The organism is Staphylococcus lloydii, assembly GCF_015775975.1.
In the GTDB taxonomy this organism is placed as follows: domain Bacteria; phylum Bacillota; class Bacilli; order Staphylococcales; family Staphylococcaceae; genus Staphylococcus; species Staphylococcus lloydii.
The window spans coordinates 1,787,814-1,903,156 of the sequence record NZ_CP064056.1 but is presented as its reverse complement, the minus strand read 5'-3'; the positions used below and the strand labels follow the sequence as shown (position 1 = coordinate 1,903,156).

Here is a 115,343-nt window from a genome sequence, read left to right as displayed (position 1 = left end):
TTGTTCAGTGGTTAAGAACTTTATAATACAAAATAATAAGTTGAACGATATCTAACTTATACACGTATAGATAATAAAAGTTAAATTAATCAATGATTATGATTAACGTGTTAAGTCGTAAAGATATGAGTTCAACTTTTTTTATAACTATAATTTGTTTTAATTTTGTTGACAAAGGTAATACAGATTGATAGTATAAATTTCATGATACTTTAGTTCGATAATGTGGTAAAGGGGTTTTGAATTGTGTTTAATGCAGTCGTAATAGCTGTCGTAGTAATGATTATTCTATGCCTGTGTAGATTAAATGTAGTTATTAGTTTATTCATTAGTGCGCTAGTAGGTGGCTTAATAGCCGGAATGAGTGTCACAGACATTGTGATGGTATTCGGTAAAAATATAGTAGATGGTGCAGAAGTTGCACTGAGTTATGCTTTATTAGGAGGTTTTGCCGCTTTAATATCTTATAGTGGTATCACGGATTACCTCGTATTAAAGATTATTAAAGCAATACGTGCCGAAAATTCAAAAATGTCACGTGTTAAAGTTAAAGTAATTATTATGATTGCATTATTAGTGTTAAGTATTATGAGTCAAAACGTAATACCAGTACACATTGCATTTATTCCAATCGTTATACCACCATTAATTAGTTTATTTAATGAATTAAATATAGATAGACGTCAAATTGGTTTGATAATAGGATTTGGGCTATGTTTCCCATACGTGTTACTTCCATTTGGATTTGGTCAAATTTTCCACCAAATTATTTTAAAAGGGTTTACGAAAGCACATCATCCGATAGAAATGAGTATGATTTGGAAAGCTATGATTATACCTTCAATGGGATATATTGTAGGTTTAATTGCTGGTCTAATTTATTATCGTAAGCCAAGAAAATATATCGATCATAAAGATGAAAGTGAAATGGCAGAAGTAACTTTAAAACCTTATGTGATCGTTATTACAATCATTGCTATTTTAGCGACATTTACAGTTCAAACGCTAACAGATTCCATGATATTCGGTGCCTTAGCAGGTGTCTTAATATTCTTTATTTCAGGAGTTTATAACTGGAAAGATTTAGATCAAAAATTTGTCGACGGTATTCAAATTATGGCCTACATAGGTGTCGTTATTTTAACAGCTAATGGTTTTGCCGGAGTTATGAATAAGACAGGTGATATTAGCCAATTAGTACAGAGTTTAAGTGATATTACTAGCGGTAACAAACTATTTAGCATTATTTTAATGTATATTATTGGTTTAATCGTAACGTTAGGTATTGGTTCTTCATTTGCAACTATACCAATTATCGCAACTTTATTTATTCCTTTAGGAGAATCTTTAGGTTTAAGTACAATGGCACTCATTGCATTAATTGGTACAGCGAGTGCACTTGGTGATTCAGGTTCGCCTGCAAGTGACTCTACTTTAGGACCAACAGCCGGTTTAAATGTCGATGGCCAACATGATCATGTACGTGATACTTGTGTGCCTAACTTTATATTCTATAACGTACCTTTAATCATTTTCGGTACAATAGCGGCTATGATATTATAATTAATAAGTTGATAGAAGGGGTGTTGCGTTATGAGTACGATGTTAGATGCTTTAGAGATGAAGATTGAAAAGCAAGAACATGGATTAATGGTCATTTCTATGCCAGTAACCGATAAAGTGAAACAACCATTTGGTTATTTACATGGAGGTGCAAGCCTTGCTTTAGGAGAAACTGCATGTTCAATGGGAGCGGCTTATATTATAGACACTGATCATTATATACCTTTAGGTTTAGAAATGAATGCCAATCACATCGGTTCTACAGTAGAAGGTACAATCTATGCTACCGCAACAATTATTCATGAAGGTAAAACGACGCAAGTTTGGAATATCGAAATTAAAGACGATACGGACAGATTAATTTGTATCATGAGAGGTACAATGGCAATCAAAGAACGTAAAAACTAATAAAATTAATATAGTAAGTATGTATAACTTGTATTATAAAAAGGCTGAACAATTGAATCATAATTGTTCAGCTTTTTTAATATTAATATGTTTAACTAGCATAGGATTTAGCATTAAATGCGTTCGCTATGCGTTTAGCTGCTTCTCTACCGCCGGCAATATTACGCGCAAAAGGCCCTAATTTTAAATCAGCTAATGCACCACTAACATACAAATTGGGTAACCAAGCTAATTCGTCTGTTAATTGTGGTAACCCACATTTAGCCATTGGAGCATGATAATTTAAAATTAATTTTTTTATAAGGGGCAGTTGATATATGCTATTACTAAATCCTGTGGCTAATATGATACGATCATAATATATTTTTTTAGCATCTGTAATAATGTGATGGTGTCTTACATCTCTGATTTTATCATGATGCATAATCAATCGTCCTTGTTCTTGATAATGTTTTAATTTTAAATATAATTCTCTTGGCATAGAGCCTTTATGACGTTCTTTATTAAGAAGTGATAAGCGTTTATGAGAATCAGTAATAGATTCAAAGTAAGTCATATTTTTAGGTCCTAACCAGCCTGGATCTGCATCAAAATCATGAATTGTGAGATTTTTATTTAGCCATAAGTGGACGGTACGTTCATCTTGATTGAGTAGTTTATTAACGAGATGAGCGGCTGAAATACCACTACCGACAACATGAGAACTACCTTTGAAATTGATAGTATTGTCATGAAATATATGTTGTACGTCAGGTTGTTGTTGAAACAGTGGAGGTATATTTTTATCGTGATAACTACCAAATGCAATCACAACATGGTCGGTTTTTATACTATTATCATTACTTAATAATATTGACCAATGGTTACCAATACGTGAAATATCGATTGCAGAAGCTGATATATGACAGAGATTTAAATTAAATTGGTGTATGAGCATATGTATATGATCCATAAACATATTTGTTTGAGGTCGTTGATATTTTCCTAAAGTACAATTGGTGTAGTGGTTTATTTTGGCAAATTGCTTTAAATGAAAAGGATCTGGATGTACATGATGTACACAGGGTGAACGTAAGAAAGGCATGCTAATTTTACTAGTACGTTCGGCAAATTGTTCACATAAATTATCATGTGGGTCAATTATCGTTAGTTGACTTTGTTCTAGACCCATTGATCTTAATTTGAGGGCGATAGTAACTGCATGAATGCCGCCTCCAATAATAGTCCATTGCTTCATAAATACGCTCCTTACTTAAATAGGAATTATTACGATTTATATTAACGAATAATATCAAAAAAAGCAATAAAAAAACGTCCAAAATGACTTAGTTAAGTTACCAAGTATTTTGGACGTTTATATATTTATATTTTCTTATCTTTTAAAGTTTCTGATATGTCATCTTGTTTGAGTCGTTTAGAAGATGGTGTTTCTAAATTATATGCTGCTTTAATAATTAAATGACTGGATAAAGGACCAGTAATTAATATGAATAGGATACCTATAATTAACTGCATATTTGCAAAGCCTTCTTTACCGATAAAGAATAAAAACACACCAGCTAATAGTAAAATGGACCCTAACGTTGCTGCCTTGCCGGCTGCATGAGCTCTTGAGTATACATCTTCTAAGCGTAATATACCAATGGCTGCTAGGGCACTGATTAATGCGCCTAAGATTACGAGAATAAGGGAAATACTAATGATTATCGTCGTTGTCATTTTCAATCACCTTTCCTTTATCCATATATTTGGCGAATACTGCCGTCCCTAAAAAGGCAATAATACCTATTAATAAAATAGCTACTATCATATAAGTTGTACCTAGAAAAATACTGAATAATGCGATGATAGCCATTAATTGAATACCCATAGCATCTAATGCGACGACTCTATCAGCGAGAGAAGGACCTTTAATTACACGAATAAGCATTGCTAACATTGATAACGACACAATAACAAGCGCGATAATTATAATGATTGAATAATTCATGTCGTTTCGCCTACCTCTCTTACCACTTTTTCAAGTGATGATTTTATGCCTTCGGTTTCTTCTTCTGTAGTACTGAAATCAATACTGTGGACGAAAATCTTTGTGCGATCATCACTTATGCCTAAGACAATAGTCCCCGGAGTTAAAGTGATTAGTGTTGATAAGAGTACGATTTGCCAATCTGTTTTTAAATCAGTGTTATAAGTGAAAAATGCGGGTTCATTCGTAATCTTTCGCTTTGTTACAATTTTGATAACATCAAGATTGGCTTTGATAAGTTCTATAAAGAACACGATTAACAATTTAACGATTTTATATAGCGTTACGATGTACAGCCTGCCAGGGAAAATACTACGTACCAGTATTACGAGAATAAGCCCAAATATATAACCTAAAATAAAATTATTAAAGGTATAACTACCTGTTAAGAAGAACCATAGAATGGCTAATATTAAGTTTACTAATATTTGAATGGCCATATTATTTACCTCCTAACACGTTAGATACATATTCGCTTGGGTCATAAAAAGTTAATGCTGCATCTTTAATCATTGGTTGTAAAACGTCTGCTGATAAACCAAAAATGATTGTTAGCACAATGGTTACAACGGAAATCGTTAATGCACTGCGATATTGTAATTTTGGATTATACTCATACCCAGAAGATGTGCCGAAAAATCCTTTTAAGAAAATACGCACGACTGAATATAATACGACTAAACTTGAAAGTAAGACGACAATACCACTTAAATAAAAACCTTTTTGGAAAGTTGCTTCCACAATATAATATTTACCATAGAAACCACTAAATGGGGGTATGCCAGCCAAACTTAATGCCGCTATAAAGAATGTCCAACCTAAAACGGGATAATGTTTAATAAGCCCGCTAAAGTGTTTCAAATCATAAGAACCAGTAATTTTATATATGACACCAATGAGGAAAAACAGGCCTGCTTTTATTAACATATCGTGAAGTGTATAGTAAATCGCACCCATCATACCTGTTTGGTTCATCATCGCAACACCGACTAAGATAACGCCAATAGCAATCATAATATTATAAAGGATGATTTTCTTCATATCACTGTAACTAATGGCACCTAAACAACCGAATATTATCGTTAAAATAGCTAAGAATAATAATAGGTAGTAGGGTAGTGAAGACGTGTCACGGAAAAATAAACTGATTGTTCTAGCGATTGCGTAAACGCCAACTTTTGTTAGCAACGCACCAAAGAAAGCGATAATCGCAGTTGGTGGCGCATAATAAGCACCTGGTAACCAAATGTACATTGGGAATACGCCAGCTTTAGTAGCGAAAACAAAGATAAATACAACGAATATAATAGTTACTACGTTACTATCTTGTGGTGATAATTGGCTAAGTTTATCGCTTATATCTGCTAAGTTTAATGTACCAACAACTGAGTAAAGCATACCGACAGCAATAACGAAAAAGGCTGAAGAAGTTACATTGATGAGTACATATTTAATCGTTTCACTTAATTGTATTTGTGTGCCACCAATCACTAATAAGATGTATGAAGATATTAAAAAGACTTCAAAGAATACGAATAAGTTAAAAATATCTCCAGTCATAAACGCGCCATTTACACCTGTAATCATAAACATGATTGCAAAGTAATAATAAAATCTTTCGCGTTCAATACCTACTGTTTTATATGAATATAAGATGATTAAAGCTGTAATAATTAAGCTTGTAACAATAAGTAAACCACTGAATAAATCTAAAACAAAGACTATACTATATGGTGCTTTCCAAGAACCAAGTTCAAGTTTAATTGGACCATCTTTATAGACGTGATACAAATTAATTAAACTAAAGCACAAGGTAATCAACGTGCCTCCTAGGGCAATGTAACGTTTGATAATAGGGCGTTTACCAAGAAAAACTAACAATATACTTGTTAATAATGGGATTACCAGTGCTGACATAAGTAAGTTACTCGCTATCACTTTCAAGCACTCCTCTCATCTGTTCGACGTTATCTGTGCCCAGTTCTTTATAACTTCTAAATGCAAGAACTAAGAAGAATGCTGTAACAGAAAATGAAATTACTATTGCTGTTAAGATGAGGGCTTGTGGGATAGGATCAACATATTGAGAGATGCCCTTTTCATAGATGGGAACGTCACCTTGTTTTAAGCCACCCATAGTTATTAAAAATAAATTTGCTGTATGTGTTTGTAGCGTTGTCCCTAAAATGATACGGATTAAACTTTTAGAGAGAATGAGATAGACACTCATTGCAGTGAGAAAGCCACAAACAAATATCATCAAGATTTCCATTATTCATTCTCCCCAATCGATAATATAATAGTCATAACTGTACCAATTACTGCAAACATAACACCTAGATCAAAAAACGTAGCCGTGTGTAAATGCATTGGCTTTAAAACGATAAGTGGTATTTCAAATGGTTTATGAGTAAAGAAGTTTTTGTCATAAAACCAACTAGCCATAGGTGTAGCTACACAAAATAATAGGCCAATGCCAATTAAAATCTTAAAATCCCAAGGGAAGATTTTACGCATTGTTTTAATGTCAAATGCGACTGCAATAATCACAAGTGCACTTGAAAGAAGTAAGCCACCTACGAAGCCACCTCCGGGTGTGTAATGTCCTGCTAGAAACAGTGAAAGGCCGAACATGACGATTAAAAAGAAGATAACAATAGCAGAATATTGAAAAATTAAATTATTTTTCTGTCTGTTCATTATTATTACCTCCTTTAATACTCGTATTTTTCTTAGAACGTAATTTAATCATTGTATAGACACCTAAACCTGCTATACCCAATACGGAAGATTCGAATAAAGTATCGGTACCACGGAAGTCAACAAGTATGACGTTTACCATGTTTTTTCCGTGTGCTAGGTCATGCACGTGTGCTTTATAATAATTAGCAATAGATGCGAAATGTCTATTACCATAAGCAATTAAACCAATAATAGTTACTACTAAACCTGCACCAATGGATATTAAAACATTGACTGTTTTAAAGCTTTTAGATTCGTTATAACGATTTAAATTTGGTAAATGATAGAAACATAATAAGAACAATGCTGTCGAAATTGTTTCTACTACGAATTGAGTTAACGCTAAGTCTGGCGCACCAAAATAAATAAAGAATACTGCCACAGCGTATCCAATAGCACTAGCCATTAAAATACTGAATAATCTAGAATGCGCTAAGACCATCATTGTTGCAGCTACACAAATTAATACCACGATAACGACTTCAAACACTCTAATATTACTTACATCTTTAAAATTAACTGAAACAGGTGAAACAAGTAATACAATAGCTGACATAACAATTAAAGTTAGGAAAATAATAACTAAGTTATTACGTGTGAATCCTGTAACATAAGTATCTGTCAATTTACTAGAGTATAATTGAACCGATTTACCACTATTGTTATACCAGTAGTTGATTGTTAATTTATTAGGTTGTAATTGTAGTAAACGTACCCAATAGCTAAACGTGAAAATAAGTAAAATACCCAACACATATATTAAGAGTGTAGAGAAAAATGCTGGTGTGAATCCATGGAAGAAGTGAAATTCTGCTGGTTTACTTACAGTTTTACTTATTGAATTTACTGCTGGATCTATAATTGAACCAGTAATTAAATTAGGGAAAAAGCCAAATACTATAACTAATAAAGCCAAGATAATAGGAGATATTAGCATTAATAGTGATGATTCATGTGCCTTTTTCGGTAATTTGTCTTCATTATAACTGCCTAAGAAAATTTGGCCGATAAATCTTACAGCATATACAAATGTGAAAATGCTACCGATAATAGCGATTATTGGCAATAATATACCTATAGAATTTAAGTTGTATAAATTAACGTGTGTAATTTCAATAACACTTTCTAAAAATGATTCTTTAGATAAGAAGCCATTGAAAGGTGGAATACCTGCCATGCTTAAAGCTGTAATTAAAGTAATAGTGAATGAAATTGGCATAATAGTCACTAGGCCACCAAGCTTTTTAACGTCTCGTGTTCCAGTACTATGGTCTACAGCACCAGTAATCATAAAGAGTGCACCTTTAAAGGTAGCATGATTGATTAAATGGAATATAGCTGCAGTAAATGCCGCGCTATAAATTTGACTATCAGAACCTTCGAAATGATAACTAACAGCGCCTATACCTAACATCGACATTATCATGCCTAGTTGTGACACTGTAGAAAAGGCGAGAATACCTTTTAAATCTTGTTGTTTAGTGGCATTTAATGAAGCCCAGAAAAGTGTGACAAGTCCTATAATCGTCACTGCCCAAACCCAACCTTGAGAAACTGCGAAAATAGGAGTCATGCGTGCGACTAAGTATAAACCTGCCTTAACCATAGTTGCCGAATGTAGATAGGCACTTACAGGTGTTGGTGCTTCCATTGCATCAGGTAACCATATGTAGAATGGGAATTGAGCAGATTTTGTCATAGCACCAATTAAAACTAGCACCATTGACAAAATAAAATATGGACTAGTCTGAATATTGTCTGCATTTGCTATCATTTCGTGAATGCTTGTCGTGTTTGTGGCTGTTGATAATAAAATCAAACCACCTAACAAACATAGCCCGCCTAAAACCGTAACGAGCATAGACTTTTGTGCCCCATATATAGACGCTGAATTATCACGCCAAAACGAGATAAGTAAAAAGCTAGAGAATGACGTTAATTCCCAAAATAAATATAGAACGATGATATTGTCTGATAAGACAACGCCTAGCATTGCGCCCATAAATAATAATAGATAACAGTAAAAATTTCCCAATTGTTCTTTTCGACTTAAATAACTGATTGAATAAAGTACGACTAAGGTACCTATACCAGTAATAAGCAAACTAAATAATAAACTTAGACCATCTATATAAAGATCATAATTCATACCAAACTTTGGCATCCAGCTTGCTTTTAGTAAAACGGCATCACCTGACATTGTTGTTTTTATGTATGAGATGAAATAAATAAATAAGACTAATGGTATTGGTAATACGAACCAGCCTAAATGAATCCGCTTATGAAGTCGATACACAAAAGGAATAATGAGGGCAAATATTAACGGTAACAAAACCGCTATATGCAACAAGCTCATTAAATATTCCTCCTTTAAAAAAGTATATAACAACATTATACATGATTAATACTGTTCTGAAAAACGTCAATCGCTTATATATAAAGGATTTCAGTGTTCTATTAAATAAGAAGAAAGAGAGTATTTTTAGTTAAATTTTTCTTTATATTGAATGGCATAATCCTCTTTTAAATTTTGTAAATTTTCTAGTGAACGACGTGCATGTTCATCTTGTTTTTCTTGCAAACGTTCCTCTAATTTAGTAATTGCAAGTTGTAATGATTCGACGTAAGGAAGAGGGTCTTCATTAAATGCTTTCAATTGTGATTGAGAAGTATAGCGTTTTTCAAATTGGCTTAATGCTTTACGTTCATGGAAAAAGACATTTTCTGTAGCTTTAGGATTATGTAAATCACCTTGTTTAGGGTGTTTAATCACTTGTTCGATTTGTACTAAAATTTGATTATTTTGTTCTTCTACGATACTAACGCCGTATACGCCAGTTTTATGTGCAAAACGGTATAACATATTCAATACTTCCTTTCATTTATGTTAGAATACTATTATCATATTAACATGAAATGGAGAATTAAAATGACAAACTACCCTCAGTTAGATAATGAAGTAAAAGACAATGAAATTAAATTAGTGATGCATACAAATAAAGGTGATATGACATTCAAATTATTACCTGATGTAGCACCTAAAACGGTAGAAAATTTTGTTACTCACGCTAAAAATGGTTACTACGATGGCATTACATTCCACCGTGTAATTAATGACTTTATGGTACAAGGTGGAGACCCTACAGCTACAGGCATGGGTGGCGAAAGTATTTATGGTAAACCATTTGAAGATGAATTTTCTTTAGAAGCTTTCAATATTTACGGCGCATTATCTATGGCGAACTCAGGACCTAACACAAATGGTTCACAATTTTTCATAGTACAAATGAATGAAGTACCTGAATCAATGTTAAGTCAATTAGCAGATGGTGGTTGGCCACAACCTATCGTGGATAGATATGCTGAAAAAGGTGGCACACCTTGGTTAGATCAAAAACACACAGTATTTGGCCAATTAATTGAAGGTGAAACTACTTTAGAAGATATCGCGAGTACTAAAGTAGGACCTCAAGACAAACCGTTACACGATATTACTATCGATTCAATTGAGGTTGAAGATAAATAAAATAAAGTTCAAGCATCTTTAAAAATATAAATATAATATGTTTCATCACATCATTAGCCGAAAACAATTCGTTTTTGGCTTTTTTTATTTCAAATTATTTATAAGTCATACTATTTTTTACCAATTGAAGTGGTTTTTTTCACTTAACATTAGTCCCTTATTATTATTTATGCTATTATTAGATTGTTAATTATAACGATATAAGGGGTTATCAAGTTGAATCATCATTATAAAATTGGTCAACACATTAAAGTACGTGTGACTGGTATTCAACCGTATGGCGCATTTGTTGAAACCCCTGATAATACTGAAGGCTTGATCCATATATCAGAAATCATGGATGATTATGTGCATAATTTAAAGAAATTTTTATCAGAAGGGCAAGTTGTTAGAGCTAAAGTTATTTCTATAGATAATGAAGGCAAATTGAATTTGTCGTTAAAAGATAATGATTATTTCAAAAATTATGAGCGTAAAAAGGAAAAGCAATCAGTGTTGGATGAAATCAAAGAAACTGAGAAATATGGGTTTCAAACAATTAAAGAACGCTTACCGGTTTGGATAAAACAGTCAAAAGACGAGATGAAACAAGATTAAGAGTCTTGGGAGAACTAACACTTTATTTAAGAGTGTTAGTTTTTTTAAATTTCAATATGCATGCGCAAGCATATAATTTAACCTCGATGTATTTATAGGTTATTATGAATAAGCAGTTAAGTAGTAACGTTATTTTTAGCGTGCTATAGTAATGGAATCATTAAGGAGGAATAGTAATATGAATGAAAGATTTACCCCTTTATTTGAAAGTGTAACTTTGCCTAATAACACAGTTTTAAAAAATAAATTTGTCTTAGCACCGTTGACACACGTATCATCAAATGATGACGGTACGGCATCAGAAGACGAAATTAATTACATGGAACAACGTTCGCAAGATGTTGGTTTAGCTATTTCAGCAGCAAGTAATGTGACTGATTTAGGTAAAGCATTCCCAGGTCAACCTTCAGTTGCACACGATACGGATTTAGAAGGTTTGAAAAAGTTAGCACATGTAATGAAGAAAAACGGTGCTAAAGCAGTCGTTCAAATTCATCACGGTGGAGCGCAAGCATTACCAAACTTAACACCTGGTGGAGACGTAGCCGCACCAACACCTATTTCACTTAAAAGTTTTGGACAACAAGAAGAGCATGATGCACGCGAAATAACGGAAGATGAAATTCAGGAAACAATCAAAGCATTTGGCGAAGCAACAAGAAGAGTAGCCGAAGCCGGTTTTGATGGTGTAGAAATACATGGCGCAAACCATTACCTTATTCATCAATTCGTATCACCTTATTACAATAGAAGAACGGATGAATGGGGAACTGATAAATTAAAATTCCCAACTGCAGTTGTTGAGGAAGTGTTAAAAGCAAAAGAACAATATGCAGATGATTCATTTATCGTTGGATATAGATTTTCACCTGAAGAAGCAGAATCACCTGGAATCAGTATGGAAATTACTGAATCATTAGTTAAAACACTTATAGAAAAACCGCTAGATTATTTACATGTTTCATTAATGGATGTTCATTCTGAGACACGTGAGGGTAAATATGCAGGTGAGGAAAGAATTAAATTATTACATCAATGGATAGATGGACGTATGCCATTAATAGGTATCGGTTCTATTTTCACGGCAGAACAAGCATTAGAAGCTATTCAATCAGGTAATATTGAGTTAATTGCTTTAGGTAGAGAGATTTTATTAGACTATCAATTTATTAGTAAAATTGAAAACGGCAAAGAGAATGAAATTGTGTCATACTTTGATCCGGAAAGAACTGATAAGCATGAACTACCACCAAAACTATGGGAGCAATTTAATATCGGATTTTATCCTTTACCAAGAAAAGACGAACAATAAATATCGAATATGATATAAAGCAGTAACCTTAAAAGTAAAACAACTTATTTCACTGAATTATTCAGCTTGAAATAAGTTGTTTTTTTATTTAAGTAAACTTTTTAATAATATGATACGAGTTATTAGTCTCTCATGCATAATAATCTATCCTTACCCATGTCACGTTATTAATTATAATAATGGTTTTAATTTTCTAGTGCCATTTTCTATTGTAGCTCAATCATTCATTGATAGAACAACTTGGTTGAAGTTCCAAAATATAGCTTGTGTTATATATAACAAACTGAAATGAAATTCACTGAGTAATAAAAATTTTATTAACTTCACTTTTGAATAAAAATAAGGTTTGACTGTGTCAAAATAAATTCCTTATAGATAAATATACAAATTATTATGTCGTTTATTCAAAGTAAGAATTATTACATAGACGCACTATTATCAAAGCATAAGATTTACTTAGAAAAATAGTTTCAGTTATCTGTTAAATACGTTATGCTATGGATATGATTGATTGTGGCTTTATAGCACATAATAAATTTAAAGGGGAGATATCATGACAAGATCAGAAGAAATCATCGAGGTTACAAATCACTATGGAGCGCATAACTATGTTCCATTACCAATTGTTATCTCGGAAGCTGAAGGGGTATGGGTAAAAGATCCTGAAGGAAACAAATATATGGATATGCTAGCTGCATATTCAGCTGTTAACCAAGGGCATCGACACCCTAAAGTAGTTCAAGCGTTGAAAGATCAAGCTGATAAAGTAACGCTTGTATCTAGAGCTTTCCATAGCGACAACTTAGGTGCATGGTATGAAAAAATATGTAAACTTGCTGGAAAAGAAAAAGCACTACCAATGAACACGGGTGCTGAAGCGGTTGAAACAGCACTTAAAGCTGCAAGACGTTGGGCTTATGAAGTGAAAAATATTGAACCAGATAAAGCAGAAATTGTGGCGTTTAATGGCAACTTCCACGGACGTACAATGGCGCCAGTTTCATTATCATCTGAAGCAGAATATCAACGTGGCTACGGTCCATTATTAGAAGGTTTCCGTAAAGTTGATTTTGGTGATATTGAAGCATTAAAATCTGCTATTAATGAAAATACAGCTGCTGTCCTTATTGAACCAATTCAAGGTGAAGCAGGCATAAATGTACCTCCAGAAGGTTATTTAAAAGAGATTAGAGAATTATGTGACAAACATAATATTTTATTTATTGCCGATGAAATTCAGGCAGGTTTAGGTCGTTCAGGTAAATTATTTGCGACAGACTGGGATAACGTTAAAGCTGATGTCTATATTTTAGGTAAAGCATTGGGCGGTGGCGTATTACCAATTTCAGTTGTATTAGCAGACGAAGAAGTTTTAGGCGTGTTTACACCGGGTTCTCACGGTTCTACATTCGGTGGTAATCCACTAGCTTGTGCTGCTTCTATTGCTGCATTAGATGTTATTATCGATGAAGATTTACCAGGTCGTTCATTAGAACTAGGTAACTATTTCAAAGAAGAGTTACAAAAGATTGACCACCCTGCTATTAAAGAAGTAAGAGGTCGTGGTTTATTCATAGGAATTGAATTGAACGAAAACGCTAGACCTTATTGTGAAGCTTTAAAAGAGCAAGGCATTCTATGTAAAGAAACGCACGATACGGTTATTCGCTTTGCACCTCCTTTAGTTATTACTAAAGAAGAAATTGACTACGCATTAGACAAAGTAAAAGCAGTTTTTAAATAGCATAGAAGTTCATCAATCTAGTATAGTAATTACACTTTAAAAAGCTAAAAGTTATGTTACAATTACTATGAAAGCGAAATCATTAGTTACGAAAAAGAGGCGAAATGAATCATGACTGAGAATAATAATTTGGTTACTTCTACACAAGATATTATTAAGGAAGCTTTACACAAATTGGGTTTTGATGATGGAATGTACGACTTAATCAAAGAACCATTAAGATTTTTACAAGTAAGAATACCAGTAAGAATGGATGATGGGACTGTTAAAACTTTTACTGGTTATCGTGCACAGCATAACGATGCTGTCGGACCAACTAAAGGTGGGGTTAGATTCCACCCAGATGTTGACGAAGAAGAAGTAAAAGCATTATCAATGTGGATGTCATTAAAATGTGGAATTGTTAACTTACCTTATGGTGGCGGTAAAGGTGGAATCGTCTGTGACCCACGTCAAATGAGTATTCATGAGGTTGAACGTTTATCTCGTGGATATGTTAGAGCAATCTCTCAATTTGTTGGGCCTACTAAAGATATTCCGGCACCGGATGTTTTTACCAATTCTCAAATTATGGCATGGATGATGGATGAATATAGTTCTCTAGATAAATTTAACTCACCAGGTTTTATCACAGGTAAACCAATTGTATTAGGTGGTTCACAAGGGCGTGACCGTTCTACTGCATTAGGTGTTGTTATTGCTATTGAACAAGCGGCAAAAAGAAGAAATAAACAAATCGAAGGCTCTCGTGTAGTTATTCAAGGTTTTGGTAACGCAGGTAGCTTCTTAGCTAAATTCTTATATGACATGGGTGCTAAAATTGTAGGTATTTCAGATGCTTATGGTGCATTACATGATCCTGAAGGTTTAGATATTGATTATTTATTAGACCGCAGAGACAGTTTCGGTACTGTTACTAATCTATTTGAAGAAACTATTTCAAACAAAGAATTATTTGAAATTGATTGTGATGTTTTAGTTCCTGCAGCGATTGCAAACCAAATTACTGCTGATAATGCACATGACATTAAAGCAGACGTAGTAGTAGAAGCTGCGAACGGTCCAACAACGCCAGAAGGTACTAGAATATTAACTGAACGTGGCATATTACTCGTGCCAGACGTATTAGCAAGTGCTGGTGGCGTTACAGTTTCTTACTTCGAATGGGTTCAAAATAACCAAGGTTACTACTGGACGGAAGAAGAAGTTAACGAAAAATTACGTGAAAAATTAATCACAGCATTTGATACAATTTATGAATTAGCTCAAAATCGTAAAATTGATATGCGTTTAGCTGCATACATCGTAGGTATTAAACGTACTGCGGAAGCAGCGCGTTACCGTGGTTGGGCATAAAATTTAAACAAAATGCAAGTATTGAGAACAATTCAATACTTGCATTTTTTGTATAGCAAACATGAAAATAGTCATAGAAGTAACACTTCTATGACTATTTTTTAATGTAATTGGGTTTTGATAATTTCTAATTGTTGTTTTACGGCATTTTGACCAGTAGAACCATGACTGATTCTGCGGCTAACGCAGTTTTCAGGTTTTAAAAATGAATATATATCGTCTTCGATTGAAGGGTGTGCTTCTTGATATTGAGTAAGCGGTACATCTAATAAATATTTATTGTTTTGTATACACCATAATACGATTTTGCCTACTATTTCATGTGCCGTTCTAAAAGGAACGTCTTTAGTAACTAAGTAATCTGCAAGTTCTGTGGCGTTTGAAAAGTCATTGTTTACAGTCTCTTTTAAATGGTCAACGTTAATTGTCATTGAATCAACCATACCTTCAAAGATTCTTAAAGAGCCTTTAATAGTATGAATAGCATCAAACAAGCCTTCTTTATCTTCTTGCATGTCTTTGTTGTAAGCAAGTGGTAATCCTTTTAAAGTCATTAACATACTCGTTAAATGACCTGCAGTACGACCAACTTTACCTCTAATTAACTCGGCCATATCAGGATTTTTCTTTTGAGGCATAATCGAAGAACCAGTTGAAAATGCATCAGATAAAGTAATGAAATTAGCTTCTGCAGAAGACCAAAAAATAATTTCTTCTGCAAAACGAGATAGATGGACCATTGTTAAAGAAATATTGTGTAACGTTTCAACTATATAATCGCGGTCACTTACTGCATCCATACTATTTTCGTATAAAGAACTAAATCCTAATAACTCCTGAGTCATTTGGCGGTCAATAGGGTAAGTAGTTCCACTTAAAGCCGCTGCGCCAAGTGGTGAAATATCAATTCTTTTTAAACTATCATGAAATCTCCCTTTATCTCTTTCCAACATCCAGTAATAAGTTAAAAGGTGATGGGCGAATGAAATGGGTTGGGCTCTTTGCAAATGCGTATACCCAGGCATAATAGTATCAACATGCTGTTCTGCCACATTTACGATAGTTGTTTGGAATGATGTGATTAATTCGATAATCATTGAAACTTGTTCTTTTGTATATAAGTGCATGTCCGTTGCAACTTGATCATTCCTACTACGACCTGTGTGCAATTTACCACCAGTATCACCGATACGTTTAATTAATTCATGTTCTATATTTAAGTGAATATCTTCTAGCGAAACATCAAATTCAACTTTTCCGTCTTCGAAATCAGTTAGTATGCGTTCCAAACCTGCAATAATATCATCGCTCTCTTTAGGAGCAATGATATTTTGCTGAGCTAACATCTTAGCATGTGCAATACTACCTTCAATATCTTGTTTAATTAAAGTTTTATCAAAGTGAATAGATGCGTTAAATTCATCAACCCAGTCTTCAGGCTTTTCTTTAAATCTGCCACCCCAAGCTTTCTCACTCATTGTGATAACCTCCATGAAGCATAGCATTTACTTGTGTCGGTAAACCGTAAATTTCTATGAAACCTACAGCAGATTCTTGATTAAATGCATCTTCTTTTGTATAAGTAGCTAATTTTTCATTGTATAAAGTAAATGGAGATTTTCTACCATTAACGACAGCATTACCTTTATAAAGTTTGATTCTTACTTCACCAGTAACATGGTCTTGTGTACTATCAACGAATGTTTTTAAGCTATCTGTTAATGGCGAGAACCATAAAGCATTATAAACTTGCTCTGATAGTTGTTTTTCGATAACTGGTTTAAAGTGAGCAACATCTTTAGTTAATGTAATAGTTTCAAGTGCTTTATGTGCTTTAACGATTACTTCTGCCGCTGGTGTTTCATAAACTTCTCTTGATTTAATACCTACAAGTCTATTCTCTACATGGTCAATTCTGCCGATGCCATGTTTACCTGCAATTTTATTTAATTTTAAAATTAATTTAGTTAAAGACAGTGATTCGTCGTTTAAAGCAGTAGGTAAACCTTTTTCGAAAGATAAAACTAATTCTTCAGCTTGATCTGGCGTGTCTTCTAATGCATGCGTTAAATCATATGCATCTTCTGGTGGTGTAGCATAAGGATCTTCTAAAATGCCACACTCATTACTTCTACCCCATAAGTTTTGGTCGATAGAATATGGTGAGTCATGTTGTATAGGTACAGGGATGTTATGTTTGATTGCATAATCAATTTCTTCCTCACGGCTCCATGCCCATTCTCTCACTGGTGCAAATACTTTTAATTCTGGGTTAAGTGCTTTTATTGAAACTTCAAAACGTACTTGGTCATTGCCTTTACCAGTACACCCATGAGCAATACCAACTGCATCAGTTTTGTCGGCAATTTCTACTAATTTTTTTGAAATTAACGGTCTTGAAAGTGCAGATACTAATGGATATGCACCTTCATACATTAAATTACCTTTGATTGCATAGGCAACATAATCTTGACTAAATTCTTCCGTAGCATCGATAATGTGGCATTCGACAGCCCCCATATCTAATGCTTTTTGGTATACAACATCTAAATCTTTGCCTTCACCAACATCTAAACAACAAGCTACCACGTCATAGCCTTTTTCAATTAACCAATGTACTGCAACACTTGTATCTAAACCACCTGAATATGCTAAAACTATTTTTTGTTTCATATAGGACACCTCATTCATAATTTTTAATTTGTAAGTTAATAGAACTAGAATAACAAAAAGTGAATGAAAATAAAACCATTATTTTACATAAATATACAAAAACTTTATTTTTCCTTATGTTTTTGATTTGCCATTTAAATAATACATTTTTAAATCAATACTTTAATATAAAGGGGGAGGAAATGTATATTTTTATGCATATGATATGAAAATATGATATAAATTTAACTAACTAGTTTTGCTGTCATATAAGTGAGGGATAGGCTAGTTGTTTGAATACTAATTTCAAAGTTAGTAAAATAATACATGAACCCAATATACAGGAGGCAATTAACATGACTCATATACAGTTAGATTATGGTAAAACGTTAGAATTTTTTAACGAACATGAATTAGAACAACAAAAAGATATCGTTAAATCAATACATCATACTATTCACGAAGGCACAGGCGCTGGCAATGATTTCTTAGGATGGATAGATCTTCCTGTTGATTATGATAAAGAAGAATTTTCACGTATTTTAGAGGCGTCAAAACGCGTTAAAGAACATTCAGATGTTTTCGTAGTAATTGGTATCGGTGGTTCTTATTTAGGTGCACGTGCAGCAATTGAAATGTTAACTTCATCATTTAGAAATAGTGATGAATATCCTGAAATCGTATTTGTTGGTAATCATTTATCTTCTTCTTATACACAAGAATTAATTGATTATTTAGATGGTAAAGATTTCTCAGTAAATGTTATTTCAAAATCTGGTACAACGACTGAACCTGCTGTAGCGTTTAGATTATTTAAACAATTAGTAGAAGACAAATATGGTAAAGAAGAAGCGAAAAAACGTATCTTTGCTACAACTGATAAAGAAAAAGGTGCTTTAAAACAATTAGCTACTAATGAAGGCTATGAAACTTTCGTCGTTCCTGATGATGTTGGTGGCCGTTACTCAGTATTGACTGCAGTAGGCTTATTACCAATCGCAGTCGCAGGTATCGATATTGAAGCAATGATGCAAGGTGCTGCTAAAGCAAGAGAAGAACTTTCTTCTGAAAACTTAGAAGATAATATTGCATATCAATATGCGACAATCCGTAATATTTTATATGCAAAAGGTTATACAACCGAAATGCTAATTAACTATGAACCTTCTATGCAATACTTTAATGAATGGTGGAAACAATTATTTGGTGAATCTGAAGGTAAAGATTATAAAGGTGTATATCCTTCAAGCGCCAACTACACTACTGACTTACACTCATTAGGTCAATATGTACAAGAAGGTAGACGTTTCCTATTTGAAACAGTAGTTAAAGTTAATAATCCAAAACATAATATTACTATTGAAGAAGACAAAGAAGACTTAGACGGTTTAAACTATTTAGCTGGCAAAACAATCGATGAAGTTAATACTAAAGCCTTCGAAGGTACTTTATTAGCGCATACTGATGGTGGCGTTCCTAATTTAGTAGTTAATATTCCTAAATTAGATGAAGAAACATTTGGTTATGTTGTTTACTTCTTCGAGCTTGCATGTGCGATGAGTGGTTACCAATTAGGCGTTAATCCATTCAACCAACCTGGTGTTGAAGCATATAAACAAAATATGTTTGCATTGTTAGGTAAACCAGGCTTTGAAGATAAAAAACAAGAATTAGAACAACGTTTATAATTCAACAATTATATGAAGCACAAGATATACAAATAAAATAATAGCGATGATAGAATCTACACAGTCTAGATGATGTCATCGCTTTTTTATATCATTTACCAACATTAATCAGACTTACATATGACAAGACACTACTACCTCAGCATGAATTATTGATGCATGAAGCATTTGGTATTTAAAAACCTCACGAAAAAACATATAATGTATATCAATAGTAGGGATGAGGATTGATTAAATGTCGACTGAACAAGTTAATCATTGGTTTGATGTATTTGGAAACATGGGGTATCTTGTGGGATTTTTCTTACCATTTATTGAAGCGTTTATACCCATTTTACCGTTAATCGTATTTGTTATAGTAAATGTAAATGCCTATGGTTTTGTAATAGGAATGACACTCGCATGGTTAGGAACAGTGCTTGGTAGTTTTATCATGTTTCTAATCTTTAGACGGTTGGCGCATTCTAAATATATGAAACGACTAAAAAAACGTAAGTCTGCAAATAGGTTGATTAAGTATATTGATAAACATGGCGTTATACCTATATTTATTTTATTTTGTTTTCCTTTTACACCGAGTGCTTTGGTGAATTTAATCGCTAGTGTTACCAACATTAAATCTGTACATTATTTTTGGGTGTTAGCTTTATCAAAATTAGTTATGATTAGTCTTGTAGGTTGGTTAGGAAAAGATATTTCTACTTTATTTTCTAATCCTATACGTATAACGATTGTCGTGATTGTTGTAATCATTGTTTGGTTTATAGGAAGACAGGTAGAAAAACACTTTATGCATTCTTCAGAGGAGTGACGCCATGAAAAAAATAATAAAACATTTGATTTCTATTATTTTTGCGATTATTATAGTTTTATTGCTACAAGCATTTGTAATTACTGGAACAGTTATGCACAATAGTAATATGACTCCTATATTGAAAAGTGGAGATCGTTTAATCGTTAATAAAATAACTACGACTTTTAACCTATTGAAAAACAACGACATAATTATGTATCATCATAATGGACGTACTTATGTTGCACGAATTATTGGGGAACCCGGTCAATCTATCGTCTTTAAAAATGGGAAATTACTCCGTGATGATAGACAAGTAAATGAACCTTATGTTAAAAACAATAGCATTGATAATTTGGCATTACGTCAAATCAAAGGTTCTGAAAGTGATATCGTACCTACTAATAAGTATTTTGTGTTGAACGATCAACGACAAAATAAACAAGATTCAAGAAATTTTGGTTATATTAGTAAAAAGGATATAATTGGTGAGGTATCTTTACGATATTACCCATTTAAGGCATTCACTGTAGATTTTAAATAAATAGATGAGGTGTGAAACGTGAAAAAAGAAATAACTGAATGGATTATATCAATCGTCGTGGCAGTGGCTTTAGTATTATTCATTATCAATTTTGTCGCAAAGTCATATACTGTAAAAGGTGACTCGATGGATCCAACATTAAAAGATGGTCAACATGTTATTGTTAACTTATTTGACTATAGATTTAATGATATTAAAAAAGGTAATGTTATCGTATTCCATGCTAATAAAACTGATGACTATGTTAAACGTGTAATTGGAACACCAGGAGACAATATCGAATATAAAAAAGACAAACTATATGTTAATGGTCACCGAGTAAAAGAACCATACCTAGATTACAATGAAAAGCATAAACAATATGAATACATTACAGGTAGTTTGAAAACTAAAGATTTACCAAATGCTCAAGGTAATAAAATACCTAAAGGTAAATTATTAGTACTAGGTGATAACCGTGAAGTAAGTAAAGATAGTCGTTCATTCGGTTTAATTGATAAAGATACAGTAGTAGGTAAAGTATCATTTAGATTCTGGCCGTTTAGTGATTTTAAATTTGGCTTCGATCCAGATACGAATTACAACAAATAATTAATAATGAAGAATTAGTTGACGCGAACAAGTTTAAAGTTAACTAATTCTTCTTTTTTATATTTATAGAGTACAATTAATTTTTAGCCTTATGTGTTAAAATATGACTCAAAGGAGTGGAGCTAGTTCATGGAATTAAATGCATATATAGGAAGAGCAGGAACAGGTAAATCTCATAAAATGATAGAAACTATTAAAGCAGATATGAAACAAGATCCACTAGGCGATCCTATTGTTTTAATTGCACCGACACAAAATACGTTCCAACTAGAACAAGCATTTGTTAATGACTCAGAATTAAATGGTAGTTTAAGAACTGAAGTTTTACACTTTGAGCGTTTAAGTTATCGTGTCTTTCAAGAAGTTGGGGGCTTAATGGAAGAACAATTATCAAAAGCTGCTACACAAATGATGATTTATGATATTATTCAACAACATAAAAATGAGCTGAAATTATATCAGTCACAAGTAAAATATTATGGATTTAGTGAAAAGTTATATGAACAAATTCAAGATTTTAAAAAATATGCAGTTTCTCCACAACAACTAGAAGATTATATTGCTGAAAACAACTTACAAACAAGAACGCAACATAAATTACAAGATATCGCTTTGGTATATAAACAATTAGAACAACGTATCAATGGTCAATACGTTTCTACCGAAGATACGTTGCAACGTTTTATCACTATGATGAATCAATCCGAATGGCTTAGCCGCGCACAAATATACATAGATGGATTCCACAATTTTTCTACATTAGAATATGAAATTATTAAAGGATTAGTTAAACAATGTAGACAAGTTACAATTCTTTTGACAACTGATGGTGATAAAGATCCATTTAGTTTATATAGAAAGCCATCAGAATCTCTAACTCATATCGAAGAAATCGCTCAAGAACTTAATATTTCATTAAATGTCGAGACATTTTCACATCAACAGCGATTTGAGAATAAAGATTTACAACATTTAGAACAAAATTTTAATGCGCTACAATTTGAACCACAACAATTACAACAACACCTTAAAATTTATGAGTCATCTAATATGCGTGAAGAAGTAAATGAAATAGCGCGTCAAATTTTACGTGACAATAGGGAAGCAGGCAGAAGGTTCCAAGATATCGCGATTTTGTATAGAGACGAAACTTACGCGTATTTAATAGAGTCCATATTTCCACAATATGATATTCCTTATCATATTGATTTGAAAAAGCCTATGACCCATCATCCGGTTATGGAAATGTTCCGTTCGCTTATCGAAGTGTTGCAAACGAATTGGCGTTTTGAACCGTTGATGCGTCTATTTAAGACGGATGTATTAACTCAAACAATAGAAAATAGTGGTTATCTAATCAGTATCTTAGAAAATTTCGTGTTAGAACGTGGTATATATGGTAAGCGTTGGTTAGATGACAAGTATTTTGAGATTGAACGTTTTAATAAAATGGGCATTAAACGTCAACCGTTGACTGATGAAGAACGCGAAACATTCCAACGTGTCGTTAAATTAAAAGAGAACGTTGTAAATAAAATCATGGCGTTTGAAGAACGTTTGAGTGATACGCAAACCGCGGTTGATTTCGCACGTGCATTTTATGAAGCAATCGAAGTACTTGAATTGCCGAGTCAACTTATGGCAGAAAGAGATAGATTAGATGCTACCGAAGCACACACTGAAGCGGAAGAATTAGACCAAGTTTGGAATGGTTTTATTCAAACATTAGATGATTTAGTTTCTGTTTTCAAAGAACAACAGATGTCGAAAACAAGATTTTTAGAATTGCTAGACATCGGTTTAGAGCAGTTAGAGTTTAGAATGATTCCGCAAATGATAGATCAAGTAAGTGTAGGGACAATGGATTTAGCTAAAGTTGATAATAAGGCTAAAGTATATCTTGTCGGCGTTAACGACGGTGTCATACCTCAATCGGTTCAAGCATCTGGATTAATGACTGATGATGAAAAGAAATATTTCCAAACACAATCTCAACTTGAACTCAGTCCTACAGCAGATATCTTACAAATGGATGAGGCTTTCGTGTGTTATATTGCGATGACGAGGGCACAATCAGATGTCACATTTTCTTATAGCTTGATGGGCGCAAGTGGAGATGAAAAAGAACTTAGTCCTTTTATTACCCAAATTCAAGCACTATATACTAATTTAGAAATCCAAAATATACATCATCTACATCAAATGAATCCTTTAACGTTAATGGAACATCCACATCAAACAAAAATCGCATTGTTTGAATCTTTAAAAGCATGGTTAGATGATGAAATCGTTGCCGAAACTTGGTTAGATACATACCAAGTCATGCAAAATGATGAACGTTTAAATCAGGGGTTAGATTATCTATTAACGGCATTAACTTATGATAATGAAACGGTGCAGTTAAGTGAATCTTTATCTAAATCTTTATATGGAGACAAAATTAATGCGAGTGTTTCGCGTTTCGAAGGTTATTTGGCTTGTCCATTTAAACATTTTGCTTCACACGGTTTACGTTTAAATGAACGAACTAAATATAAATTAGAGAATTTTGATTTAGGAGACATATTCCACCAAGTATTAAAGTACATCTCAGAGCAAGTGAATGGCCAATTTAACAAATTAACACATAAGGCAATTCATGAATTAACGACAAAGGCATTAGAAGAAATATTACCAGAAGTTCAATTTAACGTACTTAACTCAACAGCATATTATCGTTATTTATCTCAACGTATTGGTGCAATAGTAGAAACGACATTAACAGCACTGCAATATCAAGGCAGTCATTCTAAATTTGTTCCGACAAAATTTGAAGCTAGCTTTAGAAAAAATCCTAAAAATAACGAAGAATTATATGCCCAACCACTTGTGACACGTCAAGGTGTGCCAATCAATATTAGAGGTCAGATTGACCGTATTGATACTTACACAAAAAATGATGAGAGCTTTGTTAATATTATTGATTATAAATCATCAAAATATAGTGGCACATTAGATTTAACGAAAGTATATTATGGCATGCAAATGCAAATGATGACTTATATGGATATTGTGTTACAAAATAAATCACGTTTAGGGTTGAATAAAGTTACGAAACCGGGTGGCTTATTATACTTTCATGTACATGAACCACGAATTAAACTAGCTTGGAAAGAGTTGCAAGAAGAAAAACGTACGTCAGAATTTTTAACTGCTTTTAAATTAAATGGTTTATTAAATAGTGATACAAATGTATTAGATGCCTTAGATGATAGAATCGAGCCAAGTTTTACTTCCGATATTGTACCGGTAGGCTTGAAAAAAGATGGTACGGTTAAAAGTAGTAGTAAAGTGGCAGATGAATCAACAATCTATAAATTTATTGCACATAATAAACAAAACTTTATAGAAACAGCATCGAATATTATGGACGGACATACTGAAGTTGCGCCACTGAAATATAATCAAACATTACCATGTCAATATTGTAACTATAAATCTGTCTGTCACGTTGATGGCATGATTGATCAAAAACGTTATCGTCAAGTAGATGAGACCATCAATCCTCTAGAAGCAATTCAGCAAGTTGAGATAGAAAGTGAGGAAGACGTGCAAAATGACTAATATACCAACAAAGCCAAGTAATGCACAATGGACTGATAATCAATGGAAAAGTATATATGCTAAAGATCAAGATATTTTAGTGGCTGCAGCTGCGGGTTCAGGTAAAACTGCGGTATTAGTTGAAAGAATCATTCAACGTATCTTACATGATGAATTAGATGTCGATCGTCTGCTCGTCGTTACCTTTACTAATGCTAGTGCACGAGAAATGAAACATCGAGTTGAAAATAGAATTAAAGAGGCTTCATTAGAAGATCCTTCGAATGAACATTTAAAAAGCCAACGTGTTAAAATTCATCAAGCACAAATTTCAACATTGCACAGTTTTTGTTTAAAGTTAATTCAACAGCATTATGATGTTTTAGATGTGGATCCAAATTTTAGAACGAGTAGTGAAGCGGAAAATATATTATTATTAGAACAAACAATTGATGAAGTGTTAGAACAACATTACGACAAATTAGATGCTAACTTTGTGGATTTAACAGAGCAATTATCATCCGATAGAAACGATGAACAGCTGAGAGAAATTATTAAACAGTTATATCAATTTAGTGTAGCCAATCCATATCCATTTGAGTGGCTAAATTCACTTGCCGAACCATATGACAATGAAACACAACAAGACAACTTGTTACAATTACTCAATGACTTGGCTAAAATATTTTTAACATCGGCAGAAGAATCATTAAATAAAAGTTATGATTTATTTATGATGTTAGAAGAAGTAGATAAGCAAGTTGACGTTGTCCAAAGAGAACGTCAATTTTTAACGCAAGCTATGGAAGACGGTATGTTAAACACAGAGTTAATTGCGAACCATCAATTTGAACCGCGTTTTCCTGCTAAAAATAAAAAAATAAAAGAAGCTAATGAATTAAATATAGAAGCATATGATAGTGCTAAAAGTCATTATGACAATTACAAATCTTTAGTGACAAAAGTACAAGATGATTATTTCTCAAGAGATGTGGATAGTCTGAAAAGTGATATGCAACAATTAAAACCACGTGTAAGTTATTTGGCTCAAATTACAGCCGATGTGATTGAACAATTTAATGGTAAGAAAAGAAGTAGCAATCTTATTGATTTTGCAGATTATGAGCATTTTGCATTACAAATATTAACCAATGAAGATGGTACGCCATCTGAAATAGCGCAACATTTGTCCACACAAATTGATGAAATACTCGTAGATGAATATCAAGATACGAATAGAGTACAAGAACAAATCCTATCGTGTATCAAAAAAGGAAATGACCATGATGGTAATTTATTTATGGTGGGTGACGTTAAACAATCAATTTATAAATTTAGGCAGGCAGACCCTAGTTTATTTATAGAAAAGTATAACCGTTTTAACGTAAAAGGTGACAATAGTGGCTTACGCATCGATTTGTCTCAAAATTTCAGGTCACGTAAAGAAGTATTAAGCACGACTAACTATTTATTTAAGCATATGATGGATAGTCAAGTTGGTGAAATTGAGTACGATGAAGCGGCACAATTATATTATGGTGCTAACTTTGATGATGCTAATGTACCATTGCATCTTGATATGTTAATAGAAGATGGTGAATCTGATTTAACAGGTGCAGAACAAGAAGCTGAATATATCGTACAACACGTGCAACAAATTATGAACGAACGTGAAGTTTATGATGTGAAGTTAGGTAAATATCGACAACCTACATACAAAGATATTGTTATCTTGGAAAGGTCATATGGTCAGGCTAGACGCATCCAACAAGCATTTAAAGACCATGATATTCCCTTCCATGTGAACAGTAAAGAAGGCTATTTCGAACAAACTGAAGTGCGATTGATATTGTCATTTTTAAGAACTGTCGACAATCCGTTGCAAGATATATATTTAGTTGGTTTAATGCGTTCTGTAATTTACCAGTTTACCGAAGATGAATTGTCTAATATTAGAGTGTTTAGTCCGAACGATGATTATTTTTATCAATCGATAAACAATTATATGAGCAATGAAGTTGCTAATAAAAAGCTTGTACAAAAATTACAATACTTTATGGATGACTTAGCTATGTATCAAACATATAGTCAAAGTCACCCCGTTTATCAATTGATTGATAAGTTTTATAATGACCATTTTGTTATTCAATATTTTAGTGGGTTAATTGGCGGTAAAGGTAGAAGAGCAAATTTGTATGGCTTATTTAACAAAGCGATTGAATTTGAAAATTCTAGTTTCCGAGGACTATATCAATTTATTCGTTTTATTGATGAATTAATAGAGCGTGGCAAAGATTTTGGTGAGGAAAATGTAATTGGACCGAATGATGATGTTGTTCGCATGATGACGGTGCATAGTAGTAAAGGGCTAGAGTTTCCATTTGTAATATATTCAGGACTCTCAAGAAGATTCCGAAGAGACGCGTTAAATAAACCTGTGATTTTAAATCAACAATATGGTTTAGGAATGAATTATTTTGATGTGCAAAATAATGTAAGTTATCCATCTTTAGCATCTGTTACCTTAAAAGCAATTGCGGAAAAAGAATTAATTTCAGAAGAAATGAGGCTTATCTATGTTGCTTTAACGAGAGCTAAAGAGCAATTGTATTTGATTGGTAGAGTTAAAGACAGTAAAGAATTAGAACAATGGGAGCAAGTGGCAGTATCCAATGATTACTTGCCTGTCAGTTATAGATTGACGGCACAGCGTCCTATCGACCTTATCTATACGATTTTGGCAAAACATCAATCAACTGCTATTCCATCAGATCTTCAGTTTGAAACAGATATCGATGCATTGGACGCAAGTGTTAGACCAAGCGTGAATATTAATATTCATAATTATGAAGACATCGCAAGCGAATATGTCGCTGATACAACAACACAACGTTCTGTTCATGATATACCGCAAGCAGCAACGAATGATAAAACGTTGCAAGCGCAAATTCATGAACAATTAAGTTATGAATATCCTTATCAAAAAGATATGCATAAAGCGTCTAAACAATCTGTTTCAGAATTAAAGCGACAACTTGAAACTGAAGAAGCAGGTACCGATTATAACCGTGTGAGACAATATCGTGTGGGTTCAACTACTTATGAACGACCAAACTTTTTAAATCAATATACAAAACGTAAGGCAAATGAAATAGGAACATTGATGCATACAGTAATGCAACATTTACCATTCAAAGTAGAGCGGTTAAGTACGGAGGAAGTTAACGAATATATCGACGACTTAATCCGTAAAAATATAATAGCTGAAGATGCTAAGCAAGACATCAATATTCCAGAAATAGAACAATTTATTAACAGTGATTTATATTTAGCAATCGCTAAAAGTGATGGAATATATAGAGAATTACCGTTCATTGTAAATCAAGGAAAAGTAGATCATGTACCAGAGAGTGAAGAAGATAGTTCTATCATTCAAGGTATGATAGATTTAATTTTCGTAAAAGATGGTTTGTATTATTTTGTAGATTATAAAACAGACGCTTTTAATAGACGTAGAGGGATGACCGATGAAGAAATAGGTAAGCAACTTAGAGATCGCTATAAAATTCAAATGACTTATTATAAAAACACTTTAGAAACAATCTTAAATACTGAAGTAAAAGGCTATTTATATTTCTTTAAATATGGTCAATTATCAGTAGAAGAATAGACGTTAATTTAATTTATATGTGAATGCTTATGAACTATTTAAAGCGAACCTATGCAAAATTTATGCATAAAAAATTAAACATAGGGAAAGATGAATAATAATAGAATACGGTTGTATAGCTCATTAGTTTCATTGTTCAATTTTAATAATTTCAACCTATTCATTTATTTGTTATTTATTGAGAATTATAGTTATAATATAAAGTAAGTTAAAAGTTGAGGAGCTGATAGTGAATGAAATTTTTATCATTCCGACATGAAGGACAAACATCCTATGGTGTTAAAGTTAAACGTGAAGAAGCTGCATGGGATTTAAAACGTGTATTTGCAGACTTTGCTGAAGGTGAATTTCACCCTAAGACGTTGTTAAACGGATTGCAACAAAATCAATTAGTTGATTTCCAAGAACAAGTTAGAAAAGCAGTTGTAGCTGCTGAAGATAGCGGTAATGGTGATAATTATAAAGTACCATTTTCAGATATAGAATTTTTACCACCGGTAACACCAACTAATAATGTAATTGCTTTTGGACGTAATTATCAAGATCATGCTAATGAGTTAAATAATGAAGTTCAACGTTTATACGTCTTTACTAAAGCGGCATCTTCATTAACTGGTGATAACAGCACAATACCAAATCATAAAGATATTACTGACCAATTAGATTATGAAGGTGAGTTAGGTATTGTTATTGGTAAAGACGGTGAAAAAATTCCTAAAGGTTTAGCTTTAGACTATGTTTATGGTTACACTATCATCAATGATGTGACTGACCGTAATGCCCAAAATACGCATGCTCAAGCTTTCTTATCTAAAAGTTTAACAGGTGGTTGCCCAATTGGACCGTATATTGTAACGAAGGATGAATTGCCAACACCTGAAGACGTTAATATCGTTACTAAAGTGAATAACGAAATACGTCAAGATGGCAACACAAGCCAAATGATTTTAAAAATAGATGAGTTAATAGAAGAAATTTCTAAATATGTAGCATTACATCCAGGAGATATTATTGCTACAGGTACTCCAGCTGGTGTAGGTGCAGGTATGAATCCACCTCAGTTTTTACAACCAGGTGACGAAGTTAAAGTAACAATTGATAATATTGGTACATTAACAAATTTTATTGCTCAAGATGAATAATTGATAAATGACGAGGTAACTTTTAAATTTAAAGTTACCTCGTTTTGTTGGTTTAAGGCTAAGTAAAAAAGACTGATTGAGTAATAGGGCATATATGATAAAATAGTTGTAGAAATATAAAGTTGTGTGGAGGGATATAGCATGATACACATGCACATACTAAGTTGGGTATTAGCGATTATTTTATTTTTCGCTGCTTACTTTAACTTATCGCAGTCACAAGGGCCAACACCTTTCTATAAACCAGTTCATATGTTATTAAGACTATTTATGGTTTTGGTGTTGTTCTCAGGTTTATGGTTACTTATTCAAGAGTTTTCAGCAGGTAACAATGGTGGGGGCCACATGTTACTAACATTTAAAATGGTAGGCGGTTTTGCAGCAATTGCTTTAATGGAAGTTACATTAATCAAAAGAAAAAAAGAGCAACCAACTACGAGTTTGTTATGGTGGACAATAATTGTTATCGTTATCACTATGGTATTAGGCGTTATTTTACCATGGGGACCAATAACTAAACTTTTCGGGCTATAATTAATAGCAATGTGGAGATAAGTTCCACTCAAAAAACCAATTAATGTATTCGATTTGAGAATACATTAATTGGTTTTATTTTTGAACGGCTTTATAGTAAAGTTTTTGAGCATATGTAACGATAGAAGGTAAAAAAAGTCAGTTTCTACTATGAATAGAAACTGACTTTTTACTGTTATTTATTACGCGCTGAGTAACCAATGATATTAATTAAATCTTTAGGATGACTATAAGGTGGAGCATAAGCTGTTTCTACCTCTGTTAGTTCATCCACAGTTAATCCGTTCATCATTGCCATTGTAAGAATGTCTATTCGTTTATCTACATCTGCTACACCTGTTGCTGCTGCACGAATAATTTTTCTAGTACGTTTATCAAAATAAACACGTAAGTGTATTTTACTATTTCCTGGGTAATAATTCGCATGTTTACCAGCATTGATTTCAAGCATCTCATAATCAAAGTTGGATAATTCTTGCGGATTTATCCCTGAACTCGCTAACGTATAATCAAAAAATTTAACGATATTGGCTCCAAGGTATCCCTTGAAGCGAATCGTATTATCACCAGCAATTTGTTCGGCAATAATACTTGCACCACGATGTGCGCCCCAAGCAAGTGGTATATGCGCAGGTAAATCGACGTGTCTATAATGCGACGTAATGATATCGCCTAATGCGTATATGTTATCTACATTAGTTTCGAATTTATCATTTACAGGGATATAACCCTTATCATCAAGTTGAACACTTGAGGATTTAACAAAATCAGAATTTGGTTTAATGCCTACGCCAGTAATAATGATGTCATATGATGCTGCGTTACCAGATTTAAAGGTAACTTTGTTACCCTCAACCTTACTTATCTCTTCATTTAAATGATAAGTGATGTTTCTACTGTTTAATTCATCAAAAATAGGTTGGTTCATATCTTGATCCATTAATTTATTAATTTGAGATGATCGATGAATGAGAGTTGTGTCAATTCCGCGATAATGTAAATTATCTAAAACTTCTAAACTGATATAGCCAGCCCCAACGACTAATGCACTTTGGACATTATTCGTCGTTATAAAATTGTCGATAGCATCAGTATCTTCCATATTACGTAAAGTAAATACAATATCACTATTTAAAGGTAGTGTATTAGCACTACAGCCCGGACTTAAAATTAATTTGTCGTAAGGGACTGATGTGCTTTCTGAAGTTAAGTGATTATATACTGATATTGTTTGATTTACATCATCAATGGCTGTAACTTCATGATGCGTTTTAACAGTAATATTTTTCTTTTCCGAGAAAGCTTCAGGTGTTGTAGCTAGTAGTTTATCTCTTGAATCGACTACGTTGCCCAGATAGTATGGCAAACCACAATTGGCAAAACTCATATCTCTATCTTTTTCAAAAACAGTAATGTTGCTTTGGTTGTCTAATCTGCGTATTTGACTGGCGACAGTTGCACCGCCCGCTACAGCGCCTACGACGACTATTTCGGTCATATAATAACCTCCTACAAAGGGTAAGAATAAAATTTGGCGATAGTAAATATTAATGTTCTAAACTTACATATTAGTATTAATATATTGTTCTTGTTTAATGTTTAACTTAAAGAAGTCGTTTAGATAATGAGCTACGCCATCCTCATTATTAGTATATGTAGTAGCATTGGCTATGTTTTTCAAATCTGTTAGACCATTACCCATAGCAATACCATGCTCTGCATATTTGATCATTTCCAAGTCATTGTCTTCATCACCAAAAGCGATAATATTTTGTTGCTCAATATTGAGGTATGATTTTGATGTTTCAATGCCACGTGCTTTGTTGATGTTTTTACCGACTATCTCTATAACTGGAAAAGGTGATCCCCAACGACGATGTTCTATACTTTCTGTATAAAAACTAGACAGCATTTGTTTAATTCTAGGAATCATTACTTCTTCAGCTTCAACTAAAATAGAAGTAGGGGAAGTATTTAAATTTTGTAATAGATTTCCAGTTTCTATTTTAGGGTTGCCCATTGAAAAACCATCGAATAATTTTTGATCAAAATTATCAATAAATACATGGTCTTTAATTTCGGCTATCATATTATTAACGCCATAATCTTTTAAAGATTGAATGATACTTGTTGCTAAGTTTAAGTCAAGCACTTCATGCTTTTCTTCAAAAGTATTGTTTTTTGGATGGTGAACATACGCACCGTTAAAATTGACGATAGGTGTATCCATATTTAATTCATGGTAATATATTTGACTCGCTCGGTACGGACGTCCCGTAGCAATCATTAATTTGTGACCTTGTTGTTGTAAGACTTTTAGTACTTTTTTTGTGTAAGGTGTAATAACCTTTTCATCATTTAATAACGTGCCGTCTAAATCTAGACAAATTAAATAAGGTTGCATAACTTTCTCCTTGGAATAAGTATATTAGAATACAATAACATCATAGCATTTTATTGGCGTTTTGTAAGATATTTGATATATTGTTAAGTAAGATTAAATACAAAGAGGTGAGACAAATGGATGAAGGTTTAAAAGATAATATTTTAAATGCCTTAGAAATGGTAATTGACCCTGAGTTAGGTATCGATATCGTTAACTTAGGTTTAGTATATAAAGTAGACGTAGACGATGAAGGCTTATGTACGGTAGAAATGACATTGACTTCAATGGGCTGTCCTCTTGGACCGCAAATTATTAATCAAATTAAAATGGTATTAGCTGAATTACCTGAAATTCAAGACACAGAAGTAAATATCGTGTGGAATCCACCATGGGATAAAGAAATGATGTCTCGCTATGCAAAAATAGCATTAGGTATTGGATAATTATTTAATTGATACATGATAAAGCTTAGATGATAGTTGCAGAAATTTGTAATTGTTATCTAAGCTTTTTGTGTTTGAAATTATAAAGTTCACAATTTGGTTGTACAAATCATTAAAATAATTGCAATTTCATTACAAAAACATTACACTTTATAGATGCCTGACATTCAATTAATTGTAAGGAAAGATGTTTATTAATGAAAACAAACAATACTACTAAAAATCGTAACCGTTATCCTAAACGCTATATGCCTGGTTTAGACGGCTTAAGGGCGATTGCTGTCATTGGTATTATAATTTATCACTTAAATAAGCAATGGCTTAGTGGCGGCTTTTTAGGTGTTGATACCTTTTTCGTGATTTCCGGCTATTTAATTACTAGCTTATTGCTTAGCGAATACGAAGAAACAGGAACGATTAAAATAAAGCAATTTTGGCTCAGACGTATAAAACGACTATTACCAGCAGTGTTAATATTAATTTTTACAGTGACTATAGCTACACTTATTTTAAAACCATCTCACATCGTTCAGATTAAACACGACGCATTTGCAGCCATTTTCTATATGTCAAATTGGTGGTACATAATAACAGATGTAAATTATTTTGAACAATTTGCATTTATGCCATTGAAACATTTATGGTCATTAGCGATTGAGGAACAGTTTTACTTGTTTTTCCCGTTCATTTTAGTTTTGTTATTATTTAAATTTAAAAGTTATAAAAATGTAACACTTATATTTTGGATTGTGTCGTTGGTATCACTCATTTTGATGATAACAATTTCACTTATGACCGCAGAAAATTCACGTGTGTATTTCGGTACAGACACACGTTTACAAACATTATTATTAGGGGTGATTTTAGCTTTTGCTTGGCCACCTTTTAAATTGAATGCTAAACCACCTAAAGTATTAAAAATAATAATTAGTACTGTTGGAACAATCGGATTACTTATTTTAATAACATTATTCTTCACTGTGGAAGATGATAGTGCATGGATTTATCATGGTGGTTTCTATTTGATTTCAGCACTCACGTTATTAATTATTGCGAGTGCAGTACATCCTTCCAATATCTTTGCGCAAGCATTGGGGAATAGAGTATTTGTATACATAGGACAAAGATCATATAGTTTATATCTTTGGCATTTTCCTATAATAAGCTTTATTCATTCATATTACGTAGCGGGACAATACCCACTTTACGTATTTGTTTTGGATCTAATTTTAACTTTTGTTTTTGCAGAACTATCATATAGGTATATAGAAGTACCTTTTAGAAAGCATGGGTTCCGAATCTTTAGTTTTAATAGCTTATTTAAGACATCTTTAATTAGAACGATTGTTGCTTTATGTGTTTGTGTGCCTACAATATTAGTATTTTTAGGCGCCTTCGACAAATTAGGTAAGGATGATATAACGCATAAAAAAACAACATTTCATTCAACTAATCAAGATAAAAAAATTGTTAAACCAAAACCCATAGATAACAATAAAGATACAGATAAGCAATCGAAATCTAATAAAGATGTAAAAAACCTATCTCCATTATTACTAGGTGATTCTGTAATGGTAGATATTGGTGATACTTTCAAAGAAAAAGTACCAAATGCTGATATAGATGGTAAGGTAGGAAGAAATCTATATGAAGCGTTGCCGTTAGTTAATAGTCAGTACAAAGATAAAACTCAAAAAGGCGACCAAGTTGTACTCGAATTGGGTACTAATGGAGATTTTAGTAAGAGTCAATTAGATGAATTAATTAATAGATTAGGAAAGGCAGACATCTATTTAATTAATGTTAGAGTGCCAAGACCATATGAACAACATGTGAATGATATGTTAGCTCAAGCTGCTAAAGAACATTCAAATGTTAAATTAATAAATTGGTATAAAACTTCAGAAGGTCATACTGAATACTTTGCACCAGACGGTATTCATCTGGAGCCAAAAGGGGTAGATGCGTTAACAGATCAAATCGTTAATGCACTGAAAAAATAGCAATAAACCGGTCATCGTTCAACTTGGACGGTACCGGTTTTTTATACTGTTATGAGAAAATTAATTTAATAAAAATGATGTATTTTTTAATGCTTTCGAGTTGATTCTTCATATAAAAGGGTCTATAATAAAGTTAAGGTCAAAGAAAGTCAAAGTCAAAAAGGTTTGACCTAACGCTAATTGTATAGGGGTGAAAATATTGGATATAAATCAAATGACCTACAAAGTGCAAAGCGTATTACAAAATGCGGTTGAGCAAGCTCAAACATATGAATTACAAAATATTGAAATTGAAGCAATACTAATATCAGCAATGGCTGAAACAGATAGTTTATATCACAATGTTTTAGAAAGAGCAAATATTGATACAGAACAATTAACAACACAATATGAAAATAAATTAAAAAAATATCCAACTGTGCAAGGAGATAATATTCAATACGGACAATATATTAGTCCAAAGGCAAATGAACTTTTGACTAAAGCTGAATTATATATGAAAGAATATGATGATGAATATATATCTATGGAGCATCTACTGTTAGCTGCAATAGCTATAGATGAAACAACAAAACAAGCAGTAGGCAATAAAGCAGAAGTAGTAACGGAAATTATAAAAAAAATTAGAGGAGGGAATCACGTGACATCACAAAATCCAGAAGTAAATTATGAAGCTTTAGAGAAATATGGACGTGATTTAGTAGAAGAGGTCCGACAAGGTAATATGGACCCAGTTATCGGTAGAGATGAAGAAATTCGAAACTCTATAAGAATTTTAAGCAGAAAAACTAAAAATAATCCAGTACTTATCGGTGAACCTGGTGTAGGTAAAACAGCGATAGTAGAAGGATTAGCGCAAAGAATCGTACGCAAAGACGTACCTGAATCATTACTAGATAAAACGATCTTCGAATTAGATTTAAGTGCGCTTGTAGCCGGTGCTAAATATCGTGGTGAATTTGAAGAACGTCTAAAAGCAGTACTTAAAGAAGTTAAAGATTCAGATGGTAGAATAATTTTATTTATCGATGAAATTCACATGCTAGTTGGTGCAGGTAAAACTGAAGGCGCAATGGATGCTGGAAACATGTTAAAACCGATGCTTGCTAGAGGGGAACTACACTGTATCGGTGCTACGACTTTAAATGAATATCGTGAATATATCGAAAAAGATTCTGCATTAGAGCGTCGTTTCCAAAAAGTAAATGTTTCAGAGCCTGATGTTGAAGATACAATTTCCATTTTAAGAGGTCTCAAAGAACGTTATGAAGTATATCATGGTGTTAGAATCCAAGACCGTGCTTTAGTTGCTGCGGCTGAGTTATCAGACCGTTATATCACAGATCGTTTCTTACCAGATAAAGCGATCGACTTAGTGGACCAAGCTTGTGCAACGATTCGTACTGAAATGGGTTCAAATCCAACAGAATTAGACCAAGTTAATCGACGCGTAATGCAATTAGAAATCGAAGAAAGTGCATTGAAAAATGAATCTGATAATGCGAGTAAACAACGATTACAAGAATTACAAGAAGAATTAGCTAACGAAAAAGAAAAACAATCCGAAATTTCATCTCGTGTAGAACAAGAAAAAGAAAAAATTGCGAAACTTCAAGAAAAACGTACAGAACTTGATGAAAGTAGAAAAGCACTGGAAGATGCTGAAAATAACTATAATTTGGAACGTGCAGCAGAATTACAACATGGTAAAATACCTGAGTTAGAAAAAGAATTAAGAGATTTAGAAGCAGCATTCCAAGATGAACAAAATGAAGACAATGATCGTATTATTAGAGAAATTGTTTCAGATGAAGAAATCGGCGATATTGTAAGTGCTTGGACGGGTATTCCAGTTTCAAAATTAGTCGAAACAGAACGTGAAAAACTTTTAAACTTAGCTGATATTTTACACGAACGTGTTGTGGGTCAAGATAAAGCAGTAGATTTAGTATCTGACGCAGTAGTAAGAGCGCGCGCAGGTATTAAAGATCCCCAAAGACCTATAGGTAGTTTCTTATTCTTAGGACCAACGGGTGTAGGTAAAACTGAGTTAGCTAAGTCATTAGCTTCAACGTTATTTGATTCAGAAAAACATATGATTCGTATTGATATGAGTGAATATATGGAAAAACATTCTGTGTCACGATTAATTGGAGCTCCTCCTGGTTATGTTGGTCATGATGAAGGGGGTCAATTAACTGAATCCGTTCGTCGTAATCCATATTCAGTTATTCTATTAGATGAAATAGAAAAAGCGCACAGCGACGTTTTCAACGTATTACTTCAAATTTTAGATGAGGGTCGTCTAACTGATTCAAAAGGTAGAAATGTTGATTTCAAAAACACTATAATTATTATGACTAGTAACATTGGTTCACAAGTCTTACTTGAAAATGTGAAAGATACTGGCGTTATTACAGAAACAACTGAAAAAGCTGTAATGGAAAGTTTAAATCAATACTTCAAACCAGAAATATTAAACCGTATGGACGATATCGTATTATTTAAACCATTATCAGTCGATGATATGGGTATGATTGTAGATAAACTATTAACACAATTAAACATTAGATTATTAGACCAACGAATTTCTATTAATGTATCTGATAATGCTAAAGAATGGTTAGGTAAAGAAGCATACGAACCACAATTTGGTGCAAGACCATTAAAACGTTTCATTCAATCACAAATTGAAACACCTTTAGCTAGAAAAATGATAAGAGAGAACTTACCTGAAGGAACAGTTGTAAATGTTGATTTAACTGAAGATGGTTTGACTTTCAATTTAGAAAACAACGAAACAACTAATGTTTAATTACAAAAAAGACACCAACATGTTAAACATGTTGGTGTTTTTTAATGTTCATTTTTAGTTTGGTTGTTCTTAGGTTTGATTACTAAATCAAATAATATTATAAGAATGGTGAAAATAACAGCGATAATAATAGGTGTAACAAAGTTCAACGCTCCGCCACCTTCTAAACTATTTAAGACAAAATTAACCATTTCTAATAAGACGATTGCCCAAACTAATACAGCGAGGTATTTCATTAGTAATGCCTCCAATAACTTATATATAATTACATTATAATTAAAAGAGTGATATTTGTATAGCATAAATCGCTTACATTTTTACTTTTGCTTTGAGATAATATGGTGTGTAATTTATAATGTATAAAGCACAATTACTTTTGCAGCAAGATAAGTTCTTGTATTTAGAATAAAAGTTATGTTAAATTAATACCTGGTATTAAAATCGAAAATAAGAAGGTGTACGACCATGAATGTGGGTATTAAAGGTTTTGGGGCATACGCACCTGAAAATGTTGTAGACAATGCCTATTTTGAATCATTTTTAGAAACTTCAGATGAATGGATTTCAAAAATGACAGGTATAAAAGAAAGAAGATGGGCGAATGAGGATGAAGATACATCTGATTTGGCTTACAAAGCGAGTTTAAAAGCAATTGAAGACGCTGGAATTGAAGCGACAGATATAGATATGATTATGGTTGCTACTTCAACGGGAGACTATCCTTTTCCAACTGTAGCAAATATGTTGCAAACTAAATTAGGCATAGGTAAAGTTGCTTCTATGGATCAATTAGCTGCTTGTAGTGGTTTTATGTACGCTATAATCAATGCGCAACAATTTATCAAATCAGGCGATTATAAAAATATTTTAGTTGTAGGTGCCGATAAATTATCTAAAATAACAGATATGACAGACCGTTCAACAGCGATTCTTTTCGGCGATGGTGCTGGCGCTGCTATAATAGGTGAAGTATCTGAAGGTAGAGGCATATTAAGTTATGAGCTTGGTTCAGATGGTTCAGGCGGAGAATATTTATATTTAAATCCTGAAAATGGTAAAATTTTCATGAACGGTCGTGAAGTATTTAAGTTCGCAGTGAGAATAATGGGCGAGGCTTCAAATAAAGCTGTTGCTAAAGCAGGTTTACAACCAGAAGATGTTGATATGTTTGTGCCGCATCAAGCTAATATACGTATAATGGAGTCTGCACGCGAACGTTTAGGACTAGATAAATCTAAAATGAGTGTTTCTGTAAATAAATATGGAAATACGTCTGCTGCATCTATACCATTAAGTGTGGCTCAAGAATTAGAAAATAATAAAATAAAAGATGATGATGTCCTTGTTTTTGTAGGATTTGGCGGTGGCCTTACTTGGGGTGCCATTACATTAAGATGGGGTAAATAGGAGGTAAATTTATGAGTAAAGCACAACGTGTCGTTATTACTGGTGTGGGCGTATTATCACCAATCGGTAATGATGCCAAAACTTCTTGGGAAAATGCTTTGAATGGCGTTAACGGAATAGATAAAATAACTCGAATTGATACAGATCCTTATAATGTACATTTAGCAGGTGAATTAAAGGATTTCAATATTGAAAACTTCATTGAGAAAAAAGAAGCGAGACGTATGGACCGTTTCACTCAATATGCATTAGTTGCGGCTAGAGAAGCGGTACAAGATGCTAAGTTAGAAATTAATGAAGATAATGCTAACAATATCGGTGTTTGGATTGGTGCTGGTATTGGCGGCATGGAAACGTTCGAAAATGCACATAATACATTATTAAATAAAGGACCTAGACGTGTAAGTCCTTTCTTCGTTCCAATGTTAATTCCAGATATGGCGACAGGACAAGTGTCTATAGATTTAGGCGCTAAAGGACCTAACGGTTCAACTGTTACAGCTTGTGCAACTGGGACTAACTCAATTGGTGAAGCATTCAAAATTATACAACGTGGCGACGCTGATGCAATGATTACAGGTGGTACTGAAGCGCCTATTACTGATATGGCAATAGCTGGCTTTAGTGCTAGTCGTGCATTATCAACAAACGATGATCCTGAAACTGCTTGTAGACCATTCCAAATTGGTCGTGATGGCTTCGTTATGGGCGAAGGCGCTGGAATAGTCGTACTTGAATCATTAGAATCTGCTAAAGCAAGAGGTGCAGAAATCTATGCAGAAGTCGTAGGTTATGGTACTACAGGAGATGCTTATCATATTACTGCACCTGCACCAGAAGGTGAAGGCGGTTCACGTGCTATGCAAGCAGCAATTGACGATGCTGGTATCGAAGCGAAAGATATTCAATATTTAAATGCACACGGAACGAGTACACCAGTAGGTGACTTAACAGAAGTACAAGCAATTAAAAATACATTCGGTGAGGCATCTAAATCACTGAAAGTTAGTTCAACAAAATCAATGACTGGTCACTTATTAGGTGCAACAGGTGGCATTGAAGCAATTTTCTCAGCATTATCTATTAGAGATAGTCGTATTGCGCCAACGATTCATGTTGAATCACCTGACCCAGAATGTGATTTAGACTTTGTGCCTAACACAGCACAAGACCTAGATATTACTTATGCTATGAGTAACAGTCTTGGCTTTGGTGGACATAATGCTGTATTAGTATTTAAAAAGTTTGGCGAATAAAGTTATATTATTTAAGCTTTCCATTTTTAGTGGAAAGCTTTTTTATTTTGTAGAAATAAAGAGACAAGTAAGAAATTAACATTAGATCGCACAATATAAAGCATGTTTTCATTACTAATAATTAATGATAAGATAGGCTAACTACTAAAGGGCAGTATAGGGGTGAATGTAGCATGGGGAGATTTTTTAAATTATCTACAACTTTAAAAACGAGATTGCTTGCCGATTTTGTTCTTATCATTGCGAGCCAAGCTATTATGCCATTTATTGCACTTTATTTAACGAGTAAAGTTAATGCTGTTTTTGCTGGGACATTTTTAATTATTAATATTATCGCTGGCTTTTTGGTCACTTTTATTGGTGGTTATATAGGAGATAATTTATCACGTAAAAAGATATTAAATTGGGCACATATTTTGTATGCAGTAAGTTTAATTATTCTAAGTATAACTGTGACGATGGACGGATTTGGGTTGGTCATATTTTGTATTACGATTTTTCTTTTCGAATTATTATTTGCGGCTAGTGAACCTATTTTTGAAGCGGCCGTTATGGATGCAATTTATGAAGATGTAAGAGAATATGTGTATCAATTAATGTATTGGATGTTTAATATCGGCACGGCTATCGGTATGATGTTAGGTGCGTTGTTGTATTTAAGCCATAAACGTCTGTTATTTATATTATTTTTAGTAGCAATGCTCATAAGTTGGTACTTATTTGCTAAATTTTATCAAGTAGGGCAAGTATTCAAACAAAAAGATGATTTAACCTCAAAATTTAAACACTTTTTACAAAGCTATCATGTAGTGATTAAAGATAAGTATTATATGATATTAACATTAGGTTATTTAATGGTTATGATGGCGGAATTAAGCTTAAATTCTTATGTTGTCGTGAGGTTAAAAAATCAATTCGAGCCATTTCATGTATTTGGATTTACAATTGATGGCGTAAGAATGTTTACATTAATTATGATTATAAATACTGTTGTGGTAGCAACTTTAACTTTTACGGTTAATAAAATGATAGCAACGACTTCTAAAAAAGACGTTTTTAAAATTGGTATCGTCTTGTATACGCTTGGTTATGCTATTATGACATTTTCAAATAATGTGTGGGTACTCTGTTTATTTGCAGTGATAGCAACGTTGGGTGAATTAATTTATTCTCCTATTCAAAATGCGCGTCGTTTTTTAATGATTCCACATGATCAAAGAAGTACATACGCAACGTTTAATATGGTTTCTAACAATGGTGCACAAATATTAGCTAGATTTGGTTTAATACTCGGTGCATTTTTAGCGCCTTGGATGATGTCCATTTATGTTGCAGTGGTAGTATTAATTGGTTTTATTTTGCTATACTATGCCCTGTTTATGAACCCTAATATTGATGATTCGAACTAATAATTATAAAAATTTAAGATATAACTAAAAATGGAGTGACGATATCAATACGATGTCGTTACTCCATTTTTTTATAATGAGAAACTAATAACAATAGTAATAACAAAATAAATTAAATTGATAAAGAATGCATATTTGACCCATGATGCAACGACATAAGTGTCTTTTTTTACTTGTTGGGGGTTGAAAAAGTCATCGTCTGACATGGATGTACGCTGCTTTTTTGTGGAAAATTGATACTTCAATTTTCGGAAACCATAACTTGTCACATCAAACACACCATCTTGCACAATTATGAGAACGAAAGTAATGATACTTAAGATGGCAGATGTATAAAATAATATATTTAAAAAATTTATAAAAGATTTGTCGTTAAAAATCCATATTAAGAAAGAGCATAAGGGTGCGAATAAAACCCAAATTATTATTTTACGAATTAACTGCATAAAAAATCCTCCCAAGCCTTAGTATATTAATTGTAACTGAATCCAAATTAAAACTGAATAGCCTTTTTATATGAAGAATTAAAAAGCTATTAACTCAAAAATATTTCATTGATATAAGTTAGTTACTTTAATAATGTGAAGCAAAACTATATTGATTAATACGTAAAAGAAATATATAATAATATTAATATTTCTGAAAATTATGAAAGGAATGTTAATTTTGAAAATTTAAGGGGGATGGATTTATGCTTAAATATGTTTTGAAGCGTTTAGGTTACATGGTGTTGTCATTGTTTATTATCATATCAATCACTTTTTTCCTAATGAAGCTTATGCCTGGTTCACCATTTAATGATGAAAAATTAAATGATGAACAAAAACAAATACTGAATGAAAAGTATGGGTTGAATGAACCAGTCGCAGTACAATATGGTCATTATTTAAAAAATGTTGTTACTGGTGATTTTGGTAATTCCTTCCAATACGATAATCAACCAGTATGGGATTTGATTAAACCTAGATTAGTACCATCAATGGAAATGGGACTTTCAGCAATGGTTATTGGTATTGTATTAGGTCTGTTTTTAGGAGTAGTTGCTGCTGTAAGACAAAATACATGGGTAGATTATACAGCCACCGTAATATCAGTTATCGCTGTGTCAGTACCATCATTCGTATTAGCTGTATTATTACAATACGCATTCTCAGTAAGATTGAATTGGTTCCCAGTTGCAGGTTGGGAAGGTTTTTCAACTGCTGTGTTACCATCGTTAGCACTTTCAGCTACTGTTTTGGCTACTGTTGCGAGATACATAAGAGCAGAGATGATAGAGGTATTAAGTTCTGATTATATTTTAATGGCTAGAGCTAAAGGGAACTCTACAATGAGAGTATTATTCGGACATGCGTTAAGAAATGCATTAATACCAGTTATCACAATAATCGTACCTATGTTAGCAGGAATTTTAACAGGGACATTAACAATTGAAAATATATTTGGTGTGCCTGGTTTAGGGGATCAGTTCGTACGCTCAATTACAACAAACGACTTTTCTGTAATAATGGCTACTACAATATTATTTAGTACATTATTCATCGTTTCTATCTTCATTGTAGACATTTTATATGGCGTGATTGATCCACGTATTCGTGTACAAGGAGGTAAGAAATAATGGCAGAAAATAAAAATAGTTTCGAAAATAATGAACCTTCAAACGCTGTAATGGCAAATGCTTCAAATGCAATTATGGCTGAGGACTTTGTACGTAGCAATGCAGACATAGAAAAAGAACCTGAAATTCAAAGAGAGAGTAAAAACTTTTGGCAAGACGCTTGGAGTCAATTAAAAAGAAATAAACTAGCAGTGGTAGGAATGATAGGGCTTATCGTTATTATTATTTTAGCACTAGTAGGACCTATGATTAGCTCACATAGTTATTCCGATCAAAATGTTCAAAGTAGAAATTTACCGCCTAAAGTTCCTGTGTTAGATAAAGTGTCTTTTTTACCATTCGATGGTGAAGGTGCTCAAGGTGTAAATGCTTATAAAGAAGCCGGAGCTAAAGAAAATTATTGGTTTGGGACAGACCAATTAGGTAGAGATTTATGGACGAGAACTTGGCAAGGAACACAAGTTTCATTATTTATCGGTGTCGTAGCCGCCTTATTAGATATTTTTATTGGGGTTGTCTATGGTGCGATATCTGGGTTCTTTGGAGGTAGGTTGGATAATATTATGCAACGTATCATCGAAATCATTGCATCAATACCTAACTTAATCGTCGTGATTTTATTCGTATTGATATTTGAACCTTCAATATGGACTATTATTTTAGCGATGGCTATTACCGGTTGGATAGGAATGAGCCGTGTCGTACGTGGCGAATTTTTAAAATTAAAAACACAAGAATTTGTATTAGCATCTAAAACATTAGGTAGTTCAAAGACTAAATTGATATTCAAACATATTTTACCTAATACTTTAGGTGCAATAGTTGTAACTTCTATGTTTACAGTGCCAAGTGCGATTTTCTTCGAGGCATTTTTAAGTTTTATCGGTATTGGGGTGCCGGCTCCTAGAACTTCACTAGGGTCGCTCGTAAATGATGGACGTGCAATGTTACTTATTCATCCGCATGAATTATTTATTCCTGCCATTATTTTAAGTTTATTAATATTATTCTTCTATCTATTTAGTGACGGCTTACGCGATGCGTTTGACCCTAAAATGCGTAAATAACAAAGGAGGCATATATCATGTCAGAAAGAATATTAGAAGTGAGCGACTTGCATGTTTCCTTTGACATAGACGCAGGGGAAGTGCAAGCAGTAAGAGGTGTAGATTTTTATTTAGACAAAGGGGAGACTTTAGCTATCGTAGGTGAATCTGGTTCTGGGAAATCAGTAACAACAAAGGCGATAACTAAATTATTCCAAGGAGATACAGGAAGAATTAAAAAAGGTAAGATAGATTTTCTTGGCGAAGACTTAGCTAAAAAGAGTGAGCAAGAGCTTATCAAACTTCGTGGTAAAGATATTTCGATGATTTTCCAAGATCCTATGACTTCATTAAATCCAACGATGAAGATAGGTAAACAAGTAATGGAACCGCTCATTAAACATAAAAATTATACGAAATCAAACGCTAAGAAAAGAGCACTTGAAATTTTAAATTTAGTTGGTTTGCCTAATGCAGAACAACGATTTGGCGCTTATCCGCACCAATTCTCAGGTGGACAAAGACAAAGAATTGTTATTGCAACAGCATTAGCATGTGAACCTAAAGTCCTTATTGCAGACGAACCGACAACCGCATTAGACGTAACGATGCAAGCGCAAATATTAGATTTGATGAAAGAATTACAAGATAAAATTGATACTTCCATCATCTTTATTACACATGATTTAGGTGTAGTAGCGAATATCGCTGACAGAGTAGCAGTTATGTATGGTGGACAAATGGTCGAAACAGGCAATGCGAGCGAGATATTCTATGATCCTAAGCATCCATATACGTGGGGACTGTTATCATCAATGCCAGACTTAACAACTGGTTCTGACACAGAGTTATTAGCTATACCTGGAACGCCACCGGATTTATTACATCCACCTAAAGGGGATGCTTTTGCACGACGAAGTAAATTTGCTTTAGATGTTGATTTTAAAGAAACGCCACCATGGTTTAAAGTGTCACCGACACACTTTGTGAAATCTTGGCTTCTAGATGAACGTGCACCACATGTTGATCCACCATTAATGGTTCAAAAACGTTTGCGTAGCATGCCTAATAATTACGATAAGCCGCAACAGGTAGAAAGGGTGTCGTTTGATGGTCAATAATAAAGAAACTTTACTAGAAGTGAAAAATCTAAAACAATATTTTAATGAAGGAAAGAAAAACGAAGTTCGAGCTATTGAAAATATTTCATTTGATATTTATAAAGGAGAAACATTTGGATTAGTTGGCGAATCGGGTTGCGGGAAGTCAACTACTGGTAAGGCAATCATAAAGCTAGATGATATTTCTGGTGGCGAAATCCTTTACGAAGGCGTCGACATTCAAAAGATTAAAAATAGAAAAGACTTATTAAAATTCAATAAAAAAATTCAAATGATTTTCCAAGATCCATATGCATCGCTAAATCCAAGATTAAAAGTTATGGATATTGTTGGGGAAGGCATCGATATTCATAAATTAGCTTCATCTACTAGAGAACGCAAGAAACGTGTTTATGACATGTTGGAAACAGTTGGTTTAAGTAAAGAACATGCCAATAGATATCCACACGAATTCTCAGGTGGGCAAAGACAAAGAATTGGTATTGCACGTGCATTGGCAGTAGAACCAGAATTTATTATTGCAGATGAACCTATTTCAGCTTTGGACGTTTCTATTCAAGCTCAAGTTGTCAATCTGTTATTAAAATTACAACGAGAACATGGGATTACTTTCTTATTCATTGCGCATGATTTATCAATGGTGAAATATATTTCGGATAGAATTGCGGTAATGCACTTTGGGAAAATAGTTGAATTAGGACCTTCTGACGAGATATATCATAATCCATTGCATCCTTATACTAAATCTTTATTATCAGCGATTCCGCAACCGGATCCAGATTCAGAAAAAGAACGTAAAAGAATCGTATATAAAGAAGATGCATCAAAAAATAATGAACGTTCATTGCAAGAAATAACACCAAATCATTATGTGTTTGTTACTAACGACGAAGCCCAAAATTTAACAGCAAAATATACACAAACTCAACAATAAAGGGGAAGGGGGAGTTCGATGAAAAAATTCAAATTACCAATAATAATAATTGCTTTTATTACTTTCCTAGCGGGTTGTAGTAATGGAGACGGCATTTATTCAGACAAAGGACAAGTTTTTAGAAAAGTACTGCCTCAAGATATGGCTTCATTAGACACTGCTTTGGTTACAGATACAGTTTCATTTGATATTTTTAACCAAGTATATGAAGGTTTATATACATTAGATAAAAATGATAAAGCTATTCCAGGTGTTGCTAAAGAAATGCCAGAAAAAACTAATGGCGGTAAAACTCTTACGATTAAATTGCGAAAAAATGCAAAATGGTCTAATGGTGAACCTGTAACGGCACATGACTTTGTATATTCTTGGAGACGTGCTATTAATCCTGATACAGCTTCAGAATATGCATACATAATGTACGATATTAAAAATGCTGAAGAAATAAATTTAGGGAAAAAGAAAGTAAAAGATTTAGGGGTTAAAGCAGTTGATGATCACACACTAAAAGTGGAATTAACTAAACCTATTCCATATATAGATGAATTATTTGCATTTGGCGTGTTTATGCCTGTTAATAAACATGCTGTAGAGAAATACGGTGAACAATATGGGACTAAAGCGAGTAAAGCAGTTTATAATGGACCATTCAAGGTAAAAGATTGGAAAGTTGAAGATAAAATTCAACTTGTAAAAAATAATGATTATTGGGATAAAAAACATGTAAGCTTAGACCGAGTAAACTACAAAATTCTTAAAGACCAACAAGCTGGTGCTTCTTTATATGATACAGGTTCAACTGATGATACGACTATAACAGCCGACCAAGTAGATAAATATAAAGATAATCCTGCACTTAAGAAACGTTTATTAGCAAGTACATTCTTTATAAAATTAAATCAAAAGGATGTGCCTGCATTTAAAAATAAAAAAATGCGTTTAGCAATTTCTCAAGCTATTGATAAACAAGGCTATGTTGATAGTGTTAAGAATAATGGTTCTACAGCATTTGATGGTTTCACTTCTAAATTAACAGCTAAAACTACAGATGGGAAAGATTTCGCTGATACAATTAAGTCACCATTAACTTATAATCCTAAAGCTGCGAAAGAAAACCTTGAAAAAGCTAAAAAAGAATTGGGTGTGAAAGAAATCACCTTTAAAATGAATACTGAAGATACACCAGATGCCAAGATTTCTGCTGAGTATATCAAATCTCAAGTCGAAAAGAACTTACCTGGTGTAACTATGAAAATTCAGCAATTACCGTTTAAACAAAGAGTTAATAGAGAACTTTCACAAAATTATGAAGCATCATTATCTGGTTGGGGCCCTGACTATCCAGATCCACTTACATTCTTAAACACGATGACAACTGGAAATTCACAAAATAGAACTGGTTGGAGTAATAAAGAATTTGATAAATTAACTAAAGAAGCGAATGGCCCATTATTGAAAAAACCAAAAGAGCGTGAAGCAGCAATGAAAAAAGCAGAAGAATTACTGTTACATGACGCACCAGTCGCACCTATCTATCAAAAAGGTGAAGCGCATCTAACAAATCCACAGGTTAAAGGGTTGTTCTATCATCAAATAGGTGGAGATACTTCTTTAAAATACGTCAAAATTGATAAAAGCATCAATAGAAAAACAGGTAAAAAGAAAAAAGATAACTAATTAAAAAGACCCTTCGAGCATTTTCTCGAAGGGTTTTTTTAATAAAAAAAGAAGCAAACTTTAAAATGATTTGCTTCTTAATATTTGTTATCTTTTGCGTCCTAAGCCCATTGCTTTTTCCATTTTCTTCAATGTTTTGAATGAAGCTTTATGTGCTTTGTCTCTACCATCATCTAATATGTCGTCTAATTTATCTGAATTATAATAGTCATTATATTTTGCTTGGAAATCTGTAAGGAATTCTTTGACGACTTCGGCTAAGTCAGCTTTGAATGTACCATAATTTGAATCTTTATATTTTGATACTAAATCTTCAATAGATTCATCAGTTAAACTAGAGTATATAGATAATAAATTCGTAACACCTGGTTTTTGTTCGCGATCAAACTTAATCACGCCATCAGAGTCTGTTACTGCACTTTTTATTTTCTTAGCTGCAACATTAGGTTCGTCCAATAATGAAATAAAGTTTTTCTGGTTATCATCACTTTTACTCATTTTTTTAGTTGGATCTTGTAAGCTCATTACACGACCGCCAACTTTTGGCATGCGAATTTCAGGTTTTATAAGGATATCATTGTAACGGCTATTAAAGCGGTCTACTAAATTACGTGTTAATTCTATATGTTGTTTTTGGTCTTCTCCGACAGGCACAATATTTGTGTTGTAAATTACAATATCAGCTGCCATAAGTGGCGGATATGTAAGTAAGCCTGCTGGGACTCCCTCAACTTGCTTTTGAGATTTATCTTTAAATTGAGTCATGCGTTCTAACTCACCTATAGAAGCAATCGTCGTTAACATCCAACTTGCTTGGACATGTGCAGGAACTTCAGATTGGATAAATAGCGTTGATTTCTCAGGGTCAATGCCTGATGCTAGATAGATTGCTGCGAGTTGTCGAATTTGTTTACGTAGTTTTAAACGATCTTGCGGTACCGTAATGGCATGTTGATCAACAATGCAAAAATAACAATTGTAATCATCTTGTACGTCACTAAATTGTTTTAATGCACCGATATAATTTCCTATTGTTGGTATACCACTAGGCTGGATACCTGAAAAAAGAGTTTCCATTAATGATGCCCACTTTCTATTTTTTTCTAATTTATTATCCATTATAACAGTATTTCAATCATTTGTAAGTTATGTTACACTTAATGCATAGTGTTTCTATGTGTAAATTAAACAAAGAAAATTTACTAATTTCTAAAAAAATTTAGAAATTAAAGAATTTCTCATTTAATTTTAATCTTAGGGCAGTATAATATAGTTATGTAAGGTTAAGATATAAATTTTAACTAGTTTTCAACTAAATCTTAATCATATAAATAATTTAAACAATGAATTTTATTCATGATAATAGGAGAGTGAGATGTATGGTAACATTATTTACTTCACCAAGTTGCACATCTTGCCGTAAAGCGAAAGCATGGTTACAAGAACATGACATTCCGTATACGGAGCGTAACATTTTTTCTGAACACTTAACAATTGATGAAATTAAACAAATTTTAAAAATGACTGAAGATGGTACAGATGAAATTATCTCTACACGTTCTAAAACTTACCAAAAATTAAACGTGGATATTGATGCACTTCCACTTCAAGATTTATATGCAATTATTCAAGACAACCCTGGATTATTACGTCGTCCAATAATTTTAGACGACAAACGTTTACAGGTTGGTTATAACGAAGACGAAATCAGAAGATTCTTGCCAAGAAAAGTCCGTACTTTCCAATTACAAGAAGCGCAACGTATGGTTGATTAATTTTAATATATAATAACAAGTCATAAGACAACGTTTGATGATTATAATCTTTAATTCGTAGTTTTATGGCTTTTATTGTATATTTTGAAATTTAAATCACCGATATAATGTAACTAATTGTAACAGCACCGGATTATGAGTGCTGTTTTTTTGGTATATTTTGGGGTATATGTTAATATAAGGAATCGATAGAAAATAGTAAAAATTAATCAAACAAATTTATTGTAATTCTTACTACGTTCTACTACAATATGATTACTATTCATCGACTGTAAGGAGTGAGATGATATGAGAATAGAGCGTGTTGACGATACAACAGTTAAATTATTTATTACGTATAGTGACATAGAAGCTAGAGGTTTCAAACGCGAAGATTTATGGACTAATCGCAAGCGTGGAGAAGAATTTTTTTGGAATATGATGGAAGAAGTTAATGAAGAAGAAGACTTTGTTGTAGAAGGTCCTTTATGGATTCAAGTTCATGCTTTTGAAAAAGGCGTAGAAGTTACAATTTCTAAATCTAAAAATGAAGATTTAATGAATATGTCAGAAGAAGAAGCTAATGAACAAATGGACTATCAAGTTAGTGATATCTTGTCACAAACATTTGATCAAGAAGAAAGTCTAGAAGATCTATTAGAACAAAAAAGTGAAGCTCCAAACAATAATAGCAAAAAACAAAATGAGTCTAAACGACAAAATGTACGTACAGTTATAGTGAAATTTAATGATTTAGAAGAAGTTATTAATTATGCTTATCATAATAATATTAGTGTTTCCGAGTTTGAAGACTTATTATTTAGTCTTAATAATGAATATTATTATGCAATATACTTTGATAAATCAGTAGACCAAGAAGTTATCAACGATAGTTATAGCCAATTATTAGAATTTGGTTCTCCTACGGATAAATCTGAAGTGTATTTAAATGATTACGCTAAAGTAATTATGAGTCATAACGTGACTTCTCAAGTACGTCGTTATTTCACTGACACAGTACAATAAATTGATATAAGTATTTTGAAGAGCCAACTATTTGGCTCTTTTTTTATTGTCTTTATAAAGTAAAGTGGGCAATAGTTGCGTGTTACATTAAGAGGTGATTGTTGTGCTATATGGTAAGAATAAACAAGGCACAGTTGTACATGCAGCTAATGCATCGAAAGATTGTAACTATTATTGTCCACTTTGTTGCCAAAAGTTAATGTTAAAACGAGGGAAGTGTAAGTGTGCACATTTTGCGCACCATGAAATAAATTGCACATATAAGGAAGAATCTTATGTTCATTATCAGGCAAAGTATCGTTGGGCCAATCTTTAAAAGATTTAGGTATGACTGTACAAATAGAACCCTATTTAAAGGAATGTCATCAAATTCCTGATATTTTAATAAATAATAAAATAATCTTAGAAATCCAATGCTCTCCAATCACGGTACAACAATTACAAACTAGAACGAGCGCATATAATAATTTAGGTTATATTGTAATTTGGATTATCAAAGATACCTTCAAAGATAAAAGTGTATTGTCACTTAATGCATTTCAATCTGCTTGTATTAATCCGCATAAGCAGCAATTATTTTTATGGAATACGCATAAAAGTCGCTTATATTGTTTTAAACATTTAATTGCGCTTGGTGGAAATAGATTTATTGGTGAGCAAACAGGTGATGGCTTAACTGAAATATTTAACGCTGACAAAATGAGAAAAGTAGTATATAGATTAAGTCGTGCATGTGGAATGAAATTTTTAACTCAATGTAGAAGAAAGCGTTCAGTATTAGAGCCGAACCTGAGTATTATGTATAACTTAAAACTAAGTGATGATTGGGTTTGTGAAAACTTAAATTTTATCTTTCCTGAACAAATCTTCCTCAAAACACACCCTATGAGTTGGCAATTACAATTGTTTAACTTGTTAAAACAAAATAATTATTCTATCGAAATTTTTAAAGATACTATCAATTTTAGACAGTTTGCACAACCGAATATTGACTATACAGTACATGTTAATAATCTTGTACAACAATTTAAGCGGCAGTTTGCTGATTTTAGCAGTAATGACGTGCAAAAATAGCAATCTCGTGAGAAAATTAATATAAATCGATATTAGGAGGTTTACTTTATGAGTCAACAATTAACGAGAGAAGAACAAGAGCGTAAATATCCTGAATATACATGGGATTTAACTACAATTTTTGAATCTGATGAAGCTTTTGAAGCGGCTTTCAAAGAAGTAGAATCTTATTTAGGACAAGAAGAACAATTTAAAGGACACTTGGGAGATAGTGCCGAGACACTTTATCAAGCTTTAGCATTGGAAGATGAAGCTGAGGCTAAACTTGAAAAAGTATACGTATACGCTCATTTAAAACAAGACCAAGATACAGCAAATGATAAATATACAGGGTTTGAAGCGAGAGCACACCAATTAATTATTAAATTTAGCTCAAGCTGGAGTTTTTTAGTGCCAGAAATTTTACAAATAGATGAAGCCACTATAAAACAATTTATTAGTGAAAATGACAATTTAAAACGTTATGAATTTGATTTACAACTAATAAATGAAAACAGACCACATGTATTATCTGCAGATAAAGAAAAGATGTTAACAGAAGCACAGGATGCTTTATCAACGCCAGATAATGTTTATGGTATGTTTAGCAATGCCGATTTAGAATTTGAAGATGCCGTTGATAGCGAAGGTAATCGCCATCCACTTACTCAAGGTACATTCATTAAATGTTTAGAATCAGATGATCGTGTATTAAGAAAATCAGCTTTTGATAACTTCTATAAGCAATATGGTGCATACAACAATACACTAAGCGCAACATTAGCAGGTGAAGTGAAGAAAAATATATTTAACGCACGTACACATAATTATAAAACTGCACGAGAAGCAGCATTAAGTCGTAACCATATTCCTGAACAAGTGTATGATAACTTAGTAAAAACAGTTCATAAATATTTACCATTGCTACATCGATACACTGAGTTACGTAAAGAACTATTAGGTTTAGATGACATGAAAATGTATGACTTATATACGCCACTTGTGAAAAATGTGAAGTTTGAAATGCCATATGAAGAGGCTAAACAATGGATGATTAAGGCACTACAACCTATGGGCGAAACTTATATGAATGTTGTCAATGAAGGCTTAAATAATGGCTGGGTTGATGTTTATGAAAATAAAGGTAAACGTTCAGGTGGTTATTCTTCAGGTGGCCATTTAACTAACCCATTCATCTTACTTAACTGGTCAGATACAGTTTCAGATTTATATACTTTAGTACATGAATTTGGCCATTCGGCACACAGTTATTTCAGTCGTCAAAATCAACCTTCTAATCTTAGTGACTATACAATATTCGTTGCAGAAGTAGCTTCTACTTGTAACGAAGCACTATTAAGTGATTATATGGACAAACATTTAGACGATGAACGTCGCTTATTACTTTTAAACCAAGAATTAGAACGTTTTAGAGCTACGTTATTCCGTCAAACAATGTTTGCAGAATTTGAACATAAAATTCATGCTATTGAAGAAGCAGGAGAGCCATTAACAGCTAATAGAATGAATGAAGAATATGCAAAATTAAATCAACAATATTTTGGTGATGCAGTTGAAACTGATGAGAATATTAGCAAAGAATGGTCAAGAATACCTCATTTCTATATGAATTATTATGTGTATCAATATGCAACAGGTTATAGTGCAGCACAAAGTTTAAGTCATCAAATTTTAACTGAAGGACAACCTGCAGTGGATCGTTATATCAACGAATTCTTGAAAAAAGGTAGTTCAGATTACCCAATTGAAATATTAAAAAATGCAGGGGTAGACATGACAACACCTGAACCAATTGAACAAGCGTGTGAAGTTTTTGAACAAAAATTAGATGCTTTTGAAAAACTTATGAAAGCTTAACATGAATGTATTCGTTTACAATTTGACGAGTTTATGACAAATAAAATTTATTAGAATTTTTAGGTTGAAAAGGGTATAGGAGCGTGTTATATTAAGAACATGAAATTAATCACATAACAAACATACCCCTTTGTTTGAAGTGAAAAATTTCTCCCATCCCCTTTGTTTAGCGCCGTGTAATCAGACACGGCGTTTTTTTTATGTATAAATATAAAAAATAGAGCTCATAATTAATAATAATTATGAGCTCTATTTATGTGCTCTTACTTTTCACTTTTAGATCTCCAAAAGTTTCCTTCAGGTGCACTTAATTTTTCGATTTTTTGTTGGATTGCTAACTTTTTCAATTCCTTATTTAATACCTTTTCAGGCCATTCATATATTGTTAATAATTCTTCTTTAGTAACGAGCTGTTGCTGTTCGATATATGTTTCTAAACTTGGTGGCAATTCTTTTTCTATCGACGTGCCCATAAGTTCATTAATGATATATGTGTATATATGGTAAGGGTATAATCCTTCGACCTTTAAACCTTCTTCGTGAACATCTTCATTAAAGAAAACAAGAGAAGGGGCTTCTTGAATATCCATCTCTCTAGCAATATGCAAATCTACTTGTAAACTTTCTTTAATCGATGCATTATGCAAATCTTCTTTGAACACTTCTTTATCTAATCCTGCATTACAGATACAGTTATTAACCATAGATTCGGTTATAATATCTTTTTTAGGAATAATTTCATTTTGTAGTAAATGAATAAATCGTTCTGCACGAATCCTACCTTGTAATTCTGCTGCTTTGTACGCTAATGCAATATTATCTAAATCTGAACTACTTTGTGCTTGGCATTTGGTCAGTATGCGTAAAGAAGGATTCAATATATGTCGTATTCGGATATATTGTTTATATTCTAAACGCAATTTAGATAGTATTGCCGACAGTTTAAAGCACTCTTGACTAAATGGGTCAAAGAATGAATAAATTTCAATTTTGCTTACAGGTGAAAGATTAGCATCTTCACGACTATTCGCTTGTATTAGTCTTAATTCTTGAGTCATGTAATTTCACCTACAATTAATTTTCAGAGTTTACCATATGATTGGCTGTTAAACGTAAACGTTCATATAAGTAATCACCGACGCCTGCTGGTAGTTGCGCATTTGTTATTGCTTGGTGCATATTTTCTAACCACGCATCACGTTCGAAGGGTGTAATGGTAAATTCTAAATGACGTCTTTTAAGCATAGGATGACCATGTTCTTGCGTATAAAGATTTGGACCTCCAAGAAATTGTGTTAAAAATTGCTTTTGTTTACGACTGGTTTCACTTAAATCTGTTGGAAATAGATGATTTATTCTCGTGTCTTGTGCAACAAGAGAGTAAAAGTTATCTATAAGGTCGTATAATGCTTCGGCACCAATTACGTCATAAGGTGTTTGTGTCATTTTTTCATCACCATACTCAATTTATATATATAATAATATAACACGAATGTTGACATTTGGAAGTAATTCGACTTCTGTACTAATAGTGAGATTATTTGGATATTTGTGACTTACGATCAAAGAAGCGTTGTACTTTATTAGCAGGTTGTTCATAGACAATATCAAAGTTTTCTAAAATAGCATTGAACTTTGTTAATCCTGAATCATAGTCAGCGACTTCTAATTCCAATTCATAGTCTTCAGTGTCTAAATATGTGCTTTTATCTAATACGATTAAATCTTGACCATCAGGTTTTTCTAATCGTTCAGTCGTTAAGTCACCTAATATAGTTAATGTAGTCAAATCGATATTAAATTTTTGAAGCTGACTCACTATATCATTAGGTAAGTCATCTAAAGTAAGTCTATAGTTCATTTCAGGTTTAAGGGTCGTATCAAAATTGTATTCAAGTAATCCTACTTCGGCAGGTACTTTTAAGGTCATTTCATTTCCACCATCTTTAACTCGGATACGTAAGGCACTTTTATGTGCTTTTAATTGAAAGTCTGGCGTGTCAATGTAGTAATTCGTTTGTGAGAATGGTTCTTTATTTGGAAAATAATGTTGTGCAAATTGATTATATTGTTGAGCTGTTAATAGTTGTTTGAATTCAATTTCGTTATTTGTAGCCAAAGTCGTCACTCCTTTACTATTATTATGCAAAATTTACTTTTAATTTAAAAGCAATAATCATTAAAAAATGATGATTTTTAATGCCAAAATAATTGCTAAAAGTTATAATATAGAATGGTCGTGTCACGTGTTATGTCGTGGTGAATTATGTTAAACTAAGTAAGAATAAGGAGGAGCAAGCATGCGAATTTATGTTAATGAAATTAAGATAACAGAAGATAGTATAAATTGTTATACAGAAGAATCTACAGAAGGGTTAGAAGAAGCAGGTCAAATGCTTGTTGATAGTGACAACTATGCCTTCGCGTATATATTAGATGACGGTCAATCATACTCATATTTGATTTTTGTTCAAGAAACATGGTCAATGATACATGAGAATAAAGACAAGAAAATTATAGTTAATGACGATTTAGAATTAAAAGAATTTAATAATGAACTAACTTACATATTAGATAATATTGAGGGTAATTCAAACTATGGTAAGGAGTTTGTTGCTAAAGTAGAAGAAATATTTGAATTATAGTGAAGCGGAGTGAAGCACGATGAATCAATGGGATCAATTTTTATCTCCATACAAACAAGCCGTAGATGAATTAAAAATTAAGCTTAAGGGGTTACGGAAACAATATGAGGTAGGAGAAAATGCTTCACCGATAGAATTCGTAACAGGTAGAGTTAAACCTATGACGAGCATTATCGATAAGGCAAACAAACGTAACATTCCTTTTGATCGCTTGCATGAAGAAATGTATGACATCGCAGGTCTTAGAATGATGTGTCAATTTGTAGATGACATTGATATTGTCGTTAATTTATTACGACAAAGACAAGACTTTAGAGTCATAGAAGAAAGAGATTATATTAGTAATACTAAACAAAGTGGATATCGCTCTTATCACGTAATAATCGAATATCCAATCGAAACATTAGCTGGAAAGAAAAACATTTTAGCAGAAATACAAATACGCACTTTAGCAATGAATTTTTGGGCAACAATAGAACATACTTTAAGGTATAAGTATGATGGAGATTATCCACCAGAAATTCAACATAGACTAGAACGAGCTGCCGAAGCAGCATACTTATTAGATGAGGAAATGTCAGAAATCAAAGAAGAAATACAAGAGGCTCAAAAATATTATTCGAAAAAAAGAGCTAAGAAGCACAATAATGACTAGTGGGGTGTAAGCATGCGTTATACAATTTTGTCTAAAGGAGATTCTAAATCAAACGCTTTAAAGCATAAGATGATTAACCATATGAAAGACTTTCAAATGGTTGAAGATCCTGAAAATCCAGAAATAGTAATTTCTGTAGGTGGAGATGGTACGTTATTACAAGCTTTTCACCAATACAGTCACATGTTATCACGTTGTGCTTTTGTAGGTGTACACACTGGTCATTTAGGCTTCTATGCCGATTGGTTACCACACGAGGTTGAAAAATTAATCATTGAAATTAATAATTCTCAGTTCCAAGTTATTGAATACCCACTATTAGAATTAATTGTACGTTATAACAATAATGGTTATGAAACACGATATTTAGCTTTAAATGAAGCAACGATGAAAACTGAAAATGGATCAACACTTGTTGTAGACGTTAATATTAGAGGTAAACAGTTTGAACGTTTTAGAGGAGATGGGTTATGTGTATCAACACCATCTGGTTCTACGGCGTATAACAAAGCATTGGGCGGAGCGTTAATACATCCATCACTAGAAGCAATGCAAATCGCAGAAATTGCGTCAATTAATAATAGAGTCTTCCGAACGGTTGGATCACCGCTTGTGTTACCTAAACACCATACTTGTTTAATAACTCCGGTAAATCATGACACTATTTTAACTACAATAGATCATGTGAGTATTAAACATAAAAATGTCAATGCGATTCAATTTAGAGTAGCAAATGAAAAAGTACGCTTTGCTAGATTTAGACCGTTTCCATTTTGGAAAAGGGTACATGATTCATTTATCTCAAGTGGAGACGATGAATAGTGCACTTTGTTTATAACATTCAATGTGAAGAATCGGTCAAAGCATTTTTGCAACGTCATTCATATTCAAAATCAACAATTAGCGCCATTAAAAATAATGGCGCTTTACTTGTGAATGAGCGTCAAGTTACTGTTCGCGCTATGATGCGTATTGGCGACCAATTAAAAGTACAATTACCAAAAGAGCATCCGAGTAAAAATATAGCACCATTTGATGCGCCATTAAATATTTTGTTTGAAGATGATTTTTTAATTATTGTAACCAAACCTGCGCATCAAAACATTGCCCCATCTAAAGAACATCTACATGAAAGTTTATTGGAACAAGTGTATGCATATACTTGGCGAAACAATGAATCTATACCACATATCGTTACTAGATTAGATAGAAACACGTCAGGCATAGTTATTTTTACTAAACACGGTTTCATACATCATTTAATGTCGCAGCTTACCATAGACAAACATTATTTATGTATTTGTCATGGTAATGTTCAAGATAATGATATTATTGAAGCGCCTATCGCGCGACATCCAGCAAGTATTATTCAACGACATGTTTCACCAAAGGGTAAGTACGCTTGCACAACCTATACGTCATTAAAACAAAAAAATGGGTATAGTTTATGTGAAGTTAAATTAATGACAGGAAGAACGCATCAAATTAGAGTTCACTTCCAACATATTGGTCATTCCCTCGTAGGTGATGATTTATACGGTAGCATGCGTAAAGATATTCCGCGTCAATTGTTACAATGTTACCAAGTCGCCTTTACTCATCCTATAACTAATGAGCAACTAAATATTTTTGATAATGATAAGTCGATGATGACAATTTTTGATATGCTATAATTTAAAATAAAGCACGGAGGTGAGACATATGTATAACGAAAATGAGTCAGTTAAATTAGATGATGAAACAGTCTATGATCAAGAATTACTTGATAAATTATTATTAAATAATGAGATAGATGAATTTAGAACTGAATTTTTATCTATGCATAAATATGAACAAAGTGAGTACTTTGAAGATAGTGGTGATGAAATAAGGCAACGTATTTTTGAAGTCTTATCTCCTGAAGAAGTTGCAGATTTCTTTGATCAATTAGAAATTGATGAAGAAGAATACGAAGATTTATTTGATACGATGAATGCTACATATGCTAGTAAAGTATTAGAAGAAATGTCATATGACAACGCAGTAGATATAATGAATCAGTTGTCTAAACAAAAGTTAGTAAGTTTATTAACTTTAATGAATAAAGAAGATGCAAAAGAAATAAAAGCTTTATTACATTATGACGAAGACACTGCCGGTGGTATTATGACCACTGAGTACATTTCTTTAAAGGCAACGATGCCAGTTAAAGAAGCTTTGATTCAAGTAAAAGATCAAGCACCAGACGCAGAAACAATTTATGTTATTTTTGCAATTAATGACGATAAAAAACTAATAGGGGTTTTATCTTTAAGAGACTTAATCACTGCTGAAAACGATGCTTATATTGAAGATATTATGAGCGAGCGTGTTATTAGTTCTAATGTTGCAGAAGACCAAGAAGATGTAGCACAGAGAATGAGAGACTATGATTTAATCGCTATGCCAGTTTTAGATTATCAAGATCATTTACTTGGTATTATTACAATTGATGATATTTTAGATGTCATGGATGAAGAAGCTAGTGAAGACTACTCTCGTTTAGCCGGTGTCTCTGACGTCGATGCAACAAACGATTCAGTTATTAAAACTGCTACCAAGCGTTTACCATGGTTAATTATTTTAACCTTCCTTGGTATGATAACAGCATCTATTTTAGGCTCATTCGAATCTACATTATCTCAAGTAGCACTTTTAGCAGCGTTTATCCCGATTATAAGTGGTATGTCTGGTAACTCTGGTACGCAATCACTAGCGGTTTCTGTACGTAACATTTCTACAGGTGAAATTGATGAAAAAAGCAAATTTAAAATTGCTTTAAGAGAAGCAGGAAGTGGCTTGTTAAGTGGGTTTGTATGTGCTTTAATTTTAGTATTAATTATTATCATTATCTACAGACAGCCATTTTTAGCAATTATAGTCGGTTTGAGTTTAACGATTGCAATGACGGTAGGAACTTTAGTTGGTTCTGTTATCCCATTGATAATGAATAAATTAAAAATTGACCCAGCGGTTGCAAGTGGTCCATTTATCACAACGATAAATGATATTGTAAGTATGCTAATCTATTTTGGTTTAGCTACTTCATTTATGACTTATTTAACTTAAGGAGGCAACATGGAGTTTTTATCGCTCGTTATCGTTGTATTAGCTGCATTTTTTACACCGATTCTTGTAAATAGACTTAGAATTAATTTTATCCCTGTGGTTGTTGCCGAAATCGTCATGGGGATTATTATAGGTCATTCATTTTTAAATTTAGTTGAAAAAGATTCAATGTTAAAAATACTATCAACGTTAGGCTTTATCTTTTTAATGTTTTTAAGTGGTTTAGAAATTGATTTTAAAGCTTTTAAAAAGAAATCAACTAACAATGATAGTAATGACCCAAACGCACAAAAGATGCCGGGTCATTTCCAATTAGCTATTACGGTATTTGCTTTAATCATGATTGTATCTGTCATTTTAGCGTACTTAATTAAATGGTTTGGACTTATCGATGATGTATTATTAATGGTTATTATTATTTCTACAATATCTTTAGGTGTTGTAGTGCCGACGTTAAAAGAAATGAATATAATGCGAACGACTATAGGGCAATTTATCTTATTAGTAGCCGTTTTAGCAGATTTGGTAACGATGATATTATTAACTGCTTACGGTGCTATTCATGCTAGTGGTAGTGGTTCATTATGGCTTATCGGTATTTTAGTCATCTTTGCTATTATATTTTATTTCCTTGGTGGCATATTTAAGCGCGCTAAGTTTTTACAAAAATTGATGGACGGTACTACACAAATTGGTATTAGAGCTGTCTTTGCACTTATTATTTTATTAGTGGCATTGGCGGAAGGTGTAGGTGCAGAAAATATTTTAGGTGCCTTTATCGCTGGTGTGATTGTTTCGTTATTGGGGCCTGATGAAGATTTAGTGGATAAGTTAGATTCATTTGGTTATGGCTTCTTTATCCCTATCTTTTTCATTATGGTAGGCGTGGACCTAAATATCCCATCGCTGATTAAAGAACCATCAATATTAATTATAATTCCTATTTTGCTTATAGCATTTTTAGTATCAAAATTACTTCCAGTATTTTATATTCGAAGATGGTTTGACCAGAAAACAACGATTTCTTCAGCATTTCTGTTAACATCGACATTGTCACTTGTTATTGCTTCAGCTAAAATCGCTGAACAATTACATACAATAACACCTGAAATATCTGGTATTTTAATTTTAAGTGCAGTCATTGCATGTTTAATTGTGCCGATAATTTTCAAGAAATTGTTCCCGATACCAGATGAAGTAACGAAACGTATCGAAGTGAGCATGATAGGCAAAAACCAATTAACAATACCAATTGCACAAAATCTTGCCTCAAATTTATATCAAGTATCACTTTATTATAGAACAGATTTAAGTGATCAACGTAAATTGGCGGATGAGATTTCAATGATTGAAATTGCTGATTATGAGCCTGAAATGTTAGACAGACTTGGCTTATTCAAACGAAATATCGTAGTTTGTTCTACAAATGATGATGACATCAATAGAAAAGTTGCGCTAATGGCTAAAGAGAGAGGTGTCAAACGTGTTATTTGCCGTTTGGAATCTAGCTCAGAAGATGCCGAATTACATGAACATGGAATTGAAGTGTTCAGTAGTTACATGAGTAATAAAATTTTACTCAAAGGTTTAATTGAGACACCTAATATGCTTAACTTGTTAAGTAACGTAGAAACATCATTATATGAAATTGCGATGTTAAATTACCAATACGATCAAATACAATTACGTAACTTCCCATTCGATGGTGACATTATTTTCGTACGAATTATTAGAAATAATGAATCAATTGTGCCACATGGTGATACTCAATTACGTTATCGTGATAGATTAATCGTTACAGGTTCTAAAGAATATGTAGATGAATTAAAACGTGAATTAGAATTATATTATTAAAATGTTACTATTTGGATGTTTGTTATTAATGCAAACATCCAAATTATTTTATCTTTCTTATAATAAAGAATTGTTCATTCTTTCATAGCAATGTTAAAATATATAGTGTTATAATTAAGCATTTAATTATGAGTAATAGCAATGACACTTATAAATATATTTGTTGCTATATAAAAATAATAATTAAAAGGAGTTAATCTCATGATTAGTTTAGAAAACAAAACTTTCGTCATTATGGGTATTGCGAATAAACGTAGTATTGGTTTTGGCGTAGCAAAAGTTTTAGACAGTTTAGGTGCAAATTTAATTTTTACTTATCGTAAAGATCGTAGTAAAAAAGAATTAGAAAAATTAGTAGAGCAATTAAATCAAAAAGAACTACATATGTATCAAATTGACGTACAAAATGATGAAGACGTAGTTAACGGTTTTGCTAAAATTGGCGAAGAAGTAGGTAACATCGACGGTGTTTATCACTCAATCGCTTTCGGTAACGTTGAAGACTTACGTGGACGTTTTTCAGATACATCAAGAGACGGCTTTTTACTAGCTCAAGACATTAGTTCATATTCATTAACAATCGTAGGTAGAGAAGCTAAAAAGTTAATGCCAGAAGGTGGTAGTATCGTAGCTACTACTTATATTGGTGGCGAATATGCCGTTCAAAACTACAACGTTATGGGTGTTGCTAAAGCAAGTTTAGAAGCAAACGTACGTTACTTAGCTGCTGACTTAGGTGCTGATAACATTCGAGTTAACGCAATTTCAGCAGGTCCAATTCGTACTTTAAGTGCGAAAGGTGTAGGCGGTTTTAATACAATCTTAAAAGAGATTGAAGAACGTGCGCCATTAAAAAGAAATGTAGACCAAGAAGAAGTAGGTAAAACAGCAGCTTATTTATTAAGTGACTTCTCAAGTGGTGTAACTGGAGAAAACATTCACGTTGATAGTGGTTTCCATGCAATTAAATAATTATAGTACTTTAAAATAATTAAAACGGATCTGAGACATAAAGTTCTTGGACCAGTAAAAAGGCAATTTCTATTGAAATAATATAGAAATTGCCTTTTTTAGTATTTAATGCGAAAGCACATACAAATGTGACGTGTTTTGGCGAAATTCAAGAGGAAACAGTCTACCCTAAGAAATCAACCCAACAATACGAAATATTGAATCAAAAGAAGCACACAGATGCATTGAAATAAATCATCTGCGTGCTATTTTTTAGGTATATATGTCCCAGACTAATTTTTTGAACGACTTATCGCTTTCAAATGCTAAGGGGATTTTCAACAAGAAAAAGCAGGTGACTACTTTGAATTTAAGAAGTCACCTGCTTTATTTAAATTATAGCTAATCTACAACGTTACTATTAGCTTTATCGACGATTTTCTGACGATAGTTAAAGACATTACGCACAATACATTTAATAACTGCATATAGTGGCACAGCAACTAATATGAGTGCAAAGCCACCAAGGTTACCTGCAGCAAGTATGACTACGATAATTGTTAGTGGGTGAATATTTAATGATTTACCCATAACGTTTGGTGTAATCACGTTACCTTCTAATTGTTGTGCAATCAATGTAATGATACAAACCCAAATAAATGGAGTTGGTCCTTGTATAATTGAAATAATCGCAGCTGGCGTAAAGGCCATCCATGGACCTAAGAAAGGAATCATGTTCGCTACAATTGCAAACATTACTAGTAGTAATGTGTATTTTAAGCCAACGATTGAATAACCAATGTATAGAATAAGTCCTAGAATTAAACTTACTGTTACTTGACCTTGTATATAAGATTTTAAAGTTTCATTTAAATCTTTTAATAAGTCTACAACGAATACTTTTCTATCGCCTTTAAATAATCTTGCGATAAAAGGAATGAAACGCTCATGGTCTTTCAACATATAAATTAAGAAGAAAGGAACCATAATGAGTAAGAATAAAGTTGAAATAAATGATGTAATGTAACCTAATGAGTTAGATAAAATACCAGTTACATTGTCACCCATAGATTTCACGACTTTATTAATTCTATCTGTGACATCACTTGGTAATCTTTCCATTTGATTTAATGCATAGTTGATTAGATTTTGGACTTCATGTTGTAATGATGGAATTTGTTGGATCAAGTTATTAATTTGGTCAACAATAAGTGGTCCGACGATTCCAACGACAATACCAACAATAATAATAAGTCCTATGAATATAATCAATATACTGCCCCATCTAGGGACCTTATTTTTTTCTAAGATTTTTTGAAATGGTAAACAAATATAAAATAAAAATCCACTAAGTATAAATGGGATTAGTACAGATTGCATGATAACTAAGAATGGTAAGAAAATTACATGCACTTCCATAATTAATTTGATGATTAGAAACAGTATGATTAATCCAATACCTGTTCTAAACCACACCTTATTTAACATAAATGGTGCCTCCTAAAAATTTACTATAGCTAAGTATATCCTATATAGATTGTGAACAAAAGTCGAAAATGCATAAAGATTAAAATAAAATTACTATTTGAAAATACATAACTCTTAATCAGATCGATAGTGAACTTTAGCCCTATAATTTAATTAACAATTTATTTTTTAACAAATTTCTTAATTATAGTAATTAAACACATAAAATTGATAAATGAAACAATTGTCGTACTTCTATTTTTTATTCATCAAGAGCGTGGCAAAATTATAACACGAAAAAGATATAAATTATTAAATTCATTATAAAAAATATAACTTTATAAATACATTGTGCGGATTATATTTTGTGTGTATAATAATAAAAAATATGTCATAAGTGATATATAACAAAGGGGATGGAGTTATGTTAGAGAATTTCGTAACTTGGTTAGATGGTATCGTATGGAGTAAGGCGCTTGTTTATGGCTTATTGCTTACAGGTATACTCTTTTCACTAATGATGCGTTTCTTCCAAGTCAGGCACTTCAAAGAAATGATTCGTTTGATGTTTCAAGGTGAGAAATCGCCGACTGGCATATCTAGTTTCCAAGCTATCGCACTGTCACTAGCAGGTCGCGTAGGAACAGGTAACATTGTTGGTGTTTCTACGGCTATATTTATTGGTGGTCCGGGCGCTATCTTTTGGATGTGGGCTACAGCATTTCTTGGTGCAAGTAGTGCATTTATCGAATCTACATTAGGGCAAATTTTCAAACGAGAAGAAAAAGGGGAATATCGTGGTGGACCTGCATTCTATATTGAATATGGGATTAAAGGTAAATTTGGTAAAATTTACGGATTAATTTTCGCGATTGTCACTGTCATTTCAGTAGGATTATTATTACCAGGTGTGCAGTCCAATGCCATCGCGAGTTCTATGAAAAACGCTTTTAGTTTTAACCCATGGATCATTGCGATTGCTTTAGCAATTTTATTAGCTTTAATCATATTTGGTGGTATTAAATGGATTGCCAATGCGGCAACAGCTATTGTTCCTTTTATGGCTATCGCATATATTTTAATGGCGGTCATCATTATCTTTTTAAATGTTGACCAAGTGCCAGCATTGTTCGCACTTATCTTTAAATCTGCATTCGGGATGGAAGCAGCATTTGGTGGTATTGTGGGTGCTATGATTGAAATAGGGGTTAAACGTGGACTTTATTCTAATGAAGCTGGTCAAGGTACTGGTCCTCATGCGGCTTCTGCAGCAGAGGTTTCACACCCAGCTAAACAAGGTCTTGTTCAAGCATTCTCTGTCTATGTCGATACATTATTTGTGTGTACGGCAACTGGGCTGATTATTTTATTATCAGGTACATATAACGTTACTGATGGTGGTACTACGAGTAGTGGTGGGCCAAGATTAATTGAAAATAACGGTATTTTCCAGCCTATGTCTGACGGTGGCAAAGATTACACAGGTACGGCAATGTATGCTCAAGCAGGTATCGATAAAGCATTCCAAGGAAGTGGTTTCCATTTTGACCCTAACTTCTCAGGCATCGGTTCTTACTTTATTGCTATAGCGTTATTCTTCTTTGCTTTTACAACGATACTCGCTTATTACTATATAGCTGAGACTAACATTACTTATTTAACACGCAATAAGAGTAATGCTGTGACACAAATATGGATAAACGTTGCAAGACTTATTTTAATCGCTGCAACAGTATTTGGTGCAGTTAAAACGGCTGAGGCAGCATGGGCAATGGGTGATTTAGGTGTAGGTTTAATGGCTTGGCTAAATATTATTGCGATTTGGATATTGCATAAACCAGCTATCAATGCCTTAAAAGATTATGAACGCCAGAAGAAAAAATTCGGCAGTGGTAAAAAAGCGCTTTATAAACCAGATCCCCAAAAATTACCAAATGCAGTATTTTGGCTTTACGATTATCCAAAACGTTTAAAAAAGGAAAGTAATCAAAAATAGAATATTTTAAATTATAGCGTCTCTTGATACAATAGCGATAAGATATCTAGGAGGCGCTATATTTATGACCGAATTTCAAGCAGGAAAGATTAATAAAATAGATTTTAAAAGTGAAATATTAGAAAGAGATGTCACATTATCTATTTACTTACCTAAAGATTACACATCGCTATTTAAATACAAAGTGATATTTTGTTTTGATGGCAAAGATTTCTTTAGCTTTGGTCAAATTCATAGAACTTATGAGAAGTTAAGAGAAGCAAACAAGGTAGAACGTGCAATTATTGTCGGTTTTCACTATGAAACAGTAGACAAAAGAAGAGCAGAATTTCATCCACAAGGTGAGAGAACACCATTAACAGTTAAAGCAATGGCGAAAGAAATTCTTCCATATGTTGACCAACATTTTCCTACATTTAAAGTTGGAAACGGACGTATTTTATTTGGCGATAGTCTTGCAGGTAGTGTCGCATTGGTTACGGCACTTTCATACCCAAGAATATTTAGTCAAGTTGGTGTTTTAAGTCCTCAACACGATGATGTAATTACTGAATTATTAGAGCGCTGCCAACTCAAAGATAATTTATCAATTTGGCATGCTGTAGGTTTGGAAGAAGAAGATTTTGAATTACCTACAAATGGTAAGCGAGCTAACTTTTTAACACCTAATAGAGAATTAAATCAGTTATTAAACTCATATGATGTTAGTTATCATTATGAAGAGTTTGATGGAGGACATCGTTGGAAATCATGGAAGCCCTTACTAAATGGTATGTTGACATATTTTTTGTCGGATAATATTTCATTTTAAATATATATAAATTTTTAGACTAATTCATCTTTAAAGTAACGAAATTTTCTAAAATTTGATATAATGGTAATATGTTAAACAAAGGAGGAATTTCAATGATTTTAGGATTAGCATTAATTCCGTCAAAGGCATTACAGGATGAGGTGAACGCATATAGAAAGCGTTACGACTCTCATTACGCAACAATTATGCCACACATTACTGTAAAGGGACATTTTACTATCGATGATAGTGAATATGAAGCGGTAAAAGAGGACATTAAAAAAAGAATTGAAGGAAGTCCGGCAATCGATGTACATGCGACTAAAGCATCTACATTTGCCCCAACTAATAATGTAATTTATTTCAAAGTTGAAAAAACTGATGCATTACAACAATTGTTCGACAAATTTAATACCGAAGATTTTTATGGGAAAGCAGAACATCCATTTGTGCCGCATTTTACAATTGCACAAGGCCTGACTAGCCAAGAATTTGAAGATATTTACGGTCAGCTAAAATTAGCTGGTATTGATTATAAAGAAACAATTGAAGCATTATCATTAGTTAAATATAATGATGCTGACGAAAAGTGGGAAGTTGAAGAAACATTTAATTTAGCTTAATTTCCTATATAAAATTGGATTAAAAAAACGTGTTATACAAAATGTATAACACGTTTTTTTAATGTGATTGTTTGCTTTTATTTGAAATAAAGTAATAACCATAAAATATTGCCAGTAGTAAAAAGACACCTGCTGAGAAATAAAATGTATTATTAACACTTTTAGTGAATTCTTTAATAAGTCCACCAACGATAGGGCCAATCATAGAACCAAAACCTTGAATACTATTAAAGACGCCCCATGTTTCTTCTTGTTCATCAGGATGAATATGAGCAGCCATAAACGTATTCCATGCTGGTAATAATAAGCCATACATTAAGCCGATAAAAATAGCTAATCCCCATACAATATATATATTTGTAATAAGAGAGAGTGCAAATATCATGACGGCATATAGTACAAATCCACCAAAAATCATGGCATACATAAATGTTTTGCCGTTGTTATCAATGATTTTAGACAAGAATAACATTGAAATTGCACAACCGACGCCGCCTATAATAATGGCAATCGTATATTCGACAGTGGAAACGCCAACAACTTTCGTAGCATAAATTGGTAAAATTGGTACTAAAGCAGTGATTGAAGCACCTTGTAACAAGATACCCGGAAATAAAATTAAATGCTTTTTAGTAACATCTACAATTTGTCCTAATTGTTCTGATACAGGGCGAGTATTATAATTTGTTAATCTAATTTTAACGAAGTAATACAGTACCCAAGCGATTAAGACTACTAGAGACATCATAAATGCAAAGTTTGTTGGATCGAACTTGAAGATAAGGTTCATAGCAATCATACCAACAAGTAATCCTAACAACCATGAGAAATAAACGTAGCCCATTTGTTTACCACGGTTTTTTTCTTCGACACTAGCAAGCATGATAACCCAAATTGGGCTAACAGCGATACCGAGTAACATTGCGCTGGCAATTAAAACGATAGGATTGGTTGGTAACCAAATAACTAAAAATAAACTAACAAAGGCGAGTAAAAATCCTGATGTTAATACGATTTTGGAACCAAATCTTTTGAGTAAAAAACCAATAACAAAATTTGTTGCCGCATCCGAAATAAAATGAATAGAAATAGCAGTAGATGTAATACCTACCGCTATAGTAGTTGCCGTGGGTAATAGTGATAAGTAGCTTAATATGTACATGCCACGTGCAAATTCCATTAAAAATAAGATGACAAGCATAATAATGAAATTGTTACTTTGTTTAAAATTATTTAACGAAGAATTTTGCATATAAAGGTACCTTTCCATACACTTCTTCATATTGTGTAGAGTGATGTAATAAATCTAATAAATCGCGACATAATTTATAAGTTGAGTAACTTACCCTTGATTCATCCATATGTGTAGCCATTGCAGCCAATTGTTCAGGATGATTTGTCAGATCAGATACGATATTGATTGCATCATTTGGCGTATAAGCAATTTTGCCATAGCCTTTGTCTGTAAAATAGTGTGCGTTTTCAAGTTCTTGTCCTGGTGCAGGATTTAAAAAGACCATAGGTATTTGACGAGTCAACGCTTCTGAGATTGTGATACCACCTGGTTTCGTAATCATTAATTGACTCGATGCCATCCATTCATTCATATGTTGCGTGTAACCTAGAATTAAAACATTATCGTAATTTTTAAACTGCGCCGCTAAATTACGTTTTAATTCTTTACTTTTACCACAAATCATAACGATTTGAGAATGTGGACTTTGTGCTAATATTTCTTTAATCATTTGATCAAAGCCTTTAGAAACTCCAAAAGCACCTGCAGACATTAAGATAGTTGGTTTGTTTGGATCTAAACCATTTTGTGTTAACCAATGTTCTTTGTCGACATCGTCTTCAAATTTGTCTGAAATGGGGATACCAGTAACTTTTATTTTGTGTTGCGGTATACCGATAGAAGCAAATTCATCTTTTAAATCGTCAGTTGCTAAATAATATCTTTCTGAATAAGGGGTAATCCAGTTTTTATGCATTCTGTAATCAGTCATTACAGTGGCTATTGGTATGTTAATATTAAATTGCTCTGTTAGTACTGACATGACAGGCGTTGGGAATGTTAATAAAATCAAATCCGGTTTCTCTTTAAGCAATAAATTGATTAATTTATTTAAACCATAATATTTATAAAAACATTTATCTAATTCTTCCGGTCTACTATAGTAAAAGTTTTTGTACATATTTCTAAAGTATTTAAAACTATTGATATACCATTTTTTACATATAGTCGTTAATAGCGGGTGAGCTTCCAAAAACAAATCATGTTCAATGACAGTTAAATTTTCAAGATTCATCGAATTAAGTTCATTGACAACACTTTGTGTAACTTGTAAATGGCCATTACCAAAGGAACCAGTAATTATCAACAATTTTTTCTTTTGAGTAACCATTCAGTCACCCTCCATTATATTTATTTAACCCATCTTTATCTTATCGTAATTTTTTGTAATGAGAAAGCAAATGAGTGCATTCAGTCAAGATTTTATCATTTTACAATATGAAATGAAATAATTCATACTAATAAGTGCTAGATTTAGATAATTCAGTAATAGCGTACCATTATTGAAACTAAAAGTATTGCTAAAATTATTGGGTACACAAAATCTACAAATTTAATGACCGTGAAATAATATTAAGTTAAACTAACATTATTAAGTTAAACTAACATTTTAATAGGAAATAATAAGTATATTACATATGAATTTTAATGATAATAATTCATCATTATAAAATGAAGTGAAAAAGTGTATAATGGCTATAAGCGAATTAAAGGAGCGATTGATGGTGAATGCGAAGGCATTGTTCGAAAAAATCAAAGTTAAACAAATAATTGGAACGTTAGATTATGACGTTAATGATATTACAACGGACTCTAGAACTGCGACAGAAGAGAGTATATTTGTTGCGTCTAAAGGTTATACGGTAGATAGTCATAAATTTTGCCAAAATGTGGTAGAACAAGGCTGTAAAATCGTAGTGGTTGATAGAGAAGTTACGGTTGCAGGTGAAGTTACTCAAGTCATAGTACCTGATACGTTACGTGTAGCTAGTTTGTTAGCGAATGAACTATTTAATTATCCAAGCCAACAACTTATTACATATGGCGTAACAGGCACAAACGGCAAAACGTCAGTTGCTACGATGATTCATCATATTTATAGACAGTTAGATAAAGGCAGTGCTTATTTAGGTACAAATGGCTTTCAAATTAATGAAACAAAAACTAAAGGGGCAAATACTACGCCAGAAACAGTTTCTTTAACTAAGAAGATTAACGAAGCTGTAACGGCTGAAGCCGAAGCGATGACGCTAGAAGTATCGAGTCACGGTTTAGCATTAGGTCGTTTACGCGGTGTAGAATTCGATGTTGCCGTCTTTACAAATTTAACGCAAGACCATTTAGATTTTCACGGCACAATGGAAGCATATGGACATGCTAAATCATTACTATTTAGTCAACTAGGTGAAGATTTATCTAAAGATAAATATGCTGTTATCAATAATGATGATGACTTTTCAGAGTATTTACGTACTGTAACGCCATTTGAAGTCTTTACGTATGGTATAGATAATGAAGCGCAATTTATGGCTAAGAACATAAATGAAACTTTACAAGGTGTGACTTTCGATTTAGCAACGCCATTTGGAGACTATACTGTTAAGTCACCTTATGTAGGTAAATTTAATATTGCTAATATCATGGCAGCTATTATTGCAGTATGGAGTAAAGGTGAAAGTTTAGAACGTGTGATTCATGCGGTTGAGTTTTTAGAACCAGTTGAAGGAAGGTTAGAAGTTTTAGACCCATCACTACCTATCGATTTAATTATAGATTATGCACATACTGCGGACGGTATGGATAAATTAATCGATGCGGTTAAACCATTTGCACAACAAAAATTAATATTCTTATGTGGTATGGCAGGGGAACGTGATTTAACCAAAACACCTGAAATGGGTAGGGTTGCAAGTCGTGCGGATTATGTTATCTTTACACCTGATAATCCAGCTAATGATGACCCCAAAATGCTTACTGCAGAATTAGCTAAAGGAGCGACACATAATAATTATGTAGAATTTGATGATCGTGCAGAAGGCATAAAGCACGCAATAGAAATAGCACAGCCAGGTGATACAGTAGTACTTGCTTCTAAAGGAAGAGAACCATATCAAATTATGCCAGGACATATTAAAGTACCGCACAGAGATGATTTAATTGGTTTAGAAGCGGCTTATGCAAAATTCGGTGGTGGTCCTAGTGGCGATTAGATATTTAAAAGACGAAACGCGAGTTTATTTATATATAAATGAAGAAAATAATGTCTATTTTGTAGGCATTCCAGATTACAATTGGTCTATAGAAGTATCTACACTACTAGATACAATAGGTATAAAAGAAGAATTTGTCATGCATTTATTCACTATTTTCGACGAACAAAAATCAACACATATTACCAATCAAATTATTGAATGGTTAGAAGTATTAAAGGAGAATATAAATGAGTATTAAAGAAGAAGTAGAATCGAGAAAAACCTTTGCGATAATTTCTCACCCTGACGCCGGTAAAACGACGTTAACAGAAAAATTATTACTATTTGGTGGTGCTATAAGAGAAGCTGGTACTGTTAAAGGTAAAAAAAGTGGCAAGTTTGCAACAAGTGACTGGATGAAAGTAGAACAAGAACGTGGTATCTCAGTTACGAGTTCAGTCATGCAGTTTGATTACGATCATTATAAAATCAATATTTTAGATACGCCTGGACACGAAGACTTCTCAGAAGATACTTATCGTACGTTAATGGCCGTAGACAGTGCAGTAATGGTTATTGACTGTGCCAAAGGTATTGAACCACAAACTTTGAAATTATTTAAAGTGTGTAAGATGAGAGGTATACCAATCTTTACTTTTATTAATAAGTTAGACCGAGTTGGTAAAGAGCCATTCGAATTATTAGATGAAATTGAAGAAACATTAGAAATCGAAACATACCCTATGAACTGGCCGGTTGGTATGGGACAAAACTTTTTCGGTATTATCGACCGTAAAGACAAAACAATCGAGCCATTTAGAGATGAAGAAAACATACTTCATCTAAATGATGATTATGAATTAGAAGAAGACCATGCAATTACAAACGACAGTGCTTATCAACAAGCAATTGAAGAATTAATGTTGGTTGAAGAAGCGGGCGAGAACTTTGATGATGAGGCATTATTGTCTGGGGATTTAACGCCAGTATTTTTCGGCTCAGCACTTGCTAATTTTGGTGTCGAGAACTTTTTAAATGCATATGTAGATCATGCACCAATGCCAAATGCACGACAAACAAAAGAAGATGTTTCTGTATCACCATTTGATACTGATTTCTCTGGTTTTATCTTTAAAATACAAGCTAATATGGATCCAAAACATAGAGACAGAATCGCCTTTATGAGAATTGTCAGTGGTGCATTTGAACGTGGAATGGATGTATCATTACAACGCACTAAGAAAAAACAAAAGATTACACGTTCAACATCGTTTATGGCAGATGATAAAGAAACTCTAAATCACGCCGTTGCAGGTGATATTATAGGTTTGTATGACACAGGTAATTACCAAATAGGTGATACATTAGTTGGTGGAAATCAAAAATATAGTTTCCAAGAATTACCACAATTTACACCTGAAATCTTCATGAAAGTATCTGCTAAAAATGTTATGAAACAAAAGCATTTCCATAAAGGTATCGAACAACTTGTGCAAGAAGGTGCAATTCAGTACTATAAAACATTGCACACAAATCAAATTATATTAGGTGCAGTGGGTCAGCTACAATTTGAAGTTTTTGAACATAGAATTAAAAATGAATATAACGTCGATGTAGTCATGGAACCTGTAGGGCGTAAAATTGCGCGTTGGATTGAAAATGAAGAAGATATTCAAGATAAAATGAACTCTACGCGTTCTATACTAGTTAAAGATCGTTATGACCAATATGTCTTTTTATTCGAAAATGAATTTGCCACAAGATGGTTTGAAGATAAGTTTCCAGAAATCAAACTATATAGTTTGTTATAATTTGCCACATTGTGTATAATGAGCATACAAAATTAAAGACCGATGACTGTATAGTCAGAGGGGAGTAACTTAACTTTTAATAAAATCAAGCGCGTTATTAATCTTGAATTTATATAAGTCACTTCATCGTCATTACGAAAGAAAACTTTCCGGTGAAGTGGGTGGATGAATATTCACAGAGTGAGACCTTTGCTATAGATATATTTATGCTTTTCGGCATTTATGTCTATATTGCTAAGGTCTCTATTTTTATGTACAAAATTAAAGGAGTTGTAATTCATGGATCCGAGTTTGATTTTACCGTATTTGTGGGTACTTGTAGTTTTGGTATTCCTAGAAGGTTTATTGGCAGCAGATAATGCTGTAGTTATGGCAGTTATGGTAAAGCATTTACCACCAGAACAACGTAAAAAAGCTTTGTTTTACGGTTTATTAGGTGCTTTTATTTTTAGATTTTTAGCCCTATTTTTAATTAGTATTATTGCGAATTTTTGGTTTATACAAGCGGCAGGAGCACTTTATTTACTGTATATGTCTTCTAAAAACCTGTATGAATTCTTTAAACATAAAGATAAAGATGAGCAAGAAGCCGGAGATGATCATCACTATGGTGAAGATGGCGAAGAAATCAAAGCGAGCCCTAAAACGTTTTGGGGTACAGTATTTAAAGTGGAGTTTGCAGATATAGCCTTCGCTATAGATTCAATGCTTGCAGCTTTAGCAATCGCAATGACAATTCCGAAAGTTGGAGTACATTTCGGTGGCATGGACTTAGGACAATTTATTGTCATGTTCTTAGGTGGCATGATTGGCGTAATTATTATGCGTTTTGCTGCAACTTGGTTTGTTGAATTACTTAATAAATATCCTGGTTTAGAAGGTGCTGCCTTTGCCATTGTTGGTTGGGTAGGTATTAAATTAGTAGTATTAGTGTTAGCGCATGAAGATATTGGTGTACTACCTCATGAATTCCCACATGGTATGTTATGGCAGTCAATATTCTGGTCAGTAATGATATTACTTGTAATCATTGGTTGGTTATCATCTATGAGACAAAATAAAAAGCAAAATAAATAATCAAATGTTTTAAAACCCTGACAGAAATAATACTGTTAGGGTTTTATTTTTATTACTTATTTATCAGTAATATTGCGCAACCAATGTAAAAATCTATGATTATGTTGAGGGAAATGATGTCGTACCAGTTTAAAAATATTTCACATAGTATAATGCAGAAATTTTTGACTTTATATGTCATAATATAAATTAATGAAACGTGTAAGATAGGGGGAACAATGGTGGATAAAGATAAAAAGCAGGTAATACCTAGAAGTAAGTATCGTCGCACACGCCGCCAGTTTTTTCATAATGAAGAACGTGAACAACGTGTAAAACATGAACAACAACTCCGTCAGCAACAAGCTCAAAAAGAAGCGGCGTTAGCACAAAATAATAAAGAACGTGTCAAAGAGAATTTGCAGAAATCACGTATCGAAAAATTAACTCAAGAAGAAATTCAACATCAACAGGAAATTGCCAATCAACGTAATAAAGCACCAGCAACTGACCTAGATGAAACAAAGAATGATTCTGTTAATGAGCATACGAGCGAAGAACAATTAGACAATACATCTGCTGATGATCAACAAGCAGCAACAGAGCAACAAGCACAAAATGATGATGATAAACAACTTGATACTATAACTGATGCAGAGTCGACGACAGACAATAATCAGTCTAAAAACGACGAAAGCTTAAGCCAGACATCTACAAGTGACAATGAAACAGCATCAAACGAAGACCATGAAAACGAGAGCGAACAACCATTTTATACCGAAGCATCACAGCAATCACGTGTTAATCAATTTATTTCAGATGATGAACAGTATAAAGAAACTAACGATGATGACACGTATAGTACAAAATCTAATAGTCGTCATGAAAATAGTGTGTCATCACGTACGAAAGGTTTCTTCACTCAAAATTGGGCAAAGATATTAATCGTCATAGGCGTGATTTTATTGTTAACGTTAATGAATGCAATATTTAATAACGTGGATCACAATGGTCACCAAAGCAACGCGTTATTTCAATCAAGCAACAATCATAAACCTAAATACACAGATACTATGAAAAGTGCTAACAGCGCGATTCATTCAGTCGTAACTGTTGAAAATGATACTAGCAATAGTTCATCTTCTGTACAAAAGGAAACTAAGGAAGCTAGAAAAGATAGTGAGTTAGGCTCCGGTGTCGTCTACAAGAAAGTGGGCGACTCTATTTTTATTGTTACTAATGCCCACGTGGTTGGAGACAAAGAGCAACAAAAAATTACATATGGTGAAAATAAAGCCGTTACCGGCAAAGTTTTAGGTACTGATAAATGGTCGGATATTGCTGTAGTTAAGGCGAAATTAACTCAAGATTCAGATGTTAAAGCTATAAAAATGGGCGATTCTAAAAACTTAATATTAGGAGAACCCCTCGTCGTAGTGGGTAATCCATTAGGAACTGAATTTAAAGGTTCAGTGTCAGAAGGGATTATTTCTGGGTTGAATAGACACGTACCAGTAGATATTGATAAAGATGGACATTATGATGTGTTGATGAATGCATTTCAAATGGATGCCCCTGTAAACCCTGGTAATTCAGGTGGTGCAGTTGTCAACAGAGATGGCAAACTTATTGGTATAGCATCTATGAAAATTAGTATGAAAGACGTTGAAGGTATGGCGTTTGCGATACCGGTTAATGATGTTCAGTCAATCGTAGAACAACTTGTAAAAAATGGTGAAGTTAAGTATCCTAATACCGGCGTTAAAATTATTAATACTAATGACTTAGACGATTCAGCAAAGCAATCCATAAATTTACCTAGCAAAGTAGATAACGGTGTAGTTGTAGGAGAAGTTAAGCCTAAAGGTCCTGCAGATAAATCAGGGTTGCAAAAAAATGATGTCATAGTAAAATTAGATGGAAAACAAGTGGAAGATACGCTTAGATATAGACAAATTATTTTTAGTCATAAAAACGACCTGAAACCTTTATCAGCTCAAATTTATCGTGACGGAAAATTAAAAAATATCAAGCTCAAATTGAAGTAACGTTGAGGTGAAGTAACGCTTTGTCCATTTTCAATCAATTATTTAAGAAATCCAGCCCTCAACAAGGGATAGTGATGTACTATTTAGTTGCGATTATCGTATCATTTTTATTATTGAATTTACCTTTTGTCCATAAAGCAGGTGCGCATGTAAATCCTATAGATACATTATTTGTGGCAGTATCAGGCGTAAGTGTTACGGGCCTTTCACCCATTAATATAGCAGAAACTTATTCTACATTCGGTCAAGTCATTATAATGATTATATTGAACATAGGTGGCATTGGCGTCATGGCGATTGGTACGCTACTATGGGTGGTTTTAGGTAAAAAAATCGGTATTCGTGAACGTCAACTCATTATGCTAGATAACAATAAAGATACAATGAGCGGCACAGTGAAGTTGATATTAGACATTGTAAGAACAATGTTGATTATTGAATTAATCGGTGCTGTGTTATTAACATTTTATTTCTACAGAGATACACCAGATTTAAAATATGCGATTATGCAGGGACTTTTTGTGTCTGTATCTGCAACAACTAATGGTGGTTTGGATATTACTGGAAAATCTTTAATACCATACGCAAACGATTATTTTGTACAAACAATCGTTATGTTTTTAATCATATTAGGTTCCATTGGTTTTCCAGTATTATTAGAAATTAAAGCATATATAAAAAATAGAATACCAAACTTCAGATTTTCACTTTTTGCTAAAATTACAACTGTGACTTATTTATTTTTATTTGTTTTTGGTGTGATTATTATCTTACTGATTGAACATAATCATGCTTTCAATAATATGTCATGGCATAAGAGTTTATTTTATGCACTGTTCCAATCAGCTACGACTAGGAGTGCTGGCTTACAAACTATTGATGTTAGTCACTTTAGTGAAGGGACTAATCTGATTATGGGATTCTTGATGTTTATCGGTTCCTCACCAAGTTCTGTAGGTGGCGGTATTCGGACGACGACTTTTGCGATACTAGTACTATTCTTATTAAACTTTAATAACAACACTGAAAAATTATCTATCAAAGCATTCAATCGTGAAATTCATACTACAGATATTCAGCGTTCATTTGCAGTTTTCACGATGGCTTCATTTTTAACTTTTATTAGTACAGTGCTTATTTTAATCATAGAACAAGGAAAAATCACATTTTTACAAGCATTTTTTGAAGTCATGTCGTCATTCGGTACTTGTGGTTTATCGCTTGGCGTAACAGATAATGTTCACGGCGCAACGAAAGTAATTTTAATGATTTTAATGTTTATAGGCCGTGTAGGACTGATTAGTTTTGTTATTATGATAGCTGGAAGAAGAGAACCTGATAAATATCATTATCCTAAAGAGCGTATACAAATTGGGTAATGTTGTGAATTTATAATAATAGTTTAGATTAAATAGCCAATCAACGACTTTCATTGTGAAAAGTGTTGGTTGGTTATTTATATATCAATGCCTTATAGTTGCTATCCAAATAATAATAAAACATGTTAAACTAGCATTGATAAAGGGGCGAGATATATGACACAGAGCGAAAAAATATCTATAGACATTATTGCGACTTCGGATATGCACAGTTACTTTTTAAATGGGCAACACGGTTCCAACATTTATCGTGCAGGAACGTATGTGAAGCAAATGCGTGAACAAGGTAAAGAAGTACTATTACTAGATAGTGGTGGTAGTTTAGCGGGCTCTTTAGCTGCTTTTTACTATGCAGTCGTTGCGCCATATAAACGTCATCCAATGATTAAATTAATGAATGCAATGAATTATGATGCGAGTGGGATAAGTCCTAATGAATTTAAATTTGGCTTATCATTTTTCTCTAGAGCTGTGTCGCTCTCTAGATTTCCATGGCTATCAGCAAACATTGAATATAAACAAACACGTGAACCATATTTTTCTACGCCATATACGATTAAAGAAATAAGTGGTATTAAACTAGCAATCGTGGGATTAACTTCTGACGGTTTAATGGATCGTGAGTATTTTGAAATGGAGCAAGACGTGGCTATCGAAAAAACATTATTATCTGCCAAACGTTGGATTCGCTATATTCATGAAGTAGAAGCACCTGACTTTTTAATCGTTATTTACCATGGTGGTATTAATCAGTTAAATAAATCATCTAACGAACGAGAACAAAATGTTAATGAGGCAGAGAAGATTATGCAACATGTCGGTGTGATAGATTTATTAATCACGGGTCATCAACACCAAACTTTTATTGGTAAAGATGAACAGACTGTCTATGTTCAAGCTGGACAAAATGCTAAAAATCTTATCCATATCAACGTTGATTTTAAAAAGCGCACAAGTTCTTTTGAATTAGAAGATATCACTTCTGAAATTATAGATTTAAATGCGTATGAAGAAGATGAAGCATTATTAACCGAAACTTATTATGATAGAAAGGCAGTCGAATATTGGAGTGAGGAAGTTATTTCTGCCCAAGATATCGATGCGGAGGTAAATGGTTTGGAAGATGTGATCACTCAACCACATCCATTTACACAATTGTTGCATGATAGTATCAGACTAGTTTATGATTTTGAAATTTCATGCGTCCATTTACCTAAAAGTGGTGAAGAAGGATTGTCAGGGCAAGTAGCAAACGTTGATTTATATAATGCTTATCCGCATCCAGATATTCCGATTAATTTAACATTAAAAGGACAACAAATTAAAGATATGTTGGAATATAGCTATTCACATATTGAATTTACAAATGGCACGTTGAGCGTCACGATTATTGATGAAACGCTATGTACATTTTGGCAGGGTATAGATTATGAAGTTGATATGAATGCAGATCCATTTAACAGAGTGAAGTTGCACAACATTAATCTGGAGCATATGTATCGAGTAAGCATGACAGATTATTGTTATCGTAATTTCCGTCAATACTTAGAAAACTCAGTTGTGCATGGTACAGAAAATGTTACAATGTATGATTTAATAGCACGAAATTTAAAAGATGACAATTACACGATACAAGATAAGCAAAGTTTTGAAGTGAAAATGTAATAAATAAACATGCACAATCTAAATAATATATTCCTATCTAGGTTAATATTAAAGATCCATTTTTCTATCGAAAAAATGGGTCTTTTTTTTAAAAAATTAAGCTTATGAGTAGTCGTTGATTTAACGTTATTCAAAGATACAGTGAATCAATCATTTAAAGGCTCGTTTACTAGTTTAAAAAACACTAAATCGTATAGGTGGAAAGATGAATGTTGGTAAAATGAGTTAAAGATAAAAAAAGACTTTTTAAATAATTAATATTCTTTTATAATTTTTATTATTAAAGAAATTATAAACACCTCATAATGAGGTGTTTTTTATAATAAGAACTTTAATTATATGAAAGGAGGCATTAATTTGAAATCTTTATTCAAGAATCACTATAAAAACATTATTATTTGTTTGATAGGCACCTTTGTCAATGCTGTTGGCGTAAACTGCTTTCTATTAGGTTCAAATTTAGGTGATGGAGGTACTGTAGGTATATCGTTAGCGTTAAAATATGCGCTTGATCTTTCTCCAGCTTTAACATCATTTATAATTAATGTCATTCTTATTATTATAGGGTGGAAATATTTAAGTAAAACTGTAGCAATTTATACGGTTATTTCAAATTCTTCGTTGTCATTATTTTTAGCATTAACAAAACATATTAATCTAGGTATTGATGATTTTGTTATTAATGCATTATTTGGTGGCGCAATTATAGGGGCTAGTGTTGGATTTGTACTATCTACGGGAAGTACAGTAGGCGGGCCTGCCGTTATAGCTAGAATATTAAATAAATATTTTGGTTTTAAAACAGCTAAGTCTATTTTTATATTAGATAGTTTAATCGTATTATCTTTCCTTATGGTTTTACCTTTGAAAAATGTATTATTCACCATAATAATGCTGTTCGTAACAGAAAGAGCGACGTCATTTATTATAGAAGGGTTTAATCCTAAGAAGGCAGTGACGATTATATCAGAGAAAAATGAGAGTATTGCAGACAAGATTAATGCTTTTACAGGCAGGGGATCTACGATTTTGCCAAGTAAAGGTGGCTATTCTAAAAATGCTTCAGGAATGCTTTATGTAGTTGTTCCTCAATCTCAAGTAACTAAAATTAAAAACTTAGTAAGTCAAGAAGATGAAAAAGCATTCTTAGTGATACATGATGTACGTGACGTCTTAGGAAGTACATTTATTAGTAATATAACTTAAAATCATAATATAAAAAGCGTCTCAATTAATTATCTAATTGAGACGCTTTTTGTAATGTGAGTTGTGTATTATCCATTAAAAATTAACAAGATAACGACTGCTACAATTTGTGCAATGAAAGTTGTAGCAATTCTGCGTGTATATAAATAACTGATAGATAGTATAAGTTGTACGATGAAAATAAACAATACTATCCATAGGTTATCTAAGTAATAAAAAAGAGACGCAGAACAAAGTGCTGTTATGATGATACTAAGCCAATTTGGTAATTTTAAATTGATTAGTTCTTTTTGTAATACTGTACGCATATATAATTCGTGACATGGAATTACAAAAATTAATGTAATAAGCATTTGCCATTTATAAAAAACACCAGTGTGTGCTAATTGTTTAACTAATTGTGCATAAGTTAAATCATAAGAAATAGCCGCCAATATAAGTTGGACAACTATGAGCACGATACCACTTAAAATACCTACACCGATAGAAGATAAAAGCCGTTTAGAGTTAATATCTCTTTGATAGAAAATATAACTCACACCTGCGATTAACATAATACCTGTGTATAAGTTCCAGTATTCTTGATGCTCACCACGCATGATGTATAAAATGATATGAAATACAATAAAGCTAATGATATACCATAACAATGCATTTGAAATTCTTTTCATATTCTTTATCCTTCTTGGTCAACAATTTTATATCTTTTATGATTAATAACAGTTTTCTCAGGTAAATCTAATTGAGCAAAATTTTCCATGATAGTTAAGTCAACGATGACCGAATTATCATTTATCTTTTCAACTCTGCCTTTTAAGCCATCATAAAATTCTACAATATTACCTACTTCAGCGACAGTCATGTAAAATCCTCCCTAGAAATGTTTACTAGCATATATTGTACTAAAAATTTGATAACAAATAAACAAATAACTATTAAGACGTGTGAAATAAAATAACGCTAAAAAGAAATATTCATTTTGCGAGTATATAATTGGCATTTTTAATGAAAATATTGCATAAATAAGGTAAGGGCAGTTAAGAGGTTAAGGAGGAAAAAAATGAAGTTCGTTAGCAACAATAACATTACAGATCCGACTATCAATTTAGCAATGGAAGAATATGTATTAAAAAATATGCCGAATGATGATAGTTATTTTCTATTTTACATCAACAGACCATCTATTATTATCGGTAAAAACCAAAATACTATAGAGGAAGTAAATCAAGAATATGTAGAAAAACATAATATCGACGTAGTTAGACGTATTTCAGGTGGTGGGGCAGTATACCATGATACTGGGAACCTGAATTTTAGTTTTATTACTGATGACGATGGCAATAGTTTCCATAACTTTAAAAAATTTACGGAGCCCATTGTAGAAGCTTTAAAATCATTGGGTGTAGATGCAGAGATGAGTGGACGAAACGATATTCAAGTCGGTCAAGCAAAAATTTCCGGCAATGCAATGGTAAAAGTAAAATCACGTATGTTTAGTCATGGGACGTTGATATTAAACAGTGATTTAAATGAGATACAAAATGCACTCCGTGTGAATCCTGCTAAGATAAAATCTAAAGGAATTAAATCGGTGCGTAGTCGCGTAGCAAATATTGTAGAATTTTTAGATGAACCAATTGATATTGATACCTTTAAAAAAGTAATATTAAAAACTATTTTTGGTGAAGCGGATCACGTAGAAGAATATAAATTAACTGACCAAGATTGGGAAAATATTGAGCAATTAAGCAATGAAAAATACCGTACATGGGAATGGAATTATGGTAAAAATCCTAAATATAACTTTGTGAGAGAAGAAAAATTTGAAAGAGGCTTCGTACAGCTTAAATTCGATGTTAAAAAAGGTCGCATAGAACACGCTAAAATCTTTGGCGATTTCTTCGGTGAAGGGGATATTACTGAGTTAGAACATGCCTTGGAAGGCACATTGCATGATTTTGATAGTATTGCAGAAGCGTTATCACAATATGATATTCGCCATTACTTTGGAGATATAGATCGTTTTGAATTAATTAGGCTTATGTCATAAGCCAAAATAAAAAGTCTATTCACTTACTATTGAATGTAGTAGGGAATAGACTTTTTATAATAATGATGCGCTTATTAAATTAACCAACGAGAAATTCCTCCAGATGTTTGTATTCTTCTGTGTAGCGTTTGAAGTCTTGTTCGTTTTTATTTTGAAGCGCTTTGTCGATTAATGTTTCTAATTGCTCTTTTCGAACGTTTCTTAAAGATTCATCTATAATAAGTTCGATACCTAGGTCATTAATTGTAGAAACAAATGATTCCAATGTATTGTATTTTACATTTGTATTATGTTTCATCTCCAACACACCCCTTCTATATATTTAAGTTAATTATACAATTATTAAATTTTGAAATCAATGAATATTCTGACATTTTAAAAGAAAAAGGTGTAAAAGTATACTTTAATTTATTATTTACTGGAAAAACTTCTGGTCATTTATATAAAAAATGATAAAAAATAAAAATTAATTTAATAATTTATTGATTTTATAAATTTGTTGATATACGATATAGTCAATAAAATTGAAGGAGGCGATTGAGATAATTAATAAATATGTTATAAAGAAAGGAGACATGGTAGTTCAACCGTTTGATACAAAAGAAAGAAAATATGGTGGCACAAGGGTATTAAAATATAAACAACCAACAGAAGAATTAAAAGAAAGAGCGCACAAAATAATTGAACGTTCATGCCGATTTTACGGTAGTAGTTATCATTTTAAGAAAGAGGACACCATACGCATCACAGGAATTATCAGTAAATCCCCGATATTATTCACTCCGTTATTTCCCACATACTTTTTCCCAACACACTCTGATAGAAAAGACGAAAATACATGGATTAATATTCATTATGTACAAAGTATCAAATCACTAAAAGATAGAAAGAGTAAGGTAACATTTGTTGATAACCAATTTATAACTATTGAAATTTCTGGTCATAGTATGAGACATCAATATTTAAACGCGATTTACTATTATTATATGATGGATAGAGAAGCAAGAATAACTACATTTGATCCAGATGCACCTATAGATTATACTAAACCGCAATTAAATATTTATGAAGCATTAGCCAAGTATTCATTGTTTGAACATAAATAGTATATTAATTTCTCATGTAAAAATGGAATATGCGGAATAATATATTAAATTAGTGTAAATGTTCCGCATATTTTTTTAATATTTCTACTTGAAAAATTGTCTGTAATTGATATAATAATATTTGTGCTTGATAAGAAGTGCTATTAATCCACAGTAGCTCAGTGGTAGAGCTATCGGCTGTTAACCGATCGGTCGTAGGTTCGAGTCCTACCTGTGGAGCCATTGGAAACGTACTCAAGTTGGCTGAAGAGGCGCCCCTGCTAAGGGTGTAGGTCGCGAGAGCGGCGCGAGGGTTCGAATCCCTCCGTTTCCGTTATTATAATTCCCGTTAAGTTGACGTTTTTAAAATGTTGATTTGACGGGTTTTTATTTTGTTAAATTTAATTAAGGAATGTAAATTGATTTTTACGCCAACGCTACGCCAATATTGGCATATATTTATCCATTTACGCCAACACGTTGACGTTATCCTTTCATTTCACTTAACTCTGATATTGCTTTATCGTTTTCTTCTTTAGCAGTTTCGTATAGTAAGTGAGAGTAAACGTCCATAGTTTCCGTTATTATAATTCCCGTTAAGTTGACGTTATTAAAACGTTGATTTGACGGGTTTTTATTTTGTTAAGTTTAATTAAGGAATGTAAATTGATTTTTGCTGACGGTGTGAAACAAAAGACTGCACCATTTTTTCCGAAGGTAGTAAAAACTATCGTGAATTTATGTTTATCTTTGAAGCAGTACTTTTGTAAAATATTAATATACCCATATAATAGTGAACAGTAATAAATAAAAGAAGGTGTATTGATGCGTGTATTAGATAGTTATTTTAAATTGTTTGATGAGGCTAATGATAGTGATGAAAGTTTTGCTCAATTAAACGCACTTTTTAGTGATGATATAACTTTTGTCTTAAATGGACGTACTTTTAACGGTAAAGATGCTTGGGAAAATTTCGTTAAACAAGTTTTTGATTCCAATAAAGAGTTAAAACATATGTATAATGGTTGGGAACAAAATAAAGATGGCACCTACGTTACTAAATGGGCTATTTGTGGCAACAGATATGAAACAGGCGTTTATACGCAAGAAGGCATTGATATCGCTAAATTAGATAGCGATGGAAAAATAAGCTATCTTGAAAATAGACCGAATAATAGTGATTTTCTGTCTTAATAAATACTATTTTAAAGCATTTCAATGAAAAAGCGCTAAACCAAATAATTGGTTTAGCGCTTTAATTATTATTGAGATTTATCATTATCATCATTTTTATTTTTGCTACTATTGCTGCTTTTGCTAATTAATCGTCTAATACCTCTAACAATATATCCTACAGCAAGTGCGCGTATAATTCTTTGTATAAATTGTTGCATAAGTTACCTCCTAAGTTATAGCAATTATATAGTAATGCTTACCCTATATTAATAACTTTAAGTCGTATAATCACAAATAAATTATGATGTTAATAAAAAACAATCATGCCATCTTCGTCGGCTTTTTTAAAGAAAATAGTAATGATACCACTTATGATAGCGACAATATATGGGATACCAGTCCAGAAGAAAATGATGTGCAATACGCCTAGAAAAACTTGATTGGAATAAAATTTATGAACGCCAATCCAACCTAATAAAAATGCTAATAATACATACGTTACTTTACTTACTCTCATAACAAAATCCTTTCTAATGATTAACTACAGTTTACTGCTTTAATGAAACACTGGTCAATCATTGTTCAATATAACTGAAAGTTTCGAATTTTAGATAGTTAATTATTTCAATATTTAGTTGATGTTATAATATAATATGAATGATAAAGCATATTAATTTAAAGGAGAAATAATATGATTAGAAAAGCAAAAGCATCAGATAAAGAGGCAATTGCAGAACTTTGTTATATCATATGGGAAGAACTTGAGATAGATATGGTTAAACAAATTGAACGTGAAAGATTATTAAAAGTTATGCAAAAGAGCATCGTCGATATTCAATATAGAGGTAATATTTCTAATATTTGGATTTATGAAATTGACGGGCATGTGGCAGGTTGTTTAATAGCGTATCCAGGAAAAGATGAATTGAAATTAGAACGCGCATGGTTGGATTTAGATGTTGATGAAGATATTAAAGCATTAGGTACACCTATGCCGATGAAAGAAGCAAATGATGACGAATATTATATCGAAACGATTGCTACTTTTCCAAATTACCGTGGCAGAGGCGTTGCTACTAAATTAATGCAATATGTGATTGAACAAGAGCCAACAGCTAAATGGAGTTTGAATTGTGATTATCATAATGAAAGAGCCTATTATGTCTACAATAAATTTGGTTTTAAGACGCAAAGTGATATTGATTTATATGGTCATAATCATAGACATATGGTGTATGAAGGGGATAAAGTACAGACAAATTAAAAAATCGACCTATTACAAGGTCGATTAAAAAGTATTAAATGCCACCTAACAAGGCACTAATGTAAATACCTAGGGCATAAAGTATACCGAAGAAAGTATTTGTTTTACCAGTCGCTTCCATAGCAGACATCATTGTTGCAGGTGTGTCATGTTTTTTAAATCTTCGTACTGCTTTAATTGGCATTGGGAATGAAAGCAATGCGAGTAGGAAGAATATAGAACCACCTGGTCTAAAGAATGCTAAAAATATTACAAATGCATAAGCAATAATATACATTAAACCTAGGAAACGTACAGAATTGTTCTTGCCTAAAAGAATTGGTAACGTGAAACGTCCTTTTTCTTTATCGTTGACTCGATCTCTAATGTTATTGGCCATGTTTATCAAACCGATAGTGATTACGATTGGTATGCTAATCCAAAAAACAAAAGCATGGAGATTACCTGTTTGAATAAAGAATGATAGGACTATAATAATCATGCCCATAAAGAAACCAGAAAACAGTTCTCCAAAAGGCGTCCAAGAAATAGGTAATGGACCTCCTGTATAAAGATAACCAATGGCCATGCAAACTAAACCAATAGGTATTATCCAAAATGAACTTTGTACCGCTAAGAAAATACCCAGTAAGGCTGCAATAATATAAAACGCTATTGCTATATTCATAACGAGTTTAGGACTCATGCCGTTACGTACGATTGCACCACCGATCCCAACAGAGTTATGATCATCTAAGCCTTTTTTGAAGTCGTAATATTCATTAAACATGTTCGTGGCAGCTTGTATTAATAAGCATGCAATTAACATTGCTAAAAACAGACTAATTTTAAGATGATCTTCACTACCTAATAAAAAGATTTTTGCTGAAGCTGTACCGACTAATACGGGTACTATTGCTGCAGTTAGGGTGTGAGGTCTCATCAGTAGCCAATATTTTCTGACGGTAGAATATTGTTGATATTGAGATGCCATAAATAAATTACCTCTTATTCTAAAAATATATACTTTAATAGAGTTATTTTAATAGAAGTTATTGCAGAGGTCAACATACGTAAGTTTAAAGGGCGTCAATTTAAGCAAGAATGAGTACAGAGATTGTGAAAGATGGTACAATATAATAATGAGTGAAATTTGAAATATGAAAGAAGTGAACGATATGAGTGTGGATGTCAGGGAAAATGAAATCGTCGCAGCGGTACACGCAAGTGAACGTAATTGGGTTTCCGTTGAAGCTCAAGTAGACTATGAACTTGACCCGACTATGTTATTTCAATTAACCGAAGCATATGCTGGTGATCGTTTTTATTTTAAAAAAAATGATAACTCAGCTTCATATTTTGGTTATGGGACTATTAAACAGTTAAAAAACGATTTACAAAACAAACAATCTATATTTCAAGAATGGGAACAATATAAGAATGATATCGAATTAATCCATCCTAATTCTACTTATCATCATTTAAGAATTTGTGGAGGTTTTCAATTTTCTGCACATAAAGAAAGTGATGAATGGAATGAATTTGGACTTAATCATTTTACCTTGCCTGAAGTGTTAGTCACGATGAGTAATGGTATTTCTTATATCACTTATACTGGGAAACAACAAAATTTTGATATCGACTATTTCAAATCTATCGTGGAATACCTTACTCAACCGACAAAACAAGTTGATTTAGATATGGGGCACGTTGAAACTATTGAAGATATATATAAAGATGAGTGGCGTGAATTAGTCAAAGAAACGATTGCTAAATTAAACGACGACAGCAAAGTTGTACTTGCACGTAAAAGATTAGTTGAATTTGATAAACCTATAAATATTGCTTATATATTAAAACAAGCAATGCAGGGTGAAAAAAATAGTTATTTAGTTGTTTTAGAATCGGCTAATAGTATTTTCTTCTCTCAGACACCAGAACAATTAATGGAAGTAGAAGAAGGCGTACTGTACACTAAAGCTATCGCAGGTACGATTAGTCGTTCACATGATGAGTCAGTTGATCAACGCAATATCGATGCATTTCTAAATGACACTAAAAATTTAAACGAGCATCAATTTGTAGTTAAAAGTATACTACAAGATATCAACCCATATGTTAAGACTATTCAATATAATGATAGCCCTAAAATATTAGCTAACGATCATTTATTTCATTTGTTAACTGAAATAAAAGGTGATTTGAAAAGTGAATCCTATATAGGTCTATTAGATAATTTACATCCTACACCAGCTTTAGGCGGCTTTCCTAAAGAAGCAGCTGTGAAATATATAGATGATAATGAATTTGGTACGAGAGGCTTGTATGGTGCGCCTGTGGGTTACATCGATATGTATGATAACTGTGAGTTTGTAGTAGCTATTCGCTCAATGTTGATAAAAGAGCAATGTGCTACATTATATGCTGGTTGTGGCATCGTAAATAATTCAAATCCTGACAGTGAAGTTGAAGAAACAGCAATAAAATTCACGCCAATGATGAAAGCTTTAGGAGTAGATAAAGATGATGAATCATAAAGAAGCCCTAACAAAACAAGTTTATACTTTAGCATCTGAACTATATGCATACGGAATTAGAGAAGTTGTTATTAGCCCTGGATCTCGTTCGACACCTTTGGCAATAGCAATCGAAGCTCATCCTAAACTAACTTCATGGATACATCCTGATGAACGTAGTGCGGCATTTTTTGCGTTAGGTTTAATGAAAGGTAGTGAAAAGCCTGTCGCAGTGTTATGTACTTCTGGTACTGCAGCAGCTAACTACACGCCAGCGATAGCAGAAAGTCAGATTAGCAGATTACCTTTGGTCGTACTAACTAGTGATAGACCACATGAATTAAGAGGCATTGGTGCGCCACAAGCAATAAATCAAACACAAATGTTCGAAAACTATGTACAATACCAATTCGATTTTCCAATAGCAGATAGTGGAGAATATGAAGAGAAAATGGCTGACACCATTGCTTTTCAATTACAAAAAGCAAGTCAACATCTTTATGGACCACATAGAGGACCTATTCATTTTAATTTACCGTTTAGAGAGCCATTAACACCAGACTTAGAAGAACGAAGTATGTTAACTTCTGATGTTAAGCCAGTCCCTCATTATCAAAAAACGGCAACGTTAAATGAAATAGCAACTATCATTAAGAAAAAACGTGGATTAATTATAGTTGGTGATGTGCAACATGAAGATGTAGATCAAATTTTAACTTTTTCTACTATTCATGACGTACCTATTTTGGCAGACCCATTGAGTCAACTGCGTAAAATTAAGCATCCTAACGTAATTACCACATATGATTTATTGTATAGAGCAGGGTTAGATGACGAAGTTGACTTTATTATTAGAGTTGGAAAGCCAGTGATTTCAAAAGCGTTGAATCAATGGTTGAAGCGTACTAAAGCTTATCAGATACTCGTACAAAATAATGATAGACCTGATGCGTTTCCAATTACGCCACATATTTCCTATGAAATATCTGCCAATGATTTCTTTAGACAATTAGCAGAAGTTTCTTCAGTCGATCGCTTGCAATGGTTACATTATTGGCAAGAATTGGAAAAAAGAGCAAAATCAAAAATAAAAGATTATGTTTATAATGCGAATGATGAAGCGGCATATGTTGCGCATTTATTAGATAAATTAACGGCACAAGATACGTTGTTTGTAAGTAATAGTATGCCAATTAGAGACGTCGATAATTTATATATTGATTGTGAAGCTGAAGTGTATGCTAATCGTGGAGCAAATGGAATAGATGGTGTTGTATCCACTGCAATCGGTATGGCAGTGCATAAGAAAGTCACTTTATTAATTGGCGATTTAGCTTTCTATCATGATATGAATGGCTTACTTATGTCTAAACTAAATGACATTAATTTAAATATTATATTACTAAATAACGACGGTGGCGGTATTTTCTCTTATTTACCTCAAAAAAACAGTGCGGAAGAATATTTTGAACGTCTATTTGGTACGCCAACTGGTTTAAAATTTGAACATGCAGCACTACTTTATAACTTCACTTATAAAAAAATCGACAACATAGAAGATTTTAAATATGAATCACTATCACAAATTGGTGCTTATATTTATGAAATTATTACTGATAGAGATGTTAATAAAGAACAGCATACAGTGCTTTATGACAAGTTAGGGGAAATCGTTAATGCTAAATTATAATTTTCATCCTGCTCAAAAAAATAGCAATAAATTGTTAGTGTTATTACATGGTTTTATAAGTGACCATAGTAGTTTTGACCATTTGTTAACATCATTTACAGATGACGTAAATGTATTAACGATAGATTTACCAGGTCATGGTAATGATGCAACGGCGAGTGATGAAGAATGGAATTTCAACGCTATTAGTCACTATTTAGATGAAACGCTAGAAGCATTTTCAAGCTATGACATTTATTTACATGGTTATTCAATGGGTGGTAGAGTTGCATTATATTATGCGCTTAATGGTAAGATGACATTGCAAGGTTTAATATTAGAAAGCACTTCTGCGGGTATTGATTCTGAAGAAAATCGTGTTGAACGTCAGCAAGTAGATAATGCACGTGCAAAGGTGTTAGATATTGCAGGCTTAGAAGTATTTGTAAATGACTGGGAAAAATTACCTTTATTTCAAACGCAATATGATTTAGATAAAAGTATTCAACGTCGTATTAGAACTATGAGAATGAATCAAGATCCTAGCCGTTTAGCTCAAGCATTAAGAGATTATGGTACAGGAAACATGCCTAATTTATGGCAATCAATTAAAAATATTCAGATACCAACATTGATAATTGTGGGTGAATTAGACCGCAAGTTTTGTGAGATTAGCCAGCGCTTAACAACAGAAATATCAACATCAGAAGTTATCAAAATTTCTAACGCAGGACATACGGTTCATGTGGAAGATGCTGAAGAATTTGGTAAAATAGTATTAGGTTTTTTATTTAAGGAGGAGCAAAATGACTAGACAGTGGGAAACGATAAGAGAATATAAAGAAATCAAATATGAATTTTATAATGGTATCGCGAAGGTAACAATCAATCGACCAGAGGTTCGTAATGCCTTTACACCAGACACAGTACAAGAGATGATTGATGCATTTAGTCGTGCAAGAGACGATCAACGTGTCTCAGTAATCATTTTAACTGGTGAAGGAGACAAAGCATTTTGTTCAGGCGGCGACCAAAAGAAACGTGGGCACGGCGGCTATGTAGGAACAGACCAAGTTCCTCGTTTAAATGTATTAGACTTACAACGTTTAATCCGTGTCATCCCTAAACCAGTAATAGCAATGGTTAGAGGATATGCAATCGGAGGAGGCAACGTACTTAACGTCGTATGTGACTTAACGATTGCTGCTGATAATGCTATTTTCGGCCAAACTGGTCCAAAAGTAGGTTCTTTCGATGCAGGTTATGGTTCAGGATACTTAGCTCGTATAGTTGGACATAAAAAAGCGCGTGAAATTTGGTACTTATGTCGTCAATATAACGCACAAGAAGCATTAGACATGGGCTTAGTTAATACAGTCGTACCTTTAGCTGATATTGAAGATGAAACAGTTAAATGGTGTGAAGAAATTATGCAACATTCACCAACAGCTTTAAGATTCTTAAAAGCTGCAATGAATGCTGATACTGATGGTTTAGCAGGTTTACAACAAATGGCTGGAGACGCAACATTATTATATTATACAACTGATGAAGCAAAAGAAGGTCGTGACGCTTTTAAAGAAAAACGTGATCCTGACTTTGATCAGTTCCCTAAATTCCCATAAAATTTAAATATAAAAAGCCTTTGAATATTCATATATTCAAAGGCTTTTTATTATACATGCGTGTTAAATTCCGGGCTGAAATTATTAATAAAAAAATAGTTGTTTAAAATATTTTTTGTAAACAATAACGCGCCATTAAATAATATAAAATAATTATTACTTTGATACATTCATTTTTATTTTTTCAAAACTTATAATTGACATATAAAATATTGCATATTATATTTAAGTGAATGGGGGGAGATATATTACAATGAACTATGACAAAGATATAAAGAAAGAATTTTGTTTTTTATTTTATGTAACAAACAAAGAGGTAGTTAACCGTTTTAATCAATACTTGAAACAATACGATATAAGTTTTCCGAATTTTATCGTATTACAATATATAGAACAAGATACACCAATTTATATAAAAACTTTATGTGATGAATTATATTTAGATTCGGGAACAATTAGTCCGATTATTAAAAGATTAGAAAAGAAACATTTAATTAAAAGAAGTCGTACAGAGGAAGATGAACGTCGTGTTAAGGTGCAATTGACTGAAGATGGTGTAGAATTAAAGAAACATTTTGATCAAGTTTCTACCGATGTATTAATGCAGTTTAATATGAGTCACGAGGATTTATATGCTTATACACAGTTAGTACGTAAATTTGCTGATATAAATATTAATCCTAAATAAAAATATAAGTTATATTAAAAGCCACACATTAATTATGTTGTTAATGTGTGGCTTTTATTATCAATAATTAGATTAACTATAGTTAGCAGTCATAAATTGTTTCAATCTACGCATACCTTCTTTAAGCACATCAAGCTCGTAAGCATATGAGATTCTTACATGGCCTTTACCATAATCAGTAAATGAAGAACCTGGAACGATGGCTAGATGAGCTTCTTCGAGTAATTTAACACAAAAGTCAAAATCATCAGTTGTAAATTTTGAAATATCAGGAAAAATGTAAAAAGCGCCTTCTGGTTTTGCGTTCAACTCGAATCCTAGTGCTTCCAACTCTGAAACTAAGTAATTTTTACGTTCGATATATGCTTCATTCATATATTGAGGTGCTTCTAATCCTTCATTTAAAGCAGCAATACAAGCTACTTGAGCAGGTACATTAGCACAAATACAATTATAGGCATGCATAAACGTTAATTTTTCTATTAAATACAAAGGACCTATTAAAAAACCAATACGAATACCAGTAGCTGAATGAGATTTACTTAATCCGCCTATAAGTAACAATTGATCTCTTAAAGCAGAGAATTGAGCGAAGGAAGTATGCTCACCATTAAAAGTATTTTCGGCATATATCTCATCACTAATTATAAAAATTTCGTGTTTGCTTAATGTATCGGCAACAGCTTTTACTTCATCATAACTCAATGTGACACCAGTAGGGTTGGTTGGATAATTGAGTAAAATTGCTTTTGTTTGTGGCGTTATATGTTGCTCAATTGCAGTAGATGTAATTTTGTAATCTGTAGTAGTGGTATCAATATATATAGGAACTCCGCCAAGCGTTTCTACAAGAGGGATATAGCCCGCATACACGGGTCCAGGAATGATAATTTCATCTCCAGGGTTCAATATACTTCTTAAAGCCGTATCTAAGGCCTCACTGGCACCATTCGTAACAATAATTTCTTCTTCGTCATAGAAAAAGCCATATTTGTTATTGAAATATTTACTTACTGCCTGTCTTGTTTCGCTTAATCCTTTATTGTGAGAATAGCTTGTCATATCTTCATTAATAGCATTAATATAAGCATCTTTCACAACTTGTGGCATCGTAAAGTCTGGTTGACCGATTGTCAGGTTAACGCAATCATCAATATCTTTCATTCTATTAGAAAATTGACGAATACTTGGCGCTCGTAAAAATTTAGACTGGTCGTTTAATGATAGTTGCATGATTTCACCTCAAAAATAAAAATTCCGAATTGCTATCAACAATCTGTAGAAGGTCATTTGAACAATTCAAATTAGTTCTAGCATAACATAGATTGAAGTATAACAATTCGGTTAAATACTAGTCCCGATAATCTGCCGGACGTTTTAAATGAATGGCTGGGTTTGTCCATTTTGCTACAAAGCGAGTAGATAATAAATAGACGATTATAGATGCCATTATTAGTAAATATATATATGTTAATACAGAAGTTGGTGATTTGAATGGATGGAAATCGAAAGCCTTGATGATGCCAATAAATATTCCATGCAATAAATACACTTGCATTGTTCTTCTGCCAATATATGTGAAGAAATGTTTACGCTTTGGTGTTAAGTTAAAGAAAGCAAACATTAAAAGTAGAATACCACAATAAATAACTAGTCGTTTAATTGGACTATATACGCCTTCTTTATCCTCTAACGAAACATAGCTTGCTCTTCCGAATAACCATTCTGATTTAATAGGATGAATGGTATAACCGAAATAAAAGACTATAAAAATAATAATGGATATAGGAATAAGCTTTTTATTTCTAAATATCGCAGTATGATGTTTATTAAACAAATAACCTAAATAGAATATAGGGAAAAATGTTATTGTTCTAGATAAACTTAAATATTGCCCAATATCATCAGAGAAACCTGCTAATAAAGATACAATCACTACTAAAGGTAAAATAATATATGGCTTATAGTCTTTTACAATAACCAATATAATATGGAAGAAAAATAGTGTAAGTAAGAACCATAACGCAAATACTGGATCAAATGGGTCAAAAGTTAATTTACTCTCTTTTCCTGTGAAATAATAAAAGACGGAGAAAAATGCAAAGAAAATAAAATATGGAATTAATAATTTCTTCGATACTTTTTCTATGTATCCTGCTTCGCCAGCCTTTTTAGCAAAGTATCCTGATATGAATAGGAAGCCAGGCATATGGAAACTATAAATTGTTAAATATAATGATGTGATAAATCCACTTGAACTCCTATAGGGTTCCATTAAATGTCCAAATACGACAAGAAATATTAATAGGGCACGGGCATTATCAAAAAAGTAATCTCTTTCTTTAATTTGTGTCATGATTCTGCTCCTTTAGTAAAATGCTCAATATATATAATTTATTATAAAAACGACTATCATTGCAACAAAATTGAGTATTAACCACATTATTGTTGTGAGATGATACAAACGATTTTATAATAAAAATAATATAAAAGTAGTGGAGATGATCAACTTTGTATAAACAACTAGAAAAACTTTTAACACATACGAGCAATGAATTAAATTTGGTTAGTAGAAGATTTGGTCAGTATACTGAACTATCTCCTGAACAAATTGAACTACTAACTATTGTTTTTAACCACTCCAAGTTATCCCAATACGAATTAACGATGAAACTTAATAAAGAACAATCAATCGTTTCTCGTTGGATAAAAAAACTATGTAAGCTAGGGTACTTGAAGAGTGTTCAAAATAAATCAGACTTAAGATGTAAAGACATCATTTTAACTGAAAAGTCTCGATTGTTAATTCAACAAATAATCAATAGAAGGGTCGAATTAATCGAAGCACGGTGTCATGGTTTAACTGAAGAAGATATACAACGTTTTAAAATATTATTAATGAAAGTTGCTGGGCGTTACCAATGTAATTAAACAGTATCTTTAAAGTAATTGAATAAATTTAAATTCGAAAAACGAAGGTTTATCACGAATTTAAAAGTTGAGGCTGAGACACTATTAAAACGTCTCAGCCTCTTGTATGTTACTTTAATAAAGTTTAAATGTATGTGTTAACGTCAAAGAATTTACCAACTTGACCCATTGAATCATAGAATCCTTTAATACGTGTTGCGTTATGTTTAGCCCAGTTTACATCCGTAGCATATTGATGTGTACCTGGGTTAGATGGATTCCAACGCATTTTGTATAACGTGTTTTGGCCTTGATGGATGTATGAGTTAGCTATAAACTTAGCTCCACCAATAATTGCCTTTCTAACCGTATTCCAGCCTTCTTGTTTAGCACGAATAAAGCCTTGTCTTACTGCGTCACTGTCATAAGCCCCAATACCAAACATATTGTAATACTTAGTATTAGCTTTAGTGTTTACTTTATTATTTATAACATCGCCACCATTAGCTAATGTAGAAGTACCATTACCAGTTTCTAGTAGGGCATGTGAAATAAGGTAAACTTCGTTAATATTATAAGTTTTAGCTGCTTCTTTAAATGCCGCACCTTGACCTTCTAAAATACCTTTACCTTGAAGTAATTTATTTAAGTTTGTAGCGCTAATATCTTGAGATTTATCTAAACGTAAGAACTGATACTTTTGAGTACTATCTTTAGATAAAACAGCTGTGTCCATTGCATTTTTAATTTCGCTTAACGTAGCGTTTTGCCATGTACCAGGTACGCGTTGTACTTGTGGTTTAAATGACAAACCATATTGTTTAGAAGCTGCTTGATTTAAAGTTTGTCCAGTACTGATATATTTAACTAATTCTTTACGTAAGTCAGACTCTTTAATCCAAACTTTTTTACCGTTTTCTAATGTGCCATGATACCAAGTAACCCCGTTAATAACGAGTTTTTCATAGCTTGCAAAGATTGTTGAGTAATATTGATTCAACGATCCAGCAGTCTTAGAAGTAGGGGAGTTATAGAAATAACCCGTCTTATTATATACGACATAATCAAAATTTTGCTTTTTAGCTTTAGTGTAATCTACAGGTTGAGCTTTAGTAGATGGTTTTTTCACCACTGGAGTTTTAGCTTTAACGCCTAAATCTTTTAAAGCAATCCAACCCGTCTTATTATTAACAGTACCGTAAACATATTCGTCTTTATCCACAAACACTGATTTTGATGAAGTGAAAGATTTGTTATTCAAGTTTTTTGATGGCTCAATAATTTGAGATTTAGTACCCCAAGGAATTGCATAAAGTCCACTATTAGTAGATTTAACTACATAGTTACCTTTTTTCGCAGCTGCTTTGCTTAGGTTACGTGTATTGATATTTTTAGTATCAACCCAACCAATAGGTGTACCGTTTGTACTGTTTTGGATTAAGACATATGTTGTATTACCTTGTTTACGTTGTTTCGTAACATTAAATGTTTTACCAGCATATTTTGATCCATCTTTAGCTGTTTTATCATAAACTGAAGCTTTGAGGCCTAATTTTGATGCGTTTGTTTGTCCAATTTTACTTACATTTTGTGTTTGGTTTGTCGTTGTTTTAGTTGTAGATTCAACTTTTGGTTTTGCAGCTGGTTTAGGTGCAGTTGCAGTTTTAGTTTTGGCGGTAGAAGCGGCCTTAACAGTAATGTCACCAGTTTGTAACCAACCTAAATTCGTTTTAGATTTACTATCAGTTATAAGGTAGAAAGATTTACTGCCCAGTGTCGCTTTTTTAGATAACTGATAAGTTTTACCATTGATATTGGATTTTTTAACGCCTGCTTTATCATATACAGTCGTGTAAACACCATGGTTGCTAGATTTAACAGTACCTTGTGTGTTCTTTAAGGAAGTAACTGTTAATTTGCTATTCGAAGAAGTAGCAGGTTTTTTAACAGTAATATCACCAGTTTGCATCCAACCTAAGTTCGTTTTATTGTCAGTAATTAGGTAGAAAGATTTATTACCAAGTGTCGCTTTTTTAGTTAATTGATAAGTTTTACCATTAATTGTTGCGTTCTTTTTACCAGTAGTGTCATAGACTGAAGCGTATAAGCCGTTATTTGTAGATTTAACAGTACCTTGTGTATTAGTTAAGTTAGAAACTGTTAATTTACCTGTAGGCGTAGTAGTGCCTGTGCTACCTCCAGTGTTACCACCTGTACTACCTGAACTTGTTGTGCCCCAAGCTGCAACTTTACCAGTTTTAATTAAATATTTTTCATTGATTAAATCATAAAGCTCGTCGTATGAGTAACCATGTGATTGTAAGTAATCGTGTGGGTCAGAGTGATCAGTACCACCTAAATAATTACTTACCGCTCTATGTGTCCATACTGTACCTTGACCATCATATTCAGCGCTGTCAGGTTTTAATCCATAATAGAGTAGGTTAGTTGCCGCATAGTCCGCATAATTATTGATTGAGCGAGCAAAATCGTCGGCAGTATGTGTATGCACTAATTCAACATGGATGAATCTATCATTAGCGGCTGGTCCAGCACCCCAAGCTAAATAGTCTGTATTTGCTGTTTCAATAACTCTGTTTCCATCTACATAAGCATGTACGAAAGCAGCATTATAGTTGTTTTTCATGTAGTTAACTTCGCCAGTTATAGTTGAACTGTCATTTGCAGTATCGTGCATTACGATACCTTCAGGTTTACCATAGCGATAACTATATTGTGGTAAATAGCTAGCGATATCTTCTTCGTATTTTGGTACAGTATAGTTTTTACTACGAATGTAATCATTGATAGAAGATTTAACTTGCGGTGTATATTTAGGTAAACTAGTAGTCGCTTTTGTTGCTGCTTCTTTTTTCACTGTTGCTTTTTGAGTTGTATTAGTAGCAGCAAGTGTACGTACTTTTGGTGTTGCCACTGCCATTCTGAACTTTGTAGTACCTGCAGATGTAGTTGCTTCTTTAGCTTTACTATCCTCAGCTTTGTCAGTCGTTTGTTGAGCAGCTGGTTTTTGGACAGCATCTTCAGTTTTAGTAGCAACAGTAGATGTAGTTGCTTTCTTAGCTTGGCTATCTTCAGCTTTTTCAGTTGCTTGTTGAGCATCTGGTTTTTGAACAGTATCCTCATCTTTAGTAGCGACAGTAGATGTAGTTGCTTTCTTAGCTTTACTATCCTCAGCTTTGTCAGTCGTTTGTTGAGCATCTGGTTTTTGAACAGTATCTTCATCTTTAGTAGCAACAGCAGATGTAGTTGCTTGTTTAGCTTGGCTATCCTCAGCTTTTTCAGTTGTTTGTTGAGCAACTGGTTTTTGAACAGTATCTTCAGCTTTAGTAGCGACAGCAGATGTAGTTGCTACTAAAGCTTGGCTATCATCAGCTTCCTCATCTTTAGGAGTAGGCTGCTGGTCTTTATTTACTCCATTAGTATTAGGTTGAGTTAAGTCGTTATCGTCATTTGATGTAACATTTGTTGATTGGTCACCTGATGTGTTGTTTTGAGCAAATTGTGTTGCATCAGTATCATTGTTCTCAACATTATAATTTTGTACATTAACATCAGCTGAATTTTGAGTATCAGCGTCATCTTTAGCTGAAGTTGTTTGACTGTCATTAGTTGAAGTTTCAGTTGTTTCATCAACGGCTTTATTTTCTTGTTGGTCTGTATTTTTATCGTCCGTTGTTTGTTGTTCTGTTTGTACGTTATCATCTTGAGTTGCTGCTTCTTTTGATTCATCAGTTGTAGTGCTATCTTGTTCACTATCATTATCAACTTGTGTTTGGTCAGTAGTTGACTGAGAATTACTACTTTCATCGTTTGTTGAATCATTATGTAAGTTGTCTAATGCCGCATCATAGTTTTGAGCGTTAGATTCGTCTTGTTCTTTAATAACTGTTGGATCTTGATAAGCTTGTGTCCCAGAAATATTAGTAGTTGGTTTGCTTACGTCACCCTTAATTTGTTCACTTTCTTTAAGTGCATTGTCATCGTTTAAAACATTTTTGTTAGGTGTTTGATCCTGAGTTTTCTCAGAAGCATGCGCATGATGTGTTGTCAAAGCCGTCCCTGCTAAAGTTAGAGCGATAATTGAAGGCGCTTTGTAATTAAATTTTTTTGGCATGTTACTACCCCTTTACTTATTAATGATTTATTTATCTAAATTATAATACGCCGAAAACTATCTTGTTTGTTTTTCATTAATTTGTAATGAAATAGTAATGTACGAAATCTAAGAGAAAACGACTTGAAAGCATGATAATTCTATATTTTCTAGGATAAATCAATTTATTAATATTACAAAATTATAATTAGGTTGATTAAAAATTAATAAAATTATTAAAGGGATTTAGTCATTTTAATATGCTTAATATTTTCTTCCATAAAAATTTCTCCAATAGGTGAATAGCCTAAATTATCATAAAATCGTTGAGCTTGAATTTGAGCATTTAAAATTAATTTATCATATCCTAAATTTTGTGCTGTTTGCTCAATAAATTGCATTAAATCTTTACCTATGCCTGTTTTTCTGTGCTCTTTCATAACTGCTACGCGTTCAACTTTCACACCATCATTAAAAGGGCGGAATCTGGCCGCTGCAATAGGAGTGTTATTTGTATCATAACCGATAACATGCGTTGCAACTTCCTCATAATTGTCTAACTCATTTTCTAAAGGCACGCCTTGTTCGTTAACAAAAACTTTTCTTCTAATATCAAATGCTTGTTCCAATTCTGTATGATTTTGAACTACTTTAAACATAATAATGCCTCTTTTCATATAGTATTTAGATTTAATAAAAACCCTATCGTTTTGTAACGATAGGGTGGTTAATTATTGTGCCTCTTTACGAATTATAGCTGTGTATTGCCAAAAAATTCGCATTTGTGCAATATTCCAATTATTCATTCCCATAGAAAATCCAGATGGTGTAAATAAATTAACATCTGTTACTTCTAGAGCAGCGGCAATTAAATATTGAATTGGTACACTAATTTGTTGCATTGTCTCTGTTATACCATTTTGATCGTAAACCCATGAAAATGGTAATTCAGATTCAAAAACATCAACTTTATCAAAAATTTCAGGTAATGCGACAATATAGCAAGCACCGTCAACGACAGGATTAGCATCACTATCTTTATAATAAATACGTAAAGCTTCATAATTTTCACGATGCTCATGGTTTACATAGAAAAACTCATTTCTAAAAAGTGCCATATCTTTACTATGAATTATTTGTTGTTCTAATACATTGAACATACCGCTTATATGAGCTAGTTTGTCGTAAGTTTTTCGAGTCATATAGTGTGCTCCTCTCAAATAAAATTAATATTGGGCTTGTTGTTGATTAGGGTCAGCATTTGGTTGTTGTTGCTGTTGTTGATTAAAATCGCCATTCTGTTGCTGATTTTGCTGTTGGTCTTGTTGCTGATCTTGTTGAGGCTGACCTTGTTGCTGCTGTTGTTGATTTTGATCATAATTTTGTTGATTACTATTGTTGTTGTTACTACCGTTTGATTGATTATTGCTATCATTAGATGATGCGTCATCATCTGATGAATTTGAATCATCGTCATCAGTAGTATCATTTTGGTTTTTACGTAATAAACTTTTTTCAATTTCAGTTTGTGGTACTAAATCACCATAATGATCAATAACACGCTGGTTTAAGAAGTCATTTTTATCAGTGATTTTTGGTAAATCTAAATCTTTTCTTAATATGTTAGAAGTGTCTTGTATGTTTTTAATATCAGGGTTGTAATAATAAACTCCACTTAGGTAATCATCATTACCTTTAAGTTGAGTCGTTTTAATATTAACATCTTTTTTCAGATATACGGAAGCTAATGCTCGTATTTCTTTATAACTTAAATTGTGTTTAGAATTTTTACCAACAATTTTAATAACTTCATCTAACTTATTAAAGGAATCAGATTTTTGTGCTTTGGCAAATAAAGCTTTTAATAATTCCATTTGACGTTGTCCACGTTTTAAATCAGAATCTTGGTGTCTCGTTCTCGCTACGGCTAAAGCTTCCTCGCCATTTAATTTTTGGTAACCTTTTTTCACTTTCGTTTTACCAGTATCATTCATATTTGGTTCGCTAATAGAATAAGGGACTTTGAAATAAATACCACCTAATTCATCAACAGCATCAACGAAAGCTTTCATGTTAATTCTAACATAGTAGTCTACTGGGACATTTAATGTCGCTTCGACTGTGTCCATTGAAGCTGCTGGGCCACCATATGCATGTGCGTGTGTAATTTTATCATAATAGCCAACTTTTGGAATGTAACTGATCGTATCACGAGGTATACTCAACATTCTTATTTGCTTTTTCTTAGTGTTTAAAGTAGATAGTATCATTGAATCTGTTCTAGAATGTTCAGTACTTTGACCATTCTTTTTTCTGTTGTCATTTTCATCAATTCCTAAAAACAAAATTGAAATAGGTTCTTTTGATGCATTTACTTTCGAATCTCTTAAATTTGATTTACGCGCCGAATCGCTATTATTAAATGAGTTCTCAAAAGCACCTTGAGAAGTTTTAAATAGAATAATAGCGAATACTATCGGAACAACAACTAATAACAATGAAAGTAAAATTAAAAAATACTTAAAAATTTTATTCATTTATAGATGCTCCCACTTATTAAATTTTTGTACATAATATTATATTTTAGGGAAAATTAATGTTAATTGTAAAGATTATTAATATTTTGTAAATAAGAAAATGTACTATAAGGTAATATTTTATTACTCTAAATGAAAAATATCAACTAAGTTTATGTATCATTTTTGTAATTAACTACATAATAGGTATAAACTGCTTTCATATATCTATTCAAAATGATTTATTGAAAGAATTAAGGTATAATGCAATATGTAGTTATATTTATAAAACCAAAGAAAAATTAAATTTCAAAGGGTACTATTAGTAAACAAACTTACTCATTAGTATACCTTAATTTAAGACATATATCTAAAATTTGAATTTTGTTTAACGTTGTGTAGGAGGAATACATATAATGAAACAACAATGGCTAAATAAATTAGACGAAAGCTTAGTTAAACCTTTTTATGAACAGCAATCTGAATCTGAGATTGAAGAAGGATTTAATAACACATTATCATTTGGTACTGCAGGGATACGTAGTACTTTTGGAATAGGTCCAGGAAGGTTAAATGCCTTTACTGTCAGAAAAGTAGCATTAGGTTTCGCAAAATATTTAAAAAATAACTGTAAGCGACCTAAGGTAGTTATTCACTTTGACACACGACATCTTTCTAAAGCATTTTGTAATGAAATGGCAACCGTATTAGCTTCTAATGGTATTCAAACGATTATTTCTGATAGTTATAAATCAACACCTGAACTATCTTTTACGGTTAGGCACTTACAAGCCAACGCCGGTATTATGATTACCGCAAGTCACAATCCTAAAAATTATAATGGTATAAAGGTATATAATCACGAGGGTGGCCAACTCTTACCGGAAGATTCAGAAATACTTAGTACTTATATTAACAGTATTGAAAGTCCATTAGACATAACACTAGGCGATTTTGATAAGTTAATCGCTGAAGGTACAATTGAATATTTAAATGATGAAGTGACAGATAGTTATAAACAAGCGGTGACAAATTTAGTAGATAAAATCGAACAAGATAATGTGAAGGTTGTACTTACAAGTTTACATGGTACAAGTTTACCTCTACTTAGTGATATTCTGAATGATTTAGATTATAACAATTATGTGATTGAACAAGAGCAATCAATCCCAGATGGTGATTTTCCAAGTGTGACGAGCGCTAATCCAGAAGAGGTTGAAGCTTTTGATAGAGGAATAGACTTAGCACGACAAGTCGATGCCAAACTAGTCATTGCCACTGATCCAGATGCAGATCGTTTTGGATTTGTAGAAATTGATGATGATCAAAATTATCATTATTTTAATGGAAATGAAATAGGCTTGATCTTAATGAAATTAAGATATCAAGATTTAATTGTTGAAGATTCTGATTTATATATTATTAAATCGATAGTAACAAGTGAAATGGCACAAAGGCTTGCTCAATCACTCGATGTAGAAGTTAATAATGTATTGACAGGATTTAAATATATTTCAGATTTATTATCTCAAAAAGAGACATCTTCAGAAAAATTGCTTCTAGCATTCGAGGAAAGTCACGGTTATTTAGCTCAGTCCATTTCTAGAGATAAAGATGCAATTCAGATGGTACCTTTAATTATTAAATATAAAAATTTATTAGCGCAAAATGGCTTATCTTTTAAAGAAATTTTAGACGATATATATAACAATATTGGTCATTTTAAAGATAAGACAATAGCACCTGTGTTTGAAGGTCAAGAAGGTAATGCCAAGATTGAACGTATTATGCAACAATTTAGACAAGAAGAGCACGAATTAACTACAATATGCGGACTAAATATTCGTCAAATTGAAGATTATGATAAAGGAAGCTTAATAGATAAAGAAAATGACACAAACGCGCAACTTGATTTACCTAATACTAATTTAATTAGGTTTATTTTTGACGAAGGTTTTATCGCCTTAAGACCGTCTGGCACAGAACCAAAAATTAAATTATATTTCTCACTAAATGTAGAAAATATTGACGACATTTCACAGCAATTTGTTAAAACTTTCATTGAATAACACCAAAGAGGAAGGTACAAGAAAATAAACATTGGTAAAAAGTTATATATAATTGTCGCTTCAGCAATCGTGATTTTATTAGTTATTATAGGCGTGTACGCATTTAAACAATATATGTCGGTAATGCCTAAAACAAATGTAATCAAGAAACAACAACAACTTTCAAAAGATAAAAAAGAAGACAAGCGATTAACAACAGTTTTCGATTTTCAAGATGCACAAGATACAGAAATAGACGATTACTTGCAACAATCAAAATTCAATGGCACAGTTGCCGTTTTTCACGATGGTAAAATTAAATTTAACAAAGGATATGGCATCAAAAATTTCCAAAATAATGAACATAATAGTGCGAATACGATGTATCTTATTGGCTCTTCGCAAAAGTTTTTTACTGGCATTATGTTGAAAAAATTAGTAGATGAAGGCAAAGTTAACATGAATAATCCTGTATCGGATTATATTCCATGGTTTACAACTACTAAGCCGATACCGTTAACTGATTTAATGTTGCATAAAAGTGGTTTGTTTAAATATAAAGGCTCAACTCATTTCCGTAATTTAGATGATGCAGTGCGTGCTATACAACAAAGAGGCATTCAAGAAGGCTTTTATAAGCGTCATCGTTATAATGATGGTAATTATTTAGTACTAGCAAAGGTTATCGAATCTGTGTTGAACAAACCTTATTCAAAAGTATTTAACGAAACGATTGCCCATAAATATAAACTGAAACATACTGCATTTTATGATGATCCAAATGCACAAAATGATATGGCAATTGGCTACAAAAACGTTAATAATCAACCGCAATTTATGGACCCTATATTTTTAAGCCAGTATTATGGCGCTGGAAACTTATATATGACTCCATATGACATGGGGAAATTTATAGTAGATATTCAACGAAATCGTGTTTTTCCAGAACATGAAACTCGGCCTTTTCTAAAAGAAAGTAAAACAATAAAATATCCAGATGCGTATAGATATGGCTTTTATTCTTTTAAGGATAAAAATAGAATAAACGGTGGATTTTATGGGCACGTATTTACTTGTTATTTTAACGATAAATATATAGTAGTAGTTGGCACTAATTATGAAAATCCAGAGGTCAAAAATGAAGCTATAATCAAACATATTTATAGTAATATTTTGAAACAAGGTGGAAATTATAATCAAGTAGGGCATACCTATTAATAAAAGACTTCCTAAACAGAGTTAAATGATAAAACTCGTTTAGGAAGTCTTTTTATTTACAGTATTTTAATGCTTCGAATAATAATTTTTCGAATTCATCAGTTTCTATTGATAATACGATAGTACTATTAGGATAAGGCGATTTAAAATCTATGGAGCTAGCACCACGTGTAAGTACGCTATCCGTTTCGATTTCTACCAATCCTTCTGCTACTTCAAAACTTTCAGGATGCAGTAAATATAACATCGTATAAGCATCGTAAATATTGATACCATATTCAAAATCATCACCACGATAATGTGAAAATAATTGGTGTAACATATCACCAGTTTCATTTAGCGATTTTAATTTATCAATTTTAGAATGTACTAACGTTGAACTACGTGCCACATCAAGTCCTATCATAGTTAATGGTAAACCTGAATTAAAAACGATACGAGCAGCTTCAGGATCACAGAAAAAATTAAATTCTGCAGCTGGTGTGACATTGCCTCTGCCGGCGCTACCACCCATCATAACTATTTCTTTAATATTATTTTTAACTTCTGGGAAAGTTTTTAGTAATAAGGCTATATTTGTTAATGGGCCGATAGGGATTATTGTAATCGGTTCTGTACTATTCTTTAATGATTCATACATAGCAAGTACCGCATTATTAGATGCAAGGGTATCTAAATCTACTTCTGGGAATAAATAACCGTCCATACCAGATTCGCCGTGCACATCGCTGGCACTAACAATATCTGAGATTAGTGGATGAAATGCACCACGATGTACAGGTACATCACTATTAAAATAATGAGTTAATTTCAAGGCATTGGCGGTTGTTTTTTCTACGCCTACATTACCGTTAACAGTTGATATCATTTTGACATCAAATTGAGGGTTGTTTAATGCAATACTGAGTGCAGCAGCATCATCAATGCCTGGGTCAGTATCAATAATAATTGGTTGTTTCATTGTTTACCTCCTAAACAAAAAGTTATCTACAATTTCTATTATAGTATTTTAAGCGACATCATGGTAATGAAATAGGGGGATGACAATAAAAAAAAGACTTCTCCGTAAAGGAGAAGTCTTTTTTTTATTATAGGTGATGAGAGTGTCCGCCTTGCATAACCCAATAAGTACCTATAATGATTATTAAAGTAATAATTATAGCGAATATTACTTTGAAACTTTGTAAGTTACCGTCTTTACCTTCAGTTAAGTGCATGAACATTAATAATTGTACAGCAGCTTGAACAAAAGCAAAGCCGAAAATAATCGTGATTTTTGCGTTTAAAGTCAATGATGTGTATAGAGTAACGAAAACTGCTAAAAGTGTCAGGACAATAGAGGCTATAAAACCTACTGTGTGTTTAACTATTGTATTCATCCGCTATACACCATCCCTATCATATATACGGCAGTGAAGATGAAGATCCAAACAACATCTAAAAAGTGCCAGTATAAACTTACTATAAATAATTTTGGAGCATTGTCTTTGTTTAATCCGCGCATTGCAACTTGAATTAATAAACAAATAATCCAACAAATACCAACTGATACGTGGGCTCCGTGTGTGCCTAGCAAGATAAAGAAACTAGACCAGAAAGAACCGATAGTTGGGTTTACGCCTTCTGATGCATAGTGGCTAAATTCGTAAATTTCGAATCCAACGAATACTGCACCAAGAATAACAGTAATAATCATCCAAATCATCATTAATCTTTGGTTTTCTTTTCTCATATAGTAAATGGCAATACCACAAGTATATGAGCTGATTAACAATGCGAATGTCATAATAAGTACTAATGGTAATTCGAATAGTTCAGTAGTCATGCGGTGCGCATAGTCACCGCCGTGTTGTAACGTTAATAACGTTGCGAATAACGTACCGAACAATGAAAATTCAGCTGTAAGGAATATCCAAAAGCCAAGTTTATTCAGATTACCTTCATGTGAACGTGAATCAATAGTGTTTGTATCATGACTCATGACTTACAGCCTCCCTTTCTCTTTTACGTGCCTCACGTAGTTTAGCCTCAGTTTCTTCAATTTCAGATACATGGATATGATAACCATGATCGATTTGGAAACTTCTATAAATCATACAACCAAATACGCCTAATAAGCATATTATAGCTGGAATAATTGTTTCGAAGATTAAGAAGAATCCTCCGATTGTTAAGAAGATACCCATAAAGAAACCAACTGGTGTGTTGTTAGGCATGTGAATTTCTGAATAGTTATGGTTGTCTAAGTAGTGACGACCATGTTCTTTCATGTTTACAAACGTATCATAGTCATTCCAATCTGGAGTGACAGCAAAGTTATATTTAGGAGGCATAGCTGATGCCGTAGACCATTCTAAAGTACGGCCTAATCCATCCCAGTTGTCACCAGTTGCTTCACGTGGTGAAGTAAAGTGACTGTATACAATACTTGCTACTAGGAACATAAAGCCAAGCGCCATTAATAATGCACCGATTGATGAAATTACGTTTAGTAACCACCAACCATCTTCTGGCATGTAAGTGTAAAGACGACGTGGCATACCATCTAAACCTAGTACGAATTGTGGTAAGAAACAAACGTTAAATCCGATCATGAATAACCAGAAACACCATTTGTTAAGCGTTTCGTTTAATTTATAACCAGTCATCTTAGGATACCAGTAAATTAAACCGCCTAGACAAGCGAATACAACACCAGTTACGAGTGTGTAGTGGAAGTGTGCCACTAAGAAATACGTATTATGGTATTGGTAATCGGCTGCTGCCATTGCTAGCATGACACCCGTAACACCACCTAATAGGAAGTTAGGGATGAAAGCTAATGCCCAAAGCATTGGTGATTCGAATGATATTCTACCTTGGTACAATGTGAATAACCAGTTAAATAATTTAACTCCGGTAGGAATACCGATCATCATAGTTGTAATAGAGAAGAATGAGTTGATTAATGCACCATTACCCATTGTGAAGAAATGGTGAACCCAAACTAAGAAACTTAAGAATGCAATACCTGCTGTTGCCCATACCATACTTTGATGGCCGAATAATCGTTTACGAGCAAAAGTAGGGATGATTTCTGAATAAACACCGAATGCTGGCAAGATAACGATATAAACCTCAGGGTGCCCCCATACCCAGAAGAAGTTTGCCCAAAGCATTGGCATACCACCATGCGCAACTGAGAAGAATGCAGTGTCGAATATTCTATCAGTTGTGAATAATGCTAATGCAACAGTTAGTACTGGGAATGCCAAAATAACGATTAATGCTGTGATGAAAGTCGTCACAGTAAACATAGGCATTTCCATAAATTTCATTGTAGGTGTTTTACATCTAAGTATAGTAACAAAGAAGTTAATACCCGTCATTAATGTACCTAGACCAGAAATCTGAATGGCTATTAGATAATAGTTAACGCCTGGTCCCGGACTGAATTCACCTGCGAGTGGTGCATAGTTTGTCCAACCTGCAGCAGGAGAACCACCAACGATAAATGATAAGTTAAATAGTAACATTCCTGAGAAGAATAACCAGAAACTTACGTTGTTTAGTACAGGGAAGGCTACGTCTCGAGCACCAATTTGTAAAGGTACTACTACGTTCCATAATCCGAAGATAAATGGCATAGCCATAAAGATAATCATGATCACACCATGCGTACTAAAGATTTCGTTATAGTGGTTAGACTCTAAAAACTTATTGTCTGGTAAAGTTAATTGAGTACGAATTAATAGCGCATCAATACCACCACGTACGAACATTAATACAGCACAGATGATATACATAGCACCGATTTTTTTATGGTCAATAGATGTGAACCATTCTCTGTATAGATATTTCCATAATTTAAAGTACGTAATTACTGCCACTAACGCGATAATCATAAATGGCGCACCAATTTGTGCCATTGTGATCATCCAGTTACCGTGAACGAGTAATTGATCCCATGGAAAATTCATTAATGTCCACCTCCATGTTCATGGTCTTTTTTCTCAATTTCAGAAGCTTTTTTATCTTTAGCTCCTTTAGAGATTTTTTCCATTTCATCCATATTATGTGATTCGTCATCTTTGAATTCACTATCATATGGTTCGTTGTTGCCTAAAATCATTTTCTTCATACCATGACGTTCATAGTTAGCATTTGTAATTTGTGGTTTACGTTTTGGTTTGTCCGGTTTGCTTAAGACATCTTCTTTAATTTGTTTTTCACTATTAAAGTTAGGGTCTTTTTGTACGTAATTATAACGTTTATAAGCGTAGAATACGTACTCAGGATCAGCAGCCGGATCCACAAATGCCATGTGTGTACCACTGAATGTTAGATTTTTATTTTCAGTCGTAGGTAAAAGTTGCTTATCGAAAGTATCTTGATCTAATACTTTTTTCTTCTTAGCATCTTTAACCCAGTCTTTAAACTTGCTTTGGCTTACAGAATTTACGTCGAATGTTTGTCTAGCAAATCCTTCACCATTGAAGTTTGAGTTACGACCTCTAAACGTACCAGTCTTGTCCGCTGTTAACGTCCAATCCATAGTCATACCTGTCATAGCGTATTTTTGACCACCAAGTTGTGGAATCCAGAAACTTGTCATCATATCCATTGATTGAAGTTTGAATACAACCGGACGATCTTTAGGAATAGTTAAATGGTTAACAGTTTCGATTTTTTGATCAGGATAACTGAAGAACCATTTGTAACCAGCACTTGTTGCGTAAACTACAAGTGGATCATCCTTTTTCTCTGGTGGTTTTTCATATTGATACAATGATTTGACCGTAGGGATTGCTAAAGCAACAACAATTATAATTGGAACAATAAACCATATTGCTTCGATTAATGAATTGTGATGCATCTTACCAGATTCTTTATTATTTCCTAATCTATATTTGATTAAGAATAAAGCGAACATGATAAGTACAACAGCAATGATTACAAGCATGAAGATAATTGAATAAATAATCAAAAACTTCGAGTCGCTTGCCATTGGCCCTTTTGGGTTTAAAACTTCTACATTAGAACAACCACTAAGTAAAATTAGTGAGCCAAATAGTAGAAGCAAAGACTTAAATTTTGACACTTTTTTTGACCTCCTAATACTACAATTGTAGGGCTTACCATCAATTTTAAGATATTCCGCAATATTTACAAGTGTTTGTGAGAAAAAAATTATTGTAAAATTAAAATAACCCCAACAGAATCAACGTCTGGTGGGGGATGAAAGATTTGTTAAAATTATGTGTACATTTTGTGAAAAACGTCAAAATTGATAGAAACGTGACAAAAGCCATCAATCCATTGATAAACGTTATCAATTAGAGTGTTTCACAAAGTTTATGTATATTACTTAACTTCAATATAGCGCACAGATTTTTCTATTGCACCATTTGAATCTTGAACCTTATATTCTACTTTGTATTTACCTTCTTTATTTGTATCGACATAGCCGTTGACTTTAATTTTATCTGTTAGGTCGCCATCCTCTTTATCAAAAGCATGTACACCATTTAATAAGTTATAATCGTTTCCTTTTTTTACAATAGTGTCTTTAGCACCTTTTATTTCTGGAATTGAATTATCTGTTGCTTCGGCATTTAAATTAGGAGTTACTAAAGTTGCAGAGACTCCGATAGCTGATAATGATTGTAATAATTTATTCATGACGTTTACCTCCGTATGAAAACTGACCTTATGTTTAAATTAACTATAGCCTATTTTTATATATAAGACATCGTACTATGGTCCTAAAATCATCTTAGAAGGTAAAGTTTAGTTTATTATTAGAATCTAGTAAATACATTTAACAAATTTTTAACAAAATAAGATGCCCAATTAATATAATTGAAAGGACTAGTGTTATAAACAAGTATCTGCTCATTTATCTCTATATGATAGTAAATGATAATTGAATTCCATATTATATGGGAAAAATAGGATACAGTGTTATAAAACTAAGAAAGCAGCGCAAGCATATTCAATTAAATACAAGCGAATAAAAACGTCAATTTCTATATTCTTTCAATAGAAATTGACGTTTATTTAGTCAAAGTAATTTTTCTCGGAATCGGTGCTATAGAGCAGGCGAGGATTTATTTAATCCCTCTACGCATTTTTTCAGCTAATAAAGTATTATTAAGTACCATTGTGATCGTCATTGGACCTACGCCTCCAGGTACAGGTGTGATGGCGCCAGCAATTTCTTTTACGTCGTCATAATCAACGTCGCCTTTTAATTTGCCATTTTCGTCAGGTGTATTACCGACATCGATGACTACAGCACCTTCTTTAACATCATCTTTTGATACAATACCGGGTTGACCCACTGCACTTACAATAATATCTGCATTTTTAAGATGACTTTGCATGTCCTTAGTTTTTGAATGCATTATTGTAACTGTAGCATTTTTTTGTAGTAACAATTTATAAATAGGTTGTCCCACAATATGACTGCGACCAATGATAACTGCTTCTTTACCCTCGATGTCAATGTCTGCGTGGTTTAATAATTCCATAATACCTAGTGGTGTACATGGTACAAAAGTTTGTTCATCTATATAAAGTTTACCAATATTTGTTGGATGGAAACCATCAACATCTTTATCTGGATTAATTGACTCGATTATTTTTTGTTCACTAACTTGTTTTGGTAAAGGAACTTGGACTAAGATACCACTTACGCTGTCATCCTCATTTAAACGTTTTAGTTCGTTTAAGACTTCTTCTTCTGACGTAGATTCATCTAAATGTACGATTTCTGAAATCATACCAAGTTTTTCGGCAGCTTTCTTTTTAGAATTAACATAGCTTTGGCTTGCGCCATCATTACCTACTAAAATAACTGATAATTTAGGAGTAAAACCTTGCTCTTTCAATGACTCAACTTCTTCTTTTAACTTCTGTCTATAGTCTTGCGCAATTTGCTTACCATCTAATATTTTGGCAACCATTATATAATTCCTCCTTCAAATAACAAACTTTATCTTAACTTTATAACATAAAAAGCTGTTAATTATAAGCAAAAAACGTAAATTCAACACAAAATTTCTTTGAAAGTTCGATTTTTGATTGAAAATACATAACTTTGTTGTTATGCTATATCTGTAATATACATCTTCAGGTACTAACATTTCAAATTTTTGAAAGGGTGTTCAGATTGAAAGTGGCAGTAATTATGGGTAGTTCATCTGACTGGGAAATTATGCAAGAGAGTTGCAAAATGCTCGATACTTTTGAAATACCGTACGATAAAAAGGTTGTTTCAGCACATCGTACGCCTGACTTAATGTACGATTTTGCCAATAATGCACGTCAAAATGACTATGACGTTATTATTGCAGGCGCTGGAGGAGCGGCACATTTGCCGGGAATGGTTGCTTCAATGACTACCTTACCGGTTATAGGTATTCCTATTGAGTCTAAAAGTTTAAAGGGCTTAGATTCATTACTTTCTATAGTACAAATGCCGGGAGGTATACCTGTGGCAACGACAGCGATTGGCAAAGCAGGTGCTAAAAATGCCGGTATACTTGCAGCCAGAATACTTAGTATTAATAATCAACAAGTTGAACAGAATTTAATGCAATATAACCAATCTCTAGTGGAGAAAGTGGGGGAAATGCAGCGTGAAATTGACTAACTTACATTTCGGAGCAACGATAGGTATTATCGGAGGCGGCCAATTAGGTAAAATGATGGCGCAATCAGCTCAAAAAATGGGCTATAAAGTTATTGTTTTAGACCCAGATAAAGCATGTCCTTGTCAATATGTAGCACATGACTTCATAAATGCGAACTATAATGATATTGATGCATTAAATGAGTTAGGACGTCGTTCAGACGTGATTACATATGAATTCGAAAATATTTCTGCACCGCAATTAAAAGAACTTGTTACTAAATATAATATTCCGCAAGGATATGAAGCGATTGAGCTGTTGCAAGATCGTTTAACTGAGAAACAAACATTGCAACAGGCAAATACACAAATTGTTCCTTTTTTACGTGTTTCTTCTGAAGATGAACTTGTTCATGCAATTGAAACACTCGACTATCCATTTATCCTTAAAACAAGATTTGGGGGTTACGATGGCAAGGGTCAAATATTAGTGAAAGATAATACTTTCTTAGATGAAGCGCGTCAACTTATAGCGCAACAAGAATGTGTTGCAGAACAATATTTACAGTTAACTCAAGAATTATCTTTAACTGTCACGATTGGTAATAATCAAAGTGTTACTTTTTTCCCGTTACAAGAAAATGAACATAGACAGCAAATTTTATTTAAAACTGTGGTGCCTGCACGTTCTGACAAAGAACAAGAAGCAAGAAATGAAGTTAATAAAATAATAAATCAGATACATTTTATAGGAACGTTTACTGTAGAGTTTTTTGTCGATCAACAAAATAATTTGTATGTAAATGAAATAGCTCCTCGTCCTCACAACTCAGGACATTATTCAATTGAAGCATGTGATTTCTCGCAATTCGATACACATATATTAGCCATAACGGGTCAAGTTTTACCTACAGATATTACACTACTAAAACCTACTATTATGATGAATTTATTAGGAAAAGATTTGGATTTACTTGAGACTAAATTTAGTACAATGCCTGAGTGGCATGTACATATTTATGGCAAAGTAGATAGAAAGCCTAATAGAAAAATGGGGCATTTAACAGTG

106 protein-coding genes, 2 tRNA genes and 1 riboswitch (2 of these 109 cut by a window edge) are annotated in these 115,343 nt (G+C 32.9%); of the genes, 67 read left to right on the top strand and 41 right to left on the bottom strand.

Translation table 11 applies throughout. The annotated features are described in order from the left end of the window. The 3 genes from ISP08_RS09215 to ISP08_RS09205 all read left to right on the top strand — a co-directional run. Positions 1 to 26 carry the final stretch of a M17 family metallopeptidase gene (locus ISP08_RS09215; RefSeq protein ID WP_195718424.1) on the top strand. Its footprint begins 1,453 nt before the window's first position, so the window shows 26 of its 1,479 coding nt (coding positions 1,454-1,479); the start codon falls outside the window, past its left edge; the stop codon is at positions 24 to 26. Between the two features lie 220 nt (positions 27 to 246). Continuing rightward, positions 247 to 1,563, top strand: a complete 1,317-nt coding sequence (locus ISP08_RS09210) for a Na+/H+ antiporter family protein (RefSeq protein WP_195718423.1) — start codon at positions 247 to 249, stop codon at positions 1,561 to 1,563. 30 nt (positions 1,564 to 1,593) lie between these two features. Further along, a complete protein-coding gene (locus ISP08_RS09205) occupies positions 1,594 to 1,971 on the top strand; it encodes a PaaI family thioesterase (protein WP_195718422.1) in 378 nt (125 codons plus the stop codon). 91 nt (positions 1,972 to 2,062) lie between these two features. On the opposite strand, the gene ISP08_RS09200 is transcribed toward ISP08_RS09205, so the two are convergent. The 9 genes from ISP08_RS09200 to kapB all read right to left on the bottom strand — a co-directional run bounded on the left by ISP08_RS09200 (position 2,063) and on the right by kapB (position 9,605). Then, positions 2,063 to 3,208, bottom strand: a complete 1,146-nt coding sequence (locus ISP08_RS09200; protein WP_195718421.1) for an FAD/NAD(P)-binding protein — start codon at positions 3,206 to 3,208, stop codon at positions 2,063 to 2,065. A gap of 125 nt (positions 3,209 to 3,333) precedes the next feature. Continuing rightward, positions 3,334 to 3,690, bottom strand: coding sequence for a Na+/H+ antiporter subunit G1 (locus ISP08_RS09195; RefSeq protein ID WP_048792673.1), 357 nt, complete (start codon positions 3,688 to 3,690; stop codon positions 3,334 to 3,336). Continuing rightward, positions 3,668 to 3,961 carry a Na(+)/H(+) antiporter subunit F1 gene (locus ISP08_RS09190; RefSeq protein ID WP_048792674.1) on the bottom strand — a complete coding sequence of 98 codons (294 nt, stop codon included), beginning with the start codon at positions 3,959 to 3,961 and terminating at the stop codon, positions 3,668 to 3,670. Before ISP08_RS09190 ends, ISP08_RS09195 begins: the two co-directional genes overlap by 23 nt. Beyond that, a complete protein-coding gene (locus tag ISP08_RS09185; RefSeq protein ID WP_048792675.1) occupies positions 3,958 to 4,440 on the bottom strand; it encodes a Na+/H+ antiporter subunit E in 483 nt (160 codons plus the stop codon). The genes ISP08_RS09190 and ISP08_RS09185 overlap by 4 nt, the downstream gene beginning before the upstream one ends. A gap of 1 nt (position 4,441) precedes the next feature. Then, complete coding sequence (locus ISP08_RS09180; RefSeq protein ID WP_195718420.1) at positions 4,442 to 5,938, bottom strand: Na+/H+ antiporter subunit D; 1,497 nt, start codon at positions 5,936 to 5,938, stop codon at positions 4,442 to 4,444. After that, positions 5,925 to 6,272 (bottom strand): Na+/H+ antiporter Mnh1 subunit C, encoded by a 348-nt coding sequence (gene mnhC1, locus ISP08_RS09175; protein WP_048792677.1) that lies wholly within the window; start codon positions 6,270 to 6,272, stop codon positions 5,925 to 5,927. The genes ISP08_RS09180 and mnhC1 overlap by 14 nt, the downstream gene beginning before the upstream one ends. Continuing rightward, positions 6,272 to 6,700, bottom strand: coding sequence for a Na(+)/H(+) antiporter subunit B (locus ISP08_RS09170; protein ID WP_048792678.1), 429 nt, complete (start codon positions 6,698 to 6,700; stop codon positions 6,272 to 6,274). The genes mnhC1 and ISP08_RS09170 overlap by 1 nt, the downstream gene beginning before the upstream one ends. Next, positions 6,681 to 9,098 (bottom strand): Na+/H+ antiporter subunit A, encoded by a 2,418-nt coding sequence (locus tag ISP08_RS09165; protein ID WP_195718419.1) that lies wholly within the window; start codon positions 9,096 to 9,098, stop codon positions 6,681 to 6,683. Before ISP08_RS09165 ends, ISP08_RS09170 begins: the two co-directional genes overlap by 20 nt. Before the next feature lie 126 nt (positions 9,099 to 9,224). Then, positions 9,225 to 9,605 (bottom strand): sporulation phosphorelay system protein KapB, encoded by a 381-nt coding sequence (gene kapB / locus ISP08_RS09160; protein WP_195718418.1) that lies wholly within the window; start codon positions 9,603 to 9,605, stop codon positions 9,225 to 9,227. Between the two features lie 66 nt (positions 9,606 to 9,671). On the opposite strand from kapB, the gene ISP08_RS09155 reads away from it, so the two are divergent. The 5 genes from ISP08_RS09155 (at position 9,672) to ISP08_RS09135 (ending at position 15,277) form a co-directional block, all read left to right on the top strand. Further along, the gene (locus ISP08_RS09155) at positions 9,672 to 10,268 is read left to right on the top strand and encodes a peptidylprolyl isomerase (protein ID WP_048792681.1); all 597 of its coding nucleotides are present in this window, start codon (positions 9,672 to 9,674) and stop codon (positions 10,266 to 10,268) included. Between the two features lie 216 nt (positions 10,269 to 10,484). Continuing rightward, positions 10,485 to 10,865 carry a S1 domain-containing post-transcriptional regulator Ygs gene (gene ygs, locus ISP08_RS09150; RefSeq protein WP_048792682.1) on the top strand — a complete coding sequence of 127 codons (381 nt, stop codon included), beginning with the start codon at positions 10,485 to 10,487 and terminating at the stop codon, positions 10,863 to 10,865. 178 nt (positions 10,866 to 11,043) lie between these two features. After that, positions 11,044 to 12,177 (top strand): NADH-dependent flavin oxidoreductase, encoded by a 1,134-nt coding sequence (locus ISP08_RS09145; RefSeq protein ID WP_195718417.1) that lies wholly within the window; start codon positions 11,044 to 11,046, stop codon positions 12,175 to 12,177. Between the two features lie 553 nt (positions 12,178 to 12,730). Continuing rightward, the gene (locus tag ISP08_RS09140) at positions 12,731 to 13,921 is read left to right on the top strand and encodes an ornithine--oxo-acid transaminase (protein ID WP_048792684.1); all 1,191 of its coding nucleotides are present in this window, start codon (positions 12,731 to 12,733) and stop codon (positions 13,919 to 13,921) included. A gap of 111 nt (positions 13,922 to 14,032) precedes the next feature. Then, positions 14,033 to 15,277, top strand: coding sequence for a Glu/Leu/Phe/Val family dehydrogenase (locus ISP08_RS09135; protein ID WP_048792685.1), 1,245 nt, complete (start codon positions 14,033 to 14,035; stop codon positions 15,275 to 15,277). 101 nt (positions 15,278 to 15,378) lie between these two features. Here the strand turns inward: ISP08_RS09135 and argH are convergent, their stop codons facing one another. Together argH and ISP08_RS09125 are read right to left on the bottom strand one after the other, a co-directional pair. Beyond that, positions 15,379 to 16,755, bottom strand: a complete 1,377-nt coding sequence (argH, locus tag ISP08_RS09130; RefSeq protein WP_195718416.1) for an argininosuccinate lyase — start codon at positions 16,753 to 16,755, stop codon at positions 15,379 to 15,381. Continuing rightward, the gene (locus tag ISP08_RS09125; RefSeq protein WP_195718415.1) at positions 16,748 to 17,950 is read right to left on the bottom strand and encodes an argininosuccinate synthase; all 1,203 of its coding nucleotides are present in this window, start codon (positions 17,948 to 17,950) and stop codon (positions 16,748 to 16,750) included. Before ISP08_RS09125 ends, argH begins: the two co-directional genes overlap by 8 nt. Before the next feature lie 335 nt (positions 17,951 to 18,285). On the opposite strand from ISP08_RS09125, the gene ISP08_RS09120 reads away from it, so the two are divergent. The 8 genes from ISP08_RS09120 (at position 18,286) to ISP08_RS09085 (ending at position 30,473) form a co-directional block, all read left to right on the top strand. After that, positions 18,286 to 19,617 (top strand): glucose-6-phosphate isomerase, encoded by a 1,332-nt coding sequence (locus ISP08_RS09120; RefSeq protein ID WP_048792688.1) that lies wholly within the window; start codon positions 18,286 to 18,288, stop codon positions 19,615 to 19,617. A gap of 235 nt (positions 19,618 to 19,852) precedes the next feature. Then, positions 19,853 to 20,428 carry a TVP38/TMEM64 family protein gene (locus ISP08_RS09115; RefSeq protein WP_195718414.1) on the top strand — a complete coding sequence of 192 codons (576 nt, stop codon included), beginning with the start codon at positions 19,853 to 19,855 and terminating at the stop codon, positions 20,426 to 20,428. Between the two features lie 4 nt (positions 20,429 to 20,432). Continuing rightward, positions 20,433 to 20,954 carry a signal peptidase I gene (gene lepB, locus ISP08_RS09110; protein WP_195718413.1) on the top strand — a complete coding sequence of 174 codons (522 nt, stop codon included), beginning with the start codon at positions 20,433 to 20,435 and terminating at the stop codon, positions 20,952 to 20,954. Positions 20,955 to 20,972: 18 nt separating this feature from the next. Further along, positions 20,973 to 21,545 (top strand): signal peptidase I, encoded by a 573-nt coding sequence (gene lepB / locus ISP08_RS09105; protein WP_195718412.1) that lies wholly within the window; start codon positions 20,973 to 20,975, stop codon positions 21,543 to 21,545. 129 nt (positions 21,546 to 21,674) lie between these two features. After that, on the top strand, positions 21,675 to 25,148 hold the full coding sequence (gene addB / locus ISP08_RS09100; protein WP_195718411.1) for a helicase-exonuclease AddAB subunit AddB: 3,474 nt from the start codon (positions 21,675 to 21,677) through the stop codon (positions 25,146 to 25,148). Then, complete coding sequence (gene addA, locus ISP08_RS09095; protein WP_195718410.1) at positions 25,141 to 28,797, top strand: helicase-exonuclease AddAB subunit AddA; 3,657 nt, start codon at positions 25,141 to 25,143, stop codon at positions 28,795 to 28,797. The genes addB and addA overlap by 8 nt, the downstream gene beginning before the upstream one ends. A gap of 233 nt (positions 28,798 to 29,030) precedes the next feature. Beyond that, on the top strand, positions 29,031 to 29,939 hold the full coding sequence (locus ISP08_RS09090; protein WP_195718409.1) for a fumarylacetoacetate hydrolase family protein: 909 nt from the start codon (positions 29,031 to 29,033) through the stop codon (positions 29,937 to 29,939). Between the two features lie 141 nt (positions 29,940 to 30,080). Beyond that, positions 30,081 to 30,473, top strand: coding sequence for a YisL family protein (locus ISP08_RS09085; protein WP_195718408.1), 393 nt, complete (start codon positions 30,081 to 30,083; stop codon positions 30,471 to 30,473). A 175-nt stretch (positions 30,474 to 30,648) separates the two neighbouring features. On the opposite strand, the gene ISP08_RS09080 is transcribed toward ISP08_RS09085, so the two are convergent. Together ISP08_RS09080 and ISP08_RS09075 are read right to left on the bottom strand one after the other, a co-directional pair. After that, positions 30,649 to 31,971 carry a CoA-disulfide reductase gene (locus tag ISP08_RS09080; protein WP_195718407.1) on the bottom strand — a complete coding sequence of 441 codons (1,323 nt, stop codon included), beginning with the start codon at positions 31,969 to 31,971 and terminating at the stop codon, positions 30,649 to 30,651. A 63-nt stretch (positions 31,972 to 32,034) separates the two neighbouring features. Beyond that, on the bottom strand, positions 32,035 to 32,877 hold the full coding sequence (locus ISP08_RS09075; protein ID WP_195718406.1) for a Cof-type HAD-IIB family hydrolase: 843 nt from the start codon (positions 32,875 to 32,877) through the stop codon (positions 32,035 to 32,037). A gap of 116 nt (positions 32,878 to 32,993) precedes the next feature. Here ISP08_RS09075 and ISP08_RS09070 point away from each other — a divergent pair, with 116 nt between their 5' ends. The 3 genes from ISP08_RS09070 (at position 32,994) to clpB (ending at position 38,120) form a co-directional block, all read left to right on the top strand. Beyond that, positions 32,994 to 33,302 carry a metal-sulfur cluster assembly factor gene (locus tag ISP08_RS09070; RefSeq protein ID WP_048792698.1) on the top strand — a complete coding sequence of 103 codons (309 nt, stop codon included), beginning with the start codon at positions 32,994 to 32,996 and terminating at the stop codon, positions 33,300 to 33,302. 197 nt (positions 33,303 to 33,499) lie between these two features. Then, positions 33,500 to 35,305, top strand: coding sequence for an acyltransferase family protein (locus ISP08_RS09065; RefSeq protein ID WP_195718405.1), 1,806 nt, complete (start codon positions 33,500 to 33,502; stop codon positions 35,303 to 35,305). A gap of 199 nt (positions 35,306 to 35,504) precedes the next feature. Then, positions 35,505 to 38,120 carry an ATP-dependent chaperone ClpB gene (gene clpB / locus ISP08_RS09060; protein WP_195718404.1) on the top strand — a complete coding sequence of 872 codons (2,616 nt, stop codon included), beginning with the start codon at positions 35,505 to 35,507 and terminating at the stop codon, positions 38,118 to 38,120. Between the two features lie 41 nt (positions 38,121 to 38,161). Here the strand turns inward: clpB and ISP08_RS09055 are convergent, their stop codons facing one another. Next, positions 38,162 to 38,356, bottom strand: a complete 195-nt coding sequence (locus ISP08_RS09055) for a YjzD family protein (RefSeq protein ID WP_195718403.1) — start codon at positions 38,354 to 38,356, stop codon at positions 38,162 to 38,164. 229 nt (positions 38,357 to 38,585) lie between these two features. Here ISP08_RS09055 and ISP08_RS09050 point away from each other — a divergent pair, with 229 nt between their 5' ends. From ISP08_RS09050 to ISP08_RS09040, 3 genes are all read left to right on the top strand, one after another. Next, on the top strand, positions 38,586 to 39,527 hold the full coding sequence (locus ISP08_RS09050; RefSeq protein WP_048792702.1) for a beta-ketoacyl-ACP synthase III: 942 nt from the start codon (positions 38,586 to 38,588) through the stop codon (positions 39,525 to 39,527). A gap of 11 nt (positions 39,528 to 39,538) precedes the next feature. Beyond that, positions 39,539 to 40,783 carry a beta-ketoacyl-ACP synthase II gene (gene fabF, locus ISP08_RS09045; RefSeq protein WP_195718402.1) on the top strand — a complete coding sequence of 415 codons (1,245 nt, stop codon included), beginning with the start codon at positions 39,539 to 39,541 and terminating at the stop codon, positions 40,781 to 40,783. Between the two features lie 173 nt (positions 40,784 to 40,956). Beyond that, complete coding sequence (locus ISP08_RS09040) at positions 40,957 to 42,192, top strand: MFS transporter (protein WP_195718401.1); 1,236 nt, start codon at positions 40,957 to 40,959, stop codon at positions 42,190 to 42,192. Between the two features lie 71 nt (positions 42,193 to 42,263). Here the strand turns inward: ISP08_RS09040 and ISP08_RS09035 are convergent, their stop codons facing one another. Next, positions 42,264 to 42,638, bottom strand: a complete 375-nt coding sequence (locus ISP08_RS09035; RefSeq protein WP_195718400.1) for a DUF3899 domain-containing protein — start codon at positions 42,636 to 42,638, stop codon at positions 42,264 to 42,266. 245 nt (positions 42,639 to 42,883) lie between these two features. On the opposite strand from ISP08_RS09035, the gene opp3b reads away from it, so the two are divergent. From opp3b to ISP08_RS09010, 5 genes are read left to right on the top strand one after another with little or no spacing between them, the layout of a single operon-like run. After that, a complete protein-coding gene (gene opp3b, locus ISP08_RS09030) occupies positions 42,884 to 43,810 on the top strand; it encodes an oligopeptide ABC transporter permease (protein WP_195718399.1) in 927 nt (308 codons plus the stop codon). Further along, entirely contained in the window at positions 43,810 to 44,877 is a 1,068-nt protein-coding gene (opp3C, locus tag ISP08_RS09025; RefSeq protein WP_195718398.1) for an oligopeptide ABC transporter permease, read from the top strand. The genes opp3b and opp3C overlap by 1 nt, the downstream gene beginning before the upstream one ends. Before the next feature lie 17 nt (positions 44,878 to 44,894). Then, entirely contained in the window at positions 44,895 to 45,977 is a 1,083-nt protein-coding gene (locus ISP08_RS09020) for an ABC transporter ATP-binding protein (RefSeq protein WP_195718397.1), read from the top strand. Further along, a complete protein-coding gene (locus ISP08_RS09015; protein WP_195718396.1) occupies positions 45,967 to 46,911 on the top strand; it encodes an ABC transporter ATP-binding protein in 945 nt (314 codons plus the stop codon). The genes ISP08_RS09020 and ISP08_RS09015 overlap by 11 nt, the downstream gene beginning before the upstream one ends. 18 nt (positions 46,912 to 46,929) lie before the next feature. After that, the gene (locus ISP08_RS09010; protein WP_195718395.1) at positions 46,930 to 48,588 is read left to right on the top strand and encodes a peptide ABC transporter substrate-binding protein; all 1,659 of its coding nucleotides are present in this window, start codon (positions 46,930 to 46,932) and stop codon (positions 48,586 to 48,588) included. An 87-nt stretch (positions 48,589 to 48,675) separates the two neighbouring features. Here the strand turns inward: ISP08_RS09010 and trpS are convergent, their stop codons facing one another. Continuing rightward, positions 48,676 to 49,665 (bottom strand): tryptophan--tRNA ligase, encoded by a 990-nt coding sequence (gene trpS / locus ISP08_RS09005; RefSeq protein ID WP_048792711.1) that lies wholly within the window; start codon positions 49,663 to 49,665, stop codon positions 48,676 to 48,678. A gap of 302 nt (positions 49,666 to 49,967) precedes the next feature. Between trpS and spxA the strand changes: the two genes are divergently transcribed. The 5 genes from spxA to pepF all read left to right on the top strand — a co-directional run bounded on the left by spxA (position 49,968) and on the right by pepF (position 54,299). Beyond that, positions 49,968 to 50,363, top strand: a complete 396-nt coding sequence (spxA, locus tag ISP08_RS09000; RefSeq protein WP_048792712.1) for a transcriptional regulator SpxA — start codon at positions 49,968 to 49,970, stop codon at positions 50,361 to 50,363. Positions 50,364 to 50,651: 288 nt separating this feature from the next. Further along, positions 50,652 to 51,368 carry an adaptor protein MecA gene (gene mecA / locus ISP08_RS08995; protein WP_048792713.1) on the top strand — a complete coding sequence of 239 codons (717 nt, stop codon included), beginning with the start codon at positions 50,652 to 50,654 and terminating at the stop codon, positions 51,366 to 51,368. Between the two features lie 94 nt (positions 51,369 to 51,462). Then, the gene (locus ISP08_RS13045) at positions 51,463 to 51,684 is read left to right on the top strand and encodes a competence protein CoiA family protein (protein ID WP_459213914.1); all 222 of its coding nucleotides are present in this window, start codon (positions 51,463 to 51,465) and stop codon (positions 51,682 to 51,684) included. Beyond that, on the top strand, positions 51,639 to 52,442 hold the full coding sequence (locus ISP08_RS08985) for a competence protein CoiA family protein (RefSeq protein WP_279610852.1): 804 nt from the start codon (positions 51,639 to 51,641) through the stop codon (positions 52,440 to 52,442). The genes ISP08_RS13045 and ISP08_RS08985 overlap by 46 nt, the downstream gene beginning before the upstream one ends. 48 nt (positions 52,443 to 52,490) lie before the next feature. Then, entirely contained in the window at positions 52,491 to 54,299 is a 1,809-nt protein-coding gene (pepF, locus tag ISP08_RS08980) for an oligoendopeptidase F (RefSeq protein WP_195718392.1), read from the top strand. A gap of 263 nt (positions 54,300 to 54,562) precedes the next feature. Here the strand turns inward: pepF and yjbH are convergent, their stop codons facing one another. The 3 genes from yjbH to ISP08_RS08965 form a co-directional block, all read right to left on the bottom strand. After that, entirely contained in the window at positions 54,563 to 55,357 is a 795-nt protein-coding gene (yjbH, locus tag ISP08_RS08975; RefSeq protein WP_048792716.1) for a protease adaptor protein YjbH, read from the bottom strand. 16 nt (positions 55,358 to 55,373) lie between these two features. Further along, a complete protein-coding gene (locus tag ISP08_RS08970; RefSeq protein WP_048792717.1) occupies positions 55,374 to 55,745 on the bottom strand; it encodes a truncated hemoglobin YjbI in 372 nt (123 codons plus the stop codon). Positions 55,746 to 55,836: 91 nt separating this feature from the next. Beyond that, positions 55,837 to 56,418: a CYTH domain-containing protein gene (locus ISP08_RS08965; RefSeq protein WP_195718391.1), complete on the bottom strand. Its 582-nt coding sequence runs from the start codon at positions 56,416 to 56,418 to the stop codon at positions 55,837 to 55,839. A gap of 181 nt (positions 56,419 to 56,599) precedes the next feature. On the opposite strand from ISP08_RS08965, the gene ISP08_RS08960 reads away from it, so the two are divergent. From ISP08_RS08960 to ISP08_RS08925, 8 genes are all read left to right on the top strand, one after another. Then, positions 56,600 to 56,944 (top strand): UPF0738 family protein, encoded by a 345-nt coding sequence (locus ISP08_RS08960; protein ID WP_195718390.1) that lies wholly within the window; start codon positions 56,600 to 56,602, stop codon positions 56,942 to 56,944. Positions 56,945 to 56,963: 19 nt separating this feature from the next. Next, a complete protein-coding gene (gene yjbM, locus ISP08_RS08955) occupies positions 56,964 to 57,599 on the top strand; it encodes a GTP diphosphokinase (protein ID WP_048792720.1) in 636 nt (211 codons plus the stop codon). A 12-nt stretch (positions 57,600 to 57,611) separates the two neighbouring features. Then, positions 57,612 to 58,421 (top strand): NAD kinase, encoded by an 810-nt coding sequence (locus ISP08_RS08950; protein ID WP_048792721.1) that lies wholly within the window; start codon positions 57,612 to 57,614, stop codon positions 58,419 to 58,421. After that, entirely contained in the window at positions 58,421 to 59,272 is an 852-nt protein-coding gene (locus ISP08_RS08945; RefSeq protein ID WP_195718389.1) for an RluA family pseudouridine synthase, read from the top strand. Before ISP08_RS08950 ends, ISP08_RS08945 begins: the two co-directional genes overlap by 1 nt. Before the next feature lie 28 nt (positions 59,273 to 59,300). Beyond that, positions 59,301 to 60,686: a magnesium transporter gene (gene mgtE / locus ISP08_RS08940; RefSeq protein ID WP_048792723.1), complete on the top strand. Its 1,386-nt coding sequence runs from the start codon at positions 59,301 to 59,303 to the stop codon at positions 60,684 to 60,686. Positions 60,687 to 60,695: 9 nt separating this feature from the next. After that, positions 60,696 to 62,540 (top strand): monovalent cation:proton antiporter family protein, encoded by a 1,845-nt coding sequence (locus ISP08_RS08935; RefSeq protein ID WP_195718388.1) that lies wholly within the window; start codon positions 60,696 to 60,698, stop codon positions 62,538 to 62,540. 201 nt (positions 62,541 to 62,741) lie between these two features. Then, positions 62,742 to 63,512: an enoyl-ACP reductase FabI gene (fabI, locus tag ISP08_RS08930; RefSeq protein WP_048792725.1), complete on the top strand. Its 771-nt coding sequence runs from the start codon at positions 62,742 to 62,744 to the stop codon at positions 63,510 to 63,512. Between the two features lie 89 nt (positions 63,513 to 63,601). Continuing rightward, positions 63,602 to 63,745: a hypothetical protein gene (locus tag ISP08_RS08925; RefSeq protein ID WP_196931161.1), complete on the top strand. Its 144-nt coding sequence runs from the start codon at positions 63,602 to 63,604 to the stop codon at positions 63,743 to 63,745. Between the two features lie 148 nt (positions 63,746 to 63,893). On the opposite strand, the gene cozEa is transcribed toward ISP08_RS08925, so the two are convergent. Then, positions 63,894 to 64,979, bottom strand: coding sequence for a lipoteichoic acid biosynthesis protein CozEa (cozEa, locus tag ISP08_RS08920; protein WP_195718387.1), 1,086 nt, complete (start codon positions 64,977 to 64,979; stop codon positions 63,894 to 63,896). Between the two features lie 403 nt (positions 64,980 to 65,382). Between cozEa and ISP08_RS08915 the strand changes: the two genes are divergently transcribed. The 3 genes from ISP08_RS08915 to ISP08_RS08905 all read left to right on the top strand — a co-directional run bounded on the left by ISP08_RS08915 (position 65,383) and on the right by ISP08_RS08905 (position 68,370). Continuing rightward, positions 65,383 to 66,954: an alanine/glycine:cation symporter family protein gene (locus ISP08_RS08915; protein WP_195718386.1), complete on the top strand. Its 1,572-nt coding sequence runs from the start codon at positions 65,383 to 65,385 to the stop codon at positions 66,952 to 66,954. A gap of 64 nt (positions 66,955 to 67,018) precedes the next feature. Beyond that, a complete protein-coding gene (locus ISP08_RS08910) occupies positions 67,019 to 67,765 on the top strand; it encodes an esterase family protein (RefSeq protein ID WP_195718385.1) in 747 nt (248 codons plus the stop codon). A 95-nt stretch (positions 67,766 to 67,860) separates the two neighbouring features. Continuing rightward, positions 67,861 to 68,370, top strand: coding sequence for a YjcG family protein (locus tag ISP08_RS08905; protein WP_048792729.1), 510 nt, complete (start codon positions 67,861 to 67,863; stop codon positions 68,368 to 68,370). A gap of 58 nt (positions 68,371 to 68,428) precedes the next feature. Here the strand turns inward: ISP08_RS08905 and ltaA are convergent, their stop codons facing one another. Both ltaA and ISP08_RS08895 read right to left on the bottom strand, forming a co-directional pair. Then, positions 68,429 to 69,622 (bottom strand): lipoteichoic acid biosynthesis MFS flippase LtaA, encoded by a 1,194-nt coding sequence (ltaA, locus tag ISP08_RS08900; protein ID WP_195718384.1) that lies wholly within the window; start codon positions 69,620 to 69,622, stop codon positions 68,429 to 68,431. Continuing rightward, positions 69,600 to 70,775, bottom strand: coding sequence for a diglucosyl diacylglycerol synthase (locus ISP08_RS08895; protein WP_195718383.1), 1,176 nt, complete (start codon positions 70,773 to 70,775; stop codon positions 69,600 to 69,602). Before ISP08_RS08895 ends, ltaA begins: the two co-directional genes overlap by 23 nt. 394 nt (positions 70,776 to 71,169) lie before the next feature. On the opposite strand from ISP08_RS08895, the gene ISP08_RS08890 reads away from it, so the two are divergent. The 8 genes from ISP08_RS08890 to ISP08_RS08855 all read left to right on the top strand — a co-directional run bounded on the left by ISP08_RS08890 (position 71,170) and on the right by ISP08_RS08855 (position 81,801). Then, complete coding sequence (locus ISP08_RS08890) at positions 71,170 to 72,654, top strand: UDP-N-acetylmuramoyl-L-alanyl-D-glutamate--L-lysine ligase (protein WP_195718700.1); 1,485 nt, start codon at positions 71,170 to 71,172, stop codon at positions 72,652 to 72,654. Continuing rightward, positions 72,644 to 72,895: a YueH family protein gene (locus ISP08_RS08885; RefSeq protein ID WP_048792732.1), complete on the top strand. Its 252-nt coding sequence runs from the start codon at positions 72,644 to 72,646 to the stop codon at positions 72,893 to 72,895. The genes ISP08_RS08890 and ISP08_RS08885 overlap by 11 nt, the downstream gene beginning before the upstream one ends. Next, positions 72,885 to 74,447, top strand: coding sequence for a peptide chain release factor 3 (locus ISP08_RS08880; protein ID WP_048792733.1), 1,563 nt, complete (start codon positions 72,885 to 72,887; stop codon positions 74,445 to 74,447). Before ISP08_RS08885 ends, ISP08_RS08880 begins: the two co-directional genes overlap by 11 nt. 45 nt (positions 74,448 to 74,492) lie before the next feature. Next, positions 74,493 to 74,638, top strand: a riboswitch (yybP-ykoY riboswitch). Positions 74,639 to 74,726: 88 nt separating this feature from the next. Beyond that, positions 74,727 to 75,524, top strand: coding sequence for a TerC family protein (locus ISP08_RS08875; protein ID WP_195718382.1), 798 nt, complete (start codon positions 74,727 to 74,729; stop codon positions 75,522 to 75,524). 221 nt (positions 75,525 to 75,745) lie between these two features. Then, entirely contained in the window at positions 75,746 to 77,551 is a 1,806-nt protein-coding gene (locus tag ISP08_RS08870; protein WP_195718381.1) for a S1C family serine protease, read from the top strand. A gap of 20 nt (positions 77,552 to 77,571) precedes the next feature. Continuing rightward, positions 77,572 to 78,930 carry a TrkH family potassium uptake protein gene (locus tag ISP08_RS08865; protein WP_048792736.1) on the top strand — a complete coding sequence of 453 codons (1,359 nt, stop codon included), beginning with the start codon at positions 77,572 to 77,574 and terminating at the stop codon, positions 78,928 to 78,930. A 156-nt stretch (positions 78,931 to 79,086) separates the two neighbouring features. Further along, complete coding sequence (locus tag ISP08_RS08860) at positions 79,087 to 80,595, top strand: bifunctional metallophosphatase/5'-nucleotidase (RefSeq protein ID WP_195718380.1); 1,509 nt, start codon at positions 79,087 to 79,089, stop codon at positions 80,593 to 80,595. 357 nt (positions 80,596 to 80,952) lie between these two features. Next, positions 80,953 to 81,801: a YitT family protein gene (locus tag ISP08_RS08855; protein WP_411847779.1), complete on the top strand. Its 849-nt coding sequence runs from the start codon at positions 80,953 to 80,955 to the stop codon at positions 81,799 to 81,801. Positions 81,802 to 81,869: 68 nt separating this feature from the next. Here ISP08_RS08855 and ISP08_RS08850 read toward each other — a convergent pair whose 3' ends face one another. Together ISP08_RS08850 and ISP08_RS08845 are read right to left on the bottom strand one after the other, a co-directional pair. Continuing rightward, positions 81,870 to 82,472: a CPBP family glutamic-type intramembrane protease gene (locus tag ISP08_RS08850; protein WP_048792738.1), complete on the bottom strand. Its 603-nt coding sequence runs from the start codon at positions 82,470 to 82,472 to the stop codon at positions 81,870 to 81,872. A 5-nt stretch (positions 82,473 to 82,477) separates the two neighbouring features. Continuing rightward, complete coding sequence (locus ISP08_RS08845) at positions 82,478 to 82,663, bottom strand: YkvS family protein (protein ID WP_048792739.1); 186 nt, start codon at positions 82,661 to 82,663, stop codon at positions 82,478 to 82,480. A 198-nt stretch (positions 82,664 to 82,861) separates the two neighbouring features. Between ISP08_RS08845 and lplA the strand changes: the two genes are divergently transcribed. Continuing rightward, complete coding sequence (gene lplA, locus ISP08_RS08840; RefSeq protein ID WP_048792740.1) at positions 82,862 to 83,851, top strand: lipoate--protein ligase; 990 nt, start codon at positions 82,862 to 82,864, stop codon at positions 83,849 to 83,851. Between the two features lie 79 nt (positions 83,852 to 83,930). Here the strand turns inward: lplA and ISP08_RS08835 are convergent, their stop codons facing one another. Then, on the bottom strand, positions 83,931 to 84,149 hold the full coding sequence (locus ISP08_RS08835) for an IDEAL domain-containing protein (protein WP_048792741.1): 219 nt from the start codon (positions 84,147 to 84,149) through the stop codon (positions 83,931 to 83,933). 244 nt (positions 84,150 to 84,393) lie between these two features. On the opposite strand from ISP08_RS08835, the gene ISP08_RS08830 reads away from it, so the two are divergent. The 4 genes from ISP08_RS08830 (at position 84,394) to ISP08_RS08815 (ending at position 86,130) form a co-directional block, all read left to right on the top strand. Beyond that, positions 84,394 to 84,957, top strand: coding sequence for a competence protein ComK (locus ISP08_RS08830; RefSeq protein ID WP_411847783.1), 564 nt, complete (start codon positions 84,394 to 84,396; stop codon positions 84,955 to 84,957). Positions 84,958 to 85,104: 147 nt separating this feature from the next. After that, a tRNA-Asn gene (locus ISP08_RS08825) sits at positions 85,105 to 85,179 on the top strand. Between the two features lie 2 nt (positions 85,180 to 85,181). Further along, positions 85,182 to 85,270, top strand: a tRNA-Ser gene (locus ISP08_RS08820). 491 nt (positions 85,271 to 85,761) lie between these two features. Further along, entirely contained in the window at positions 85,762 to 86,130 is a 369-nt protein-coding gene (locus ISP08_RS08815) for a nuclear transport factor 2 family protein (protein WP_195718378.1), read from the top strand. Between the two features lie 68 nt (positions 86,131 to 86,198). Here the strand turns inward: ISP08_RS08815 and ISP08_RS12940 are convergent, their stop codons facing one another. Next, entirely contained in the window at positions 86,199 to 86,330 is a 132-nt protein-coding gene (locus ISP08_RS12940; protein ID WP_267904779.1) for a hypothetical protein, read from the bottom strand. Between the two features lie 89 nt (positions 86,331 to 86,419). Then, entirely contained in the window at positions 86,420 to 86,629 is a 210-nt protein-coding gene (locus ISP08_RS08810) for a TM2 domain-containing protein (protein WP_195718377.1), read from the bottom strand. Between the two features lie 174 nt (positions 86,630 to 86,803). Here ISP08_RS08810 and ISP08_RS08805 point away from each other — a divergent pair, with 174 nt between their 5' ends. Continuing rightward, positions 86,804 to 87,376, top strand: coding sequence for a GNAT family N-acetyltransferase (locus ISP08_RS08805; protein WP_048793687.1), 573 nt, complete (start codon positions 86,804 to 86,806; stop codon positions 87,374 to 87,376). A 34-nt stretch (positions 87,377 to 87,410) separates the two neighbouring features. Here ISP08_RS08805 and ISP08_RS08800 read toward each other — a convergent pair whose 3' ends face one another. Then, positions 87,411 to 88,349, bottom strand: a complete 939-nt coding sequence (locus ISP08_RS08800) for a 1,4-dihydroxy-2-naphthoate polyprenyltransferase (protein WP_048793688.1) — start codon at positions 88,347 to 88,349, stop codon at positions 87,411 to 87,413. 184 nt (positions 88,350 to 88,533) lie between these two features. Here ISP08_RS08800 and ISP08_RS08795 point away from each other — a divergent pair, with 184 nt between their 5' ends. From ISP08_RS08795 to ISP08_RS08775, 5 genes are all read left to right on the top strand, one after another. Continuing rightward, entirely contained in the window at positions 88,534 to 89,892 is a 1,359-nt protein-coding gene (locus tag ISP08_RS08795) for an isochorismate synthase (RefSeq protein WP_195718698.1), read from the top strand. Further along, positions 89,879 to 91,561: a 2-succinyl-5-enolpyruvyl-6-hydroxy-3-cyclohexene-1-carboxylic-acid synthase gene (gene menD / locus ISP08_RS08790; protein WP_048793689.1), complete on the top strand. Its 1,683-nt coding sequence runs from the start codon at positions 89,879 to 89,881 to the stop codon at positions 91,559 to 91,561. The genes ISP08_RS08795 and menD overlap by 14 nt, the downstream gene beginning before the upstream one ends. After that, on the top strand, positions 91,548 to 92,354 hold the full coding sequence (gene menH / locus ISP08_RS08785; RefSeq protein ID WP_048793690.1) for a 2-succinyl-6-hydroxy-2,4-cyclohexadiene-1-carboxylate synthase: 807 nt from the start codon (positions 91,548 to 91,550) through the stop codon (positions 92,352 to 92,354). Before menD ends, menH begins: the two co-directional genes overlap by 14 nt. Next, the gene (gene menB / locus ISP08_RS08780; protein WP_048793691.1) at positions 92,347 to 93,165 is read left to right on the top strand and encodes a 1,4-dihydroxy-2-naphthoyl-CoA synthase; all 819 of its coding nucleotides are present in this window, start codon (positions 92,347 to 92,349) and stop codon (positions 93,163 to 93,165) included. Before menH ends, menB begins: the two co-directional genes overlap by 8 nt. 247 nt (positions 93,166 to 93,412) lie before the next feature. Next, the gene (locus ISP08_RS08775) at positions 93,413 to 93,853 is read left to right on the top strand and encodes a MarR family winged helix-turn-helix transcriptional regulator (protein ID WP_411847782.1); all 441 of its coding nucleotides are present in this window, start codon (positions 93,413 to 93,415) and stop codon (positions 93,851 to 93,853) included. Between the two features lie 72 nt (positions 93,854 to 93,925). Here ISP08_RS08775 and ISP08_RS08770 read toward each other — a convergent pair whose 3' ends face one another. Both ISP08_RS08770 and ISP08_RS08765 read right to left on the bottom strand, forming a co-directional pair. Further along, complete coding sequence (locus ISP08_RS08770; RefSeq protein ID WP_195718375.1) at positions 93,926 to 95,086, bottom strand: aminotransferase class I/II-fold pyridoxal phosphate-dependent enzyme; 1,161 nt, start codon at positions 95,084 to 95,086, stop codon at positions 93,926 to 93,928. Positions 95,087 to 95,204: 118 nt separating this feature from the next. Continuing rightward, positions 95,205 to 96,209 (bottom strand): acyltransferase family protein, encoded by a 1,005-nt coding sequence (locus ISP08_RS08765; RefSeq protein ID WP_195718374.1) that lies wholly within the window; start codon positions 96,207 to 96,209, stop codon positions 95,205 to 95,207. A 155-nt stretch (positions 96,210 to 96,364) separates the two neighbouring features. On the opposite strand from ISP08_RS08765, the gene ISP08_RS08760 reads away from it, so the two are divergent. Continuing rightward, positions 96,365 to 96,784: a MarR family transcriptional regulator gene (locus ISP08_RS08760; RefSeq protein WP_048793695.1), complete on the top strand. Its 420-nt coding sequence runs from the start codon at positions 96,365 to 96,367 to the stop codon at positions 96,782 to 96,784. Between the two features lie 124 nt (positions 96,785 to 96,908). On the opposite strand, the gene ISP08_RS08755 is transcribed toward ISP08_RS08760, so the two are convergent. From ISP08_RS08755 to ISP08_RS08740, 4 genes are all read right to left on the bottom strand, one after another. After that, positions 96,909 to 100,898, bottom strand: a complete 3,990-nt coding sequence (locus ISP08_RS08755; protein WP_195718373.1) for a glucosaminidase domain-containing protein — start codon at positions 100,896 to 100,898, stop codon at positions 96,909 to 96,911. A gap of 215 nt (positions 100,899 to 101,113) precedes the next feature. Further along, the gene (locus ISP08_RS08750) at positions 101,114 to 101,536 is read right to left on the bottom strand and encodes a GNAT family N-acetyltransferase (RefSeq protein WP_195718372.1); all 423 of its coding nucleotides are present in this window, start codon (positions 101,534 to 101,536) and stop codon (positions 101,114 to 101,116) included. Positions 101,537 to 101,608: 72 nt separating this feature from the next. Then, on the bottom strand, positions 101,609 to 102,079 hold the full coding sequence (locus tag ISP08_RS08745; RefSeq protein ID WP_048794242.1) for a DUF2538 family protein: 471 nt from the start codon (positions 102,077 to 102,079) through the stop codon (positions 101,609 to 101,611). 24 nt (positions 102,080 to 102,103) lie between these two features. Continuing rightward, entirely contained in the window at positions 102,104 to 103,414 is a 1,311-nt protein-coding gene (locus ISP08_RS08740; RefSeq protein ID WP_195718371.1) for an LCP family protein, read from the bottom strand. Positions 103,415 to 103,809: 395 nt separating this feature from the next. Between ISP08_RS08740 and ISP08_RS08735 the strand changes: the two genes are divergently transcribed. Both ISP08_RS08735 and ISP08_RS08730 read left to right on the top strand, forming a co-directional pair. Then, the gene (locus ISP08_RS08735) at positions 103,810 to 105,462 is read left to right on the top strand and encodes a phospho-sugar mutase (protein ID WP_195718370.1); all 1,653 of its coding nucleotides are present in this window, start codon (positions 103,810 to 103,812) and stop codon (positions 105,460 to 105,462) included. 123 nt (positions 105,463 to 105,585) lie between these two features. Further along, entirely contained in the window at positions 105,586 to 106,659 is a 1,074-nt protein-coding gene (locus ISP08_RS08730; protein ID WP_244138697.1) for a serine hydrolase domain-containing protein, read from the top strand. A gap of 52 nt (positions 106,660 to 106,711) precedes the next feature. On the opposite strand, the gene rihC is transcribed toward ISP08_RS08730, so the two are convergent. The 7 genes from rihC to folD form a co-directional block, all read right to left on the bottom strand. Next, positions 106,712 to 107,620: a ribonucleoside hydrolase RihC gene (gene rihC / locus ISP08_RS08725; protein WP_195718369.1), complete on the bottom strand. Its 909-nt coding sequence runs from the start codon at positions 107,618 to 107,620 to the stop codon at positions 106,712 to 106,714. A 127-nt stretch (positions 107,621 to 107,747) separates the two neighbouring features. Then, positions 107,748 to 108,038 (bottom strand): cytochrome aa3 quinol oxidase subunit IV, encoded by a 291-nt coding sequence (qoxD, locus tag ISP08_RS08720; protein ID WP_048794237.1) that lies wholly within the window; start codon positions 108,036 to 108,038, stop codon positions 107,748 to 107,750. After that, positions 108,035 to 108,640 carry a cytochrome aa3 quinol oxidase subunit III gene (gene qoxC / locus ISP08_RS08715; protein WP_048794236.1) on the bottom strand — a complete coding sequence of 202 codons (606 nt, stop codon included), beginning with the start codon at positions 108,638 to 108,640 and terminating at the stop codon, positions 108,035 to 108,037. Before qoxC ends, qoxD begins: the two co-directional genes overlap by 4 nt. Further along, complete coding sequence (gene qoxB, locus ISP08_RS08710; protein ID WP_195718368.1) at positions 108,630 to 110,618, bottom strand: cytochrome aa3 quinol oxidase subunit I; 1,989 nt, start codon at positions 110,616 to 110,618, stop codon at positions 108,630 to 108,632. The genes qoxC and qoxB overlap by 11 nt, the downstream gene beginning before the upstream one ends. Further along, positions 110,618 to 111,739 carry a cytochrome aa3 quinol oxidase subunit II gene (qoxA, locus tag ISP08_RS08705; RefSeq protein WP_048794234.1) on the bottom strand — a complete coding sequence of 374 codons (1,122 nt, stop codon included), beginning with the start codon at positions 111,737 to 111,739 and terminating at the stop codon, positions 110,618 to 110,620. The genes qoxB and qoxA overlap by 1 nt, the downstream gene beginning before the upstream one ends. 263 nt (positions 111,740 to 112,002) lie before the next feature. After that, the gene (locus ISP08_RS08700) at positions 112,003 to 112,320 is read right to left on the bottom strand and encodes an immunoglobulin-like domain-containing protein (protein ID WP_048794233.1); all 318 of its coding nucleotides are present in this window, start codon (positions 112,318 to 112,320) and stop codon (positions 112,003 to 112,005) included. Between the two features lie 428 nt (positions 112,321 to 112,748). Continuing rightward, positions 112,749 to 113,606: a bifunctional methylenetetrahydrofolate dehydrogenase/methenyltetrahydrofolate cyclohydrolase FolD gene (gene folD / locus ISP08_RS08695; protein ID WP_195718367.1), complete on the bottom strand. Its 858-nt coding sequence runs from the start codon at positions 113,604 to 113,606 to the stop codon at positions 112,749 to 112,751. A gap of 206 nt (positions 113,607 to 113,812) precedes the next feature. On the opposite strand from folD, the gene purE reads away from it, so the two are divergent. Together purE and purK are read left to right on the top strand one after the other, a co-directional pair. Beyond that, positions 113,813 to 114,295, top strand: a complete 483-nt coding sequence (gene purE / locus ISP08_RS08690) for a 5-(carboxyamino)imidazole ribonucleotide mutase (protein WP_195718366.1) — start codon at positions 113,813 to 113,815, stop codon at positions 114,293 to 114,295. Further along, a protein-coding gene (gene purK / locus ISP08_RS08685; RefSeq protein WP_195718365.1) for a 5-(carboxyamino)imidazole ribonucleotide synthase crosses the window boundary here: on the top strand, positions 114,282 to 115,343 show its 5' portion. It continues 66 nt past the right edge of the window; only the first 1,062 of its 1,128 coding nucleotides appear in the window; the start codon lies at positions 114,282 to 114,284; the stop codon falls past the right edge of the window. Before purE ends, purK begins: the two co-directional genes overlap by 14 nt.

What these genes read in the sequence shown, in the direction of transcription:
- ISP08_RS08880 (WP_048792733.1), top strand. Translation starts at nt 72,885, where the DNA reads ATGAGTATTAAAGAAGAAGTAGAATCGAGAAAAACCTTTGCGATAATT.
- ISP08_RS08795 (WP_195718698.1), top strand. Translation starts at nt 88,534, where the DNA reads ATGAGTGTGGATGTCAGGGAAAATGAAATCGTCGCAGCGGTACACGCA.
- yjbM (WP_048792720.1), top strand. Translation starts at nt 56,964, where the DNA reads ATGAATCAATGGGATCAATTTTTATCTCCATACAAACAAGCCGTAGAT.
- ISP08_RS08810 (WP_195718377.1), bottom strand. Translation starts at nt 86,629, where the DNA reads ATGAGAGTAAGTAAAGTAACGTATGTATTATTAGCATTTTTATTAGGT.
- yjbH (WP_048792716.1), bottom strand. Translation starts at nt 55,357, where the DNA reads ATGACTCAAGAATTAAGACTAATACAAGCGAATAGTCGTGAAGATGCT.
- ISP08_RS08970 (WP_048792717.1), bottom strand. Translation starts at nt 55,745, where the DNA reads ATGACACAAACACCTTATGACGTAATTGGTGCCGAAGCATTATACGAC.
- mecA (WP_048792713.1), top strand. Translation starts at nt 50,652, where the DNA reads ATGAGAATAGAGCGTGTTGACGATACAACAGTTAAATTATTTATTACG.
- ISP08_RS09035 (WP_195718400.1), bottom strand. Translation starts at nt 42,638, where the DNA reads ATGCAGTTAATTCGTAAAATAATAATTTGGGTTTTATTCGCACCCTTA.
- ISP08_RS08700 (WP_048794233.1), bottom strand. Translation starts at nt 112,320, where the DNA reads ATGAATAAATTATTACAATCATTATCAGCTATCGGAGTCTCTGCAACT.
- ISP08_RS08835 (WP_048792741.1), bottom strand. Translation starts at nt 84,149, where the DNA reads ATGAAACATAATACAAATGTAAAATACAATACATTGGAATCATTTGTT.
- ISP08_RS09085 (WP_195718408.1), top strand. Translation starts at nt 30,081, where the DNA reads ATGATACACATGCACATACTAAGTTGGGTATTAGCGATTATTTTATTT.
- ISP08_RS09115 (WP_195718414.1), top strand. Translation starts at nt 19,853, where the DNA reads ATGTCGACTGAACAAGTTAATCATTGGTTTGATGTATTTGGAAACATG.
- ISP08_RS08730 (WP_244138697.1), top strand. Translation starts at nt 105,586, where the DNA reads ATGCCTAAAACAAATGTAATCAAGAAACAACAACAACTTTCAAAAGAT.
- qoxC (WP_048794236.1), bottom strand. Translation starts at nt 108,640, where the DNA reads ATGAGTCATGATACAAACACTATTGATTCACGTTCACATGAAGGTAAT.
- menH (WP_048793690.1), top strand. Translation starts at nt 91,548, where the DNA reads ATGCTAAATTATAATTTTCATCCTGCTCAAAAAAATAGCAATAAATTG.
- opp3C (WP_195718398.1), top strand. Translation starts at nt 43,810, where the DNA reads ATGGCAGAAAATAAAAATAGTTTCGAAAATAATGAACCTTCAAACGCT.
- ISP08_RS08960 (WP_195718390.1), top strand. Translation starts at nt 56,600, where the DNA reads ATGCGAATTTATGTTAATGAAATTAAGATAACAGAAGATAGTATAAAT.
- ISP08_RS08740 (WP_195718371.1), bottom strand. Translation starts at nt 103,414, where the DNA reads ATGAATAAAATTTTTAAGTATTTTTTAATTTTACTTTCATTGTTATTA.
- ISP08_RS08910 (WP_195718385.1), top strand. Translation starts at nt 67,019, where the DNA reads ATGACCGAATTTCAAGCAGGAAAGATTAATAAAATAGATTTTAAAAGT.
- ISP08_RS08770 (WP_195718375.1), bottom strand. Translation starts at nt 95,086, where the DNA reads ATGCAACTATCATTAAACGACCAGTCTAAATTTTTACGAGCGCCAAGT.
- fabF (WP_195718402.1), top strand. Translation starts at nt 39,539, where the DNA reads ATGAGTAAAGCACAACGTGTCGTTATTACTGGTGTGGGCGTATTATCA.
- kapB (WP_195718418.1), bottom strand. Translation starts at nt 9,605, where the DNA reads ATGTTATACCGTTTTGCACATAAAACTGGCGTATACGGCGTTAGTATC.
- ISP08_RS08750 (WP_195718372.1), bottom strand. Translation starts at nt 101,536, where the DNA reads ATGTTTAAAGTAGTTCAAAATCATACAGAATTGGAACAAGCATTTGAT.
- ISP08_RS09075 (WP_195718406.1), bottom strand. Translation starts at nt 32,877, where the DNA reads ATGCAACCTTATTTAATTTGTCTAGATTTAGACGGCACGTTATTAAAT.
- ISP08_RS09205 (WP_195718422.1), top strand. Translation starts at nt 1,594, where the DNA reads ATGAGTACGATGTTAGATGCTTTAGAGATGAAGATTGAAAAGCAAGAA.
- ISP08_RS08755 (WP_195718373.1), bottom strand. Translation starts at nt 100,898, where the DNA reads ATGCCAAAAAAATTTAATTACAAAGCGCCTTCAATTATCGCTCTAACT.
- mnhC1 (WP_048792677.1), bottom strand. Translation starts at nt 6,272, where the DNA reads ATGGAAATCTTGATGATATTTGTTTGTGGCTTTCTCACTGCAATGAGT.
- folD (WP_195718367.1), bottom strand. Translation starts at nt 113,606, where the DNA reads ATGGTTGCCAAAATATTAGATGGTAAGCAAATTGCGCAAGACTATAGA.
- ISP08_RS09010 (WP_195718395.1), top strand. Translation starts at nt 46,930, where the DNA reads ATGAAAAAATTCAAATTACCAATAATAATAATTGCTTTTATTACTTTC.
- lepB (WP_195718413.1), top strand. Translation starts at nt 20,433, where the DNA reads ATGAAAAAAATAATAAAACATTTGATTTCTATTATTTTTGCGATTATT.
- ISP08_RS09200 (WP_195718421.1), bottom strand. Translation starts at nt 3,208, where the DNA reads ATGAAGCAATGGACTATTATTGGAGGCGGCATTCATGCAGTTACTATC.
- fabI (WP_048792725.1), top strand. Translation starts at nt 62,742, where the DNA reads ATGATTAGTTTAGAAAACAAAACTTTCGTCATTATGGGTATTGCGAAT.
- ISP08_RS09055 (WP_195718403.1), bottom strand. Translation starts at nt 38,356, where the DNA reads ATGAAATACCTCGCTGTATTAGTTTGGGCAATCGTCTTATTAGAAATG.
- ISP08_RS08875 (WP_195718382.1), top strand. Translation starts at nt 74,727, where the DNA reads ATGGATCCGAGTTTGATTTTACCGTATTTGTGGGTACTTGTAGTTTTG.
- addA (WP_195718410.1), top strand. Translation starts at nt 25,141, where the DNA reads ATGACTAATATACCAACAAAGCCAAGTAATGCACAATGGACTGATAAT.
- opp3b (WP_195718399.1), top strand. Translation starts at nt 42,884, where the DNA reads ATGCTTAAATATGTTTTGAAGCGTTTAGGTTACATGGTGTTGTCATTG.
- ISP08_RS08850 (WP_048792738.1), bottom strand. Translation starts at nt 82,472, where the DNA reads ATGAAAAGAATTTCAAATGCATTGTTATGGTATATCATTAGCTTTATT.
- ISP08_RS08815 (WP_195718378.1), top strand. Translation starts at nt 85,762, where the DNA reads ATGCGTGTATTAGATAGTTATTTTAAATTGTTTGATGAGGCTAATGAT.
- ISP08_RS12940 (WP_267904779.1), bottom strand. Translation starts at nt 86,330, where the DNA reads ATGCAACAATTTATACAAAGAATTATACGCGCACTTGCTGTAGGATAT.
- pepF (WP_195718392.1), top strand. Translation starts at nt 52,491, where the DNA reads ATGAGTCAACAATTAACGAGAGAAGAACAAGAGCGTAAATATCCTGAA.
- trpS (WP_048792711.1), bottom strand. Translation starts at nt 49,665, where the DNA reads ATGGAAACTCTTTTTTCAGGTATCCAGCCTAGTGGTATACCAACAATA.
- mgtE (WP_048792723.1), top strand. Translation starts at nt 59,301, where the DNA reads ATGTATAACGAAAATGAGTCAGTTAAATTAGATGATGAAACAGTCTAT.
- qoxD (WP_048794237.1), bottom strand. Translation starts at nt 108,038, where the DNA reads ATGAATACAATAGTTAAACACACAGTAGGTTTTATAGCCTCTATTGTC.
- ISP08_RS08950 (WP_048792721.1), top strand. Translation starts at nt 57,612, where the DNA reads ATGCGTTATACAATTTTGTCTAAAGGAGATTCTAAATCAAACGCTTTA.
- argH (WP_195718416.1), bottom strand. Translation starts at nt 16,755, where the DNA reads ATGAGTGAGAAAGCTTGGGGTGGCAGATTTAAAGAAAAGCCTGAAGAC.
- menB (WP_048793691.1), top strand. Translation starts at nt 92,347, where the DNA reads ATGACTAGACAGTGGGAAACGATAAGAGAATATAAAGAAATCAAATAT.
- ISP08_RS09165 (WP_195718419.1), bottom strand. Translation starts at nt 9,098, where the DNA reads ATGAGCTTGTTGCATATAGCGGTTTTGTTACCGTTAATATTTGCCCTC.
- ISP08_RS09190 (WP_048792674.1), bottom strand. Translation starts at nt 3,961, where the DNA reads ATGAATTATTCAATCATTATAATTATCGCGCTTGTTATTGTGTCGTTA.
- ISP08_RS09070 (WP_048792698.1), top strand. Translation starts at nt 32,994, where the DNA reads ATGGATGAAGGTTTAAAAGATAATATTTTAAATGCCTTAGAAATGGTA.
- ISP08_RS08905 (WP_048792729.1), top strand. Translation starts at nt 67,861, where the DNA reads ATGATTTTAGGATTAGCATTAATTCCGTCAAAGGCATTACAGGATGAG.
- menD (WP_048793689.1), top strand. Translation starts at nt 89,879, where the DNA reads ATGATGAATCATAAAGAAGCCCTAACAAAACAAGTTTATACTTTAGCA.
- addB (WP_195718411.1), top strand. Translation starts at nt 21,675, where the DNA reads ATGGAATTAAATGCATATATAGGAAGAGCAGGAACAGGTAAATCTCAT.
- ISP08_RS09170 (WP_048792678.1), bottom strand. Translation starts at nt 6,700, where the DNA reads ATGAACAGACAGAAAAATAATTTAATTTTTCAATATTCTGCTATTGTT.
- ISP08_RS09065 (WP_195718405.1), top strand. Translation starts at nt 33,500, where the DNA reads ATGAAAACAAACAATACTACTAAAAATCGTAACCGTTATCCTAAACGC.
- ISP08_RS09195 (WP_048792673.1), bottom strand. Translation starts at nt 3,690, where the DNA reads ATGACAACGACGATAATCATTAGTATTTCCCTTATTCTCGTAATCTTA.
- cozEa (WP_195718387.1), bottom strand. Translation starts at nt 64,979, where the DNA reads ATGTTAAATAAGGTGTGGTTTAGAACAGGTATTGGATTAATCATACTG.
- lplA (WP_048792740.1), top strand. Translation starts at nt 82,862, where the DNA reads ATGAAGTTCGTTAGCAACAATAACATTACAGATCCGACTATCAATTTA.
- rihC (WP_195718369.1), bottom strand. Translation starts at nt 107,620, where the DNA reads ATGAAACAACCAATTATTATTGATACTGACCCAGGCATTGATGATGCT.
- ISP08_RS08745 (WP_048794242.1), bottom strand. Translation starts at nt 102,079, where the DNA reads ATGACTCGAAAAACTTACGACAAACTAGCTCATATAAGCGGTATGTTC.
- ISP08_RS09080 (WP_195718407.1), bottom strand. Translation starts at nt 31,971, where the DNA reads ATGACCGAAATAGTCGTCGTAGGCGCTGTAGCGGGCGGTGCAACTGTC.
- ISP08_RS08800 (WP_048793688.1), bottom strand. Translation starts at nt 88,349, where the DNA reads ATGGCATCTCAATATCAACAATATTCTACCGTCAGAAAATATTGGCTA.
- ISP08_RS08845 (WP_048792739.1), bottom strand. Translation starts at nt 82,663, where the DNA reads ATGACTGTCGCTGAAGTAGGTAATATTGTAGAATTTTATGATGGCTTA.
- ISP08_RS09185 (WP_048792675.1), bottom strand. Translation starts at nt 4,440, where the DNA reads ATGGCCATTCAAATATTAGTAAACTTAATATTAGCCATTCTATGGTTC.
- ISP08_RS08895 (WP_195718383.1), bottom strand. Translation starts at nt 70,775, where the DNA reads ATGGTTACTCAAAAGAAAAAATTGTTGATAATTACTGGTTCCTTTGGT.
- ISP08_RS08860 (WP_195718380.1), top strand. Translation starts at nt 79,087, where the DNA reads ATGACACAGAGCGAAAAAATATCTATAGACATTATTGCGACTTCGGAT.
- ISP08_RS09120 (WP_048792688.1), top strand. Translation starts at nt 18,286, where the DNA reads ATGACTCATATACAGTTAGATTATGGTAAAACGTTAGAATTTTTTAAC.
- ISP08_RS09125 (WP_195718415.1), bottom strand. Translation starts at nt 17,950, where the DNA reads ATGAAACAAAAAATAGTTTTAGCATATTCAGGTGGTTTAGATACAAGT.
- ISP08_RS09135 (WP_048792685.1), top strand. Translation starts at nt 14,033, where the DNA reads ATGACTGAGAATAATAATTTGGTTACTTCTACACAAGATATTATTAAG.
- ISP08_RS08765 (WP_195718374.1), bottom strand. Translation starts at nt 96,209, where the DNA reads ATGACACAAATTAAAGAAAGAGATTACTTTTTTGATAATGCCCGTGCC.
- ISP08_RS09090 (WP_195718409.1), top strand. Translation starts at nt 29,031, where the DNA reads ATGAAATTTTTATCATTCCGACATGAAGGACAAACATCCTATGGTGTT.
- spxA (WP_048792712.1), top strand. Translation starts at nt 49,968, where the DNA reads ATGGTAACATTATTTACTTCACCAAGTTGCACATCTTGCCGTAAAGCG.
- qoxB (WP_195718368.1), bottom strand. Translation starts at nt 110,618, where the DNA reads ATGAATTTTCCATGGGATCAATTACTCGTTCACGGTAACTGGATGATC.
- ISP08_RS09040 (WP_195718401.1), top strand. Translation starts at nt 40,957, where the DNA reads ATGGGGAGATTTTTTAAATTATCTACAACTTTAAAAACGAGATTGCTT.
- ISP08_RS08735 (WP_195718370.1), top strand. Translation starts at nt 103,810, where the DNA reads ATGAAACAACAATGGCTAAATAAATTAGACGAAAGCTTAGTTAAACCT.
- ISP08_RS09050 (WP_048792702.1), top strand. Translation starts at nt 38,586, where the DNA reads ATGAATGTGGGTATTAAAGGTTTTGGGGCATACGCACCTGAAAATGTT.
- ISP08_RS09145 (WP_195718417.1), top strand. Translation starts at nt 11,044, where the DNA reads ATGAATGAAAGATTTACCCCTTTATTTGAAAGTGTAACTTTGCCTAAT.
- ISP08_RS09155 (WP_048792681.1), top strand. Translation starts at nt 9,672, where the DNA reads ATGACAAACTACCCTCAGTTAGATAATGAAGTAAAAGACAATGAAATT.
- ltaA (WP_195718384.1), bottom strand. Translation starts at nt 69,622, where the DNA reads ATGCAAAATTCTTCGTTAAATAATTTTAAACAAAGTAACAATTTCATT.
- ISP08_RS08915 (WP_195718386.1), top strand. Translation starts at nt 65,383, where the DNA reads ATGTTAGAGAATTTCGTAACTTGGTTAGATGGTATCGTATGGAGTAAG.
- ISP08_RS09140 (WP_048792684.1), top strand. Translation starts at nt 12,731, where the DNA reads ATGACAAGATCAGAAGAAATCATCGAGGTTACAAATCACTATGGAGCG.
- ISP08_RS09015 (WP_195718396.1), top strand. Translation starts at nt 45,967, where the DNA reads ATGGTCAATAATAAAGAAACTTTACTAGAAGTGAAAAATCTAAAACAA.
- ISP08_RS08935 (WP_195718388.1), top strand. Translation starts at nt 60,696, where the DNA reads ATGGAGTTTTTATCGCTCGTTATCGTTGTATTAGCTGCATTTTTTACA.
- ISP08_RS08805 (WP_048793687.1), top strand. Translation starts at nt 86,804, where the DNA reads ATGATTAGAAAAGCAAAAGCATCAGATAAAGAGGCAATTGCAGAACTT.
- ISP08_RS09020 (WP_195718397.1), top strand. Translation starts at nt 44,895, where the DNA reads ATGTCAGAAAGAATATTAGAAGTGAGCGACTTGCATGTTTCCTTTGAC.